Below are 88964 nucleotides of genomic sequence, written 5' to 3'. Positions count from 1 at the left end.
CGGAAGATAAGCTCGCCAGCGTTTCGGGGAGTACTGGAGTGGGAGACCCTCTGGGAAATCCGATTCGCCGCCACCACTCATACTCATACTCTTTAGCCCACACAGCGGTTGCTGTGTGGGCTTTCCGTATTTATTGCATCGAGCTACTGCTGCACCAATAGCGTCCGTCAGAGACCGGAACGCGCCGGCCCGACCTATTTGCTGTCGGACGAGGTACGCTCGAGCGTGACAAACATCGCGATCACCGGTGCGTCCGGAAGCGTCGGGAGGGAGGCGATCGACGCCCTCTCCGAAGCCGAACTGACGCTGTTTTCCCACAGCGAGTCCGAGGATCTCGAGACGACGCCGATCGAGGTCACCGACCGCGAGGCGGTGTTCGACGCCCTCGAGGGACAGGACGTTGTCGTCCACCTCGCGGCGAATCCCGATCCCAGGGCGGCGTGGGACGAGGTCTCCGGGCCGAACGTTGAGGGAGTCTACAACGTGTTCGCGGCCGCGGTCGAACACGATCTCGAGCGGGTCGTGTTCGCGAGTTCCAACCACGCGGCCAACATGGGAAACACCGTCTCGCCGACGCGCCCGGAGTCGACGAACGGCCAACCCGAGGTCGTTCGCCCGACGGATGAGCCCGATCCCGACACATATTACGGCGTGACGAAGGTCTTTGGCGAGGCGATGGGGCAGTACTACGCGAACCGCCACGGACTCGACGTGGTCACCCTCCGAATCGGCTGGCTGCTGACTCGGGACGAACTCAGAGAGGCGGTTGCGAACCGAGACGGGGCCGGGGAGCGATACGCCCGCGCGATGTGGCTCAGTCCGGGCGACTGTCAGCGGGTCATCCACGCAGCGGCGATGCGGACGCTTCCCGAAACGCCGCTGACGGCACACGGCATCTCCGATAACAGCGAGCGGTTCCTCTCGCTCTCGGAGACGATGCTCGATCTCGAGTATCGGCCACAGGACGACGCTGCGGCAGTTCTGGACGACGACGAGGCGTCGCGGGATGGGCTCGAGACCGCCTGACCGCTTGCTCTCGAGACCGAAAGACCGAATACTAGAACGCTTCTATACCGACGTATGTCAACCAAGGTGCCCGAGTCGACGGGCTACGGACCGAACAGTCAGATGTCGCTGTTCGGATACATCGTCGCGTTGCTCATCGCTCTCGTTCTGCTTCCGCTGTGGCCCGCGTTCGCGCTCGGCTGGCTCATTTGGCGGGCCTTTTTCGCCGAAGAGGAAGAACACAGGTTCGAGCAGTGGCGCCGCGACCGCGAACCGCGCCAGCCCCCGAGTGGCTCCTGAAAGCGATTACTGTCGTACCGAACCAGCGCCGGTCCGTGTCAGTCGTCCGAACTCGTCGCCTCGAGCGCCGTCGGCGGTGAGCCGGGAAGGTCGCCCCGGTCGTGGGAGGCGTCGAACGTGAGATCCGGTCCACGGGCGACGATTCGGTGGGGGTTCACGTCCGGATGGGTCGTGTAGTAGTGTTCGTTGATGTGATCCATGTCGACGGTGTCGGCGACGCCCGGGGTCTGATAGAGGTCGCGTAGATACGGCCACAGGTTCTCGTAGTCGCGGATCTGGCTGACGTTACACATGAAGTGGGTGTGGTAGACGTTGTCGAATCGGACCAGCGTCGTGAACATCGCGATATCCGCCTCGGTCAGTCGGTCGCCCGCGAGGTACCGCTGGTCTCCGAGAACGCCGTTCCAGTGGTCGAGCGCCTCGAAGAGCTCGTCGATCGCCTCGTCGTAGGGATCCTGCTTGGTCGCAAAGCCGGCCCGGTAAACGCCGTTGTTGACGGGTTCGTAGATCTCGTCGATAACGCGGTCGATCTCCTCCCGGTAGCCGTCGGGGTAGAGGTCGACGTCCCGGGAGGCAACCGCGTCGAACTCGGTGTCGAGCATCCGCATGACCTCCCTTGACTCGTTGTTGACGATGGTGTCCTCCCGCTTGTCCCACAGCACGGGGACCGTCACGCGAGCGGTGACGTCGGGGTCGGCGCGGACGTACAGCTCGCGGAGGTAGTCGGCGTCGTGGACGTGATCGCGCGTGCAGCCCTCCTTCTCGGGGGTGAACTGCCAGCCGTCCTCGCCGCGGTACGGGTCAACGACCGAGACCGAAATCGCCTCCTCGAGGCCCTTCAGCGCGCGCGTCACGAGCGTTCGGTGGGCCCACGGGCACGCATAGGAGACGTAGAGGTGGTAGCGTCCGGCCTCCGGCTGGAACTCGGCGTCGGGGTCGTCCCGGACCCGGTCCCGGAACGTCGTCTCCTGACGGTCGAAGGAGCCGTCGTCGTCCGTCGTTTCGTAGGCGTTGGTCCGCCACTCGCCGTCGACGAGCATGTTCATACCGGTCGTACGTCTCGAGGGTACAAAGGCTCGCGCTGACGTCGATGTCACCCGGACGGCCAGCCGACGGCGCTCGCGAGCCAGTAGCCGGCCGCGACGGTGAGCAAGACCGCGCCCTCGGGCCGGGTCAGCCGTCTGCCGGTTACCAACACGACTGTCGTGACCGCGGTGATCGCACCGAGCCAGACGAGGCTGGCGGGTACCGCGGGATCGACAGTCAACGGTCGAATCGTCGCTGCGACGCCGAGAACCCCGAGGAGGTTGAACACGTTCGAACCGATGACGTTCCCGGCCGCTATCGCGACGGCGTTTCGACGCGCGGCGACGATCGACGTTACGAGCTCCGGGACGGACGTGCCGGCGGCGACGACGGTGACGCCGATCGCCCACTCGGAGACGCCGACGGCGAGTCCGAGCGTCGTCGCCGAATCGACCAGCAGGTGACCGCCGCCGACTACCAGCGCGAGCCCGACGAGGAGCCGTCCCGCATCCGGTCCGAGTCGAATCGTCGATTCAGTGGCCTCGAGTCCGTTCTTCTCCGCTGATTCGGGGGACACCCCGCCGGTATCGTCGGCTTCCCGACGCGCGACGACGCCGAGCGCGATGAGATACCCCGCCAGGAGTGAGACGAGGACGAGACCTTCGGGTCGCGAAACGACTCGATTCGCGAGAACGCCCGTTGCGACCGCGGTGGCGACGGCCATCGCGACGGCGTCCCGACGGAGCATCGTCTCGGTCGCTCGAAACGGGGCGAGCAGGGCGACAGCGCCCAGTACGACGCCGAGGTTGAACACGTTCGAGCCGACGACGTTGCCGACGGAGACGTCGCCGCTGCCCTCGAGGGCAGCGACGATCGAGACGGCGAACTCCGGTGCGGACGTCCCGAACGCGACGACCGTGAGGCCGATCACGAGCGGTGAGATCCCGGCCGCGCTCGCGATATCCGAAGCTGCGTCGACGAGCCAGCGCGCACCGATCCAGAGTCCGAGTACCGCGACGGACAGGACGACGACGGTCTCGACGGACACCGACACGTCAGCCTTCTCTCGAGGAGAGAACAAAAGTGTACAGCAACGGGTAGCGTTCGGTCAGTATTTGATAACATTTATCCGCCAGAGTTGGGATACTACCGTCGTGTGTTACGATGAGTACTGAGAACGGCGGACCGGGTGAGTCCGACCCGAGCGAGTCGTTCACCCAGGGTACCGAAGACGACGAGCCGCGGATCTCGTTCTACGGCGGACGGGGGATGAGCGCGTTCCCGATCGCCTTTTTCATCCTCTGGGCGGTCGCTCAGACGGCCCTCTGGCGGATCTCCGATACGGGCGGGCTGGTTGTCGGGATCCTACTCGGGCTGATCTTTGGAATGTTCTTCGTCCGCGGGAGCTGGAAAACGTACGCGAACACGATCTTCGAGGGGATGACCCAACCGGTCGCGGTGACGGCGATCGTCGCCTGGATCTGGGCCGGTATGTTCGCCGAGCTGTTACAGGACGGTGGCTTCGTCGACGGCCTGGTCTGGCTGGCCGACGTCGGCGGGATCGGCGCGACGCTGTTTCCGGCAGCGACGTTCGTCCTCGCGGCGCTGTTTACGACGGGGATCGGGACCGGGTACGGCTCCGCGATCGCGTTCGTCACGCTGTTTTTCCCTGCGGGGCTTCTTCTCGGGGCGAACCCGATCTTGCTGTTCGGTGCGATCCTCTCGGGGTCGATCTTCGGCGACAACCTCGCACCCGTAAGTGACACGACAATCGTCAGCGCCGTTACCCAGGATGCCGATATCGGGGGCGTCGTCGCTTCCCGCTTCAAGTACGTGATCATCGCCGCGGTCATCGCGTTCGTCGGCTATCTCGTCGCCGGCCAGTTCATGGGCGGGCTCGAGATCGGCGGCGACGCCCAGGAACTGCTCGTCGCCCAGAGCGAACCGATCGGCTTGATCCACCTCGTCTCGATGGGCGTCGTCATCGGCGCCGCGGTCGCGGGTCGACACATCGTCGAGGCGATCTCGTGGGGGATCGTCGTCGCCGCCGTCTCGGGGCTCACGCTCGGACTGCTCTCGCTCGGAGATATCGTCATGTTCAACGCACCCGAGGACGCCCCGCTCGCCGAGCCCCTCGAGTTCCTCCCGATCCTGACGATCGTCGAGGATCCCGATGCGGTCAACGTCGACGGCAGCCTGATCAACGGCGCGGCGGGCTTCTTCGAACTCGCGATTCTCGTCCTGTTGATCATCGCTGCGGCCCAGATCATGATCCGCGGGGGCGCCTTCCAGGCGATCCTCGACTGGTCGATCGAGAACCTCGCGACGAACGTCCGCAACGCCGAACTCACGATGGTCGGTTCCGCGGCGCTGATCAACGCCGTCATCACGATCAACACGGCCGCGGAGGTCGCGATCGGCCCGTACATCTCGAAGATCGGCGAGCGGTTCAACCTGAACGGCTACCGTCGAGCGAACATCCTGGACGCCCAGACCGCGGCGCTGGGGTACATCTTCCCGTGGTCGGGCGGCGTTCTCGCCGGATTTACGGCGATGCAGGACCTCCCCGGCGAGTACGACTGGCTGACGGCTGACATGCTCGCGACGCCGATCGAGGTCGTCCCGTTCGTCTTCCAGGGCTGGCTGCTGGTCGCCGTCTTCGTGGTCGCGGCGATCACCGGCTTCGGTCGCGAGTACGTTATCGACCGCGAGAGCGAGGAGGTGGCACGACTATGAGTTTCCTGAAAAAGTATCTCAAGGGCTGGCGGTTCCGCGAGACGAGTCCGTCGCTCGAGGTAGGCGACGTGGTCGACGTCTTCGTGGCGGAGTCGAACGGTGCGACCGAAGGACACGTCTACATCGGCGACACGCATCTGATCGTCGAGGGTGCGGGGCCGGAGACGGTCGAGAAACAGGTTCGCGTTCGAGTAACCGAGTTCGACGGAACGACGGCGACGGGACGCGGGGAGTTCCTCGAGGTCGTCGGCGAGAGTTCCTACACCAGCTAACCCCGCGGAACGCGCTTTTAAGTAGTCCTGGCGAACAGTCGAGCACGTGCCATGGACGACGGGGACCGTCACCGACAGAGCCGACTCGTAACCGACGACGACGGTGCGTTCGACGCCGAGCGCGCCCAGGAGGAGTCGCTGCCGATCGAAGACGGTGAGGTGATCGACACCAGCGAACTGGCCGACCACCAGTGCTACGTCGAGGGTCGGGGCGTCTACGACGAGCGAAACCGGGTCAACGACCTCACCGGCAGGGAGTGGAAGTACGCCACGAAGTCGGTCATCGACGAGGGGTATCCGCCGGACGTCCAGCACGACCTGCGCAGCGAGCACGGCGGCCAGAAACCGCCGCGGCTCTGTGCGGAACTGATCGGGCGGTTCAGCAAGGCCGGCGACACCGTCCTCGATCCCTTCGCCGGCGTCGGCGGCACCCTGCTGGGAGCGAGCTTCTGCGAACACGAGGGGACCGGACTTCGCGAGGCAATCGGGTTCGAACGCAACGAGCGCTGGGTCGACCTCTACGAGGAGGTCCTCGAGCGCGAGAACGAGGAGCGACGGGCCCGCGGAGAGCCGCCGCTGGCCGAACAGGAGCTGCAGTGTGGTGACTGTGCCGACCTGATCGACGGAATCGAGGATGACAGCGTCGACCTGCTGCTCACCGACGTCCCTTACTGGCACATGGACGAACTCGAGCAGACGCGAAACGAGCACGAGACTCGCGAGAGCAAGTTGGGAGCGTTCGACGGCGACGACGAGGAGGAAGCCGACACGAGCGCGAACGGCGACGGCTCCGGAACGAAGGCGGAGTGGCTCGAGGACATGGCCGCCAAGTTCGATCGGTTCGCCGACGCGGTCACGCCGGAGGGCCACGTCGTCGTCTTCATCGGCGACATGTACCGCGAGCAGTCCTACGAGTTCCTCTCGGCGGAGCTGGCGCGAGCGATCGAATCGACGGCCCCGCTGACGCTCGCCGCCAACCTCGTCTGGTACGATCCCACGAAGGACCTGCACGTCTACGGCTACCCGTTCTCGTTCGTCCCCTCGATGGTTCACCAGAACGTGCTCGTCTTCCGCCTCGAGGACGAGTAGCGTCAGCCGGCCGTCTGACGTGGTTTTATTGGCCGGAGCGTGGACGGATACGACGGACGCGCCGAACGATACCCCCATCCCATCTCGACTGCGCGTCCACGGCTCTCTGCGCCGCCCGGTTTTTTACTCAGGCCGACGTCGGGAGCAGCGCCGCTTGAAGCTCGTCTACTCGTTCGGTTTCCGCGACGACGGCGACCTCGTCGCCGACGGCGAGTTCGGTTCCCGGAAGCGGGATCGTCAGCGCCTCGCGAGCGCGGCCGTGGGCGTAGATCCGGGCCGACTCCGGAAGCTCGAGTTCGCTCATGCGCTTGCCGACCGCGGGGGATCCCTCCTGAATCTCGAGGACGGTCAGCTGGAGGTTCGCCGCCAGGTCGGCAACGACGTTGAAGTCGCCCCCGAGCATGGCCGTCTTTGCACCCGCCGCACCGAGGCGCTCGGGGTAGACGATGTCGTCAACGTCCTCGGCGTAGCGCTCGTAGATCTCCTCCCGGTAGTCCTCGTCGATGCGCAACACGGTCCGACAGCCGTGGTGGTTTCCGACCATACAGGCCGCGAAGTTGACGTTGAGATCTGGCGTGAAGGCGCCGATAGCGTCCGCCTCGTCGACCCCTGCCTCGAGCAGTACGTCCTCGTCGGCACCGTCGCCTTCGACGGTGTCGAACCCGTTGTTGGCTGCTCGTTCGACTCGATCGGGATCGTCGTCGACGACGACGAGGTCGTGGCCCTCCTCGTGTAGAATGCGCGCGGTGTGCGAGCCGACTCGACCGTACCCCACGATGACAAACCTCATGGTGATCGGATACGATCCCGGGGGTCAAATACGTTCGTTCGGGTTCATCGGGACGACCCGTTTCGGGTCTCTCACCCGGTGACAGGAAAATCTATACACAAGCGTGTATCGAAACCCCGAATCCAAAGACGTGAACTTTAACTAATCCGTCTGGGTATGCCTGAACATCCAACATGGGGGCCTTCGATCGTATCGGCGCGTACTTCGGGTTCGACGAGCACGACACCGACTTGCGGACGGAACTGATCGCCGGGGTCACGACGTTCCTGGCGATGGCGTACATCATCGTTGTCAATCCGACGATCCTCAGTCAGGCGATCCTCTGGGATCACGAGGCCGGCGAGTTCCAGAGCGAAACGACGATCAACGGCACGGTCTACGGCCAGGGCGATGTCATCCAGATGCTCGCCGTCGTCACGATCCTCGCGTCGATCGCCGCGATACTGGTGATGGCGTTCTACGCCAACCGTCCGTTCGGACTCGCCCCGGGGATGGGGCTGAACGCGTTTTTCACCTTTACCGTCGTCGTCATCCTCGGCGTTCCGTGGCAACTCGCGCTGGCGGCCGTCTTCGTCGAGGGCATCATCTTCATCGCGCTGACGGCTGTCGGTGCACGGCGGTACATCATCGAGCTGTTTCCGGAACCCGTCAAGTTCTCCGTCGGCGCCGGGATCGGCGTCTTCCTGCTCTTTCTCGGCTTGCAGGAGATCGAACTCGTGGTGCCGTACGACGCGACGCTGGTCACGCTCGGGAACGTCCTCGAGAGCCCGGTCGCCGCGCTCTCGCTCGCGGGCCTGGTTCTGACGCTGTTGCTCTACGCCAGGGGGCTGCGCGGCTCGATCATCATCGGAATCGTGACGACGGCGGTCGCCGGTTGGGCGTTGACGCTCGCCGGCGTCGTCGGTCCCGACGTCCTCACCCCGGAAGGATCGTACGACGAGGTGACAAACGAGGGACTCGGCTCGATGATCGCGTCCGTCCAGTACGACTTCACGCCGCTGTTCTGGGGGTTCGTCGACGGCCTGGGAATGATCACCGACGACCCGCTCGTGTTCGCGCTGGTCGTCTTTACGTTCTTCTTCGTCGACTTCTTCGACACCGCGGGAACGCTCATCGGCGTCTCCCAGATCGGCGGATTCCTCGACGAGCAGGGTGATCTGCCCGAGATCGAGAAACCCCTGATGGCCGACGCGGTCGGCACCACGTTCGGCGCGATGATCGGTACCTCGACGGTGACGACGTTCATCGAGTCCTCCGCCGGCCTCGAGGAGGGCGGACGAACCGGCTTTACGGCGCTTGTCGTCGGCGGGCTGTTCGGACTCGCGTTGCTCATCGTGCCGCTGATGCAAGCGATCCCCCAGTACGCAACCTACCTCGCGCTGGTCGTCGTCGGGATCATCATGCTCCAGGGGGTCACCGATATCGACTGGCAGGATCCCGCGTGGGCGATCAGTGCCGGACTGACGATCACGATCATGCCGCTAACGACGTCGATCGCGAACGGGCTGGCCGCCGGGATCATCAGCTACCCGCTGCTCAAGGCGGCGATGGGCGAGCAACGGGACGTGTCGCTCGGCCAGTGGATTCTGGCGTTCGCGTTCATCGTCTACTTCGTCGTCTACTTCGCCGTCGAGGCCGGTATGGTCGTCTTCTAGACGCGTCGCGGGTTCCGGCAACTCGTCGGCCGACCGGTGGCCTCTTTGGTGTCTATCGGCTACAACAGGTATGTCCGACATCACGCTGTACGAACTGCCAGGCTGTCCGTTCTGTGCGAAGGTTCGAACCAAACTCGACGAGCTCGAGCTCGACTACGACGTGATCGAGGTTCCTCGCTCCCACGAGGACCGCACCGAGGTCGAGCGTATCAGCGGTCAGACCGGCGTGCCCGTCATCACCGACGAGAGCCAGGGTGTCGAAGGAATGAACGAGAGCGGCGACATCGTCGAGTATCTCGAGGAGACGTACGCCTGATCGGTCGCTCGGTTCGATTTCCGTCTCCGGAGTCGAAGCGCGCCGTCAGTTCGCCGCGCAGTTGTTCGGCCCGAGTTCGAGTTCCTCGACGTCGTCGCCGGGTTGGCTCTTCCCCCAGTTGATCTGTTTTATCTCGTTGTAGTTCGCCGGCTCGTCGGCGAGACTCTCGACGATCGTCTCGACGAACGCCTCCTCGTCGCCCTCCTCAACGTAGCCGAGCAGTTCGTTCGTCGTCTCCTCGCGGAGTTCGCCGAGGCCGGTCGCCAGCGGGCGGATCGACTCGTCGCTGAAGTGCCCGGGGAGCACGATCCGGTCGCCCCCGAGTTCGAGCAGCCGATCGAGGCTGTCGAACAGCCGGCTCGAGGCCTCTCGGATCGCGTCCTCGTCGCCGTCCTCGAGATCGGGTCGACCGACGCTGCGGAGAAACAGCGTGTCCCCGGATAGCAGTGCGTCGCCGACGGTAAACGAGACGCTTCCGGGCGTGTGTCCCGAGGTGTGAACGACCTCGAGCGATCGGTCGCCGACGGAGACGCTGTCGCCGTCCTCGAGTTCCGCGACTCCCTCGAGCTCGCCAGCGTCGTCCCCGTGGAGGTGGTAGGGGACGTCGAGTTCGCCGGCGAGCCGCCGCGCACCCGAGACGTGGTCGGCGTGGGCGTGGGTGTCCGCGACGGCGACGATCTCGAGGTCGCGTTCGTCGGCCTCGCTCAGGTAGTAGTCGACGTACTGACTCGGATCGACGACGACGGCCGCTGTCCCGTCGTGAACGACGTGGGAGATACAGCCCGTCCCGGGACGGACGATCTGGACGACGCCGTCGGCGCCGTCGACCTCGTAGGAGCGATGGACCCGACCCCAGCCGTTCATCCCGTCGTCGATCGACTTCGCGTCGAACCCGCGCTCGCGCAGGAAGTCGGCGGCTCGTGCCGACGTGATCCCGGCGACACAGACCACGGCGATCTCTCGATCCCTGGGGAGGTCCTCGAGGTGGTCCTCGAGCGTGGAGTAGTTGTGATCAAGTAACTCGTCGTAGATCGGGAGGTTCGTGCTGTCTTCGATCCGCCACTCCTCGTAGTCGTCCTCGTTTCTGACGTCGAGGACGAAGAGATCCTCGTCCCCTTCGTCGATGCGGCGAGCGACCTCCGCCGGTTCGAAGTCGATGTTGCTCATACACCACAATATTACGCACGTCGACCCTTAACTTCGCTGCACGAAACCGCCACGACCGACTGTAGTTTGCACCACGTCGAGAACGCGCGTTCGGTCAGTACTCGAGCCCGAGCAGCGAGTTGAGCGCGAGCGCCAGCCCGACCGCACCGAGCAACGCGGCGAGGAAGCCGAAGGAGACGGCCCAGCCGAACAGGTCCGCGAGGGCGCCGACGACGACCGACCCCATCGCGGCGACGATCATGTAGACAGTACGGACGAGCCCGAAGCCGGCGTTTTGTTCCTCCGCGGAGAGCTCCCGCAGGAATCGGGGCATGAGCGCCGCCCCGAAGCTCATTCCGATCCCGACGAGCACGATTCCGGCGACGATCGGGAGCGTGCTCGAGGACGCGATCAGCACCCCGAATCCGGCGACCCCGGCGAGCATACAGGTGCCGATCGCTCGGTCCCGACCGATCCGATCGGAGAGGGCGCCGACCCCGATCTGGGCGACGCCCTGCACGACGAAGTACGCCGAGAACAGCACCCCCGCGAACGTCGTCGAGGCGCCCTGGTGTTCGATGAGAAACGTCGGCAGGAACGAGGCGGTTCCCTGCCAGGCGAACTCGCTGACGATCGCGACGAACAGCGTGAACGCGATCGGCGGCCGCGAGAGAAGCTCGAGGACGGGCGCCACCTGAAACCGATCCCGGAGCGGCGTCTCGGGACGCCGGGGTTCGGTTGGGCGGACCTTCCAGGCGAAGAGGATCGTCGACGGGATCCCGATCAAGGCGACGGCGGCGACGGCGACTCGCCATCCGAATCGGACGGCCAACCAGGCGACGGCGACCGGCGTGACGAGGCCGGCGATCGTCGCGCCCGTGTTGTGGACACCGACGGCGGTACCGACGTTGTCGTAGGTTCGGGCGAGCAGCGTTGTCGCGACGCTGTAGTGCAGCCCGGCGACGGCGCCGAGGGCAATCGTCGCGAGGAAGAACAGCGCAAACGCGGGCGTGAGCGAGACGGCGAGCGCGGCCAGCGCCGAGCCGCCGACGGCGACGAGAATAATCAGCCGCTCGCCGTACCGGTCGGCCAGCACGCCGCTCGGGTACTGCGCGAGGCCGTAGGCGAGCCACATCCCGCTCAGTGAGAGCCCGACGACCGCGTTCGAGACCGAGAACGTGTCGACGATATCGGGGATGATCGGGCTGATCGCCAGCCGCCCCACCATCGTGACGAAAAAGGCGAGCGTACACAGCGCCAGCACCGTCTCCCGGTACCGCCAGCGTGTCGAAATCGTTCCCACTCGTTTCGATCGAAACGTGTACGGCTACTTATCGGACCCGATTCGACGCAGCAAGTCGCTTCTCGAGCGAGCTGACCGACTCGCTACCTCCGATGCAAGCCGGACTCGAGTTGGCGACGGCCGCCTTCGCGAACCCCGGGTTTCGATCGTCGGTTGGGATTACGTATAGCGATATCCGATTTGTCGGCGGACTCCGTGGGTTCGCTTCGCCCCTCTCGAGCCATCGTGCTCGGCCGCATTCGTGGTTCCACGAGCTGTGAGCGATTGCCGAACGCCGTTCTGTAAGCGTCTGACGAGCTTTTATATTAGGTGCAAACGCTTGCGTAAACGAATACGGAATGGAAGTCAGCACCAACCGAGCCGCGACCTTTCTCGACAAGGGCGGTACCGGAAAGACGACCTCGGCGGCCCACCTCGGCGTCGCGCTCGCCGAAGCGGGCGATGACGTCCTGCTCATCGACCTCGCCGGCAAACAGGGCGACCTGGCGAAACACTTCGGCGTCTGGTCGGAAGTCCAGGAAGATATCGAGAACGACGACGACTGGCCGAACATCTCGACGGTGTTCGCCGAGGAGTGGGATCAGATCGCCTCGAAGCTCGGCGACGCAGCCGTCGACAGCCTGATCGTCGAGACCGACGAGGGCGTCGATCTGATCCCCGCCCACCCCGGACTCGACTCGCTCGACGCCGACCTCGGCAACATCGACGACGCTCGAGAGCGTTACTCCCGGCTCGAGCGCTTCCTCGACGAGTACATCGACGGCCGGTACGACACCGTCCTGATCGACCTGCCGGGACTGACGAACAACGTCACCTACAACGGGCTGTGGGCGACCCGGAACGTCGTCGCGCCCGTCGAGATGGGTCCCTTCGAGAGCGAGCAGGCGACGGCCCTCGAGCGCGATCTGGCGAAGATCGACGACCAGTTCGGCGTCGACGTCGACCTCGCGATGATCCTGCCGAACAAGGTCGACACCCGAACGAAGCTCGCAAACGAGTACCTCGAGGGGTTCGGCGAGGAGTACGAGGGTGCGATCGCGCCCGAACACGTCCCCGCGAGCCAGGATATCCGGAACGCGGCCGACGAGGGACGAACGGTGTTCGCGCTCGAGGAGCCCTCGACGACCGCCGAACGCGCTCGTGAGGCGTTTCTCGACAGCGCCTCGGTCCTCCAGCGGCGACTGGGTGAGCGACAATGAGCGACGAACTCGAGGAACTACGCAAGAAGACCGAGCGCGGCGACCGGAACGACGAGATCAGGACCGAGGCCGACTCCGCGTTCGTCGACGAACTCGTCGACGCCATCGAGGCCGTCGACAGCGGGGAGCGACCGAAGACGGTCGCCGTCCGCGATCAGCCCGTCGCGGCGCTTTTGGCGACCCTCGACGAGGACGACGCGGAGATGACCGCGGTCGGCAACGCCTTAGAGGAGGCGCTCGGACGCGAGTGCTCGGAGGGATTCGACCGGAGCGAGATCGTCCGACTGGCCGTCCGTGTCGGGCTCGAGACCGCGACGCCCGAGAAAACCGAACAGCTCAGCGACGCGGTCGGGCGCCACGCCCAGCAGAACATCTGAGTCTGTTTGCGGTTGCGATTGCGTTTTCGTTTGCGTTTGCACGCTTCCTCGAGCTGCGGTAGGCTGGACTGACACTGCACTATCTCGACTCATGCTTGTCGGCGCGTCGACGAGGAGCCAATCACACGCCAGTAAACCATATTTCGCTTCACCATCCCGTGTTCCGGGCGAGATCGTAATTGCTTTGAGCGCTAACTGACTAGGCAGTCAGGATGAGGGCCGACGAGCAGTTCGAACCGATGCGGACGGGACACCAGGATCGAACGCACCCGGATAGCAGCAGCGAGACCGGATGAGCGGTCCGGTATCGCGATCGATCGACCGGCTGAGCGGAGCGGGCGACGACCGGTACGTCGTTATTGGGGCCGTGATACTCAGTACGTTCTTCATCGGCTTCGGCGGCGGCGTGATCTTCCCGATCCTGCCGAATCTCGGGGTCATTCTCGGCATCTCTCCGTTCATGGTTGGCGTGATCCTCAGCGCGAACCGCTTCTCGAGACTGGTCGCGAACGCGCCCGCCGGAATCCTCGTCGACCGAATCGGGACGCGAACACCCTTTGTGGTCGGAATGTTCGTCCAGGGGTTCGCCACGCTCGGGTACGTCGTCGCTATTCCGGCGCCCGTTCCCGAGGCGTGGTTTCTGACCGCGCGATTCCTGTGGGGCGTCGGCAGCGCGCTCGTGTTCGCGACCGCCTATACGATCGCCTCCGACGTCAGCGACGGCGGCTCGAGAGGAACCAGTATGGGACTCATCAGGGGCGGGGTTCTCTTCGGGGCGCCGACCGGGATGGTCGTCGGCGGCGTCGTCAGCGAGATCGGCGGGGAGATCGCGGCGTTTCTCCTCGCGACGGTGTTCGCGTTCGTCGCCAGCGGTCTGGCGTACGCGACGATCCCGGAGACGCACGTCGAGGGCGACGCTCGCGAGTCGGTGAAGCCGTGGGACGTCGACACGAGCGTCCCCGCAGTGACGGTCGGCCTGATCAACTTCGCCGTACTCTTCGTCTACTTCGGCGTCCTGTTCTCGACGCTGGTCCTCTTTCTCGGCGAGAACGACATCGGGCTGCTCGGCTTCGACGCGCAGGGGACCTCCGGGCTGTTCATGGCTATCACGGTCGTCACCGCGGGACTGTTCATGTTCCTCGGCGGCTACGTGAGCGACCTGCAGCAGTCGCGGGTCCCGGTGTTGCTGTGCTTTCTCGGGATCCTGTTCGTGGGGTTCGTCCTTCTCGCGTCCGCCGACTCGGCCGGGACGCTCGCCGTCGCCTGTCTGTTCATCGGCGCCGGACAGGGCGGAACGAGCGGTCCGATGATGGCACTGCTCGGCGATCTCACCGATGACGGTCGGATGGGCCGTGCCGTCGGAACGAACAACGTCCTCGGAGACGTCGGCGGCGGCGTCGGCCCGATCGTGTCGCTTCCGGTCACCGAACTCGTCGGATTCGGGCCCGTGTACCTCGCCTGTGCGGCGCTTCCGCTGGTCGCGGGGGTGGTCCTTCTCGGGGGCGTCTACCGGCAGACCGGACAGTTCCTTCCGGGGACCGAGCTTCCGAACCTGTAACGGCGGTGTCCTCCCTCCGACCTACCGTCGGGTCAGCGTCGGTTCGATCGCCGAGGGGCGAGATCCGGTTTCCTCTCGTGAGCCGAGGGCGGTCGGTTCGGTGAGTCCCGAGCCGATCGGTTGCCGCCGTATCTCGGAGCGAGCACGCGCCACGCGACGCTGGCACGGAGCAGCGAGGACGGAGGCCGTTGCATCGAGAGGACCCCCAGAAAGGCGTCGGTCAGCTTTCCGTCGGTGTGGGCCCTCCGAAACAGTCGAGATAGGTACCAGTCGAAGACCGCGGTTCCCCGAGGAACGTCGCCCCGCGTCTCGGAGAAGGCGCTGTCGGCCCCGATCGCCAGCATCCACGCGGGATCGACGATCGCCGCCGCGCGGTCGAAAAACCGCGTCGGGATCCCGCTTCGCCCCTCTCGGAGCGTGCGCCCGAGCGCCAGCGCCTCGAGCGCGGCCACCGACATTCCCTGGCCGTAGATCGGATTGAAGCTGGCGACCGCGTCCCCGACCACGACCAGCCCATCGGGAAACCGCTCGAGGGCCTCGTAGCGGTAGCGTCGGTTCGAGGGGAACGGGTAGTGATGACCCGTCTCCGCCAGCGGCGGACACTCCTCAAGCAATCGGTCGAACACGGCCGTCGGAAGGGGTGCAACGAACTCGCCGATTCCGCCGACGTCCGTCGGCGGGTGATCCCCGTGGACGCCGTGGACGTTCACGAGCCACCGGTCGCCCTCGACGGGTAATACGGCTCCGCCCCTCGTCCGGGGTGGCTCGGCCAGCATCCCGATCATCCGGCGGTCGTCGGGCGGGCGCTCGAGGGCGATCGTCGTGTAGGCCAGCCCGATCGTCACCTCGTCTGTCGGGGGCTGCCCGTAGCCGTTTCGCGCCAGCCAGGCCGGGGTTCGACTCGTCCTGCCGGTCGCGTCGACGACCAGCTCTGCCGGGAGCGCCGTCCGCTCGGCACCTCGAGAGCGAACGCGAACGCCGGTTACGGCCGTTTTCGTTTCGTCGGTTTCGTAGTCGACGAATCGGCACTGTGACCGAAGTCTAACTCCCTCCAGCTCGGCGACCCGCCGCCGGAGGAGCTGCTCGTACAGCGGTCGGCTCGCAGCATACAGCGGGAAGGGCGATGACCCCGACGCCAGAAACCCGCCCTGACTGTACAGGTGCAGATCACGCCGGCCGTCGATGGACACGCCGCCGGCGGCACACAGCTCCTCGGTGTACCCCGGGAACAGCTTCTCGAGCGCCAACCGACCGGCTTCCCAGAGGATATGAATCTGGTTAGCCTGGGGAACCCCGGGCCGGGAGACGGGCTCGTCGGGCAGCGGATCGCGGTCGATCACCGTCACCGAATCGAACGAGTCCGCGAGGACGCGGGCCGCCGTCAGACCGGCGACGCCTGCCCCGACGACGATCGCCCGTCCGCTTCGGTCACCGTCGCCTCGCCGAGCGGTCTCGGGGGTCACGGCTCCGGCCCTCCCGTTCCCCGACCGATCGAGGATGGGTCGCTCGAGGCCATTCAACAGTCGACCGGCTCGACCCACTCGGTCGGCGGTTCGTCCTCGGGAATGCCGAGGAACGTCACGTAGGCGAACGCGCCGTCCTCGCTGTCGGCCCTGTGGACGTGGCCGGGATCGATCCACGCGTCCCCGGCCGCGTACGTCCGGGGGATGCAGTCGTCTTCCATCGTATGTTCGATCTCGCCCTCGACCATGTGGACGACGGACATGCCGGGGTGGCGATGCCAGCCCGACCTCGCCCCCGCCTCCCAGGTCGCCTCCGCGACGACGACCGTCGAGGCGTCCTCGAGGTCGACGACGGTTGGCTCGTCCGTCTCGCCGTCCGCGTAGGTGAGTTCGAACGTTGCGGTGACGTCGTCGACGAACGGAGCGTGGTCCCCCAGGACCGTTACCTCGAATCCGTCGGGCTCGTCGACGTCGTTCGTCTCGTCGTCGGTGTCGTCGGCCGCGCTCGCAGCGCCGCCCATCGCGAGTACTCCCGCCGCCGCGCCGGCTTTCAGTACCGTTCTGCGCAGAATTCCGCCTGCCGCGTTCGTGGCCATGATGGTATCCTCACGGGAGAGACGGGTTCGAGCGGCAGATAGTTACCCGATGACGGGTCGCCAGACGGTGGAACTCTCGCAGCTACTGCCGATCGATCACCGACTGCAATCGTAACAGCGTCGCTACGAATCGTCACTTACAGGATCCGTCGATCGCCTTCCGACGAGTTCGAGTCGGACGCCAGAACTATCGTCTGCTTACTCGTCGGGATCGCTCTCTTGACCGATGATGACGGTGTTCTGGACGAGGCTGCGGTGAGCTCGGCGGAGCCGTTCCGAGAGCGCTTGATGGGAGATATCCATCTCCTCGGCCAGTGCCATCATATCGGCGTCGCGAGGAATCTCGTAGTAGCCGCGCTCGAAGGCAATCTCGAGAGTGTCCTGCTGGTCGTCGGTGAGGCCAAACCGACCCTGTCGGCCCTCCTCGAGGCTGTAAACGGCGTGGAGCTGGAACTGGATTCCGTTCGATCGGCAGTAGTCGTTCGTTCGCGACAGGCTATCCCGGTCGGGAAACAGCAGCCGGAACTGCCAGCCGCTGGCGTCGCCGACCGCCGAGAGTACCGTCCCCTCCTCCTCGACGAGTACCTGGACGAGCGCGTCGACCCGTTGGACCCAGTCCATCTGGTAGAGCTGTTCGCCGTCGACGTCCGCGAGCAGTCGGACGTTGTCGACGGTTTCGTCCTCCTCGAGTACGTCTTCGAGCCCCTCGAGATCGGGCGCGTCGACCCAGAGGAACGGCATGACGTCCCCGTCGACGTTCGCGACGACCCGTTCGACCTCGCACTCGAGCCCCTCGACGGCGTTGATCGTCTCCTCGAGGACGAACTCCGCCGGCGAAAGTTCGATCTCCGCGACTGTCCCTCCCATACGTTCGCATAGGATCGAAACGCCTTGGTTTCGTCGGACTCTCGGAGCGGAACCGCCGATCCGCGGAACCGGGACGGCCACCTTCGCAAACGTTTCCGAAAACGTTTGCGTGATCGTTTGCAGTTACTTTCGTGGAGCGGACTCCTCCTCTAGAACGGTGAGTCCGTCGCTCTCGAACCGGAAGTCGGTTCCGTCACAGCCGGGACACGTACGATGTCTCGCCGGTCGCGGTCGCTCGGTGCTCGACGCCAGGAGTATGAAATCGCACCGTGTGCAGCTAATATATCTGTCCATGTGGAGTTAAAATACTCTCGAGAGGATAGTTTCGATACCTCACCAATTTGACGATCTATTTACATTTAAAATAGATCTTGGTATAGGCGGTAAGATACCCGCGACCGGAGGGGAGGGGACATCCAGCATCTCACTCCTCGAGTCGTTCACGATTGCTCCTCCCGCTCGTCCGGCGGCGAAAACAGCGAGTCGAACACCTTCCGTTCGCCCTTCCGAAGGTGCTGGTGGAACGTCGGCGCCGCGATGTCGAGCGAGTCCGCGAGCTCCGCCGCGGACTTCTCGCGGGGCCACTCGAAGAACCCCGCGTAGTACGCCGCGGAGAGGACAGCATGTTGCCGATCGGTAAGTTCACCAGTGAGGCGGCGTTGCACGGGTCGCGGGTCGTCTCGCGGTCGCGTGATCTGGCGGTGACAGCGCAGTTCGGCGTCCGAGTACGCCGACTCGACGGCGTCGACGACGCGGTGAACGTCGACACTTGGCGCGAGGTGGATCGTCAACCGATAGTCACCGTTCTCGATCGACGCGCTATCGACGTATCCGCTGAGAGCAGCGATGACAGAGAGCACCGGTGGATCGGTTATACGAAGTTCAAATCCGGGAGGAGTCGCCTCCGAGTGGACTGTGACGTCAACCTCTCCATCGTGTGTCTCACCAAGGTTCCGGACGGTGTCGATCGCATCCGGCGTGGCAGTGCCGTAGACGAGAAACTCGTCCTCACCGATCGGGATCGTGTGCTCGAACGTAATTCGTCCCGGCATCTCGTTCGGACTGTCGAGCCCGGCGAAGACGTCCCGAATCCGAAACTCGAGTTCGACGAGATCGTCGCTCAACAGCGACTGCTTGCGCTCGGCGGCGGCGATCGCGTGACCGATGACCTCGCCGAGCTGCGTGATCCGCTTTCCCTCCTGTCTCTCGAACGCAGACGGGCGATCCGCGTAGACGTTCAACACGCCGTAGATACCGCCCTCGTGGGCGATCGGGATCGCCGCGGACGACCGAACCCCGTAGGGTTTGGTGTGACTCCGCCACGGCTCGTACCGTGGATCGGAATCGATGTCTCGCGTCGTCTGTACCTTGCCGAACCGAAACGCCCGGCCGGTCGGCCCCTTACTCCGGTCGTCGTTCGGATCGACCGAGATCGTGGTTTCGTCGAGGTAGCCCTCGACGCCGGCTTCGGTTCGGAGATCCACTGTCCGGGTCGCGGTGTCGACCTCTCCGATCCAGGCGAACAGGTACGAGTCGGAGTTCGCGAGGTTCTTACAGACCGTGTCCTCGATATCCTCGCGAGTCGGTTGTCCGATGATGGCGTGGACGATCTCGTTTGCGACCTCGCCGAGACTGGTCACCGCCGCCAGCTGCTCGCGCTGGTGTTCGAGTTCCCGTTCGTACTCGGCCCGGTCGGTAACGTCGCGGACGACGCCGACACGCCCGCACTCGCCGTTCCCGACTTCGAGCCGACTGAACCGACTCTCCACGACGAACGACTCGCCATCGGCGCCGTGTAGCCGCTCCTCGAGGACGGTGACGCTCCGGTTCGTCGACTCGAGTCCGGTCCAGGTCTCCGTCGCAGTCTCCTCGAACTCGTCGCCGAACACGAACTCGGCGGCGCTCCCGAGCAGCTCCTCGCGGCCGTATCCCGTCATCGAGACGAACGCGTCGTTGACGAACGTGAACCGGTCGTCGCCGTCGAGTACGTAAATTCCGTCGCCGACCGTTTCGACGATGCGCTCGTATCGTTCCAGGGCCCGTTCGCGCGCCTTGCGTTCGGTGACGTCCGTGAAGTAGATCGATAGCCCCGACGGCGACGGGTGGACGATGTCCCGGTACCAGCCCTCGAGAGGTGGAAAGTACGCTTCGACGGTGGTTGCCGTCTGGGTTTCCATCGCCTCCCGATAGGCCCTCTCGAAGGCGGTGTCGAGCAGTCCCGGCGCAGCGTCCCACAGGCGCTCGCCCAGCAGCTCCGAGGGAGTACCGTCGAACATCGACGTGTGGATCTCGTTGAGATAGGTCAGTCGCCACTCGTCATCGACTGCGAAGAATCCGTCGCTAATCCGAGTGACTACTTCCTCGAGTTCCTCGGAGTTCGCTTTCGTTACCCCACCTGTCGCCGGCTGCCACCAGACTCGAGCGTTCGCGCCGACCTTCTTCGTCTTGAGGCACTCCCGCTCGGCGAGTCGCTCCAGTCTGTCGTACGTGCTCCGTCGACCGAGCTCGAGCCGTTCGGCTACCTCAGGCGTCGTCCGGGGCTCGCCCGATCCGTCGAAGACCGCGAGCGTCTCCCGGAGCGCGTCGGTTAGCGATTCCGATCGCATCGTCCCGTGTACCGTGTTTCTGCGTATTAACCTTCCGTCGACGGAGCCATCTACTCGAGTTCGGCGCGAAACCGCGGTCGAAATCGGAACGCTTCCTCCGACTTTCACCCAAACCCGCCTAAGATGTTTTAGTTCGATCTTACGGTCGAACGACTCGTTGAGTGAACCAAGCCGGCGTAATCACGAAATGGTCCGAACATCGAACGATGCGGCCGATAGGTGTGTAGGGAGGGAAGAGCTGTCCGACCGCGATCGTCACGAACTCCTCGCGGCGGATCGGCGGCGAGTTGCACTCGCGATCCTCGCCGAGTACACCGAGCCGTTCGGGATCGACGAACTGGCCGTCGCGGTCGCGAACCGCGAAGCCGAACTCGAGACCGACGACGAGGAGAGGCCGTCCGTTGAACGGGTCGCGCTCACGCTTCACCACGCTCACCTCCCGTGGCTGGCGGACGCGGGCGTCATCGAGTACGAGCCCGAGAGCCGACGGATCGATTCCGGAAACTTCTCGCTCGAGTCCCTTCGCCGAAACTGATCGCTCGCGAGTCGCTCGAGTGTCCGGTTCGACAGTCGACGATTGCGGGAACGTTTCCGTTTGCGTAAACGCAAGCGAATTCGGAGACGTCGTCTCTGCCATCGAGCCGTCGTCGTCGGGACTCCGGAATCTAACTCGAGTCGTCTTCAGATAATCGCAAAAGTACACGACAGCGAGGATTCCGACCGATCGGCTCGAGCAACACCGCGGCGGTCCGGCTCCGACGGCCGTCGTTCCGGATCGCCTCTCAGACGGCCTCCTCGCGCTCGGCCCGCTCGCGGATCACCGCACGGAGATCGTCCGCGTCGCGGAGCTCCTCGAGCTCCTCGCGTTCGACGAGGGCGGTGCCGTCGACGGACTCCTGTTTCGCGCGGTCGACGACGTACACCGACTGCGTACGGGTAACGCGGCCGATCGAACTCATGATCCGGGCCCGCTTCTCGGCGGCCTCGGTGAACTCCGAGTGGCCGGTGAGGACGACGCCGCTGTCGCCCTCGTCCTCGCTGACGGCCTTGAACGGGGAGCGGACGGTGGGATGGACCCGGTAGCCGGCTCGCGTCAGGACGGCGACGACCTGTTCGTCGGTCGGATCGGCGTCGGGATCCTCCGGGGTCGACTCGCTCTCGTGAACCTCGTCGGCGCCCTCGAGGACGTCGACGGGACTGGTCAGGGAGGCGTCGAACAGCTCTTCCAGTGCCATCGCGATCTCGACGGAGGCGTTCATCCCGTCCTCGTACTTCGAGACCGTCCGTCGGGAGACGCCGAGCTGGCTGGCGAGCTGTCCGAGGCTTAGTTCGTGACCCTCGCGTTCGTCGGCCAGCAGGTCGCCGTCGATGTTAACGTACAGTCCGCCGGGCGCCGCGTAGATCAGCGGGGGAACGTCCTCGATGAACAGGTTGTACGCCGTGTCGGGGCTGAGGACGGGGACGCCGTGGCGGAAGTAGGTGACGTCGGGTTTGAGATCCTCGTCTCGGCTGCGCAGGCCGATCATCAGCGGCGTCGCCTGCAGGTAGGTACCTAGGCGTCGCATCTCGTGACCGGTCTCTTCGTTGAAGGCGTCGATGTTGCCCAAAATCTTGACGAGCAACAGGTTGTCGCCGCGACGGGCGGCGATGTCGAAGCTCTTTGGGCGAATCGCACACCGGTCGCTGACCACGAATCCCGCGTCCTCTAGCATCGCGGTAACGTTGCCGACCAGTGCCGAGCGGGACATAGAGGATTGTAAGTGAGCCCATCTATATCAGTGTTGTCCCGCGGATCCCCGCCCGCAGGGTGGCGATTCGCCGGGAATTGGAGAGGTACGCTTTTATACGATCGGAATTCGGCGTCGGGGTCCGAAAGCGGTTACTCAGTGGCCCGGCTACCCTTGGTCGATGACCGTCGTCGGGCTCGACGATACCGACTCCCGCGAGCACGGAATGTGTACGACGTACGTTGCGAAGACGATCGCCGAGCGACTGGAACGCTCGGGCGCGTCGGTATCGCGACTGATCCTCGTTCGGCTCAACCCCGCCGTCGAGTACAAGACCCGCGGCAACGCCGCGCTGGCGATTCACACTGACTGTGCGCCTGCAGATGCGTTCGAAATCGCCCGCGAGCAACTCGAGTGCCTCGCGGAAACCGCGGACGAGCGAACCCACCCCGGGCTGGTCGTCGCCGACCACGGCCCGCAGGAAGCCCCGGCGGACGTGAGCGCGTTCACCCGGCGAGCGATTCGGGGCCACCTCGAGCGAGCCGACGCGGCGACCCTGATCGACGGTCACGGCTACCGCTCGTGGCACGCCGGCAACGGCCGCGGCCGGATCGGCGCCCTCGCCGCGATCGGTGCCTGGAACGAACTCGAGGAGTGGACCTACGAACGGATCTCCTACCGGCAGTCCGAACGGTGGGGAACGCCCCGCGAGGTCGAGTCCGAGAGCGTCTTCGCCGCGGCCGACCGCGAGTATCCGAGGGTCTGGGACACCGTCGACCGCGGCGAGGGTGAAACGGTCTGCGTTCCTCACACGCCCGGTCCGATCCTGTACGGCATTCGGGGCGACGACCCCGACGCAATCAGTCGGGTCGCCGAAGGAATCGAGAGCGAACCCGTCGCCTCGAGCCGGCTGTTCGTCACCAATCAGGGAACGGACGTCCATCTTCGAGATGGCTCGCTCAAGTCGGTCCGGGACGGGCGAGCCTACCGGGTCGACGGCCGGGTCGCGAGCGAGCCCGAAACCAGGCGGGGCGGCCACGTCTTCGTCGCCCTCGAGGGACTCGGCGACGACCGCGACCGGAACGAACGGCCGTCGCTCGAGTGTGCCGCCTTCGAGCCGACCAAGCGGTTCCGCGACCGGGTGCGAGCGCTGCGGGTCGGCGACCGGCTCACGGTCTGTGGCGAGGTATCGAGGGGGACGCTCAAACTCGAGAAGTTCACTCTTCGGGAGCGCGTCGAGACCGAACGCGTCACGCCGACCTGTCCCGACTGCGGGCGGACGATGGAGAGTGCCGGGCGGAATCAGGGGTATCGGTGTCGCGACTGCAAGACGAGTGCACCGGAGAAGGAGACGGTGGCGCTCGAGCGCGACCTCGAAGAGGGGTGGTACGAGGTCCCGCCGTGTGCGCGCCGCCATGTCGCGAAACCGCTGGTACGGGGTGGGTTCGACGCGCCGACACACCCCGAGCGGTAGCTCGCGTCGGTTCCACTGTCCTGCGAGCGTCGGTGTGTCGGCTACTGAACGACGACACCGCGACGAGTGAGGAACTCGCTTACGTCCGTGATCTCGACGGGACTCCCGATGATCCGGCAGCGATCGTCGTCTTCGGAAACGACGGTGACGGTGAACTCCTCGTCGAGGCGCGACTCGAGGCCCTCGAGGGTTTCGCGGGGGAGCACGATCTGGGTGCTGTCTCGCAGCTGTGCCGGTTCCGGCATCTCTGTGCGACGCTACCGCCGCCGACCGTTTATGGGTGTCGAACTTCATCGTCGATCGTGCTGAAACCGGGTGGTACACCTCGGTGGTGGCGAACTTCGAGGACGGTCGGTCGAAGCCGGGGTGCGGGTCGCATGGAAAGCGTTTTTCGGTCCGCCCGGTTGAGTACAGACAAATGGGGCTCGAGGACGATATCGAGGAGATCGAAGAGGAGATCGCCAACACGCCCTACAACAAGTCGACCGAGGCCCACCTCGGTCGGCTGAAGTCCAAGCTCGCCGAGAAGAAGGAGAAACTCGAGAACCAGCAGTCGGGCTCGGGGGGTGGCGGCGGCTACTCCGTGGAAAAACACGGCGACGCGACGGTCGCGCTCGTCGGCTTTCCGAGCGTCGGCAAGTCGTCGATGTTGAACTCGCTGACCAACGCCGAGAGCGAGACGGGCTCCTACGAGTTTACGACGCTGGACGTCAACCCGGGGATGCTCAACCACCGGGGGGCGAACATCCAGCTGCTCGACGTCCCCGGACTGATCGAAGGGGCGGCGTCCGGGAAGGGTGACGGACAGCAGGTGCTGGCGGTCGTCCGCAACGCCGACCTGATCATCTTCGTACTCTCGGTGTTCGAGATCGACCAGTACGACCGACTCCAGGAGGAGCTGTACGACATCAACATCCGCGTCGACCAGGACCCCCCGCGGGTGACCGTCCGGCCGAAGATCAAAGACGGAATCAAGATCACCTCGAGCACCGACCAGGATTTAGACGAGGAGACGATCTCGGACGTGCTCCGCGACCAGGGCTACGTCAACGCCGACCTGAACCTTCAGGAGAACGTCACCATCGATCGGCTGATCGACGGGCTGATGGAGAACCGCGAGTACATCCCGTCGATCACCTGCGTCAACAAGGTCGATCTGATCGAGCCCGACTACAAGGAGCAGGTCGACGAGCAACTGCGCGAGCGCGGGCTCGACCCCGAGGAGGAAGTGACGTTCATCAGCGCGGAGGCCGAACGCGGTCTCGACGCGCTCAAGGACCGAATCTGGGAGAACCTCGGGCTGATCCGGGTCTACATGGACAAACCGGGACGGGGTGTCGACTGGGAGGAACCCCTCGTGATCGAGGGAGGATCGACCGTTGGCGAGGCCATCGAGAAACTCGGCGGCGAGATGGAGGAGCGATTCCGCTTCGCCCGCGTCAGCGGCCCCAGCGCGACCCACGACGAACAACAGGTCGGGACGGATCACGTTCTCGAGGACGAGGACGTACTGAAGCTCATTCTGCGGCGGTAGTGGCTCGGCAGCTGTCGATTTCGATGGAACAGAATTATCAGCTTCAGCGATGTACGTCCGATCATGTCTGAGTTCGGAGCGTTATCGTTGTTACCGCCGCTGCTCGCGATCGTGCTCGCGGTCGTCACGCGGCGGCCGATGCTCTCGCTGTTCCTCGGCGTCTGGTCGGGTGCGATCATCTACACCGAGAGTCTCGGCATCGGACAGACGTTCGACTGGATCGTCGGCGCGATCATCGCCGACGAGGGGTTCCACGTCCAGATCCTGTTGTTCACCATCCTACTCGGCTCGGGCGTCGCACTGATCTGGCGACTCGGCGGTGCGACCGCCGTCCGCAACTGGGCGACCGAACGACTCGAGAGCCAGCGCACGGTCGGGCTCACGACCTGGATTCTGGGGCTGCTCATGTTCTTCGACGACTACGCCAACACGGCGATCGTCGGCAGCACGATGCGCGAGATCTCCGACCAGTTCCGGATCTCCCGCGAGAAGCTCTCCTACATCGTCGACTCGACGGCCGCGCCCGTCGCGACGATCGGGCTCTCGAGCTGGGTCGCCTTCCAGCTCTCGCTGATCGCGGGCGCCTACGAGGACCTCGGCGTCGACGGCGAGGCGCCGACGGCGTTCGAGACGTTCGTCTGGTCGATTCCGTACAACACCTACGCGCTGCTGGCGATCGCGATGGTGGGCATCATCGTCTACACGCGACGGGACTTCGGCGAGATGCTCGACGCCGAACACCGCTCGTGGAAGCAGGGGCTCGTCAGCCGCGAGGACGCCACCCCGCTCCAGGAGGTCGAGAAGGATCTCGGAAAGCCGATCGATGACCGCCCGATGCTGCGGACGTTCTTCGCGCCCGTCGTCGTCCTCGTCGCGGTGACTCTTGCGGGCGCGTTCTGGACCGGGTACGAGGCCTGGACCGGGGAGCAGGCCGAGGAGGGTGCGCCGACGACGATCGGCGCGGCCGCCGACGAGACGGGGCTCCTCCAGGTGCTCGTCGATATCGTCGGCGCCGGCGACTTCGCCGGCGCGCTGGTCTGGGGCTCGTTCGCCATGGTGGCGGCCGCGATCGCGATCGGCGTCGTCTACGACCTCTTCGATCTCGGCGACGGCGTCGACACCGTCCTCGACGGGTTCCGACTCATGGTGACCGCCGTGACGATCCTCGTCCTCGCGTGGTCGATCAGCGACGTCGCGGACGCCCTCGGAACGGGCGACTTCGTCGCCGGCTACGTCGGCGAGGCGATCCCGCTCGAGCTGCTGCCGGTCGTCGTCCTGTTCGTCGCGGCGTTCGTCGCGTTCACCATGGGGTCGTCGTGGGCAACGATGGGGATCGTCACGCCGATCGCGATCCAGGTCGTCTACGAGCTGACCGGTTCGTTCGACCTCATGCCCGTCGTCGTCGGCGCCGTCTTCTCCGGGGCGATCTTCGGCGACCACACCTCGCCGATCTCGGATACCTCGGTGCTGTCCTCGACGTTCACCGGGGCGGACCTGATCGACCACGTCCGAACGCAGCTCTACTACGCTGTGACCGTCATGAGCGTCGTGGTCCTCTGTTACCTGCTGTACGGCTACCTCGGGCTCTCGCCCGCGATCTTCCTGCCGATCGGACTCGTCGTCCTCGTCGGACTCGTCTACGGACTCTCGGAGCTCGACGCAAAACGCAAGGGCGTCGAGCCGAAGGCGTCCTCGGTCGACGTCGATGCCGGGGCTCACGGGACCGAGTCGGTCGACGACGCCGAGTAGACCGCCGGCTTCGCCACGCTTTTGAGATTTCCCGGCGTTGGTCCGGGTATGGAGGGCACGCTCGATCACGTCATGCTTCGCGTCGGCGACCTCGAGGAATCGCTCGACTGGTATCAGACCCACCTCGAGTACGAGGAGAAAGACCGCCACGAGGGCGACGGCTTCACCATCGTCTACCTCGGCCCCGAGGAGATGCACGAGGAGGAGGCGATGCTCGAGCTCACCCACAACGAGGGCGAGGACGACCTCGAGGTCGGCGACGCCTGGGGTCACATCGCCGTGCGCGTTCCTGACGGCGAACTCGAGGAGCACTACGAGCAGCTGATGGACGAGGGCGTCGACGACTATCGGGACCCCGAGTCCTGTGGCGGCCGGTACGCCTTCGTGAAGGACCCCGACGGCCACGAGGTCGAGATCGTCCAGCGCGACCCCGAGCAGGGCGCGACCTGGTCGCTCGACCACACCATGATCCGCGTCGAGGACGCCGACGACGCGCTCGGCTTCTGGACCCGCAAGTTCGAGTACGAACACACCGGCCGCTGGGAGTCGGATTCGTTCGCGAACTACTTCATGAAACCCGAGGACGCGAGCGACGCGGCGATGGCCGTCGAACTCACCTACAACTACGACGGCCGCAGCTACGACTTCGGCGACGCCTGGGGCCACCTCTGTGTCCGCATGGACGACCTGGAGGAGGACTGGGACCAGCTCATGACCCGCGAAGCGGCGGACTACCGTGATCCCGAGAGCAACGACAACATGTATGCCTTTACGAAAGACCAGGACGGCCACGAGATCGAGCTGCTCGAGCGGGATCCCGACGCCGACTCGCTGTTCCCGTTCTAGGTCGTTTTTGGTCCAGATTTTTCGAGCGAGGCTCACGCCACGAGCGCTGGCGCGCGACTGAAACGCGAACCGTTTACCTGGTGGCGTCCCGTCTTGCGGTATGAGCCGCAGCGTCGGCGCGACCGAACTCCTCCGCGACTTTCTCCCCGAGTGGACGACGCTGCTGTTCGTCGCGCTCTCTTACCCCGGGAAGCTGACGCTGCTCGTTCCCGTGCTCGGAGTGTTCTACCTTCAGGACGTCGGCCGAACGCTTCGAGCGGGAGTTCCCGACGGGCGACCGCTCTGTTCCGATCGAACCGCGTACGTCCTCGCGGTCGCGCTCGGGGGGCTCGCGTTCGTCGTTCTGGTCAAGGGCACGTTCGCGCTTCCTCGCACCGATCCCAGCCTGCACGCGGTGTCCTCGAGCGAGCACGGCTTTCCCAGCGGCCACGTCATGGCGGCGGTGAGCACCTGGGGTGCGTTCGCGCTGTGGACGACCCACAGTACCCGCGCCCGGCGGCTGCTCGCTGCCGGCGCGGTCGTCGCCGTCGTCGGCTTCGCCCGACTCGCGCTCGGCATCCACTACCTCGTCGACATCCCCGTCTCGATCGTCCTCGCCGTCGCGTATCTCGGCGCGATCGCCTGGCTCGCTCGCGGCGACCCCTGGCGAGCGTTTCTCGCGGCGATCGCGATCGCCGTCCTCGCGGTTCTCGTCGACGCCGCCAGCACGCGAGCGCTGCTCTCTCTGGTCGGCACCGTCGGCGCCGTCGTCGGCTGGCGCACCCTCGAGGCGCCGCCGATCCGTCGGCGGCTCCGGGCGCGCTTCGGCGAGGAGAGCGCAACGCCTATGCCGAGTCGCCCCGGCGAGTGAACCGAATGTCGAGCCGAGAGCCGTTCGGACAGGGCGCCCGCCTTCTCGCGATCGGACTCGTCGTCGTGGCCCTCGCCGGGCTGATCGTCTGGGCCGGCGCCAGCCCCGCCGAGCCGATGGAGAGCGAACTCCCCGACGAGACCGAGGTGCCCAACGACCGGGCCGGCTACGTCGGCGAGGAGGTCGTCCTCGGCGGCGAGGTCGTCGAGACCGATCCGGTCGTCATCGCGACGCGTGCGAGTGGTTACGGCCAGTTCACGGTCCTCGAGGCCGACGCGGCCGTCCAGAACACCGACGACGCCCTCGAGGTCGGCGACCAGGTCACGGCCTCCGGGACGCTCGAGGACGAGGACACCCTGGCTGCGGAGCGGGCGACCGTTCAGGAGCCCGGCGACACGCAGTACATGATGCTGATCTCGCTGCTTGGCGGACTCTTGGTCGTTGGCCGCGTGCTTCGGGACTGGCGGTTTGACCTCGAGCGACTCGCGTTCGTTCCGCGCGAGCGTGCGCGGTCGCGTGATAAATCCAGAGAGTCGGCCGCCGAGGACGGCCGTGAGCGGACCGACGACGCGCTCGAGGCGCCCGCGGGAGGTGATCGCGGTGGCTGACGTCCTCACCCACGTGCTGGCGGGCTACGTGCTGGGGATGGTGCTGGCCTTCCGCTACGACTGGATGGGGCCGGCCCACGTCACGATCGTCATGGTCGGCGCGCTCGCGCCGGACTTCGTGAAAGCCGAGATCTTCCTCCCCGACGGCCTGATGCAGTACCTGCTAGGGATCCCCTTCTCCTGGGCGCCGCTGCACACCCTTGGGGGGACGATTTTGCTCGGCCTGCTGACGGCGCTGTTGCTCGCACCCGAGTATCGACGGCAGGCGTTCGCGCTGTTTCTGCTCGGCGCCGCCTCCCACCACGTGCTAGATATCGCGCTCATCACGCCGTCGGGCCAGGCCTACGCGGTCTTCTGGCCTCTGCTCGACTACCGCCCACCCGCGGGCGGGCTCTACCTGAGCAGCGACCGCTGGCCCGCGCTGGTTGCGGGACTCGCGTCCGTCACGGTGTGGGCGCTGCATCGGTATCGGGACGCTCAAGGGTAGGCGTCGGCGGTCGGCTCTTTTCGCGCGTAGTCTTTCTGTCGTTTTAGCGGTGGTAGTTCGGTGTTCTCGAGAGGGTGGCTCGAGGGAACCCTCTGTGATTGACACCAGTATCAAATTAACTCTAATTCCCTCTTGGATTGCATCTACTCTATACTCATAACTAAGAAATACGTACGATAGAGGAGTAGAATCAGTCAATCAGTAGTTTACAGGATAGTGCTATGGAATACTCGAGAGGCGCTAAAACATCTTGATAAACAGCTATCGAGCGGAATTAGATATATTAGAAATTGGAGTGGTTGTTCAGAAAGCTTATTACACAGTTGCCAAAAGAGGCGATTACCCCTACCCGGGGCGAGTCGGCTGCGACACCGCTGATGGTTGACTCGCTCTCCGCTCGATCGCACGCAAACCAACCAACAAGACAACAAATGACAAGCGAAACTTCATTCCGCGAAAAGGGACGTGCAGCGTTCCTTGCTGCGCTGATGGTCATGTCTGTGGTCGCCATGTCGATGTCCTTCGCAGGGGCGGCAGCGGCCAACAGCAATGACCAAGTAGAGTTTGACCTCACTGAGGACGATAGCCTCAGTGGTGAAGATATCTGGATCGGACAGGAACTCGAAGTCGACGGTGACTTCGACGAGCCCGTTCAGCTGAAGGACGGTATCCACACCGAGGACGGTGACGCAGAAACCCTCGACACGCTCCGACCTGACGACGATGGTATCGTGACCGTCGAGACGGACGAGCTCGAGGACGACGAACCGTACCACCTGTACTACACTGGTGACACCAGTGAGGCAGAATTCGATGTTGACGACCTCGGTACCTTCTGGGCTAACGAGCACTCGATCGATGTCGACTTCGACGCTGACGTCGTGACCGAGGACGGTACCCTCACCATCGAGGACCTCGATGACCGCGAGGATGTTGACGTTCACGTGAGCGGCGAGCACGAGAACGAGAGCATCGACGAGGACGACCTCACGGAGATCTTCGAGGACGCTGAAGATGAAGAGCTTGAGGATGCGGTCCTCATCGAGGAAGTCAACGAAGATGACGACCTCGAGGCTGACTTCTCCGACGAGAGCACCGGCGACTACGAGTTCACGGTCGACGTCGTTGACACGACGGCCGAGGACTCCGCCGAGATCACGGTCGGTGAGGAGCCGGAAGCTGACGCACAGTTCAACGAATCCACCTACGAGCAGAACGTCGGTGACGTCGCCGAGTTCGGCGTCGACCACGACGGCACTGAGGACGTCACAATTACCGTGACGGACGAAGAAGAGTACTACACCGCTGAGATCGAGACCGCTGAGGACGAGGACGTCAGCGATGCTGACAACCTGACGGTCGAGTTCGACTCCTACGAAGCGGGCCAGGAAGACGGTGACCCCGTCACCGTTACTGATGACGAAGGTGAGCCTGTTGATGTTGACGTGACGGAAGCACTCGACGAGGATGAGGACGCTACCCTCGACGCGGATGAGGACGAGCGCCTCCTCCCCGGTGACTACGAGCTGGAAGTCTTCCCCGGAACTGAGGACGAGACCGACGCTGCGGTCCTCGTTCTCGACGACCGATCGACCGGCGACATGAACACCTGGATCGCGCCTGGTGACGAGTTCGATGCGGATGAAATCGAACTCGAGGACATCGAGGACTCGACCGAGAGCGACTCGGTTGCTGAGGAAGACCTCCTCGTTGTCGGCGTCGAAGCGTCCGGTATCTACAGCTACGGTATCGATGACGGTCAGTGGACTGGCGAAGAGGACCTCGAACTCAAGTTCGAGGATACCGACGAGCCGCGCTACGGCAGCGCTGACACGATCGAACTCGAGGAAGGCGATGACGTCATCGTCGATGAAGACGAGAACCGCTTCTTCGTCGTCGTTGATGTCGAGGACGAAGCGGACCTCGAGGCTGACGAGACCTGGGACGTCACGTTCACCGTCGGCGACGACAACGACTATGTCGACGACGAGGAAACCGCTGAAGCGCAGTTCGATGTCGAGGAGTCCTTCGTCGAATTCGTCGGTGACGAGGACGACGAGGGTCAGCTCCAGATCGAGAACAGCAACGAGTCCGAGATCACGGCCGAGACGAACCTCGCGCCGGGCACGGACGGTGACTTCCGACTCCGCGCGAGTTCGGAGATCTACACGTCCGACGCTGAGGTCGACGACGACGGCGTCCTCGCGACGACCTTCGACCTGAGCAGCCACGATGAGGACGACGAGATCCGTACCCTCAGCGCATCGGTCGGCGACGCTGAGACTGACGACGACGACGTCGACGCCGTCTTCGTCTCCGCCGCCGACGACGATGAGGAGGAGACGAAGGACGGCTTCAAGATTGACGCCGACGCCCCATCCGAGGTCAACGTTGACGATGACGCCAGCCTCGACGTGGACGTCGTGAACAACAACGGCGAGGCCGGCAACGCGACGCTCGAGGCCACCGTCGGTGACGAGGAGTACACCGAGGAGCTCGAGCTCGACGCCGGTGACTCCGTGAGCGAGTCCTTCGACTTCGACACCAGCGAAGAAGCTGACATCGACTGGTCCGTCGAGACTGACGACGACAGCGCATCCGGTACGCTGACCGTCAGCGACGAGGGCGACGCGAACGGTGAGAACGGCGAGAACGGCGCCAACGGTGAGAACGGTGAGAACGGCGCCAACGGTGAGAACGGTGAGAACGGTGCCAACGGCGACGACGCCAACGGTGCTGACGACGCCGACGACGACGACGAGACCGTGCCCGGATTCGGTGTCGCCGTCGCCATCGTCGCACTGCTCGGCGCCGCGATGCTCGCGCTCCGCCGTCAGAACTAACGCCGACTAACTACCGGACTCCGTCCGGTCCTTGCGATTCGCGACACTCCGCCTTTTTTGAACCCTCACGCCCCGAAGTGGCGACGCTTCGCAGTAGTTTCCGATTCTGATCATCGAGGCGCAGGAGAGTCGTGATTCAAACTTAGTGGACAAAGAGGCAGACATAATGGCTCGATCTACTACTGTGGCTGACAATACCGTTCTGCTACTTCTGGACACACGGGATTGCCACGCCCTCCCCAGCCGATTCTCTTAGTCACTCCGTTCCCTCGTTCATCCCTCACACGATGTTAACGATCAGTTCTCGCTATCGCTCGACCTGATCGCCAGCGCGCGCCACCGCAGTGTGGCCCGGGTAGTCTCGGAGAAGAGGGCTGTTCCGTATCTATGCAATCGGAACGAAGACCGAGCGGCGAACGCGACGCAGTTCGGACTCGCTCTCGCTGAGACGAACGGACGGTTCCTCGAGCCGACCAGTACCCTCAAGCCGTCTTCGAACCCACGTCCGGTAATGAACGAAACCGGCGAGGCGATGACGGATCGGGAACGGACCGTGAAGGCCCTCGCTGTCGGACTCGCCTGCGGGGTCGTCATCGCCGTCGGGTTCGTCGCCGTCTTCGACGACCTCCTGTTAGGTGCGTCGTCGGGACTCACGTTCGGGGTCGTAATTGCAGCAGTACTGGCCGACCGCTGGGAAAGCGAGAACTGAGTTCAGTCGTCGGCCGCGGCGGCCTCGGTCTCGGCGCTCGACTCGGCGCGCTCGAGGTCCTCGAGGTACTCGTCGGCGTCCAGTGCCGCCTTCGAGCCCATTCCGGCGGCCGTGACGGCCTGCTGGTAGTGGTAGTCGACGACGTCGCCGGCGCCGAAGATGCCGGGGACGTCGGTCTCGGTCTGTCCGCCGCCGTCGCCGCCCTGCGTACGGAGGTAGCCCTCGTCGTCCATCGTGACGCCGGTGCCCTCGAGGTACGCCGTGTTCGGCGTGTGACCGATGGCGAAGAAGACCGCGCCGACGTCGAACTCGAACTCGTTGGTCTCGGGGTCGTCGAGTCGGTCGGTCGGGTGGCCCTGCTCGTTCTCGACGAGGGTGACGTGGTCGACGCCTGCCTCCTGAGAGCCGTGGATCTCGGTGACCTCGGTGTTTTTCATAATCTCGATCTCGCCCTCCTCGACCTTCTCGTGGACGCGGTCGATCCAGTACTGCTCGGCGCGGAACTCCTCGCGTCGGTGGGCGATGTAGACGGTGTCGGCGAACTTCGTGAGGAACGTCGCCTCCTCCATTGCGGCGTCGCCCCCGCCGACGACGAGCATGTCCTCGTCGCGGAAGAACGCGCCGTCGCAGGTCGCACACGTCGAGAGCCCGTAGCCCATCAGCTCGTCCTCGCCGGGGATGCCGAGGGTTCGGGCGCTGGCACCGGAGGCGGCGATGATCGCGTCGGCGGTGTAAACGTCGCCGTTCGTGAGTTCGACGCGGAACGGGCGCTGGTCCGCATCGACGGACTCGATGATGCCGTTTTTGAGCTCGGCGCCGAACTGTTTGGCCTGCTCTTTCATGTTGTTGACCAGGTCGGGACCGCTGATCCCCTCCGGAAAGCCGGGATAGTTGGCGACGTCGGTGGTCAGGGTGAGCTGGCCGCCGGGCTCGTCGCCCTCGATGACCAGCGGCTGGTTGTCGCCCCGACCGGCGTAGATCGCCGCGGTGAGACCGGCGATCCCGGTGCCGGCGATGATCAGCTTGCGGTGTTCGGTCTCCGAGCCACCATCGGTAACGAGCCCGAGCTTCTCGTCAAGTTCGCCAGTTTCCTCGAGCGCGGCGGTCTCGTCCCAGCCGCCGATGAGTTCGTCGTCGATGAAGACCTCGGGAGCGGTCTTGCGGCCCTCGGCGCGCTCGACCATCTCCTCGAACAGCTCGTCGTCGCCGGTGACGTTGTACGTCTCGTACTCGATACCCTTGCTATCGAAGAGGTCCTTCGCCTTGTCGCAGTAGGGACACTGCGTCTTGGTGTAGATCTCGACGCGTGGCTGCTCGCTCATACACCGTTGTTAGGAAACTGGACCTAAACCCCTTGCGTTCCCAGCGCCGTTCGCGGTGTACAACCGGTCTACCCGTCCGCAGCCGCTCCCTCGATGAACTCCAGGATAACGGACACCTCGTGATCCGTCTCTGCTTCGAGGCGGTCCTCGAGGGTTGTCGCGAGGTCGGGATACGGGACGTCGGCGGGGCGTCGAACGGCGACGGTTACGCCCGTCTCGTTGCTGATCGCACCGCCGTCGTAGAACTCCGTCTCGAGTTCGACCAGTTCGAGCTCCTCGTACTCGTCGTCGTCGAGTGCCGACCGAACTTCGTCGTTGACCTCGCTTTCGAAGACGACGTGTTGGCCGAGCACGACACCGGCGCCGGCCAGCACCACGATACTAATGAGGGCCATGACGGCGACCGTGCCGAGTCGGTCCCTGGTGATGTTCGCCCGGAGGTTACCCCGGGTCCACCCGTCGGGCCGGTAGCCGAGATACCAGAAGACGACGAGTCCGGCGAGCAGGATCGACGTGGCGTTGATCGCGACCAGGACGAACGCGCCGATCGCAACGCCGACATCGCCCCAGGCGAGCCCGATGCCGACCGCCGCGGCCGCCGGAATGAGCGCAGCGGCGATCATCACGCCGACCAGTGAGACCGGAATCGCCGTCGCGAGCCCGAACGCGCCCGCGGCGCCGGCACAGACGCCCACGACGAGCGCGAGCAGCCCCGGCGAGATTCGGTTCTGGACCTGCTCGATCGCCGTGATATCGATAGTGCCCGGAACGACGCCACCAGTTCGGACCAACCAGGCGAACGCGAACGCCCCGAGCATCGCCGCGAGCAGTCCGATCACCATCGCCGACACCCCGTCGACGAACATCCGGCGGTCGTCGAGGACGAGCCCGACGGTTCCGGTCAGTGCCGCACTGATCTGTGGCGCGATCACCATCGAGCCGACGACGACGGCGGGCGAATCGAGCAGCAAGCCTGCGGTCGCCACGATCGCGCTCAGTAGGGTCATCGCGTAGTAGGTGACGGGGCCCGGCGTCATATTCAACGCCTTCGACCGGATCTCCGCTTTGGCGATGCTGTCGTCCTCCTCGCGGCCGTTGACGAACCGCTCTTCGAGCTCCTCGATTTGGGGCGTGCGGGCGGTTTCGATCGCGGAGACGACGATGAACTCGTCCTCGATTCCGGCCTCCCGCAGGGAGGTCAGCACGTGGTCGACGGCCTGGGTCGGAACCGGCAGTGTGATCAGTTCGGCGTCGACCTCCTCGCTGCACTCGCTGGTTCGAACGTAGTCGAGCCCCTCGTCGTCGAGAACCCGAAGTGCTTCGCTCCGCCTCTCGTCGGGAACGAGCACTTGGAGAAGTCGCATTCCCAACTCGTCTCTTGGCCATTCGGAAAGGCATATCGTTCCGTTTCCGACGCTCGGCGACGCACTTACGGTCTCGAGCGACGAGACCCGACCATGACCGCGGACCTCGAGGAGAAGACGGATCGGTACGGCGAACTGCTCGCGGAGGCGCTCGAGGCGGCGTCGATCGCGCCGCCGGATGGAACGCCGATGGCCGACGCTGCAGAGGACTGTTACGGGATGGCGGCGTCCTACCTCGAGGACGGTCGCCACTTCCGCGAGCAGGACGACCCCGTCAACGCGCTCGCGTCGTTCTCGTACGGTCACGCCTGGCTCGATGCGGGCGCTCGGATCGGCCTCTTCGAGGTGCCGACGGAGGGCCATCTGTTTACCGTCGAGTAGCTCGGGAGACGTACACGATCAATCACTATGTAACCGAAACGTATATACCAAAAGTACCGGTTAGTTTATAACGTAGGCGAAATCTTTATATGGGTTACGGTCTTACAATATGTTAACTGAGGCAGCCGGGTTTCTTCTGGCATCCCCACCCGGTAGCCCCGAGTAACCATCCCAACCATGACAGACAACATTCGAACTTACACCCGAGAGGACGAGACGACAACCGAGGAGGAAACCCAAGCGGAACAGGGCGAAAAGGAGCAGTGTCCGGAGTGTGGTGGCCGGGTCATCTCGGACACCGAGCACGCCGAGACGGTATGTCAGGACTGCGGGCTCGTCGTCGAGGAAGACGAGATCGACCGCGGCCCCGAGTGGCGCGCCTTCGACGCTGCCGAGAAGGACGAGAAGTCCCGGGTCGGCGCCCCGACGACGAACATGATGCACGACCAGGGACTGTCGACGAACATCGGCTGGCAGGACAAGGACGCCTACGGCCGCTCGCTCTCGAGTCGCCAGCGCCAGAAGATGCAGCGTCTTCGCACCTGGAACGAGCGCTTCCGCACCCGCGACTCCAAGGAGCGCAACCTCAAGCAGGCCCTCGGTGAGATCGACCGCATGGCCAGTGCGCTCGGCCTCCCCGAGAACGTCCGCGAGACTGCAAGCGTCATCTACCGGCGGGCCCTCGAGGAAGACCTGCTGCCTGGCCGATCGATCGAGGGCGTCGCAACCGCTGCGCTGTACGCCGCGGCTCGTCAGGCCGGCACCCCCCGTAGCCTCGACGAGATCTCCGCGGTCAGCCGCGTCGACAAGATGGAGCTGACCCGCACGTACCGCTACGTGATCCGGGAACTCGGGCTTGAGGTCCAGCCCGCCGACCCCGAACACTACGTACCGCGGTTCGTCAGCGACCTCGATCTCTCCGACGAGACCGAGCGCATGGCCCGCGATCTGCTCGAGTCGGCCCGACAGGAGGGCGTCCACAGCGGCAAGTCGCCGGTCGGCCTCGCGGCCGCCGCCGTCTACGCCGCCGCCCTGCTTACCAACGAGAAGGTCACCCAGAACGACGTCAGCGAGGTCGCCAGCATCTCCGAGGTCACCATCCGCAACCGGTACAAGGAGCTGCTCGAGGCCTCCGACTCGGCGGCCCCAGCCTAACGGACGTCGTCGTTGGGAGCAGGTTCTCGGCTGCGGATTTCGCACCCGGAGTGCGACTGCGACAAAGCTTTTCATCTCCGGTGTGAAACGGTGTGTCATGGACGAAACGACCGTTCAGTTGTTGTGTCCCGAGTGTGCCAAAGACTGGCAGGTGTCCCCCGGCGAGCTCCCAGATCCTGCGGAGATGTTCCACTGTCCGAACTGTCACGCGTCCCGTCGGACCGCGGAGTTCACCCGGACCGACCGTGACCTTCAGACGTTGAAACAGCTCGGTTAACCGGCGACGATCGGTTCAATTCTCCCGTCCGTCCTCGCCAGAACGTTCACGAATAGATGAAAGTTTAATAATCAACAAAATACCTCTACGAGAGTGAACAGAAATATCCGGTTACGGAGCGAATTGTGATGTTGTAGTCGGTCCCTTCCGGGAGTTTCCAGGTGGTTCTACGGTGGTTGAATCCGTTCTCGAGCGTGATACGCGCCGAACTCGGCTCCAGGGTCGTGCTAACGAGACTCAAGATAATAATATAACCCTGCAGCGGATAGGAATGGATGGTTATGAAGAAACAGGAGCTCATTCACCTTCACGGACTTCTTGCGGAGGTATCCAACCAGTGTGCGGAGTGGGAGAACTGTCAGATCGACCTCGAGGAGTACGAGTCGCGCGGTATTCGACCGACATCGATCCACAAGTCGAAAACGGACCACAAGGCCGCTGTATTTGCGCTTGCGGGCGGAATCACCACGAACATGCGCGAGGACGAGCAGGAAGCAGTCGCCGCCACTGCAGACTAGTTGTCACGACGTCTCCTTCGATCGTTACCGGCTACTGGTGAGACCGTTTCTTATCGTTTCGTCTCCGTTCGGGCTCCTGAATCGGACTGAACCGATCGAAAACCGGCTTACTCGACGAGGTCCTCGAACTCCGGCAGGATCTCCTCGTCGTCCTCGTCGCCCTCGTCCGTTTTCCCGTCGCCGTCGCTTTCGTCCGTCTCCGTCTCCTCGTTCGAGTCCGTCGACTCCGATTCCGAGTCCTCGTCGTCGGCATCGTCGTCGTCCTCCTCGATCGTCTCGACCTCGAGTACCTCGAGCGGGATGTTCTCGAGGCGCTGACCGATCTCCTTGCGGGCGATCCGGGAGGCGTGTTCCTCGCGTTCGACGTTGAACACGGTCATCTCGAGTTCGAGTGCCACCAGCGCCTCGTCGGCTGCGATAAACGCCGGTGGGAGCTCCTCTCCCTCTGGGGAGGTTCGCTCGCCCATGTTGATCTCGACGTAGTTCAGGTCAGGGTTCAACATCTCGCCGGTCTTCGAGATGGCGATACGGATCGCCTCGTCTTCCGTCTCGACGTCGAACACCGGAACGGCAGCCTCGACGACAACCCTGCAGTGCATACGAAAACGTACTGTCGCCTACAGTATCAAGGTTCGCCCCGGCCGCCGATTCGCCGTGCAGGTCTCGGTCGAGACCGGTTTCGCTCCGAAAGGCCCAAGCCCTCGCTCCCGAAGACTCCGACGGATGGAGACCGGCGAAATCGAACTCGAGGAGCTCTCCGGCGGACTCGATCTGTACCGCACGCTCGAGAGCGGGCAGACCTACCTCTGGCGGCGTACCGACGGCGAGATGTACGGCGGCGAGCCGGCGCCCGACGAGTGGTACTACACCGTCGTCGACGGCGCCGTTGTCCGCGTCCGGAGTCGAGATGGCGTCCTCGAGTGGGAGTCGTCGATCGACGCCGACCCGCTCGTTCGGCGGCTGTTGCGTCTCGAGGACGACCTCGAGGCGATCGTCGCAGCCGCACCAGACGATCCGCTGTTAGACGAGGCCTACGAGGCCCACCGGGGGCTACGACTCGTCGACGACCCCTCCTTTGGCACCCTAATTTCGTTCATCTGCTCGGCCCAGATGCGGGTGAGCCGCATCCACGGAATGGTGTCGACGCTGGCCCGTGAGTACGGCGAGCCGATCGCCTTCGACGGCGAGACCTATCATGCCTTTCCGACCCCGGAACGGCTCGCGACGGCGACCGAGGATGAGTTACGCGAGCTGGGACTGGGGTATCGCGCGCCGTACGTCGTTCGCACCGCGGAGATGGTCGCCGACGGCGAGGCACACCCCGAGGAGGCCCGAGACCTCGCGTACGAGGCCGCCCGCGAGTCGCTGAAACGGTTCGTCGGCGTCGGTGACAAGGTCGCGGACTGCGTTCTCCTCTTTTCGCTCGAGTTCGACCAGGCCGTGCCGCTCGACACCTGGCTTCGGACCGCGATCGAGGAGTACTACCCCGACTGCGACCGGGGCTCCTACGACGAAACCTCGAGGGCGCTCCGCGAACGGTTCGGCGGCGAGTACGCCGGTTACACGCAGACGTACGTCTTTCACCACCTGCGAACTCGAGAATAGTGTCACTCGCGGTAATCGTTTCGTCCGGTAATCGCCCAGTACGTCTGTGAAACGATCGTAATCGCGAACACGATCGCGAGTCCCGCGGCGACGTACGTGGCGATCGTCGCACCCAGCAGGTACCACGTCAGCGCGCCGGCGACGAGGACGAACAGTACGGCGCCGACGAACAGCTCGAGTAGCTCCCGGATCGTCGCGCGGCTCGTCGAGACGTCGAGGTACTCCTCCTCGAAGCGTTCGATGGGACCCATTTGCAGTCCGTTGTCCCCCGAGGGTTCTTTCGGTATCGGTTCGGGTCGAGGGCCGACGGGTCGGACGGCTGGATTTTTCCCGGTCGCCGACGACGCCACGCGTATGACGGATCGAACCCGCGCACACGTCTTCGTTTCCGGAAACGTACAGGGCGTTTACTACCGCGCGACGACTCGCGACACGGCCCGTAAGGAAGGCGTCGACGGCTGGGTCAAAAACCTCGAGGACGGCCGCGTCGAGGCGGCGTTCGAGGGTCCTGAGAGCGCAGTCGAGTCGATGCTCGAGTTCTGTCAGGAGGGCAGTTCCGCGGCCGACGTCGACGAGGTCGAAGTCGAGTACGGAGAGCCCCAGGGCGAGGACGGGTTCGAGATTCGGTACTGACTACGGTGTCTCGGCCTGGGCGTCGACCTCGTCGAGGAGGTCGGCGAGCCACGGCGGTTCGTCGGTGTGTGCCCAGGTGGCCCACTCGGCCTTCTCGCCCGCGTAGTACGCTCGGTAGGCCGCGACGGGGTCGTCGGGCCGTTTGTACTCGTCGGGCATCGCCTGCGGGCGCGGCGTCGGCTCCTCGGTGGAAAACTCGATCTCGTCTGGGTCGATCCGCTCGATTACTTCCCAGCTGGCGTGGTCGCCGTCCTTCTCGTAGCGCTCGACGAACTCCGCGTTGAGCGCCTCGGCGTGTTCGCGCAGGCGAAGCCAGTTCGCCCGCGACTCCGTCGCCCACTCGGTGACAGGGTGGCCGGTGTGGGTCGCCGCGTAGAGAAACTCGTCGTCCCGGCCGTTCTCACGGGCCGCGGTACACAGTACCTGCGCGGCCTCGAGCAGTAGCTTGTTGACGTGCTCGTCGCAGTGGTACCGTGCCGCGAGCCGGGGGTCCTCGTCGAGCCAGAAGACGTTCACGGCCGGGGTTGGGACGCGACCCGATTGAGCGTTTCGTCCGCAATCTTCAACGGTGACCCTCTCGAACCCAGGACCATGATCACGGGCGAACGGATGGCCGCAGTCGACGAGAACGCCGCAGCGCTTGGCGTCTCGCAGAAGCAGCTGATGGAGTCGAGCGGGAACGCGGTCGCGCGAGCCGTCCGCGAGGTCGCGGAGCCGGACTCGAGCGTCGCCGTCGTCGCCGGACGCGGGAACAACGGCGGGGACGCGTTCGTCGCCGTTCGGTTCCTGGAGAAGTACGACGTCACCACGCTCCTGCTCGGACGCGCCGACCGAATCGGCACCGACATCGCTCGCGAGAACTGGACCGCCCTGCAGAACGCGGGCTACGACACGCAGGAAGTGACGGACTCGAGCGAATTCGATCTCCCCGACTGCGACGTCGTCGTCGACGCGATGCTCGGGACAGGGATCAGCGGCGACCTCCGCGAGCCCGCCGCGACCGCAGCCGAGGCGATCAACGCGGCCGACGCGACCGTCGTCGCCGTCGACGTCCCCTCGGGGTTCGACGCCGACGGGGGTGAGGTCGCCGACAACGCCGTCGAGGCGGATCGCGTCGTCACCTTCCACGATACGAAACCCGGCCTCGCCGAGCTCGAGGCCGAACTGGCGGTCGCCGACATCGGCATCCCCGCGGCTGCCGAACGGGACGTCGGCCCCGGCGACATCTCCCTCGCTCGGCCCGACGGCCGCGAAGGTCGACCGTACGTCATTGGTGGCGGTCCCTACACCGGTGCGCCCGCCCTCGCTTCCCAGGCTGCGCTGCGGGCGGGCGCCGAACTCGCCTTCGTCGCCGCGCCCGAGTCCGTCGCCGGCGAGATTCAGGGGTACGCCGAGGACCTCATCGTCCAGCCCTACGAGAACGAGATCCTCACGCCCGACGTGGCCGAGGACCTCCTCGAGACTGCCGAGGAGTACGACAACGTCGTCGTCATCGGTCCCGGCCTGGGCACCGACGACGAGACCCTCGAGGCCACGCGGGGGTTCCTCTCGTCGTACTCGGGGACGGCGGTCGTCGACGCGGACGCCCTCGAGGTCGTCCCGGAGATCGAGACCGACGCGACGCTGGTCTGTACGCCGAACCGGGGTGAACTCGCGCGGATGGGCGGACCCGACACCGACGACCTGGCCGCGGTGGCCGACGAGATCGAGAGCTTCGCCGCGGAGCTGGGCCACCTCGTCCTCGCGAAGGGCGAAAACGACGTGATCACCGACGGCGAGCGAACGCGGGTCAGTCGATCGGGGACGGTCGGCATGAAGGTCGGCGGCACCGGCGACACGCTCGCCGGAATCGTCGCCGCGTTACTCGAGGGCGCCGAGCCGATGGACGCCGCGGCCGCAGGTGCACAGGTCAACGGGCTCGCCGGCGAACGCCTCGCCGAGCGCCACGAGCACGGCTACCTGGCGTCGGAGCTGCTCGGGGAGCTTCCCGCGGTGCTGTGGGGTGGTGACGATGAGTGACGATCCGTCCCCCGCCGAGGGTACGAACCCGGATCCGCGGAGCGGCGACGATTCCGGCGCCGAGGAGCTCACGCACACCACCGACGAGGGCGAGGTGCAGATGGTCGACGTCGGCGACAAACCCGACAGCGAACGACGGGCGGTCGCCGCGGGCGAGATTCGCCTGCAGCCCTCGACGATCGAGGCGATCCGCGACGACGAGATCGGCAAGGGCGACGTGCTCGCGACGGCCCGGATCGGCGCCGTCCAGGCCGTCAAACACACCTGGGAAACGATTCCGATGTGCCACCAGATTCCGATCACGAACGTCGACACCGCGTTCGAACTCGGCGAGGACCGGGTCGAGTGCGAGGTGGCCGTCGAGACCACCGGAAAGACGGGCTGTGAGATGGAGGCCATCGAGGGCGTCACGACGGGGCTCAACGTCGTTTGGGACATGGTCAAGGCCGTCGAGAAGGACGACGAGGGGCAGTATCCCGACACGGGAATCGAGAACGTCCGGGTCCTCGCAAAGGAGAAGCGAACGGACTGAGCGGGCTCGCGTTCGCCGTCGCGTTCGTTTTTGAGCGGTCCCGATTCGATCAGTCGTCGTCCGCCTCGAGACAGGCTCGAAAACGCAAACGAAATCGCAAACGGAAACGTAAACAAAATGTAAACGGCGGCGCCACTCGAGGATCGATGCATCGACGGCGACAAAAAGCGAGCGAGCCGGTGTTTACAGGTCCATCCCGCCGTTGACGTCGATCACTTCGCCCGTAATGTAGGAGGACTCCTCGCTCGCGAGGAAGCGAACGACGGCGGCGATGTCCTCCACCTCCGCCAGCCGCTCGAGGGGGATCCCCGAGATGATCCGCTCGAGGACGTGGTCGGGAACGCTCTCGACCATGTCGGTCCGGGTAAAGCCGGGCGCGACGCAGTTGGCCGTCGAGCCGCCCTGGGCGAACTCGAGGGCGATCGTCCGAGTGAAGCCGAACATCCCGCTTTTCGCGGTCGCGTAGTTGGCCTGCCCGAAGTTCCCCTGCTTGCCGACGACGCTCGAGATGTTGATGAGTCGTCCCTCCTCTGCGTTCCAGATGTCGTCGTAGAACGTCTGGGTGCAGTTGAACATCCCGCCGAGATTGACGTCCATCACTCGGTCCCACTCCGCGCGGGACATCTCGGTGAACTGCTTGTCGGCGGTGATCCCGGCGTTGTTCACGAGCACGTCGGCCGGCCCGAACGCCTCGTGGCAGACGTCGCGCATGTGCTCTACCTCTTCGGGGATCGAGACGTCGGCCTGGGCCGTAATCGCTCGTCCGCCGGCATCCTCGATCGCCTCGACGGCCTCGTGGGCGGCCCCCTCCGACGACCGGTAGTTGATGACGACGTTCGCACCCTTCTCGCCGAGGTGTTCCGCGATTCCGCGCCCGATCCCGCGCGCCGAGCCTGTGATGATACAGGTACGTCCCTCCATGGACATCGTTACTCTACACTGCACCACCGATTGTTATATAACGACCTGTTGGGTTTCGCTCCTTACTACGGTGAATAAAAGACGGCCGTGTCCAACTTGAAGCCGGGAGGGCAGCGGCGCGGTTGCGCCGGAACGTCAGCGGACGTTATCGCTCGCCGGCCTGGTCGATCCAGTCCTCGAGGCGGGCGACGGCGATTTCGGTCTCGTCGGCGAGCTCCTCGGCGTCGGCGTCGGCCAGCTCCTCGAAGCTGGTGATGCCGACCGCGGCGAGGTCGTTCGCGTAGGATTGGCCGACGCCGTCGATCTCGGTGAGATCGTCGACCTCGGTCTCCTCGAGGGCCTCCTCTGAGAACTCGTCGAGACCGGTCTCGTCGCCCTCGACGTCGCCCGCGAGGGCGGCGTCGGGCTCGTCGGGCTCGGGGGTCTCCGGCTCGGCCTCGGTCTCGACCGTCGAACGGGCCTCGAACCAGTCGCAGACGTCGGGCCAGAGTTCGGCGTGGCTCCGGGAGGAGACGGACATCCCGATGTGGCCGGTCGCGAACTCCATGACCTCGGTGTCGTCGGAGGCGACGGCCTCGTTGAACGGTTTCGAGGCTCCTGGCGGGATGAGGTGGTCGTACTCCGCGACGATCTGCAGGACGGGCATGTCGATGTTCGAGACGTCGACTTCCTCGCCACCAAGCTCGAGTTCGTTTCCGATGAGCTTGTTCTCCTGGTAGATGTCGCGGATGAACTCCTCGTAGGCCTTGCCGGCGACGTCGATCCCCTCGTCGAGCCAGCGCTCCATCCGGCCGAAGTTCTCGACGAAGTCCGCGTCCTCCATGTTGTCGTAGAACCGGACGTACTTCGTCACGTTGTTCGCGACGGGATCCATCAGCGCGAATCCGACGTCCAGGAACTCCGCGGGGACGTTGTCGAACGTCTCGGTGACCGTCTCGGGGTCGTAGTAGTCCTCGCTACCCCACAGCTCGAGGACGCCGCCCTCGCCCGCAAAGCAGAGGCCGGCGGCCATCAGCGCGAGGTTCTCGACCTTCTCGGGGTGCCGGGCGGCGTACATCGCCGACATCGTCCCGCCCATGCAGTAACCCAGTACGTTGATCGCGTCCTGACCCGAGCGCTCACGGACCTCGTCGACGCAGTTGTCGATGTAACGGTTGACGTAGTCGTCGAGCCCAAGCGTTCGGTCGAGCTTCGAGGGCTCGCCCCAGTCGATCAGATAGACGTCGAAGCCGGCCTCGAGCAGCGTCTGGACGACCGAGCGGTCGGGCTGCAGGTCGAGGATGTACGGCTTGTTGATCAGTGCGTAGACGATGAGGATCGGGATGTCGTGTTGCTCCTCGGTCTTCGACTCGTAGTGGAGCAACTGGAGCTTGTTCTCCTCGTAGACGACCTCGCTCGGGGTCTGACCGACCTCGACGTTCTCGAGGGTCTCGGTTCGGTCGGGTGCGACCTGGCTCTTCTCGGCGAGGCCGGCGGCACCCTCCCAGGCCTGGCGTTGCATCTCCAGGGCGGTCGCGTACGGATTCTTCATTGCTCCTCGAGGTGCTCGAGAACGCGGTCGAGTTTCTCCTCGACGGCGTGCTGGCGGCGCTCGAGTTCGACGAGACGGTCGCCGACCTCGACGACGTCGCTCTCGGTCGGGAAGCCGAGCGAGTGCAGCGTCTCCTCGGCGGCCTCGTCGGCCTCCTGCTGGAGTTCGAGCACGTCGCCGACGGTCTCGCCGGTCATCTTCGCGAAGGCGGTCGTCGACATGACCTCCTTGAACGCCTCGTTTGCCGTGTTGAGCCAGACGTCACGGAACTCCTCGAGTTCGACGTCCTCGCCCTCGAGCTGGTCGTTCGCTCGCTCGACCATCTGCTGGGAGGCGTTCATCCAGGCCTCGTAGGCGCGGGCGTAGCCCTCGACGCCCTCGGAGAGTTCGGCGTCGTCGCTCATCTCGCCGACGGTTTCGGCCCAGCTCTCGACGAATTGGGCCTGCGCTTCGACGTTGTTCTCGAACGCCTCGAGGAACTGCTCGTTCCACTGTTCGGCGAACGCGTTCCAGTTCTGCGCCTGTGGCGGTGTGTCTGTCATTGTAGGGGAAAATTGGATCGTATGGACAAAAGGCTATGGTCGTTACGCCGAAACGTCGAACTCCTCGGCGACGGAGTCGACGTTCTCGGTGACGGCGGACACGTTCTCCTCGGCCTGCTCGTGGGCCTCGAGCACGGCGTCGAAGCTCGTGTCGACGACGTCGGCGTAGCTGGCGGAGAACTCGTCGTAGGCGGCCTCGGACTCGTGGAGAGCCTCGGCGACGGCCGAAATCGACTCCTGCTGGGCGTCGGTCATCGCGTCGACGTTCTCCTCGAACTGCGAGCGGAACTCCTCGAGGTCGACGCCGTCCTCGGGCATCGACGCCTCGACGGCGTCGAAGTAGGCGGCGACGGCGCTCTTGGTGAACTCGGCGTTGGTCTCGACGGCCGAGCTCGAGGACTCGACGGCGTCGACGAAGGCGCCGAAGGACGTCTTCTGGGCCTCGAGGGCGTCGTGGGTGAGCTGCTGGCTCTGTTCGATGGCGGTGCGCTGTGCGGTAAACATGGCGGTGAATGGGTTCTGTGTCATTGGTCTGTCTCGCGGTTTCGTTTGACGGGAACGACGATCGTCTGGACGATATCACCCTCTTCGATGTCGAGGGCTTCCCGTTCGGGTTCGGGAATACTGATCCGACCACCGCTCTGGACTCGCGCCTTGAACGTCGCCGTTCCCATGTTCATCGGACCGAAGCTCGAGGCGTTCTCGAGCGGGTTCGCGGAGCTTGCCTCCATCAGCTGTTTCAGCATCTCCTGTTGGGATTCGGCGACCTGCTCGCCCGCGTTCTGCATCTGCTCGGCGAACATCGTCGGCGGGAACCAGGGCGATCGGTCGGAGTCGTCCGTCATCAACACAGTCAATGCGCTCCGACCTAATAAGGGTTTCCGATCTCTACCATTGAGTGCCACTGAATGGTTTCGAGCGCACTTCGGTGGTCATCATCGCCCCGTAGTGCGGTTTTCCGCCTCGAGCCCGCATTCGGGCACTCGAAAGCGTCCGTTACCACGCCGTCGCCGGCACGGATAACCGCGCATTGTGCAGCCAAAGAGGTATAACGGGCTCGTCCCTATAGCGAGAGTAGATGTCCCACCAGAACGCCGGCGAGAACGGGTTTGGCGCCCTGGCCAACGCCTGGTCCACCGCGACCCGATCCGTCCTCCGGAGTGCGACCGCGGCCAACCGCGCCGCCGTCGCCGCGATGGATTCGACCCAGACGGAATCGAACGGTAACTACACTGACGCCTCGATCCCCTCCCTCGAGTACGCCGACGCCGACTGGAGCTTCGAGCGAACCGTCGAGGATCCGGCGGCACTCGGTCCTGGCGATCAGGTCACCTTCGAGAAGGAACTCTCCGACGACGACGTGCGCGCGTTCGCCGAGATCAGCGGCGACACGAACCGCCTCCACCTCGACGACGAGTTCGCCGCCGACACCCGGTTCGGCGAGCGCATCGTCCACGGCACCCTCGTTTCGGGACTGATCAGCGCCGCGCTGGCCCGGCTTCCCGGGCTGACGATCTACCTCTCCCAGGACCTCGAGTTCGCCGGCCCCGTCGGCATCGGCGATCGGGTCTCCGCCCGCGTCGAGATCGTCGAGGACCTCGGCAACAACCAGTACCGCCTTGAGACGGTCGTCCGCGACGAGGACGACGACGCGGCGGTCGTCGACGGCGAGGCTGTCGTTCTCATCGACGAGATGCCCGACGCCTGAGACGGATTGCTGTCCCGATCTACAGGCACAACCGAAGTACGGCCCTCGGCCGTGCCGAAAAACGACGGACAGCGGTTCGTACGAGACGGGCTGCCGTGTCTTTTCTCGTAGACCAGCAACACCTCAAGACTACGCCGAAACCGTCCTCCTGGAGGGTGCGCTCGAGTTCTCGCTCCGTTCGAGGACAGACAGTATAAGTAGTTCCTCGCGGAACGGGCCACCATGACACTGTTCGGGACCGCAGGGATCCGCGGCCCAGTCGAGACCGTCTCACCATCGCTCGCGCTCTCGGTCGGCCAGGCCGCGGGCGAGTCCGGGACGACGTTCGTCGTGGGTCGGGACGGGCGGGAGACGGGACCGGCGCTGGCCGCGGCGATGGAGGCCGGCCTCGAGAGCGCCGGCGCCGACGTCCGTCGCGTCGGTCGCCTGCCGACGCCGGCGCTCGCGTTCGCCTCTCGAGGTCGGCGCGGCGTGATGCTCACCGCGAGTCACAACCCGCCGACCGACAACGGAATCAAGCTGTTTGTCGATGGCGTCGAGTACGACAGCGATGCGGAGGCGCTGATCGACGAGCAGGTCGGTGCTGCCGACCCCGGGCTTGCTTCCTGGGAGGAGTGGGGACGGTCGGAACGAGCCGACGTCCTCGGCGAGTACCGCAACGCCGTTGCGGACTACGTTCGCACCCAGTTCGGCAGCGAGTCACCGCTCGCGGGACTCTCGATCGCTGTCGACTGCGGGAACGGCGTCGGCGCGCTGGCGAGCCCGCAGGTACTCGACGACCTCGGCGCCGACGTCGTCGGGGTCAACGCGAACGTCGACGGCCACTTCTCCGGCCGGGACAGCAAACCGACCCCCGAGACGCTGACCGAGTTCAGCGAGTTCCTCGCCGAGGGCTCGTTCGATCTCGGCCTGGCCCACGACGGCGACGCCGACCGGCTCGTCGTCCTCGAGCCCGACGGGGCAGTCGTCCACGAGGATACTGTCCTCGCACTCGCCGCAGCCCACTACACCGAGACGAGCGACGCCGCCGACCCGGTCGTCGTCACGACGCCGAACGCCTCGGCCCGGATCGACGAGCGCGTTCGGGCGGCCGGCGGCCGCGTCGAGCGAGTCCGTCTGGGGGCGCTCCACGAAGGGATTGCCCGGGAACGCGACCAGGCCAGTGACGACACCGAGGTCGTCTTCGCGGCCGAACCCTGGAAACATATCCACACGAGCTTCGGCGGCTGGATCGACGGCGTCGCGAGCGCCAGCGTTGTGGCCGCACTCGTCGCCGACGCCGGGAGCGTCGCTACGCTACGGGAGCCGGTCACCGAACGCCCCTACCGGAAGGTCAGCGTCGACTGCCCCGACCGACTCAAGGCCGACGCGATGGCTCGCCTCGAGTCCGCCCTCCCGGAGGCGTTTCCCGAGGCGAGCGTCGACACGAACTACGGCGTCCGCCTCGAGTTCGCGGACGCCTCGTGGCTGCTGGTCCGTCCGAGCGGGACGGAGCCCTACATCCGGCTCTACGCCGAGAGCGACGAGGTCGACGAACTGGTCGCGGAGGGACGGACGGTTATCGAGCACGCGATCGAAGCGGTCCGGTGAGGCGGTGATCGAACGCTGGTGACGCGGTCTCGAGCGCGGCCGTGATGAAGAACTCGACGTCAGATGCGGGTGACGAATCGAGCTAGTTGCTGTCTGTCTCGATGCATGTTCGTCCAATTAGCCGGCAGAATCCGCACCATTTAACCTGACCTCGTGCACTATCGAGTATCATGGTATCCAACAGGCGACAGTTCTTGTGCGGTGCAGGCGCAGCCGGCCTCGTGGCGGCGGCCGGCTGCGTCGGCGGGTTCGGCGACGAGGGGGACGGCGAGAACGTAGAGGTCGGAATGGTCTACGCTACGGGCGGGCTCGGCGACGACTCGTTCAACGACATGGCACAGCAGGGGGCCGTCCAGGCCGAGGAGGAGTACGGTATCTCCTTCGACGAGGCCGAACCCGAGTCGGTCGGGGAGTTCGACGACGCACAGCGGAGTTTCGCCGAGTCGGGCAACTACGACCTTGTCAACTGCATCGGTTTCGCCCAGGAGGAGGCCCTCGAGGGCAACGCCGAGGAGTACCCCGACCAGGACTTCATCATCGTCGATACGGTCGTCGAGGCCGACAACGTCCGCAGCTACCTGTTCGACGAACCAGCGGGCTCGTTCCTGGTCGGCACCCTGGCCGGGCTGCTGACCGACGAGGAGTTCGCGGCCGGCGACGGCGAGACGAACCCCGACGAGTCCGCCGTCGGCTTCGTCGGCGGCGAGGAGTCGCCGCTGATCGAGTCGTTCCACGCCGGCTTCGAGGCCGGCGTCGAACACACTAACCCGGACGCGGAGGTGTTCTCGAGCTACGTCGGCGACTTCAACGACACGGCAACCGGACAGGAAGCGGCCCGAACGATGTACGAGTCGGGCGCGGATATCGTGTTCCACGCTGCCGGTCGCACCGGGATCGGCGTCTTCCAGGCGGCTGAGGACGAGGGTCGGTTCGCGATCGGCGTCGACGACGACCAGTCCGTGAGTCAGGAAGATTACGCCGACGTCATCCTTGCGAGCATGGTCAAACGCGTCGACGAGGCGGTGTTCGACGCGATCGGCACCGTCGTCGACGACGCGTTCGAGGGCGGCGAGGTAGAGGAGATCGGCCTCGAGGACAACGGCGTCGAGGCGGTCTACGGCGAGTCCATCGGCGACGAGGTCCCCGAGGAAATCCGCGACGAGGTCGACGAGACCCGCGAGGAGCTCATCGACGGCGAGATCGACGTCCCCGACGAGTTGTAACGTGATGAGCGAGCCTGGTACGGCCACCGGTGGGGGCGCGGGACCGAACGAGGACCTCGCCGTCCACCTCGACGGAATTACGAAACGGTTCCCCGGCGTCGTCGCGAACGACGATGTCGATCTTCGGGTCGAACGAGGAAGCGTCCACGCGCTACTGGGCGAGAACGGAGCGGGGAAGACGACGCTGATGAACGTCCTCTACGGGCTCTACGAGCCGACCGAGGGGCGGGTCCTCGTCGACGGCGAACCCCGCCAGTTCGACAGACCCCGCGATGCGATCGACGCGGGCGTCGGGATGATTCACCAGCACTTCATGCTGGTCGACACAATGACCGTCGCCGAGAACATCGCGCTGGGCAACGAGCCCAAGAAGTGGGGCGGCCTGGCGGTCGATCGCGACCGTATCGAGCGCGAGATCGCCGACCTCTGTGACCGGTACGGCTTCTCCGTCGATCCGTCCGCCACGGTCGGCGAACTGAGCGTCGGCGCCCAGCAGCGCGTCGAGATCCTGAAGGCGTTGTACCGCGGCGCGGACGTCCTCATCCTGGACGAGCCGACGGCCGTCCTCACGCCCCAGGAGGTCGAGGACCTCTACGGCGTCCTCGAGGAACTCACGGAGCAGGGGAAGACGATCATCTTCATCACTCACAAGCTCGGCGAGGCGATGCACTCGGCCGACGCGATCACCGTCCTCCGGGACGGGAAGTCGGTCGGGACCGTCGCGCCGGCGACGACCACTCGCGAGGATCTCGCCGAACTCATGGTTGGCCGGGAGGTTCTGCTCGAGGCCGACAGCGATCCGGTCGAGACCGGTGGGGCGATCCTCTCGGCGTCGAACGTGACCGTCGAGAACGACCGCGGCGTCGAGGTCGTCTCGGGGATCGACCTCGAGGTGCGGGCCGGCGAGATCCTCGGCATTGCGGGCGTCGACGGCAACGGGCAAAGCGAGCTGATCGAGGCGATCACGGGGCTGCGAACGCCCGACGAGGGAACGGTTCGGTTCGACGGCGACGACGTCACGGACTGGTCCCGGCGCCGACGGATCGACGGCGGGATGGCACACGTCCCGGAGGACCGTCACGAACAGGGACTGGTCATGCCGTTCGATCTCGTCGAGAACGCCGTCCTCGGGAGCCAGCGCTCCCCGCGGTTCGCCCACGGGGGCCGCATCGACTGGGCCGGCGTCCGGGACCACGCCGAGGACGTCATCGGAACCTACGACGTCAGACCGCCCACCGCCGACGCGGACGCGGAGTCCTTTTCCGGCGGCAACCAGCAGAAGTTCGTCGTCGGCCGCGAACTCGAGCGCGATCCCGACCTCGTGGTCGCGACCCACCCCACGCGGGGCGTCGACATCGGCTCGACCGAGTTCATCCACGAGCGGCTGCTCGACCTCCGACGCGAGGGGAAGGCCGTGTTGCTCGTCTCCTCGGCGCTCGACGAGGTCCAGTCGCTGTCGGACCGCCTTGCCGTCATCTACGAGGGCGAGTTCGTCGACGTCACCGATCCCGACACTATCACTGAGGAGGAACTCGGCCTGCTGATGGCCGGCGAACGGCCGAGCGAGACCACGAAATCGGAAGCGAGCGACCTCGTCGAAGGAGGTGATCGCTGATGCGCGACGACCTCGAGCGCCTGCTCGAGCGGCTGATCCACGCCTCGGTGGCCGAACGGGTCGCCATCAGCGTCGCGGCGCTGTTCGCCGCGATCCTCGTCGGCGGCGTGCTCGTCTTCGTCTCCGGGGGCTTTGCCTCCTGTCGGGCCGGCCTCGACCTCGCAGGGGTTACGTTCTGTTACAACCCGATACAGGTCTACTACGAGTTGTTCCTGGGCTCGCTGGGCCACCCCCTCGAGGGTGACTGGAGTCCGATGAACTACAGCCTCGCGACGACGCTGCGACAGACGACGCTGCTGATCTTCGCCGGTCTCTCGGTAGCCGTCGCGTTCCGCGCGGGACTCTTTAATATCGGAACGCAGGGTCAGCTGGTCATCGGCGGGCTGCTGACCGCGGTGACGGTCCTGTTCGCCGCGTCGTACGTCCCCGGCGGCTTCGTCGGCACCGTTCTGTTGATTCCGATCGGCGTGCTCGCGGGTGCCGTTGGCGGGGGCCTCTATGGAGCGATCCCCGGCGCGCTCAAGGCCTACGCGGGTGCGAACGAGGTCATCACGACGATCATGCTCAACTTCATCGCCGCCGGCGTCGCCTCGACGCTACTGTCCTGGCGGTTCCAGGATCCCGACAGCGCGAACCCCCAGACCCGGGCGATCCCGGAGTACGCGGAGATCCCGAACGTTCCGGTCGTCGGCTTCAGCGGTCGGATGGACTTCTCCCTGCTCGCGCTCGGCTTCGCGGTCGCGCTCATGATCGGCATCGCCTGGCTGCTCGCCCGAACCTCATTTGGCTACGAACTCCGAACGAGCGGCATTCAGCCGAAAGCCGCGGCCTACGGCGGTGTCGACGAGAAGCGCATGACAGTTGCGAGCATGACCCTCTCGGGGGCACTCGGCGGGATCGCCGGCGCCTTCTGGGTGCTGATGGAACACGGTCGCTGGCTCGAGAACGTCCCCGCGCTCGGCTTCGACGGGATCGCCGTCTCGATCCTCGCGGGGAACAATCCGTTAGGAGTCGGCGCCGCGGCCTTCCTGTTCGGCGTACTCTCGAGCGGGTCGAACGCGATCAACACTGCGACCGACGTCCCGCCAGAACTCGTGGGCGTCCTCTCGGGACTGATCATCCTCTTCGTCGCGATGCCGGAGTTCTTCCGGATGATGGGACGTCGGTACGCCGACGTCGGCGGCCCCGAGCGGACGCGGTCGACCGGAGGTGAGGCCGATGATTGAGCTCCCCTCCCGACCAGACCGCCGGACCCTGCTTGTCGGCCTCGGCGCGATTACGGCGGTGTGGGTCGTTCTCGGACTCGTCTTCCCCGACTCGTGGGCCGGCGTGTTGCTCTCGATCGCGGCCAACCCGAGCACGCACACGACGATGCTCCGGCTGGCGGTGCCGATCGCGCTGGCCGCGATCGGCGGCATCTTCGCCGAAAAGAGCGGCGTGATCAACATCGGGATCGAGGGACTGCTGATCGTCTCGGCGTTCTCGGCGATCATCGTCACGTTCTGGCTCGGCTCGGGCGAGTCCACGCTCGCCCTCTCCCATCACTGGTGGGGCTTCGCGGTCGGCGTCCTCGTCAGCACGCTGTTTGCCCTGCTGTTCGCGGTCGTCTGTATCGACTTCAAGGCCGACCAGATCATCGCGGGACTGGCGGTCTGGCTGATCGCGCTCGGGCTCGCGCCGTTCGTCTCCCGTATCGTCTTCGACAGCCCCAACACCGCGGGCGTCGGCTACTTCCAGAACGTCACGATCCCGGTGCTGTCGGAGATCCCGCTGCTCGGCTACCTGTTGTTCGACACGCCCCCGCAGGTGTACATCATGCTCGCGGCCGCGGTCGCGGGCTGGTACCTGCTCAACCGAACCGCGTTCGGCCGCTGGGTCGTCGCCAGCGGCGAGAACCCGAAGGCGCTCGATACGGCGGGCGTCGACGTCCGTCGGGTTCGCTACACCGCGGTTCTGCTCTCGGGGATCTTCGCCGGGCTCGGGGGCGCCGGCTTCGCGCTCGGCCAGCTCGGCACGTTCGCCGGCGGCGGCGAGACCGCGATCGGCGGTCGGGGCTTCATCGCTATCGCGACCTACCTCTTCGCGAACTACCACCCGATCGGCGCGCTGCTGGGCTCGTTTCTCTTCGCGGGGCTCGAGGCGATGCAGTTCCAGCTCCAGAATCTCGGCTACGCCGTTCCGACGGAGCTCATCCGGACGATCCCCTACGCGACGGTGATCGTCGTCCTCGTCTTCGTCGGCAAGACCCGGCTGCCGGAGGCTGCGGGCGAGGCCTACGACGGGGACGAGGACTGATCGCGGTCTCGTCCCGACGCGCGGGTCGGTGCCTTCTTGCTTCGGTCGTGGTAATCACGACTATGGACGACCTGATTGAAGCCGCACGCGACGTTCAGACGGACGCCCACGTTCCCTACTCCGAGTACCGCGTCGGCGCGGCCCTCGAGACCGCCGACGGCGAGGTGTTCGTCGGCTGCAACCTCGAGAACGCCAACTTCAGCAACAGCCTCCACGCCGAGGAGGTCGCGATCGCCGAGGCCGTCAAGAACGGCCACCGCGACTTTTCTCGGCTCGCGGTCAGCTCCGACCGCCGAGACGGCGTCACGCCCTGCGGGATGTGCCGCCAGACGCTCTCGGAGTTCTGCGACGGCGACCTCGACGTTTTCTGTGACGAAGGCGACGACGAGGAACCGAGCGAGTACACCCTCGAGGAGCTGCTGCCGAACACGATCAGCCAGGAGACGCTCGAGTAACGCCGGGCCGATCCGAATCTGCGCGTTCTCGAACAGTCAGAAAGTTTATTAGAATCACTCCGGGAGAGGGCGCATGGAGACAACGAAACGCGGATACGCGGGGACCGAAGGGGACGTTATTCTGCCCCGGGTCGCCGGCTTTCTCATCGATCACGTTCTCACGGTGATCCTTGGCGTCGGACTGTTGTTCGCGATGGGGCCGGAGACGACCGCCGGCGTCTACTTCTTCGGCGCGGTCGCCTACCTCGGCTACTTCGTCGCCCTCGAGGCCGCGGTCGGACAGACTGTCGGGAAGTATATCGCGGGCGTCGCCGTCGTCAACCCCGACGGAACGCCGATCTCGGTCGGCCAGGCGCTCGTGCGAAACGTGCTCCGGATCGTCGACGGCATCCTGAACTACGCGGTCGGGCTGGTGGTGATGCTCGTCACCGACGACCGCCAGCGGATCGGCGACCTCGCCGCCGGAACCCGGGTCGTCCGATCGCGTCGCTAATCGGCCGCCGCGCTCTCGAGTTGCTCCCGCAGAATCGTCCGGTGACACCGCTTCTTCTCCGTGTTCTCGTAACAGACCAGCGCCAGCGACTCCCCGTCGGCGAGTCGGCCCAAGAGGTCCTCGAGGGCAGCCTGCGCCTCCGGAGACTCCTCGAGGTAGGTCCGATAGCGCTCGTCGAAGTCTGTCCGGTCCCAGGCGGCGTTGTGTGCACCCTCGCCGCAGAGTCCCTGCATCTTGAGCTCGTCCTCGACGGTTCGGACCGCCTCGAGGAGGTCGGCGGGCGGTCCCAGCTCGGGGACGTTCTCGTCGACGGCGGCGTGAAACCACGGCGCCGGCTTCCGGACGACGCCGACGCGGGTCGTTCCGTCCGGCAGCTCTGCCAGGTCGTGCTGGATCGCGGCGACGTAGGTGTCCGCGAGCGTGCCGTCTGCCATATCGGCGCTACGGGAGCCCGGCATTTATATACACTGCGGGTGCGAATCGACGCGTCTGAATGCCGGGAGACAGCGAAGATCCGAACGCCGACGTACAGTACCACCTCGAGGTCGCGGCCGAAGACGTCGCCGACACCGTTCTTCTGCCGGGGAATCCGGAGCGGCTCGAGGTCATCATCGACTACTGGGACGACCACGAGATGCGGGCCCACCACCGCGAGTACCGCACCGCGACGGGCAGCTACGAGGGGACGCCGATCTCGGTCACCTCGACGGGGATCGGGAGCCCCTCCGCGGCCATCGCGGTCGAGGAGCTGGCTCGCGTCGGCTGTGGCACCTTCATTCGGGTGGGCTCCTGCGGGGCGGTCCAGCCCGAGATGGACGTCGGCGACCTCGTCATTACGACCGGGGGGCTCCGCCAGGAGGGAACGAGCGACGAGTACGTCCGCGAGGATTACCCCGCCGTCGCCGACTACGAGGTCGTCAGCGCGCTCGTCGCGGCCGCCGAACGACTCGGCTACGACTACCACACCGGCGTCACGATGAGCGCCGACTCCTTCTACGCCGGGCAGGGGCGGCCCGGCTTCGAGGGGTTCGAGGCGGCAGGCTCCGCCGATCTGGTCGACCAACTCGCCGACGCGAACGTCAAGAACATCGAGATGGAGGCGAGCGCCATCATGACGCTCGCGAGCGTCTACGGCCTCCGCGCGGGCGCGGTCTGTACGGTATACGCCGACCGCCAGGGCGGCGAGTTCAGCACCGAGGGTGAGTCTCGAGCCGCCGAGACTGCGACCCTTGCGACCCACCTGCTCGCGAGGATAGACGAGAAAAAACGGGCGGCTGGCGTCGACCGCTGGCACGCCGGCCTCTCGCTCGAGGAGTAACCTACCCCTCCGGCTCGAGCTGCTCGTTCTCGTGGAGCCGTTGCATCCGCGTCTCGAGGTCGATCCCGCGCTCGCCGAAGTACCACAGTCGAGCGCGGTAGAAGGCGTAGCCGAGCGCCATCCAGCCGACCAGAACCGCGACCATCGCCGGGAGCTGCGTCGAGACCAGCACCCAGAGGAACGCCGCCGAGGTGACCGCGCCGACAGCCGTGACCTTGAGCAGCCACGGCGGCAGCTTGTACAGCGAGTATTCGTAGCGATCGGGGAACGTCTTCGGCAGGTTCCAGAGCGCGATTCCCGACACCGCGAGCCCGAACAGGATCGTCAGCGAGAGCGCGACCGACAGCGTGACGGTTCCGGGCGAAACGGGCGCGACGAGCAGCGGCGGGACGCCCAGCAGGAGGACGGCGACGTACGGCGAGTCGTACCGGTCGTGGATCCGGGCGATCGCGCCGGGAATGATGTCGTCCCGACCTGCTCGCATCAGCAGCCTCGAGTAGGCGGTGTAGGTCATGTTGATCGAGGTCAGCGCCCCCATCGCGGCGGCGACGAGGACCAGCGCCGTCAGCGCCGCGGGGAAGTTCTCTAGGGAAATTTGTGCGACGGCGGCGTCCATCCCGCCCAGCAGTTCGTGGTTCGTCGTCCCGACGAGGACCGCGACGAGACCGACGAGCAGGGACAGCGAGACGACGGCCGACAGCGCCAACACGCGGGGGATGTTCTTCGCCGGATTCTTCATCTCCTCGCCGAGTTCGACGACGAGCCGAAAGCCCCGGAGCGGGAAGTACAGCGAGACGACGGCGACGATCACCTCGCCGCCGCCGTAGGGAAACAGCGGCGTGTAGTTGTCGACGTTGATCATGAACGCGCCGGGGACGATGAAGGCGAGCATCCCGACGACGATCAGCGAGACCATCAGGAACTGGACAACGGCGACCACCGTGATCCCGAGCACGTTCAGGGCGATGAAGGGGATCAACAGGCCGTAAATCAGCGCCAGCTCGGGAATCGCTGGGATACCGGAGACGTTGTCGGCGACGAAGCTGGCGTACTCGGCGAATCCGAGTCCGATAAAGAGCATCCCCGCCCAGACGCCAGGAATGGTAATCCAGGGCAACAGAAACCCCCAGAACGGACCGACCAGTCTCGAGGCGTAGACGTAGCTCCCGCCGGCGACCGGAATCGCACTCCCCAGCTGCAGGGACATGAGGATCCCGAACCCGAGCGGGATCATCGCGAGCCCGAGCGCGAGGAGGATCCCGGGGCCGGCGTCGCCGGCCAGCGGCCCCGGCAACACGAACGCGCTCACCCCGATGACGTTCCCGACGATGAGCACCGTCGCCCCGACGAGCCCGACCTCGGAGTCGATTATACCGTGGTTCGACATTACACGCCGATATCGAGCTACTGTTTGATAAAGATACGCATGCGAATAACACTGTTTCTTAGATGTGGGATATTAGTTTACACCGGAAACGGCACTCCGGGGCCGGGATCGACACTCGAGTCATGCGCCTCGAGGCGCTGAAGGCACTCCGAAACGCACTCGTCGTCGCTCGAGCGATCGTCACGACTCGCGGGAACCGCTTCGGAAGGACCCGACTACTCTCGAACTCGGACGATCCCGTCTTCGAAGACCTTTCGGTTGGGGACAATGTACTCCTCGGAGTCGTCCTCGATCTTCGTGACGAACAGATCGACTTCCTGAACGATCCCGGTCTGCTCGCCGACGCGAACCCGGTCGCCGATCCCGTAGGGCTGGTTCAAAAGCAGGTAGATCCCGGCCGCGCTCGAGACGAGGAAGTCCTGAAAGGCGAAGGTGCCGACGACGATGACTCCCGTCGCGTACACGGCGAGCAGAATCAACAGCGCGAGGATGTGGACCCCGATCTGTCCCAGCGCGATGATCAGGGCGACGTACAGGACAGTGTACTTGACGACCTTCGGGATAACCGATACCTCGGGCAGTTTGACGCTGCGGAGGTACTCGCTGACGACCAGCTCTGATTTGTCCGCGACGATGAACCCGACGATCATCACGAGCACCGCGACGAACACCTGCGGGATGAACTCCGTTACCCGGAGCCAGAACGCGTCGGTGTCCAGCAGCTGTGCGATGTGGATCGCGGTCAGAACGGCGATCCCGTAGATGAACCACGCGCTCAGCCGGGCGACGATCTCGACCGTCGAGGTGCCGAGCGACTGGGCGGTCCGCTCGAAGGGGGTCCCCTCGACGGCTTCGGGAACCCCCGAGGCCGTCAGCAGCTCCTCGTTGAGCCGCCCGACCAGGTAGCCGATGACGACTCCGAGGATCAACACCGCCGTCGCTATCACCGCCGGCTCGTCGATGAGCGTCTGCCAGTCCATGTTAGTACGCCTCCGGATCGACCTCCAGGATGATCTCGCCGGCCTTGAACGCCCGGACGAGACCGTCGCTCTCCGAGAGCACGATCGCGATCGCGTTCGTGTCCCGGGTGATCGCCCCGCCGGCCATGTGGCGGGCGCCTAGCCCCTTCGGGATGTCGACACCCTCCGCGGAGGGCTCGAGGTATCGGTACGCGGAGACGATCTTGCCCGCGTCGGAGATGACGAAGGCGCCGTCGAGCCGCGAGAACTCCTTCAGCATGACGTCCACGATCGGATCGCCGACGTGGACGTGGGACTTCTCGAAGGGGTTGTACGACAGCGGCCGGGACTTGTTCATCACCTTTCCCGCGTCGCCGACGACGAACAGCGCGCCCACCGGCTTCCCCTTCTGTCCCTTCTGTCCGAGTTCGATCGCCAGCTCCAGTACCGACTTGACGACCTCCGGATCCGCCCGCGAGCGGGCGAACAGGTCGTAGATCCCCGTTCGTGAGTCGGCGTCGGCGCGAACGCGGGAGACGGTGTCGATGTCGTCGCTGAAGACGCTCGTCGCACACGCCAGCATGTCGCCGTCGTCGATGATATCCTGATCGAGCGCGCCCTCGAGCCCGAACCGGATCCGATCGGAGATGTTGTCGAACTCGAGGGGAAGCTCGACGAACGTGTCCGCGCCGACGTCGTTTCCGGTGCCGACGACCAGTAACTCGAAGTCGTCGTCCTCGTCCTCGAGGTCGGTGAACCGTTCGTAGTACGATCCGCTCGGAGAGAAGAGTGCAACTGCGTCGACGCTCGAAAAAAGATCACCGAACACATCGTCTAAGCCGGCCATTGATCATACAAGCCGTTTCCGCGCGAATAAGCGTTGTGGAGTGTCTGACGTCCGTCTTGCCAACGTGTGCCATAGGAGGCTCGAGCGGTGTGCGACTAGGTGGGTGGGACCGGATTCGAACCTCGCCGAGACGATCGCTCTCGTTTCGCTCGAGCGCTGCGACTCGTCTGATTCGAACCGGCCGTACGATTGCTGTCGCTCGCGAGTTTGCTCGCGACAGCAATGCGCGGGACCGGATTCGAACCGGCGGACCCCTACGGGACAGCGTCCTAAGCGCTGCGCCGTTGGCCTGGCTTGGCTACCCGCGCTCGTTCCCTGGTTTTCGCGAATCGAGTAAGAAGCTGTCGATCCGGCTCACTCGTGTTTGACCGGCTCCTCGGGCGACCAGTCCGGCGGAACGATGAAGGTGACGTGTTCTGCGTCGCGAAGCTGGTGGAGTTCGGCCGCCTGCTCGGCCAGGGACCGATCCCGGTACGGCATCTCGAGGCCGCAGCCGGTACACACCAGCTTGCATGTTGGTTCTTTCATGGGAGTGCGGACGGCCGGCCCGGTCGGAGCGGCGGACGTCGATCCAGGGTTCAGCGGAGTAGGGCTTTAGTAGTCGCGTCCTAGTGAAATCCGCGGAGAACGGCCGTTTCGTTGAGTCGTTCGTAGCTGAATGTTGTCGCATCTAGCCGGCTATTGGAACCGCGCCCCATCCGGTGGAGCCGAGGTTACCGCTTCGAGTCGCGAGCCCGTCGCGGGCCGCAGGTTTATTTCCGGCGAACGGGTACGTGGGGTATGCACAGCGCCCGGGATCGCATCGAGTACGAACGCTGGCTCGAGGACCTCGAGCAGGCTGCCGACCGACTGGAGCTCTCGAGTGAAGCCCGATCGTGTGCGGCGGAGCTGTTCCTGCTCGACGTTCCCGAGGCCGATCGCTCGAAGCGAGCGACGCTGGCGGCGAGTCTCTACGCGGGATCGCTGGTCGCCAGCGACGGCCGAACCCAGAGCGACGTCGCCGAGGCCGCGGACGTCTCCCGGCTCTCGATCCAGTCGCGCTGGAAGGACCTCCTCGAGGAGGCCGGACTCGAGCCGCCCCGGTGGTAAGACCGACCATCGCTCTCGGTGCGGACCGTTTCATCGTTTCTCTCGCTCGTAAGTGTACGATACGCGGCCGAAACCGAGCCGAACGATCAGACTACTGAACTGAGCGTGATAGCTGCGGCGAACGAATCGATATCGGTCGTCAGTGCTGCTCCGTTTCCGCGCCGCCCTCGAGAACGGTACCGTGCTCGTCGATCTCGCCCTCGACGATGCGGGTGCTCGAGATGATGTCGCCGTCGTCGGCCAGGGCGTGGGGAACGACGACGATCTCGAGGGGGTCGTGGCCGCGCTCGTGGCGGAGTTCGTTGATCCGTTTTCCGCCCTCGATGGTCTCGGGCGAGACGACGAGATAGTCGAACTGCGGTTCGGTCGCGATCCCCGTCGACTCCTCGAGGGGTCGGACCTCGAACGCGCGGTCGTGTTCCTCGGCGAGGGGTTCGAACTCGTCCTCGAGGGTTCGCTTTCGCTCCTCGAAGGAGTTGACGTGTCGTTCGACGTGGCGAGTTTTCGGCGCGAGCTCGTCAGTCGTGAGTCCGACGGTTACGTCCCCGAGTTCGAACGCCCGCTCGAACAGTCGGCGGTGACCGTCGTGAACGGGGTCGAACGTCCCACCAAGCGCGACGTCCATACCCAACCCACTGGAGCGGTGCGTATAAAACGGTCGACTCCGAGAATCGCCGTCCCGCCGCGCTCGAGCGGTGTTCGACGATCGTCGATTGTGCCTTTCACATTGTTTTTAGTAGTGCCCCACAGTCCCACCGGTATGGGACTGGACGAGGACTCACTGGAGTATCACCGGACGGATCCGCCGGGAAAGATCGAAATATCGACGACGAAACCGACGAATACACAGCGGGATCTCTCGCTGGCGTACTCGCCCGGCGTCGCCGCCCCGTGTATGGAAATCGCCGACGACGAGACGGATGCCTACTCCTACACGGCGAAGGGAAACCTCGTCGGCGTCGTCTCGAACGGGTCGGCGGTGTTAGGCCTCGGTGACATCGGCGCCCAGGCCTCGAAGCCGGTCATGGAGGGGAAGGGAGTGCTGTTCAAACGGTTCGCCGACATCGACGTTTTCGACATCGAACTCGACGAGGCGGACCCTGAGGAGCTCATCACGGCCACGAAGATGATGGGGCCAACCTTCGGCGGGATCAATCTCGAGGACATCAAGGCGCCCGAGTGTTTCACCATCGAGGAGCGGCTCGGCGAGGAGATGGATATCCCTGTCTTCCACGACGACCAGCACGGCACCGCGATCATCTCCGGGGCCGCGCTCGTCAACGCCGCCGACATCGCGGGGAAAGAACTCGAGGAGCTCGAGGTCGTCATCTCGGGGGCGGGTGCGAGCGCGATCGCCTCCGCGCGGTTCTACGTCTCGCTGGGCGTCCGACGGGAGCACATTACCATGTGTGACTCCTCGGGGATCATCACCGAGGAGCGCGCTCGGGCGGGCGACGTCAACGAGTACAAACGGGAGTTCGCCCGGGACCTGCCCGAAGGCAGTCTCGCGGACGCGATGGAGGGTGCGGACGTGCTGGTCGGCCTCTCGGCCGGCGGCATCGTCTCCCAGGAGATGGTGCGCTCGATGAACGAGGACCCGATTATCTTCGCGATGGCCAACCCTGACCCCGAGATCGGCTACGAGGAGGCGAAAGCCGCCCGCGAGGACGACGTCATCATGGCCACCGGCCGTTCGGACTACCCGAATCAGGTCAACAACGTGCTCGGCTTCCCCTTCATCTTCCGCGGCGCGCTCGACGTTCGGGCGACCGAGATCAACGAGGAGATGAAAGTCGCCTGCGCCAGAGCGCTGGCCGACCTCGCCCGCGAGGACGTTCCGGACGCGGTCGTCAAGGCCTACGGCGACGAGCCGCTGCAGTACGGCCCCGAGTACATCATTCCGAAGCCCGTCGATCCGCGGGTGCTGTTCCGCGTCGCCCCCGCCGTCGCCGAGGCCGCGATGGAAAGTGGTGCCGCCCGCACCGAGATCGACCTCGAGGAGTACGAGGAACAGCTCGAGGCCCGACTGGGCAAGTCCCGCGAGATGATGCGGGTCGTGCTCAACAAAGCGAAGAGCGACCCCAAGCGCGTCGCCCTGGCCGAGGGCGAAAACGAGAAGATGATCCGGGCGGCCTACCAGATCCAGGAGCAGGGGATCGCGATGCCGATCCTCATCGGCGACGAGAGCGAGATCCGCCAGACGGCCGCGAACCTCGGGTTGGACTTCGAGCCCCAGGTCGCTGATCCGTCGGTCGGCGACTACGAGGAGTACGCCAACCGGCTCCACGAACTGCGCCAGCGCAAGGGGATCACCCGGACCGAAGCGGGCGAGCTCGTCGAGACCGACTCGAACTACTTCGGCAGCGTGATGGTCGAACAGGGCGACGCCGACGCCCTGCTGACCGGGCTCTCGTATCACTACCCGTCGGCGCTGCGTCCGCCGCTGCAGGTGATCGGCACCGCCGACGACGTCGACTACGCAGCGGGGGTCTACATGCTCACCTTCAAGAACCGCGTGATCTTCATCGCCGACGCGACGGTCAACCAGAATCCCGACGCCGACGTCCTCGAGGAAGTCACCAAACAGACGGGTAAACTCGCGCGACGGTTCAACGTCGAGCCCCGGGCGGCCCTGCTGTCGTACTCGAACTTCGGCAGCGTCAACAACGAGGGCACCCGCAAACCCCGCCGGGCCGCGGCTCGGCTCCAGGACGATCCCGAGGCCGACTTCCCCGTCGACGGGGAGATGCAGGCCGACACCGCCGTCGTCGAGGAGATCCTCGAGGGCACCTACGGCTTCTCCGAGCTCGAGGAGCCCGCGAACGTACTCGTCTTCCCGAACCTCGAGGCGGGCAACATCGGCTACAAGCTGCTCCAGCGTCTCGGCGGCGCGGAGGCGATCGGACCGATGCTCGTCGGGATGGACGAGCCGGTTCACGTCCTCCAGCGGGGCGACGAGGTCAAGGACATCGTGAACCTGGCGGGCGTGGCGGTCGTCGACGCCCAGCAGGACGAGTAGTCGAGCGAACGGGAATCGTCTCGAGGGTCGACCCCTCGAGTTCACGAAGTCGGAACCGGACACCGAGATTCTTTTGTGGGATCGATCCCTCGAATTTTCACAGAACCTCCCGCCATGCCACACCGATCCCAGTCTCCGGTCGCCGGCTCCGAATCGAACGGCTCGCGTCACCGCAGGCGATTCCTCCAGACCGCGGGCGTCGCCGCGACCGCAGGGCTCGCGGGCTGTGGCCTGTGGGAGCCGACCGACGACGACGAGCCCGGCGCGAACGGCGACGAACTGGACGTCGCCGACGACGTCTCGTCGTACGCGACTCACCCCGACGACGATGTGAGGATGTTCCGTCGCGGCCTGCGACGGCTCGGCTACTTCCCCGACGAGACCGTCCCCGACTCGGTCAGTGTCAACTGGTCGTTTCCGATCAACAACGTCGGCCACACCGCGGCGAAGTCGAGCCCGCTGCCGACGCCCGACGGCGAGACGATCGTGATCGCCGGCGACACCGGCTTCGTCCACGGCGTCCAGCCCTCCGGCGAACCACGCTGGCTGACCGAGACGGGCGCGACCGACCTCGGATTCCACGGCTCGCCGGCGATCGTCGACGACACCGCCTACATCGGCGGCTACGACGGCGACCTGTACGCGATCGACGTCGAGACCGGCGAGATCGTCTGGCGAACCCGCGCCCACGAACTCGAGGGGACGCTGGCGATCGGCTCGAGTCCTGCCTACTACGACGGGACGCTGTACGTGATCGCCGAGTACGGGAGCCCCTCCTCGGGGGCGCTGTGGACGTTCGACGCGGCGACGGGCGAACCCACCTGGCACGACGACCGCATCTGGGGCCAGCCCCACCCCTCGCCGACGATCGATCTCGAGACGGGCCGGATCTGTGCGGGCTCGAACGACGGCGTCGTCTACTGCTGGGAGTTCCCCGACCTCGAGTTCGCCTGGGAGTACCAGACCGGCGGCGAGGACGGTCCCGATGGCGAGGAGAGGGCCGACGGCGAGTTCAACCTGGGCGCGGAGATCAAGGGGACGATCGCGGCCCACGACGGCTACGGCTACGTCGGCTCCTGGGACGAGCGCTTCCACTGCATCGATCTCGAGGACGGAACCGAGGAGTGGACCTTCGAGTTCGAGAACCGATCGATGGCCAACCCCGCGCTCGATCCCGAGGAGGACGTCGTCTACACCGGGAGCAACGACGACCACGTCTACGCGATCGACTGCGAGACCGGCGAGGAGCTGTGGGCGACCGATATCGACGGCTCGATCATCGGCGCGGTGACCGCTACCGCCGGGACGATCCTCGTCGGCTCATACGACTCCCACCTGTACGCGCTGGACAAGGAGACGGGGGAGCGGCGCTGGCGGGTACAGAACCGCGGCCACGTCACGAGCGCGCCGGTTCCCCACGACGGTCGGATCTACTACGCCGAGCGGGGCGTCTTCACGAACTACTGGGACGACGACGAGGAGACCATCCTCGAGGAGCCGGGCCACGCCTACTGTCTGGTCCCGGAGGAGTGAGCGTCAGCCGGCCGAAATCGGCGGTCGATCCGAAAGCGTGGATTCAAGTATCCGCCGGGCCGTTGTCCGGGTATGCAAAACCAGGGACGCTCCACGCGCAAGCGAACCGGTGGCCGACTGAAGAACGTCCGAAAGCGCCGCAAGAACGAACTCGGTCGCCTCCCGACCGAGACGCAGGTCGGCGAGCCCCGCTTTCGCGTCGTCGACGTTCGCGGTAGCAACACGAAGACCCGCGCCCTCGCGACGAACGTCGCGAGCGTCAACAAGGACGGCGAGACCGTCACCGCGGAGATCGAGGACGTCGTCGAGAACGACGCCAACCCGAACTACGTCCGACGGAACATCATCACGAAGGGCGCCGTCGTCGAGACCTCCGAGGGCCAGGCCCGCGTGACGTCCCGACCCGGCCAGACCGGTCAGGTTAACGCCGTTCTCCTCGAGTAAACTGCGAAAACCGTTCTCTCGGATACTCACTCCGCGTAGCGACGGCGCCGCGAGGCAAGACCGCTCACCGCCACGCCTCGAGGTCGACGAACGCGTCCGCGGTCGCGGTCAGCCACGCCGTTCGCGTCACGTCGTTCGAGCTGTCCGCCGGGTAGACGGTCAGCCGATCCCGCCGGTTCTCCTCGCTGACGACGACGGCCGCGAGTCGCTCCGTCGTCGGTCTCGAGGGGGCAGCGTCGGTCGGTCGCTCGCGGGTCGGTTCGTCATCGGAGGTTGTAGGTTCGTGCATGGTCGGTCTGGCACCTGGTGCCACGTCCGTTCGGAGGCGAGATCGGAAGAAAGCGATTGCTAGTTGTGGTATCGATTCCTCCATACCCGTCACGTTCGGACAGTACGGATCCGTATCGACGACCGCAGTGTGAGGATACGAATCGAGTCGAGTTTCGGTCTTAGGGGCGCGGTGCCGCCTTCTGCAGTGCGGTCTCGGCGATGTTGCCGCCGTAGTCGGCGCTTCTGGACAGCGAGTCGACGATCAGCCCCAGCGACTGGGCCTGCACCGGCTCGAGGTCCCGGAGGATGTCGTCGATGTAGCGGGTGTGTTCGTCGATTTCGAGGACGGCCTCGCGGGCCGCGTGGCCGAGCCGGTTCGCCTCCTCGGTCTCGTCGGCGAACAGCGCGTCCATCGCTTTCTCGAGGACGTCGGCGGCGTCCGTCCGGAGCGCGATCAGCGCCTCGGCGACCTCCTCGGGGATCGCCTCGAGCTTGAGTGCGAGATTGGAGATCTTGGCGGCGTGGTCGGCGACACGCTCGAGCTGGCGGGCGCTCGAGTGGAAGTCGAAGCAGTCCTCGCGGGGAACGCCAAGCTCCTCGGCGGCCCGGGGCGAGCGAAGCGTCGCCCGGAAGATCCGCGAGACGACCAGCCAGAGGCGGTCGACGTCGTCGTCGCGCTCGATGACGTCCTGTGCGATGTCGTCGTCGTTCTCGACGAGAGCGGTGACGGCGTCGGAGAGCATCGAGGTCGCGATCAGACGCATCCGGGAGACGGCGTTGACGATCGACAGCTCCGAGGAGTCGAGCAAGTCCTGGATGACGACGCTGTCGGTCGTCTCCTCTAAGACCTCGACGCCGACGAGGCTCTGGGTCGCGTCACGGATCGCGCGGCGCTGGTCGGTCGTGATCCGGGTCGCCTCCAGCCGGATGATGTCGAACCCGCTGACGTACATCGTCATCACCGCCCGAGTGAGGCGCTCGCCCTCGAGGTCGGAGACGTCGAGGGTCCCCTCCTGGCGGTCGACGTCGCTGGCGGGCGTCAGCAGCAGCGAGTCGTCCTCCGGATAACACTCGACGGTCGTGCCGGCGCTGACGCCGTTTTCGGTCGCCCAGCTCTTCGGTAGCGAAACCGTATACGTAGACCCCCCCGTTACCTGGACCTTTCGCGTCTCCATACGGCATGGTTTTTTCTGGAGCGTGATAAGCCCCACTCACCGCTATAGAGCCGGTCGGTGCGATCGGATCCTCCGAAACCGGTCGCTCGGATCATCTCTCATGGGTCTGCTGTGCTGAGATACTGTGAAAGCGTGACCAACATAGAGGTATATAGAGAACATAGCAGGGTACTTAGACGCGATCCGCGCTAGGAGTGAGTGATGGGAAACGAGTCGACATCCAGTTTCGGTGAAACGGTTTCTCGTCGCCGGTTCTTGCTCGGTGCCTCGAGCGCGGGGTTGTCCGGGCTGGCTGGATGTATCGTCCACGGAGAGGAGAGTGATCTATCCGGCGAGATCAGGGTCGACGGAAGTAACACGGTGCTTCCCCATTCCGCGTCCGTCGCGGAGGAGTTCATGTGGAAGCACAACGACGTGATCGTCCCCGTCCGCGGGTCGGGAACCGGGGCCGGCTTCCAGCAGTTCTGCAACGGATCGACCGAGGTGCAGAACGCGAGTCGGACGATCTCCGAGGACGACGAAGAGCCGATGTGCGAGGAAAACGGCGTCGAGTGGATCCGCCTCGAGGTCGCCCTCGACGGACTGGCGATCTACGCACACCCGGACAACGACTGGTGTGACTGCCTGACCGTCGAGGAGCTCGAGGCGATCTGGGAGCCCGACACCGAGGTCGAGACCTGGAGCGACATCCGCGAGGAGTGGCCCGACGAGGAACTCTCGCGGTACGGACGCGACACTGCCTCGGGGACGTTCGATTACTTTACGGAGGCGATCACCGGCAACGTCGGCGCGATCACGAACGACTACAGCCCGAGTGCGGACACGAACGTCATCATCCGTGGCGTCTCGGGTGACGTCGGTGCGATCGGCTTCGGCGGTGCGGGCTACTACTACGAAAACGAGGACGACCTGAAGCTGATCGCCGTCGACGACGGCGACGGCTGCGTGCTTCCCGAGCGCGAAACCGTCGAGCAAGAGGAGTACACGCCGCTGACCCGATCGCTGTACGCCTACTTCCGCAAGGACGCGCTCGCCCAGGAGGAGGTCAGGGAGTACGGTCGGTTCTACTTCGACGAGATCGACGACGAGGCCGAAGAGGCCGACATCGTCGAGGACGGCGAGACGCTCACCTGGACGGAGTGGGGCGCCCGCCGCGTCGGCTTCTACGGAATTCCCGACGAAACGGTCGAGGAGAGCCGGGAGACGCTCGAGGAGGCCATCGAGGAGGTCGCCGGATGAGCACGGAAACCGACGCACCCGACCTCTCCGGCACCGGTGGCGGACTCGAGGAGCGAATGAACGACTTCACCCGGTGGATCTTCCTCTCGTGTGCACTCGTCACCGTCCTCACGACCATCGGGATCTTCGCCGTCCTGCTGTTCGGCTCCTACGGCTTCTTCAGCGACGTCTCGCTAGTCGAGTACTTTACCGGGACGGAGTGGTACCCGGTCGCCCACGAACCGAGCTTCGGTGTCCTCCCACTCATTTGGGGGACGATGGTCGTCACGGTCGGCTCGGCGCTGGTCGCGATCCCGCTTGGCACGGCGACCGCGATCTACCTGAGCGAGTACGCCGATCGTCGGGTTCGCAAGACGCTGAAGCCGACGCTCGAGATCCTGGCCGGGATCCCGACGATCGTCTACGGTTTCTTCGCGCTCTCGTTCGTCACGCCGGTGATCCAGCGGTTCTTCCCCGAGACGGGCACGTTCAATGCGCTGTCGGCCTCGATCGTCGTCGGCATCATGATCATCCCGATGGTCTCGAGTCTGAGCGAGGATGCGATGAGTTCGGTGCCGGACGAGCTGCGAAACGCCGCGTACGGACTCGGCGCGACGAAGTTCGAGGTGTCGACGAGCGTCGTCGTCCCGGCGGCGCTGTCGGGAATCATCGCCTCGTACATCCTCGCGCTCTCGCGAGCGATCGGCGAGACGATGATCGTCGCGCTTGCGATGGGTAACAGTCCGCAGATCACAACGAACGTCCTGGAAGAGATGCAGACGATGACGGCGTTCATGGTCGATATCGCTATCAGCGACGCCTCGGCGGGGTCGGTCGGCTACCAGAGCCTCTTCGCCGTCGGGCTGACGCTGTTCGCCATGACGCTGTCGCTGAACCTGTTCAGTATGTGGGTCAAATCGCGCTACCGGGAGGAGTACCAATGAGCACCGAAACCGAGAACCCCTTCACCGAAGGCACCGACGACATCGAGCGAAAACGGACGATCGGCCGGGTGTTCGTCGGCGTCTGTTTCGGCTCGGCAATGGTCGGCGTCGCCGCGCTCGTCATCCTGCTCGCAGACGTCATCATCGAGGCCTGGGGCTGGCTGACGTGGGACTTCCTGCTGTACCCGCCGACCCAGTCGCCCGATAACTTCCTGGGCGGCATCCGCGGTGCGGGGATTTATCCCGCCATCGTCGGCTCGATCTTCCTGATCGCGCTCACCGCCGTCTTCACGCTGTTTCTGGGCGTCGGCGCGGCGATCTACCTCGAGGAGTACGCCCCCGAAAATCGACTCACGTCGTTCATCGAAGCGAACATCGCGAACCTGGCGGGTGTCCCCTCGATCGTCTACGGGCTGCTCGGACTCGCCGTCTTCGTTCGCGGCGCACAGCTGGGCGCCGTGTTGCTCGCTGGCGCGCTCACCCTAACGCTACTGATCCTGCCGATCGTCATCGTCTCGACGCAGGAAGCGCTTCGAGCGGTGCCCGACTCACAGCGAAACGCAGCCTACGGCGTCGGCGCCACCCAGTGGCAAGTCACTCGAGACGTCGTCTTGCCACGCGCGCTACCCGGAATCATGACCGGGACGATCCTTTCGCTCTCGCGAGCGATCGGCGAGACGGCGCCGCTGATCATGGTCGGCGCGGCGACGACGATGCTCACCGCACCCGACGGCCTCATGAGCCCGTTCAGCGCGATGCCGATGCAGATCTTCGACTGGGCGGCGCGTCCACAGACCGAGTTCCACCACGCTGCGGCGGCCGGGATCGTCGTCCTGTTGACGATCCTCCTGTTGATGAACCTGTGCGCGATCTTGATCCGCAACAAATACGATCCGCGCTCCTGACCCGGATCGGTTCGTCACCCGTTATCGACATAGATCTATATAGTTGTCATAGCATGGTATTTAGGCTCCCTCCACCTCAAGCGAACCAATGAGCGACGAAACGACCGGCCGACTCGGCGGGCTCAAACGCACCGTCGCGACGATTGCACCGGGTGAGAGCCGTTTCGAAACGAGTAACACCCGCGACGCCAACGTCGAAACAACGGATATGACTGCAGAGGCCGGACAATCGGACGTCGCCACGACAGAACGAAACGAGACGGAATCGAGTTCAAGCGGCGGCGTCGAGATGCCGACCTCCGACAGGCCGCTCGGAACACCTCGCGTCGACGACGCCGTGATCGAAGCTCGCGATCTCGACGTCTTCTACGGGGATACCCAGGCCCTCAACGAGATCAATATGGATATCCCCGAGCAGGGCGTCACCGCACTAATCGGTCCTTCGGGTTGTGGAAAGTCTACGTTCCTGCGGTCGATCAACCGGATGAACGACCTGATCGACGTCGCCCGCGTCGAGGGGGAGCTGTACTTCCACGGGAAGAACATCTACGACGACGACGTCGACCCCGTCGCCCTCCGCCGAAAGATCGGCATGGTCTTCCAGAAGCCTAACCCCTTCCCCAAGTCGATCTTCGATAACGTCGCTTACGGCCTGCGCGTCCAGGGAAAAGACGACGACGTCGAGGAGAAGGTTCACACGGCGCTCGAGCGCGCCGCGCTTATCGACGAGGTCGAAGACCAGCTGGACGAAAGCGGGCTCGACCTCTCGGGTGGGCAACAACAGCGGCTCTGTATCGCCCGCGCGATCGCCACCGATCCTGAGGTGATCCTGATGGACGAACCCGCATCCGCGCTCGATCCTGTGGCGACCTCGAAGATCGAGGACTTAGTCGAGGAACTCGCTCAGGAGTACACCGTCGTGATCGTTACGCACAACATGCAGCAGGCGGCCCGAATCTCCGATAAGACCGCCGTCTTCCTCACCGGAGGCCACCTCGTCGAGTTCGACGACACGAACAAGATCTTCGAAAACCCGGAAAGTGACCGGGTCGAGGACTACATCACCGGCAAGTTCGGGTGATCGCTTCGGTCGAGTTCGGTCGTCCAGTCCATTCTCCCGATCCCCGAGAACGGCCGCTCGTTCGATAGGCAGCGGGATCGAGATCACTCTATTCGATACCGTACGCTTCGGTTTGCGGCCGAGTCGGTGGTGCTACAGGCGCAAGCTACATCAAGACGGAACGAACTGTGTCTGGTATGGCCAGAAAGTCGTATCAGGAGAAACTCACGGAGCTCCGCGGTGACGTCCTCTATATGAGCGAGGTCGTCATGGAGCGGCTCCGAATGGGACTGTCCGCCCTCGAGCAGAAGGACACGGAGCTCGCCACGCAGGTAATGGAGGGCGACAGCGAGGTCAACGAGCTGTACCTCGACCTCGAGCAGGAGTGTATCGAGCTGCTGGCGCTCCAACAGCCCGTCGCCAGCGACCTGCGCTTTATCGCCTCGACGTTCAAGATCATCACCGATCTGGAGCGGATCGGGGATCTCGCGGTCAACCTCGGCGAGTACACCCACGAGGCCAAACACGATCGATTTCCGGACGTCGACGTCCAGGCGATGGGCGAGCTGACCCTCGAGATGATCGAGGACGCGATGCTCGCGTACGACGAGGAAGACACCGACGCCTGCCGGGAGCTCGCGGAACGCGACGACAACGTCGATCAGTTCGCCGAGCGGGCAAGCGGGGTCGTCGTCCGGGACCTGATCGAGCGGGAGCTCGACTCACCAGACGAGGTCGAGCAGATCCTGCAGGACGTCTCGCGGCTGCTGCTGACGATCCGGGACTTGGAACGGGTCGGCGACCACGCGGTCAACATCGCCGCCCGTACGCTGTACATGGTCGAGAACGACGACGAGCTCATCTACTGACTCGATCTCACGCTCGGCTCGCCGAAACGATATTCGACTGAAAGTTCTTGCCGGGAGACGAGTTACTTCGGCTCCAGGATGACCGACCTCCGATCCGTTAGTCGACGTCACGTACTCGGCGGTGGCGCAACCGTTGCCGTCGCCGTAACCGGTGGCTGTCTCGGACGAGCGTCCAGCGATTCGAGTACGGAGTGTTCGTTTCCGAACGAAACGCCGTTCGAGACCGAGGCGATCAGTCAACTGACGGTTCGGTCCGAACGCCTCACAGCGGATTCGGAGACCGACTTCGGGATCAGCGTTGTCCTCGAGGCGGATCCCGACTCGGTCGACCTCGTCGAGGTCAGGGCGACGGATGGAACCATCCGAGCCGCAACGGAAGTCACCGAGGCCGAGACGACGATCACCTGGCGACACGTCTCGGAACCGCCGTCCGGCGTTCGCTACGACCTGTACGCGCGCTGGACAGGCGAAACCGTCGACCGATCGACGATCTCGGCGACCTGTTTCGGCTGACGAGCGTCTGTGGCGCCCGTTCGCGTCCTCCTTCGAGCCGACCCTCGGCCCGCCGTCGGCGGGTCGATCTTCGACGCACCGACGACTACCGACTCGCCCTCGCCGATTGGGTTCGCCGCTCGGGAACGCCCGTCAGCAGCTGGGCCGTGTCGACGACGTTGCGCGTCTCGAGCAACAGCTCGGCGGCCTGCCGGACCGTGAACTCGGCCTCGAGTTCGACGCCGTGACACCGGGCGTAACACTCGAGCCAGTCGTTCATCGCCCGCTCTATGGCCGCGAACTCGGCCTCCGAGAACGCAACGAACCGTCCCCCCGTCCGGGCCTCGACGTAACACCAGATCGCCTGCCCAGCCCCCTCGCTGAGGTACTCGCGGGCGGCCTCGGGGTCAGCGGCTGACTCCTCCGTCTCGAGGCGTTCCCGGTCGCGTTCGGCCTGCCGGGCGAGCGCGGCGATCCTGGGACCGTACCGGCTCATCACCCTTCTCGATACTCGACGCCCTTTCCACCTCTGGGATGCTCCCAGGCGGTGTCGGCGACGATAGCGCAGGTGCCACACTCGACGCAGGGCTGGGTGTCGAGGCTGACGACCGTTTCCTCGTCGCCGTTCGTCTTCACCTGCTCCGTGCGGTAACAGCCCCCGCCGAACGCCTCGGCGCTGACGGGGCAGGCGTAGACGGCGGCTCCGCTGGCTTCCGCGGAGTCGTCGAGCAGCTCGATGTGGGGGTTGCCGACGTCGGTGTCGTAGGTGAGCTCGCCGATCCGTTCCTCGAGGCTCGGCGGCTCAGCGTCGTTCTTCCAGCGGATGCTCTTACCGCGGGCCTCGCCGATCACCGTCGGCACCGTCGTGTACCCGGTTCGGGTGTCGGGCAGCATCGACACCAGGAACGGCGAGTTGTACGCCCGCTCGAGGACGCGATCGGCCAGCGAGTTCCCGAGCGCGACGCTGCCGAGCGGGGACTCGAGGACGCGATCCACGACGTTCGTGACCGCATCGCGCTCGCCGACGGTCCGGGCGAGGTCGTACTGCTTCGGGCGGAGCTTGGCCATCGTCCCCGAGTCCTCGAGCAGCTTCGCGTAGCGCCGTCCTGCGGCCTCGGAGTCGGCGTTGCCTCGCGTGATCGCGAAGGCGTCGGCCGCAAGCGCCCCGGCGGTGACGGCGTGGTTCATCCCCTTGATGATCGGGCCCTGGGCCTGCATCTGGCCGGCGGCGTCACCGACCAGCACCAGGCGATCCCGGTAGGGTTCGCGGTGGGCGACCTTCTTCGAGTCGGGGACGAGCTTCGCGGCGTACTCCCGCTCGTCGTACCCGTCGCCGATCCAGTGGGCCATCATGGGATGGGTCAGCAGGGCATCGAGCAGCTCGTGGGGTTCGGCCTGCTCGGCGACGAGGCTGTCGAGGTGGAAGACGGTCCCGATCGACAGCGACTCCTCGTTGGTGTAGAGAAAGCCCCCGCCCCGGACGTCCTCGAAGAGATCGCCCGAGAACAGGTGGGCGACGCCCTCGTCGTCGTCGATCCCGAACCGGTGGTTGACCGCCTCGGGATCCATATCGACGACAGCCTTGACGCCCTGGAACCACTCGTCGGGCTCCTCCCAGTCCATGAGCCCGGCCTCACGGGCCAGCTCGGAGTTGACACCGTCGGCGGCGACGATCAGGTCGGCCTCGATCGGGTCCAGCTCGTCGCAGGTGACACCAATTATCTCACCGTCTTCTCGCAGGAGGCCGTTCACCCGCACGTTCGTCAGGACGCCCCCGCCCGTCTCGCTGGTCTTCTCGTGGACCCGGGCCTCGAGCCAGGAGTCCATCTGCCGGCGGAGGACGGCGTCACACCAGTCGGTATCGTGTTCGTGGAGGTCGGTCAGGTCGTACGTCTTGACCTTGTCGCCGGCGATGTTGTGGATCCGGTAGTCGGTGACGGGGCGTTCGGCGGCTTCCTCGCGGAAGCCGTCGAAGAGGTCGTCGATCGTGTAGGGGGCCGAGTCCTCGGCGTAGATTAGCCCGCCGGAGACGTTCTTCGAGCCCGCCTCGACGCCGCGTTCCAGGACGAGCGTCTCGACGCCGTGTTCGGCGAGTCGAGCGGCAGCGGCCGCGCCACCCGGGCCGCAGCCGACGACGACCGCTTCGTAGTGTTCGTACTCGCTCCCGTTGCTCCCGTTCGTGCTCATCGGTCCTCACCCCCGCTCCCGTCGGCGACGGCCTCGAGTCTCGTCTCCCCGGATTCGACCGCTGCAGTGAGCCTGGGGAGGACCTCGAACAGGTCGCCCTCGATGTAGTAGTCGCTGAAGTCCCGTATCCTGGCGTCGGGGTCGGTGTTGATCGCGACGATCGTGTCGGACTCGTCCATTCCGACCTTGTGCTGGACCGCTCCGGAGACGCCCGCCGCGATGTAGAGGTCGGGGGCGACGACCTGACCGGTCTCGCCGATCTGGCGTTCCTCCTTCGAGTACTCCTCGACGTGACCCTCGAACTGGTAGGCCGAGGTGACGATCCCCCGCGTAATGCCGAGTTCGGCGTCCTCGAAGGCGTCGACGAGCTCGAGCCCGAGCTCCATTCCCCCGGTGGGGTCGTCGGCGATCCCCCGACCCAGACAGACGACCACCTCGTGGCCGGTCAGGTCGATTCCGGCCTCGAGCTGATCGTGCTCGGTGATCTCGACGCGGAACCAGTCCTCGTCGAGTTCCATGTCGTGTTCGATCACGAGCCCCTCCCGATCGTAATCGGGTTCGATCGGGTCGAAACTGCCCGGAATGATCGAGGCGCCCTGCGGGTGGAAGTCCCGACCCGGATTGTCGAGACAGAGGATCGTCGAGTACTCGAACCCCGAGAAGTCGGGCCGTTTCATATGCAGGACCTTCTCGAAGGTCTTCTTGACGCCCGGCTCGCCGGTCTTGACCGGATTGGAGACCTCGTTCTCCTCGATGTAGAGGTCCGAACAGTCCGAGGCGAGCCCGGAGTCGAGTTCGGCCTGCACCTTCGCCGAGAGATCCCGCCCGTTGTTCGTCGCCGGGAACAGGACGTAGCGGGGCTCGTCGTACTCGCGCCAGTCGGTGCTCTCGATCGTTCCCTGCCCGCGGGCCATGTGGGCCGCAATTTCGGTGTAGGGTTTGTGCAGGAACCGCTCGAGACGAGTATCGTCGTGGTAGACCGCGACGTCGGCGCCGTAGGCGATACACTCCTCGGCCAGGTCCTCGCAGTCGTCACCCATGAGGAAGGCGACGACGCGCTCCTCGTTTCCATAGTCCTCCTCGAACTGGTCCATCAGCTCTCGAGCCTTGCCGAGCATCTCCCGCGAGACCTCGAGCAGCTCTCCCTGCTGGGTCTCACAGAACACCCACATATCGGCGTAGTCGCCGCCGTCGAGCGCCCGAACGTGTCTCTTGTCCCGCGTCGGGTGGGAGAGGCCGTCGTCGTCTTCCTCGTCCTCGGCTGCCGATTCGTCGTCCGCGCCTGCGTCTTCGTCTCTTTCGTCGACCTCCTCTACCTCCTCGCCTTCCGCTTCGTCGCCGACGTCTTCTTTCGTCTCCTCGTACTCGCCTTCCGTCTCGGTGTCACCCTCGAGCCCCTCGGCGTCGCCCGCTTCGCCGAGCGCCTCGAGCCGACGGTGGATCGCCTCGCGGGCGGTCTTGCGGTCCCTGCCCGCCTGTTCGGCTTCCAGCACCGTCTGCAGTTCGTCGACGTCGTCGAGCGCCTCGAGCTCCTCGCCCAGTTCGTCGGCCGTGTACTCGTCGGGATCGAGTGCCATCGTCAGTCACCTCCAGCAAACGGTTGCAGTTCCTCGAGGACGGGCTCCATCGCCGTGCCGTCGTCGGGATCGATCATCGTCGCCTCCCGCTCGGAGGGCGCCTTCGGGATCGGGTCCACCGAGGAGACGATCGTCGGCGAGCCGTCGAGCCCGATGTAGTCCGGATCGAGATTGAGATCGGCGTGGTCCCACGTCGTCAGATGCTCGTCGTGGTCGGCGGCCCGTTCCTGCGTTTCGGCCCGAAGTTCCTTGTGGGTCAGCCGGTGGGACGCTTTCCGGTACGTGGGCTCGAACTCCGGATCGGTGACGACCATACACGGCAGGGGCGTCTCGACGGTCTCGATCTCGTCGACGTCGCCCTCGACGAGTCGCTTCGCGCGGAGTCGGCGTTCGTCGGGGTCGATATCCAGCGCGATGACGTGGGTGACGATCGGCCACTCGAGCGCCCAGCACGTCTGGGGCCCGGTCTGACCGGTCTCCCCGTCGGCGGTTTTGAACCCCGCGAAGACGAGGTCGACGTCGGCGACCTCCTCGCGGTACTTCTCGATCCCCGAGCTGACGGTGATCGCCGTCGCCCACGTGTCGGAGGCCGCGAGTTCCCGGTCGGAGAGCAGGTAGCTGTCGTCGGTGTACACCGACTCCATCGCCCCCTCGAGCACCTCGGCGTAGCCGGGTGGCCCCATGCTCATCCCGCTGACGTGGCCGCCGTGGCGGACTCGAGTCTGGAGCGCCGCCTCGAGCGCGAACGCGTCGTTCGGGTTCATCACCGTCGGCGTCTTCCCCCGTTCCAGGTGACCGTCCTCGTCGAAGGAGACGGCCCCCTCCGAGAAGTCCGGCACGCCCTTCGTCAACACGATCGATCGCACGATGTCACCTCTCTTTGATTGTTGATCACTCGCACCATGCTCGACTCGTGCTAACGCAACTGACACTATTAAGAATGCGGGTCGAAATCGCCAGGAGAGAGATCGGTTGGAAATCGATCCGAGACGATCGAAACCGCTCGGTCGAGGACTTCCGACTCGTCCCGGTGGACGAACGCCGGGTTCTCGGCCTCGAACGTATCGAGCACGTGCCTCGAAGGTGACCTCCCGTGCTTGCAACCACGTCCGATTACTCGAGGTCGCGCTCGGTCGTCCCCATCGTGATCTCGCCGTCGGCCCGGATCGAGCCGTCGACCTCGGCACCGGGGCCGAGCTCGAGGTCCGAACAGGAGACGTCACCCAGGATTCGCGCGCCGGGCTCGACGACGACGTCGCCGCTGCGGGTCGTCAGATCGCCGTGGATGCGAGTCCCCTCGCCGACGGTCACGTCCTCGCGGGCCCGCAGGCTGCCGAAGATATTGCAGTCCTCGCCGACGTCGATCGACTCGGCCCGGATGTTGCCGTGGAGCCGGCAGTCGTCGCCGATCGTCGCGGGCGTCGAGACGCGCCAGGCGTCGTCGCTCACCGTCGCGTTACGGGGGACGATCAGCGGGTCGGGAACCGGCTCCGCGTCCTCGTTCTCGTCCTCATCGTCGTCGACGAGCTGGGAGACGAGCCGCTGGGCGGCGTCCTCCTCGCCGATCAACAGGAGCTGTTTGAGGTAGACGAACAGAAAGACGATCGTCGGCATCGGGTTCCGAATAACGATCCAGCCGTTGGCCTCGAAACCCTCGTCGATCTCGACGTCGTCGCCGATGTCGAGGTCGCCGGCGACCTTCATCTCGCCGCCGATGTGGACGCGCTCGCCGATGTAGGCGTCCTGACCGACCAGGACGTTGTCGGCGACGTCACACCACATGTCGAGCCGGCAGTCGGCCTCGGCCTCAATGTCTCCGCCGAACTCGACGCTCTCGCCCGCGAGAACGTTCCGGCCGCGGACGCCGAACTCGACGGTCGAGCGGGCGCCGACGAGGACGTCACCGTCGGTCTCGAGGGCGACCTCCTTGGCTTCGGTCCCGTCGGGGACGACGAGTTCGTCGAGCAGATCCCTGCGAAACGCCACGTTCGCAACCAATACGAGCGCCGGGTAATAAATCTCGCGCGATTCGACCGCGGGCGCTGCGGCAGTCGAGTGCGTGCGACCACAGGCGTCCGGTTTTTATCGGGGGATCGCCTACGGTCGAGTATGACGACGCTTGCGTTCGACGACGATGGAGTCGATGTCGTGTACGAAGGCACCGAGTTTCGCCTCGAGCGGGAGCTCATCGAGGAAGCCACCGAGAAGTCCTACTACGACGTGACCGACCACGAGGTGCTCAAGATCGTCGCCGAGCAGCCGAACCTGCAGGGCGAGCCCCGACGGGTCGGCGACATCCTGCCGCGCGGGAACAACTGAGTTCCGCTATCGCGTCGACTGCACGTTCTCGTGCGACCGTGTAGCTGCGCTCGACGACGCACAGCGGAATGCTTACTCGTCGGCGTCGTATCGTTCGGCCGCCGACTCGAACCCGAGCTCTTCCTGCTCGCGTCCGCGTCGGCCCTCGAGTTCGGCGACCGCCTCCGGCTCCGGTGTGACGTCGTCGGTGATACGGGCCCACGAACTGTGGACCTTCGCGTGACACCACCGACAGAGGTAGACCGTAATCTCGTGTGAGAGCTCGCCGTCCTCGCTCGCCGACCCGCTCCCGTCGGCGTACGAGAGGTGGTGTTCCTCGAGCAGCGGTCGCTCCTCGTCGTGGGCGAGGCGTTTCTCCTCGAGGCCACAGCGAACGCACTCCCGATCGCGGTTTCGCGACCGAAAGTGGGGACAGTCGGCCGGCGTCTCCTCGCGCTTGGGGTCGTGGACGGGGCAGGCGTACTCCTCGGCTGCGCGCTCGCGGGCGAACGCCGGATCGGCGTCGGGTCGTTCAAAGGCGTACCGACACCGGCCGTCGTCGGTACAGCGGTCGCAGACGCCGGCGAACGCGTAGGGGTCGTCGACGCCGACGGACGTTCCTCGCGGCGTTTTCTCCATCGCCGTCCCGTTGGCGAGCGCGACGTTTCAACCCCTCGCCACTCACCGCTCAGCGCTCGAGTTCGACGGGAAGCTTTTACCGCCGCGGTGGGCACTCGAGGCCGTGCGACTGCGCCACCACCCGAAATCCGGCGCTGCCCGCCAGCTAGCCGGGACCGTCGAGACGGCCGACTCCGCGGTGAGCCAGCTTCGGGGACTCATGTTCCGCCGTTCGCTTCCCGAGGGGTACGCGCTCGCGTTCCGGTTCGGGTCGGCGCGGCCTCGCGACGTCCACATGCTGTTCGTCTTCGTCCCGCTGGACGTGATCTGGGTCGTTGACGGCGTCGTCGAGCGCGTCGAACGGCTCCAGCCCTGGCGGGGGATCGCCCGCGAGCGGGCCGACCTGCTGCTCGAGCTGCCCGCGGGGGCGGCCGACGGCGTCGAGCCCGGCGACGAGCTGGTCCTCGAGCCGACCTGACTACTCGACAATCTCGAGTCTGCCGTCAACGACCCGGACATCGAACAGAGCGGTCACCGATCTCTCGAACCCCTCGCGGTCGCGGTCGACGCGTCGGAGGACGACCACGATGTCGACGAGTTCCGCGTCCACGTCCTCGAGGGCCGCACAGACGGCCTCTATCGTGTGGCCCGTCGAGAGGACGTCGTCGACGAGGACGACCCGATCGCCGGCCTCGACCCCGTTCAGGAAGAGCTCGCTCTCGCCGTAGCCGGTCTCTTGATGGATCGCAACCTCGTCCGGGAAGCCGTAAGAGCGCTTGCGGACGACGACAAAGGGGACGCCCGTCGCCGTTGAGAGCGCCGTCGCGTGGTGGATCCCCATCGCCTCGGGCGCGACGAGGACGTCGACGCTCTCGAAGTCGATCCGCTCGCGGAAGCCGGCAGCAACGGCCTTGAGGACCTCGGGCTCGACAATTGGAATGCCGTCGGTGACACCGTGGACGAAGTAGTCGTAGCCGTCGCGGTCGACGACGGGTGCCGAACGGAGCGACCGCGCGAGCGGCTCCAGCGTAGGGTCCATGCCGTGGGCTACGCCGGGGTCCCCGATGGTCGTTGGGGTTCCCCGCGTCGAACACCGACGCCGATGCGACAGTGCGTTGACGGATGCAGATGGTGCCGTGACCGGCGAGGTTAAGTCGTCCCGTCCGAATAGGTCGGGATACGATGGCACGAGATTCGTTCTCAACGCCGGAGTCCGAGGATAGAGGAAGTCGGGGCAACCCGGCTGGGCGCGAAATTCCAGGGCGGAAATAACCCTTCCTTCGTGACTACGACTCCGGAGCAGACGATCGCAGCCGACCGTACAGTGCGCCTTCTCGATACGACGCTTCGCGACGGCGAACAAGCCCCGGGTGTCTCGCTTTCCCCCGACGAAAAGGTCGAGATCGCCCGCGGGCTCGAGCGAGCCGGCGTCTCGGTCGTCGAGGCCGGCAGCGCCTGTACCGGCGCGGGCGAGCGACAGGCGATCTCGCGGGTGACCGACCTCGACCTCGAGGCGACGGTCACGAGCTTCTGTCGCGGGATGGCCGGCGACGTCGACCTCGCGCTCGACTGTGACGTCGACGGCGTCCACATCGTCGTTCCCGCCAGCGATCGGCACGTCGAGGGGAAGGTCGGCACCTCCCGCGAGGACAACCTCGCGAAGACGGCCGATCTCGTCGAGTACGCCACCGACCACGACCTCTGGGTCGAGGTCATCGGCGAGGACGGCTCCCGGGCCGATCTGGACTACCTCGAGGAGCTGATGGGGACGGCCCTCGATGCGGGCGCCGATCGGACCTGCTTCGCCGACACCGTCGGCCACACGGGTCCCGAGCGCACCGCCGAGGCCGTCTCCCGGCTGGCCGAGCTGGGTCCCGTCAGCGCCCACACCCACGACGATCTGGGTCTGGGCGTCGCGAACGCGATCTCGGCGGTCTCGGCTGGTGCGGACCTCGTTCACTGTACCGTCAACGGACTGGGCGAGCGAGCCGGCAACGTCGCCTTAGAGGAGGTCGCGATCGCACTCGAGCACGTCTACGGCGTCGAGACGGTCGAGCTCGAGGAGCTGTACGACCTCGCACAGCGCGTCTCGCGGGCGACGGGCGTCCCGCTACCGCCGAACAAGGCCGTCGTCGGTGAGAACGCCTTCACCCACGAGAGCGGGATCCACACCGACGGCACGCTCAAGGACGACAAGATGTACGAGCCCTACGCGCCCGAAACCGTCGGGCGCGAACGGCGGCTTGCACTGGGTAAACACACGGGCCGGGCCGGCGTCGCGGCGACGCTCGAAGAACACGGCGTCGAGGCCAGCGGCGACGAGGTCGCCGAGATCGCCACCCGCGTCACCGAACTCGGTGATCGTGGCCGCCGGGTTACGGACGCCGACCTGCTGGCGATCGCCGAGGACGTCACCGGTGACGACCGCGAGCGCGTCGTCGAACTGCTCGACCTCACCGCGACCAGCGGTGGCGCGGTTCCCACCGCGAGCATCCGCCTCGAGGTCGACGGCGAGGAACGGGTCGCCAGCGGCACCGGCTCCGGACCCGTCGACGCCGCCGTCTCCGCGGTTCGGGAAGCGCTCGGCTCGATGGCCGACGCCGAACTCGAGTCCTACCACGTCGACGCCGTCACCGGCGGGACCGACGCCGTCGTCACCGTCGAGGTGACGATGGTTCGGGACGACCGCTCCGTGACCGTCGCCCGCAGCGAGGCCGACATCACGCGAGCGAGCGTCGAGGCGATGGTCGACGCGCTCGATCGGCTGCTCGGACAGGACACGCAGCCGCTCGCACCGGCCGACGACTGAGACGGGCTGCTGTTTCGATCTTCCGGCGCGACCGCAGAACGGTTCGCGGGTCCGGGCTGACGGGCAGTACTTCGTTCCAACAGGGCACGACTCAATTTTCAGTGGAAGGGCTGGCGATCGAGCACGCCCCAGGGGTTGAACAGGTAGACGCCCGCGAGAAAGAGTGTGAAGACGAGCACGACCAGCTGGAGTACCGCGTCGATCCCGAACGACGTCACCGGGTACAGCATGTACGCGATCAACGCCGCGACGGCAATCCACAGCGTCCCGACCGCGACGCGCTGGCGGAGTTCCATACCGAGGGGTTCCCCTCGAGCGACATGAAGCTCTCGAAGGCCGCCCTCACAGCGAGAGATCCGTGTCGCCGACGGTTCCCTCGTCGAGGACGTCCTTGCGGTTGTCGACCTGCCCGACGTCGTCGTAGGCGACGGGGCCCGGAACCTGCTCGGCGTCCGGCCCCGGCTCGTTGCCGAGGTAGAGGACGTTCGGATCGGTGTTGTACTCCTGAAGGAGCCGGAACGTCGAGTCGGGCTCGCCGTACTCGCCCCGCAGGAGCCGCTCGGCCTCCTCCTCGGTCAGTCCGTCCTCGTCGTCCTCCTCGGCGGGCTCCTCCTCGCCCTCGAGGACGGCGATGGCGTCCTGTAGCTCCTCGTCGTCCGGGTCGTGTTCGATGGCGCGAGCGAGCGGGACGTTGTCGACGTAGCGCTGGGGGTCGCTGTCGGGGTCGTTCATGTCGCCGAACTGGATCGCCCCCGGCGGGCAGGCGTCCTCACAGGCCGTCGTGCCGACCATCTCGTCGCCCATGTTGCCGTCCTGACGGGCCGGGTCGAAGACGCACTTCTCCATGACGCCGCGAGGACCCCGACCGCTGACCCAGCGGTCGCGCTGGTCGAACATCATCTCCTCCTCGAGTTCGTCGGAGGGGGCGTCGACCGACGGCTCGCCCCACTGGAAGTAGTTGACGCCGTACGGACAGGCGACCTGGCAGTACCGACAGCCGATGCAGACGTCGTAATCCGTCAGCACGAGCCCACCTTCGTCGCGGGTGTGACGGGCCGTCGTCGGACACACCTTCTCGCAGGGTGCGTCAGTACAGTGCTGGCAGGGCCGGATCAGGTAGTTGAAATCCCGCGTCCCCTCGAAGTCGTCGGCGTCGGGCGACTCGACGGTGCCGTCCCCGTAGGCGATGATGTACATCCAGTTCGCGCCCTCGTCCCAGTTGTGCTCCTGCTGGCACGCGACGACACAGGAGAGACAGCCATCGCAGGTCTCGAGGTCGAGCGCCATTCCCCACTGAACGCCGTCACCGTCGCCCTCGTCCTCGCCGTCCTCCTGGGCCGCGAGGATATCGGACTCCGTCCCGTCACCGTTCTCGGCCGTGCCCCAGGCGCCCAGACCGACGGCGGCCGCGCCGGCGCCCATCTTCTTCATCGTGTCGCGCCGGGACTCCTCGCCGTCGCCCCCGAAGCGTTCGAGCATCCCCGAAAGCGTTCCCTTCGCCTCCTCCCTGGCGTTCTCGTAGGCCTCCTTCGTCGGTCGCTCGTCCTCACCGAACTCCTCGAGGATGTCCTCGTGATACCGCTCGTGGAATTCGGCCTCCGAGAGCTCGCCCTTCGTGACCCGCATCGCGTCCTCGGCCATCGCCATCCCGAGGTCGGCGTCGTACTCGGTCTCCTCGAGCATGGCCCGAAAGTCCTCCTCGGCGGCGTCCCCGAGGGGGTGGAACGGGTCGTCCTCGAGGCCCCCTTCCTCGTCGGAACTCATCGCGGTCGCTCACCTCGTCTCGCCGCCGGGAAATTATTGCTTGCTGACATCACGTTCGTTCGGGACTCCCTCCCATAGCTGCGCGGATAAAGCGGTTCCCTGCGAGAGATGGCAACTCATACCAAGGTCGAAGAGTGGTACGGAAGCCGAACGGTCGGTGGACGGCTCGAGCGAGCTGCTCGGTGGATTTCGGATCGAGATCCGTAGTCGACACGGCGCGCGCCACTCGGACAGTTACTTTGCTCCCAGACTCCTGTGGAGGCTCCTCTCTGTGCAGCGAACGAATCGTTGAAGACTGCTTCGTGAAGACCGATAACCCGCTACGTATCCGTGATCGCCGCTTCATGGTCTTCCCTGCGGCGCTGATGACTCGAAACGGGAGAAAAGAAATTTCCTAACGGAGATAGGTCTGAACTACGTCCACGATACGCTCGGTGCAGCTCCCGGTGAGACGGCCTTGCCACGCAACGAGGTCCTCACGACGCGGAGAGTGTACCGCCCACGGAGAGGCAAAGGACTCTCGCGGGACACCACCCGTCTCCCAAACCGCTGGCCGAAGCGCGATGGAGTGATCGTACTCCTTGGTCGAGATTGCGACTGCGAGATACTGTTCCTCGCTGAACGGATGCTTCCGATTGCTAACGATCAGCCACGGCCGCTGTTTCTCACTACCGAGTTTAAACGGATCTCGGCTTCGAACGACATCACCTCGTTCGGGCCGCATCGATTAGGAGTCCTCGCTCGGGTGTGGTGCATCGGGAGCGGCTGCATCCCACTCTTCGGGATCGATACCGCCATCGTCCTCATCGAGACGAGCGCTCGCAGTACGGAGGTCATATGCTGCGGCAACTCGGTCCTCATCCTCTGTGAGGGCCCAGTACTCGCCTTTGTGTCGCACGAGGTTGCGTTCTTTGAGCCTCGAGAGAGCGGTTCCGACGGTGTTTGGGTCGGCATCGATCGCTACCGCGATTTCGGCTCGAGTGAAGGCTTTGTCCCGCTGTCCGTACAGGTAGGTAACCACCGCTTCCGGTACGCTCGGGCCCTGTGGGAGGTCACCGGATTCGAACTCGTCGATGCTCACGGGCATATAACGTACTTCGTGTGCTAATGTAATCAGTGTGCTGGAGTTCCAGTGTACTCCCATTTTTGTTGATACAAGCTCTCACGCTCAGTTTGACCGTCACCGTTTCAGACGTTAGCGCGAGTTGAACCACAGAAATTCCGCTCGCGCCACTCCCTGGTTCAAACTCACCAATATCGTTTCTGTGCTGCTGAAAAGCGCCGAGAGGGAGATTTGAACCACGCAAAGACGGTCATCCTCGCTTCGCTCGGATGCTGCGTCTTCTCTCGTTCAAACTCCCCTATATCGTTTTCCGCTCACGGAGGTCGAGCACACGCTACGCGGTGCTCGACGGTGTAGTTCGCGGAAAAGCGCCGAGAGGGAGATTTGAACTCCCGAGTCCGTGAGGACAGCAGATTTCGAATCTGCCGCCTTGGCCGGGCTAGGCTATCTCGGCTCACCCCTATCTACCGCGGTGACGTTTTTATCCGTTTCGAATCGTCGCGCCGTCTGGGAACCGATGGCTCGCGAACGTGACAGTCGGTCGAAAGACGTTTTACGCGAGCCTCCGAGGTCGACGCCATGGACGTCACGCAGGCCAGCCGCGAGTGTTCGGCAGTCCTCGAGGAGATCGGCGACGCCGTCGTCTGCGACCGCGCCTTCCTCGAGGAGGTCCTCGTCGGCGTCGTCGGGCGGGGCCACGTCCTCTTGGAGGACGTCCCCGGGACGGGTAAGACGCTGACGGCTCGCAGCGTCGCCACCGCGCTCGGGCTTTCGTTCTCCCGGATTCAGTTCACGCCCGATCTGCTGCCGACCGACGTTACGGGTACGCACGTCTTCGACGAGCGCGACCGGAGCTTCGAATTCAACGAGGGGCCGCTGTTCGCCAACATCGTCCTCGCCGACGAGATCAACCGCGCGCCGCCGAAGACTCAGGCCGCGCTACTCGAGGCCATGGAGGAAGGCCAGGTCACCGTCGACGGTGAGACGCGCCCGCTGCCCGACCCCTTCTTCGTCATCGCGACCCAGAACCCCGTCGAACAGGAGGGAACGTTCCCGCTGCCCGAGGCGCAGGTCGATCGCTTTCTCGTCAAGACGTCGATGGGGTACCCCGACGCCGAGGGCGAGGTCGAACTGCTGCGACGGCGCGCGAGCCGCGAAGAGGGAAGTCCGACCGTCTCGACGGTGCTCGAGCCCGAAGAGATCGACGCGCTTCGGCAGGTTCCCGAGACGGTCCGGGTCGAGGCGGACCTGCTCGAGTACGTCGCGGCCGTTGCCCGCGAGACCCGCACCGACGGCCGCGTGGAGGTCGGCGTCTCCCCGCGGGGCACCCAGCGGCTGTTCGAGGCCGCCCGCGCGTACGCGGCGCTGGTCGGTCGGGAGTACGTCACGCCCGACGACATCAAGCGAGTTGCGGAACCCGTCCTCGCCCACCGGCTCGTGTTGACCCCCGACGCGACGGTCAACCGGGTCGAAAAAAGCGCAGTCGTCGAGAGCGTCCTCGAGAGCGTGCCGGTGCCGACGCTCGAGTAGGCCGTCAGTGGGAGGGGGAATCGCTTCGATCCAGGACGTTACCGGTTCCCCATCGCCGCGCCGAGTGCGGCGCCGATCGCGACGCCCATCGGGATCCACAGGCCGAGGTCGTCGGTCGCGACGCCGATCGCGGACCCCAGTGCGATTCCGAGGGCAATTCCAACGCCCAGTTCGGCTCCATCGGTGCCGTCGGTGCCATCGCCGTCGTCGCTCGCCTCTACGGTATCGTTCGCCACGTGACGACGTTCGTCGGAGCGGCGATAGCTGTTGACTCCGTGAGCGGGCCTACCCCGTATTCTTCATCCCGGCGGCGATCCCCTTCACCGTCAGCCGCAGAGTTCGCTCCTCGATGTCAGTACGATGGGTGCGATCGAGCAGGTAGACCTGCAGCAGGTTCAGTGGGTCGACGTAGGGGTTCCGTCGTTCGAGGTTCTCGCCGAGCCAGTCGCGGGTGTGAAGCTCCTCGCGCTGGCCGATCGTCGTCACCAGTTCGGCTGCACGCTCGTACTCCTCGCTCAGCCGCGGGAAGAACCGATCGCGGAGGTCGGCGTCGGCCATTCCCGCGTAGGTCTCGGCGATCTCGAGTTCGGTTCGGGACAGCGAGAGCGCGGCGTTGTCCAGCGTCGTCCGGAAGAACGGCCACTGCTCGTACATCTCCTGGAGAGTTTCCTCCGAGCCGCCGTTCTCGAGGTAGGCGTCGAGCCCCGTCGCCAGGGCGTACCAGCCCGGCAGGATACACCGCGACTGCGTCCAGGAGAACACCCACGGGATCGCCCGCAGGTCCTCGACGGTGCGCTCGCCGGATCGCGAGGCGGGTCGCGAGCCCAGATCGAGATCCTCGATGACGGTGATCGGCGTCGCCTGCTCGAAGTACCGGACGAACCCCTCGCTCTCGAGCAGGTCGCGGTACTCCTGGCGGGCGGCGTCGGCCATCGTCTCCATCGCCTCGATCCACTCCTCTTCGATCGCCTCCTCGGGCTGTTCCTCGGCGTAGAGGCGGGCCCGCAGCTGGGCGTTCAGCATCTGCTCGATGTTGCGCTCGGCGATCCGGGGGTTGCCGTACTTCTCGGCGATCGCCTCGCCCTGCTCGGTGAACTTGACTTGGCCCGTCACCGTCGAGTTCGGCAGCGCGAGCAGCGCCTCGTTCATCGGCCCGCCGCCTCGCGAGATCGAGCCCCCGCGGCCGTGGAACAGCCGCATCGTCACGTCGTGGTCGTCGCAGATCTCGCCCAGGCGGCGCTGGTTCTTGTACAGCGACCAGTTCGCCGCGAGGAAGCCGTTCTCCTTGTTCGAGTCCGAGTAGCCGAGCATGATCTCCTGGGTTCGTCCGCGGGCCTCGAGGGCCTGGACGTACGCCTCGTTCTCGAACAGCGTCCCCATAATCCGGCGGGCGCCCGAGAGGGCGTACTCCGTCTCGAGCAGCGGAACGATGTCGAGCCCGCAGTGTTCGGGCAGGGAGACGACGCCCGCCTGGTCGGCGAGGAACAGGACCTCGAGGACGTGGCTGGGCTCCTCCGTCATCGAGATGGCGTAGGTGTCGATCGCGTGGACGCCGTACTCGGTCTGCCAGTCGCCGAGCTCGTCGAACAGCGTCAGTACCCGCTCGGAGTCTTCCGAGAGCCCGTCGGTGTCGGTGAGGTTGATCACGGGATCGTCCTGCAGGACGGCGTCGGTCAGGAGTTCGACGCGCTCGTCCTCGTCGAGTCCGTGGTAGTCGATCCCCTCGCGCTCCAGCGCCGCGGCGATGGCGTCGGTGTGTTTCTGCTGGTGGTCCCGCAGGTCCATACTGGCGAGCGAGAAGCCGAACGTGGCGACCCGCCGCCGGATCGGATCGACGTGGGCGTCGACGACGCTCTCAGCGCCGTTGTTTCGCAGACTCTTCGCGACGACCTCGAGATCGTCGAGCAGCCCGTCGACCTCCTCGTAGCCGCCCGGGCGGACGTCGCCGATCCGCGCCAGGCGCTCGCGCATCAGCTTGAGTTTCTGACGGTACGGTTCGCCCGGGTATCGGTCCTGTGCGGTGCGGGCGCTACCGGGCAGCAGCTCCCGGTCGTCCTCGAGACTGGCCTCAAACTCCGGCCCGACGTCGATCCGGCTGCCGTCCTGGCTCAGCACGCCCGACAGGCGCTTGAGCTGGGTGCGATACTGCTCGAGAACGACCTCCCGTTGGCGCTCGAGGGTGTTGGCGGTCACCTCGGGGGTCACGTAGGGGTTGCCGTCACGGTCGCTGCCGGCCCACGAGCGAAACTCGAACAGTTTCGGAATGTCGAGGCTGTGGC

General features: G+C 65.4%; 93 protein-coding genes, 2 tRNA genes and 1 rRNA gene (1 of these 96 running past the window's edge). 52 read left to right on the top strand and 44 right to left on the bottom strand.

Features of this window, described 5'->3' with window-relative positions:
- The 3 genes from rrf to C491_RS10440 all read left to right on the top strand — a co-directional run.
- A 5S ribosomal RNA gene (rrf, locus tag C491_RS10450) occupies positions 1-76 on the top strand; the annotation flags it as partial.
- Between the two features lie 149 nt (positions 77-225).
- Positions 226-1026 (top strand): NAD-dependent epimerase/dehydratase family protein, encoded by an 801-nt coding sequence (locus C491_RS10445; RefSeq protein ID WP_049891752.1) that lies wholly within the window; start codon positions 226-228, stop codon positions 1024-1026.
- A 54-nt stretch (positions 1027-1080) separates the two neighbouring features.
- Entirely contained in the window at positions 1081-1305 is a 225-nt protein-coding gene (locus tag C491_RS10440) for a DUF7535 family protein (RefSeq protein ID WP_005555941.1), read from the top strand.
- Between the two features lie 38 nt (positions 1306-1343).
- On the opposite strand, the gene C491_RS10435 is transcribed toward C491_RS10440, so the two are convergent.
- Both C491_RS10435 and C491_RS10430 read right to left on the bottom strand, forming a co-directional pair.
- Complete coding sequence (locus tag C491_RS10435; RefSeq protein WP_005555940.1) at positions 1344-2351, bottom strand: glutathione S-transferase family protein; 1008 nt, start codon at positions 2349-2351, stop codon at positions 1344-1346.
- A 47-nt stretch (positions 2352-2398) separates the two neighbouring features.
- On the bottom strand, positions 2399-3385 hold the full coding sequence (locus C491_RS10430; protein ID WP_005555938.1) for a calcium/sodium antiporter: 987 nt from the start codon (positions 3383-3385) through the stop codon (positions 2399-2401).
- 110 nt (positions 3386-3495) lie between these two features.
- Here C491_RS10430 and C491_RS10425 point away from each other — a divergent pair, with 110 nt between their 5' ends.
- From C491_RS10425 to C491_RS10415, 3 genes are read left to right on the top strand one after another with little or no spacing between them, the layout of a single operon-like run.
- Complete coding sequence (locus tag C491_RS10425) at positions 3496-5067, top strand: Na+/H+ antiporter NhaC family protein (protein ID WP_005555936.1); 1572 nt, start codon at positions 3496-3498, stop codon at positions 5065-5067.
- On the top strand, positions 5064-5339 hold the full coding sequence (locus C491_RS10420) for a DUF7513 family protein (RefSeq protein ID WP_005555934.1): 276 nt from the start codon (positions 5064-5066) through the stop codon (positions 5337-5339). Before C491_RS10425 ends, C491_RS10420 begins: the two co-directional genes overlap by 4 nt.
- Before the next feature lie 51 nt (positions 5340-5390).
- Positions 5391-6428: a DNA methyltransferase gene (locus C491_RS10415; RefSeq protein WP_005555932.1), complete on the top strand. Its 1038-nt coding sequence runs from the start codon at positions 5391-5393 to the stop codon at positions 6426-6428.
- Positions 6429-6555: 127 nt separating this feature from the next.
- On the opposite strand, the gene C491_RS10410 is transcribed toward C491_RS10415, so the two are convergent.
- Complete coding sequence (locus tag C491_RS10410) at positions 6556-7218, bottom strand: potassium channel family protein (protein ID WP_005555930.1); 663 nt, start codon at positions 7216-7218, stop codon at positions 6556-6558.
- Between the two features lie 173 nt (positions 7219-7391).
- Here C491_RS10410 and C491_RS10405 point away from each other — a divergent pair, with 173 nt between their 5' ends.
- Together C491_RS10405 and C491_RS10400 are read left to right on the top strand one after the other, a co-directional pair.
- The gene (locus C491_RS10405; RefSeq protein WP_005555928.1) at positions 7392-8873 is read left to right on the top strand and encodes an NCS2 family permease; all 1482 of its coding nucleotides are present in this window, start codon (positions 7392-7394) and stop codon (positions 8871-8873) included.
- A gap of 70 nt (positions 8874-8943) precedes the next feature.
- On the top strand, positions 8944-9189 hold the full coding sequence (locus tag C491_RS10400; protein WP_005555926.1) for a glutathione S-transferase N-terminal domain-containing protein: 246 nt from the start codon (positions 8944-8946) through the stop codon (positions 9187-9189).
- 45 nt (positions 9190-9234) lie between these two features.
- On the opposite strand, the gene C491_RS10395 is transcribed toward C491_RS10400, so the two are convergent.
- Together C491_RS10395 and C491_RS10390 are read right to left on the bottom strand one after the other, a co-directional pair.
- Complete coding sequence (locus C491_RS10395) at positions 9235-10356, bottom strand: MBL fold metallo-hydrolase (RefSeq protein WP_005555923.1); 1122 nt, start codon at positions 10354-10356, stop codon at positions 9235-9237.
- A 94-nt stretch (positions 10357-10450) separates the two neighbouring features.
- Positions 10451-11638 carry an MFS transporter gene (locus tag C491_RS10390; RefSeq protein ID WP_005555921.1) on the bottom strand — a complete coding sequence of 396 codons (1188 nt, stop codon included), beginning with the start codon at positions 11636-11638 and terminating at the stop codon, positions 10451-10453.
- Between the two features lie 338 nt (positions 11639-11976).
- Between C491_RS10390 and C491_RS10385 the strand changes: the two genes are divergently transcribed.
- The 3 genes from C491_RS10385 (at position 11977) to C491_RS10375 (ending at position 14772) form a co-directional block, all read left to right on the top strand.
- Positions 11977-12837, top strand: a complete 861-nt coding sequence (locus C491_RS10385; protein WP_005555919.1) for a ParA family protein — start codon at positions 11977-11979, stop codon at positions 12835-12837.
- On the top strand, positions 12834-13214 hold the full coding sequence (locus C491_RS10380; protein WP_005555918.1) for a hypothetical protein: 381 nt from the start codon (positions 12834-12836) through the stop codon (positions 13212-13214). The genes C491_RS10385 and C491_RS10380 overlap by 4 nt, the downstream gene beginning before the upstream one ends.
- 292 nt (positions 13215-13506) lie before the next feature.
- On the top strand, positions 13507-14772 hold the full coding sequence (locus C491_RS10375) for an MFS transporter (RefSeq protein WP_005555917.1): 1266 nt from the start codon (positions 13507-13509) through the stop codon (positions 14770-14772).
- 32 nt (positions 14773-14804) lie between these two features.
- Here the strand turns inward: C491_RS10375 and C491_RS10370 are convergent, their stop codons facing one another.
- The 4 genes from C491_RS10370 to C491_RS10355 form a co-directional block, all read right to left on the bottom strand.
- Positions 14805-16235: an FAD-dependent oxidoreductase gene (locus tag C491_RS10370; protein WP_083909304.1), complete on the bottom strand. Its 1431-nt coding sequence runs from the start codon at positions 16233-16235 to the stop codon at positions 14805-14807.
- A 53-nt stretch (positions 16236-16288) separates the two neighbouring features.
- Positions 16289-16831 carry a cupin domain-containing protein gene (locus tag C491_RS10365; protein ID WP_005555915.1) on the bottom strand — a complete coding sequence of 181 codons (543 nt, stop codon included), beginning with the start codon at positions 16829-16831 and terminating at the stop codon, positions 16289-16291.
- Between the two features lie 198 nt (positions 16832-17029).
- Entirely contained in the window at positions 17030-17698 is a 669-nt protein-coding gene (locus C491_RS10360) for a helix-turn-helix domain-containing protein (protein WP_005555914.1), read from the bottom strand.
- 440 nt (positions 17699-18138) lie between these two features.
- Positions 18139-20304 carry a bacterio-opsin activator domain-containing protein gene (locus C491_RS10355; RefSeq protein WP_005555913.1) on the bottom strand — a complete coding sequence of 722 codons (2166 nt, stop codon included), beginning with the start codon at positions 20302-20304 and terminating at the stop codon, positions 18139-18141.
- Positions 20305-20491: 187 nt separating this feature from the next.
- Between C491_RS10355 and C491_RS10350 the strand changes: the two genes are divergently transcribed.
- The gene (locus C491_RS10350) at positions 20492-20839 is read left to right on the top strand and encodes a DUF7344 domain-containing protein (protein WP_005555912.1); all 348 of its coding nucleotides are present in this window, start codon (positions 20492-20494) and stop codon (positions 20837-20839) included.
- Between the two features lie 247 nt (positions 20840-21086).
- Here the strand turns inward: C491_RS10350 and C491_RS10345 are convergent, their stop codons facing one another.
- On the bottom strand, positions 21087-22052 hold the full coding sequence (locus C491_RS10345; RefSeq protein WP_005555911.1) for a transcriptional regulator: 966 nt from the start codon (positions 22050-22052) through the stop codon (positions 21087-21089).
- 160 nt (positions 22053-22212) lie between these two features.
- On the opposite strand from C491_RS10345, the gene C491_RS10340 reads away from it, so the two are divergent.
- Entirely contained in the window at positions 22213-23505 is a 1293-nt protein-coding gene (locus C491_RS10340; protein WP_005555910.1) for a tRNA(Ile)(2)-agmatinylcytidine synthase, read from the top strand.
- A 41-nt stretch (positions 23506-23546) separates the two neighbouring features.
- Here C491_RS10340 and C491_RS10335 read toward each other — a convergent pair whose 3' ends face one another.
- Positions 23547-23750, bottom strand: coding sequence for a VNG_1110C family protein (locus C491_RS10335; RefSeq protein ID WP_005555909.1), 204 nt, complete (start codon positions 23748-23750; stop codon positions 23547-23549).
- A 173-nt stretch (positions 23751-23923) separates the two neighbouring features.
- Between C491_RS10335 and C491_RS10330 the strand changes: the two genes are divergently transcribed.
- The 8 genes from C491_RS10330 (at position 23924) to C491_RS10295 (ending at position 33131) form a co-directional block, all read left to right on the top strand.
- Positions 23924-25039, top strand: coding sequence for an OBG GTPase family GTP-binding protein (locus C491_RS10330; RefSeq protein ID WP_005555906.1), 1116 nt, complete (start codon positions 23924-23926; stop codon positions 25037-25039).
- Positions 25040-25102: 63 nt separating this feature from the next.
- A complete protein-coding gene (locus C491_RS10325; protein WP_005555905.1) occupies positions 25103-26788 on the top strand; it encodes a Na+/H+ antiporter NhaC family protein in 1686 nt (561 codons plus the stop codon).
- Positions 26789-26836: 48 nt separating this feature from the next.
- Positions 26837-27634: a VOC family protein gene (locus tag C491_RS10320; protein ID WP_005555904.1), complete on the top strand. Its 798-nt coding sequence runs from the start codon at positions 26837-26839 to the stop codon at positions 27632-27634.
- Between the two features lie 100 nt (positions 27635-27734).
- A complete protein-coding gene (locus C491_RS10315) occupies positions 27735-28484 on the top strand; it encodes a phosphatase PAP2 family protein (protein WP_005555903.1) in 750 nt (249 codons plus the stop codon).
- A gap of 5 nt (positions 28485-28489) precedes the next feature.
- The gene (locus tag C491_RS10310) at positions 28490-29092 is read left to right on the top strand and encodes a hypothetical protein (protein WP_005555902.1); all 603 of its coding nucleotides are present in this window, start codon (positions 28490-28492) and stop codon (positions 29090-29092) included.
- Positions 29076-29579 carry a metal-dependent hydrolase gene (locus C491_RS10305; protein ID WP_005555901.1) on the top strand — a complete coding sequence of 168 codons (504 nt, stop codon included), beginning with the start codon at positions 29076-29078 and terminating at the stop codon, positions 29577-29579. The genes C491_RS10310 and C491_RS10305 overlap by 17 nt, the downstream gene beginning before the upstream one ends.
- A 377-nt stretch (positions 29580-29956) precedes the next feature.
- Entirely contained in the window at positions 29957-32422 is a 2466-nt protein-coding gene (locus tag C491_RS10300) for a BGTF surface domain-containing protein (RefSeq protein WP_338042742.1), read from the top strand.
- Between the two features lie 511 nt (positions 32423-32933).
- The gene (locus C491_RS10295; RefSeq protein WP_005555896.1) at positions 32934-33131 is read left to right on the top strand and encodes a hypothetical protein; all 198 of its coding nucleotides are present in this window, start codon (positions 32934-32936) and stop codon (positions 33129-33131) included.
- A 2-nt stretch (positions 33132-33133) separates the two neighbouring features.
- Here the strand turns inward: C491_RS10295 and C491_RS10290 are convergent, their stop codons facing one another.
- Positions 33134-34453: an FAD-dependent oxidoreductase gene (locus C491_RS10290; protein ID WP_005555894.1), complete on the bottom strand. Its 1320-nt coding sequence runs from the start codon at positions 34451-34453 to the stop codon at positions 33134-33136.
- 68 nt (positions 34454-34521) lie between these two features.
- Positions 34522-35817 carry a TIGR00341 family protein gene (locus C491_RS10285; protein ID WP_005555892.1) on the bottom strand — a complete coding sequence of 432 codons (1296 nt, stop codon included), beginning with the start codon at positions 35815-35817 and terminating at the stop codon, positions 34522-34524.
- A 93-nt stretch (positions 35818-35910) separates the two neighbouring features.
- On the opposite strand from C491_RS10285, the gene C491_RS10280 reads away from it, so the two are divergent.
- The 4 genes from C491_RS10280 to C491_RS10265 all read left to right on the top strand — a co-directional run bounded on the left by C491_RS10280 (position 35911) and on the right by C491_RS10265 (position 38148).
- The gene (locus C491_RS10280; protein ID WP_005555891.1) at positions 35911-36198 is read left to right on the top strand and encodes a DUF357 domain-containing protein; all 288 of its coding nucleotides are present in this window, start codon (positions 35911-35913) and stop codon (positions 36196-36198) included.
- Between the two features lie 177 nt (positions 36199-36375).
- Complete coding sequence (locus C491_RS10275; RefSeq protein WP_005555890.1) at positions 36376-37353, top strand: transcription initiation factor IIB; 978 nt, start codon at positions 36376-36378, stop codon at positions 37351-37353.
- A 97-nt stretch (positions 37354-37450) separates the two neighbouring features.
- Entirely contained in the window at positions 37451-37630 is a 180-nt protein-coding gene (locus C491_RS10270) for a DUF7836 family putative zinc-binding protein (RefSeq protein ID WP_005555889.1), read from the top strand.
- Positions 37631-37911: 281 nt separating this feature from the next.
- The gene (locus tag C491_RS10265) at positions 37912-38148 is read left to right on the top strand and encodes a UPF0058 family protein (protein WP_005555888.1); all 237 of its coding nucleotides are present in this window, start codon (positions 37912-37914) and stop codon (positions 38146-38148) included.
- A 107-nt stretch (positions 38149-38255) separates the two neighbouring features.
- Here C491_RS10265 and C491_RS10260 read toward each other — a convergent pair whose 3' ends face one another.
- Positions 38256-38747 carry a DUF555 domain-containing protein gene (locus tag C491_RS10260; RefSeq protein ID WP_005555887.1) on the bottom strand — a complete coding sequence of 164 codons (492 nt, stop codon included), beginning with the start codon at positions 38745-38747 and terminating at the stop codon, positions 38256-38258.
- A gap of 124 nt (positions 38748-38871) precedes the next feature.
- Here C491_RS10260 and C491_RS10255 point away from each other — a divergent pair, with 124 nt between their 5' ends.
- Positions 38872-39753, top strand: a complete 882-nt coding sequence (locus tag C491_RS10255; RefSeq protein ID WP_005555886.1) for a DNA-3-methyladenine glycosylase family protein — start codon at positions 38872-38874, stop codon at positions 39751-39753.
- A 2-nt stretch (positions 39754-39755) separates the two neighbouring features.
- Here C491_RS10255 and C491_RS10250 read toward each other — a convergent pair whose 3' ends face one another.
- Positions 39756-40004, bottom strand: a complete 249-nt coding sequence (locus C491_RS10250; protein ID WP_005555885.1) for a hypothetical protein — start codon at positions 40002-40004, stop codon at positions 39756-39758.
- Between the two features lie 103 nt (positions 40005-40107).
- Here C491_RS10250 and C491_RS10245 point away from each other — a divergent pair, with 103 nt between their 5' ends.
- Complete coding sequence (locus C491_RS10245; protein ID WP_005555884.1) at positions 40108-40386, top strand: acylphosphatase; 279 nt, start codon at positions 40108-40110, stop codon at positions 40384-40386.
- Here C491_RS10245 and C491_RS10240 read toward each other — a convergent pair whose 3' ends face one another.
- A complete protein-coding gene (locus C491_RS10240; RefSeq protein WP_005555883.1) occupies positions 40387-40902 on the bottom strand; it encodes a hypothetical protein in 516 nt (171 codons plus the stop codon).
- 75 nt (positions 40903-40977) lie between these two features.
- On the opposite strand from C491_RS10240, the gene C491_RS10235 reads away from it, so the two are divergent.
- Together C491_RS10235 and moaC are read left to right on the top strand one after the other, a co-directional pair.
- Positions 40978-42405 carry a bifunctional ADP-dependent NAD(P)H-hydrate dehydratase/NAD(P)H-hydrate epimerase gene (locus tag C491_RS10235; RefSeq protein ID WP_005555881.1) on the top strand — a complete coding sequence of 476 codons (1428 nt, stop codon included), beginning with the start codon at positions 40978-40980 and terminating at the stop codon, positions 42403-42405.
- The gene (gene moaC / locus C491_RS10230) at positions 42398-42937 is read left to right on the top strand and encodes a cyclic pyranopterin monophosphate synthase MoaC (protein WP_049891749.1); all 540 of its coding nucleotides are present in this window, start codon (positions 42398-42400) and stop codon (positions 42935-42937) included. The genes C491_RS10235 and moaC overlap by 8 nt, the downstream gene beginning before the upstream one ends.
- A gap of 183 nt (positions 42938-43120) precedes the next feature.
- On the opposite strand, the gene C491_RS10225 is transcribed toward moaC, so the two are convergent.
- The 5 genes from C491_RS10225 to C491_RS10205 all read right to left on the bottom strand — a co-directional run bounded on the left by C491_RS10225 (position 43121) and on the right by C491_RS10205 (position 46776).
- On the bottom strand, positions 43121-43864 hold the full coding sequence (locus C491_RS10225; RefSeq protein WP_005555878.1) for a beta-ketoacyl-ACP reductase: 744 nt from the start codon (positions 43862-43864) through the stop codon (positions 43121-43123).
- Positions 43865-44003: 139 nt separating this feature from the next.
- The gene (gene phaC / locus C491_RS10220) at positions 44004-45389 is read right to left on the bottom strand and encodes a class III poly(R)-hydroxyalkanoic acid synthase subunit PhaC (protein WP_005555876.1); all 1386 of its coding nucleotides are present in this window, start codon (positions 45387-45389) and stop codon (positions 44004-44006) included.
- Positions 45386-45931, bottom strand: coding sequence for a poly(R)-hydroxyalkanoic acid synthase subunit PhaE (locus tag C491_RS10215; RefSeq protein WP_005555874.1), 546 nt, complete (start codon positions 45929-45931; stop codon positions 45386-45388). Before C491_RS10215 ends, phaC begins: the two co-directional genes overlap by 4 nt.
- A 42-nt stretch (positions 45932-45973) precedes the next feature.
- A complete protein-coding gene (locus C491_RS10210; RefSeq protein WP_005555872.1) occupies positions 45974-46459 on the bottom strand; it encodes a hypothetical protein in 486 nt (161 codons plus the stop codon).
- A complete protein-coding gene (locus C491_RS10205; protein ID WP_005555868.1) occupies positions 46456-46776 on the bottom strand; it encodes an AbrB/MazE/SpoVT family DNA-binding domain-containing protein in 321 nt (106 codons plus the stop codon). Before C491_RS10205 ends, C491_RS10210 begins: the two co-directional genes overlap by 4 nt.
- Before the next feature lie 233 nt (positions 46777-47009).
- On the opposite strand from C491_RS10205, the gene C491_RS10200 reads away from it, so the two are divergent.
- From C491_RS10200 to C491_RS10165, 8 genes are all read left to right on the top strand, one after another.
- On the top strand, positions 47010-47639 hold the full coding sequence (locus C491_RS10200) for a MaoC family dehydratase (RefSeq protein ID WP_005555866.1): 630 nt from the start codon (positions 47010-47012) through the stop codon (positions 47637-47639).
- Positions 47640-47861: 222 nt separating this feature from the next.
- Positions 47862-49229: a phosphohexomutase domain-containing protein gene (locus C491_RS10195; protein ID WP_005555864.1), complete on the top strand. Its 1368-nt coding sequence runs from the start codon at positions 47862-47864 to the stop codon at positions 49227-49229.
- Between the two features lie 170 nt (positions 49230-49399).
- Positions 49400-50452, top strand: a complete 1053-nt coding sequence (locus C491_RS10190) for a BMP family lipoprotein (RefSeq protein ID WP_049891723.1) — start codon at positions 49400-49402, stop codon at positions 50450-50452.
- A gap of 4 nt (positions 50453-50456) precedes the next feature.
- Positions 50457-52067 (top strand): ABC transporter ATP-binding protein, encoded by a 1611-nt coding sequence (locus C491_RS10185; RefSeq protein WP_005555861.1) that lies wholly within the window; start codon positions 50457-50459, stop codon positions 52065-52067.
- Complete coding sequence (locus C491_RS10180; RefSeq protein ID WP_005555859.1) at positions 52067-53293, top strand: ABC transporter permease; 1227 nt, start codon at positions 52067-52069, stop codon at positions 53291-53293. The genes C491_RS10185 and C491_RS10180 overlap by 1 nt, the downstream gene beginning before the upstream one ends.
- Positions 53286-54362 carry an ABC transporter permease gene (locus C491_RS10175; RefSeq protein WP_005555857.1) on the top strand — a complete coding sequence of 359 codons (1077 nt, stop codon included), beginning with the start codon at positions 53286-53288 and terminating at the stop codon, positions 54360-54362. Before C491_RS10180 ends, C491_RS10175 begins: the two co-directional genes overlap by 8 nt.
- Positions 54363-54424: 62 nt before the next feature.
- Positions 54425-54817: a cytidine deaminase gene (gene cdd, locus C491_RS10170; protein WP_005555854.1), complete on the top strand. Its 393-nt coding sequence runs from the start codon at positions 54425-54427 to the stop codon at positions 54815-54817.
- Between the two features lie 73 nt (positions 54818-54890).
- A complete protein-coding gene (locus C491_RS10165) occupies positions 54891-55310 on the top strand; it encodes an RDD family protein (protein ID WP_005555852.1) in 420 nt (139 codons plus the stop codon).
- On the opposite strand, the gene C491_RS10160 is transcribed toward C491_RS10165, so the two are convergent.
- The gene (locus C491_RS10160; protein WP_005555851.1) at positions 55307-55744 is read right to left on the bottom strand and encodes a DUF488 domain-containing protein; all 438 of its coding nucleotides are present in this window, start codon (positions 55742-55744) and stop codon (positions 55307-55309) included. The two genes, C491_RS10165 and C491_RS10160, sit on opposite strands and share 4 nt — an antisense overlap.
- Before the next feature lie 59 nt (positions 55745-55803).
- Here C491_RS10160 and C491_RS10155 point away from each other — a divergent pair, with 59 nt between their 5' ends.
- Positions 55804-56628: a nucleoside phosphorylase gene (locus tag C491_RS10155; RefSeq protein ID WP_005555849.1), complete on the top strand. Its 825-nt coding sequence runs from the start codon at positions 55804-55806 to the stop codon at positions 56626-56628.
- 1 nt (position 56629) lies between these two features.
- Here C491_RS10155 and C491_RS10150 read toward each other — a convergent pair whose 3' ends face one another.
- From C491_RS10150 to C491_RS23235, 5 genes are all read right to left on the bottom strand, one after another.
- Positions 56630-58015 (bottom strand): APC family permease, encoded by a 1386-nt coding sequence (locus C491_RS10150; protein WP_005555847.1) that lies wholly within the window; start codon positions 58013-58015, stop codon positions 56630-56632.
- A gap of 215 nt (positions 58016-58230) precedes the next feature.
- Positions 58231-58995: a mechanosensitive ion channel domain-containing protein gene (locus C491_RS10145; protein WP_005555845.1), complete on the bottom strand. Its 765-nt coding sequence runs from the start codon at positions 58993-58995 to the stop codon at positions 58231-58233.
- Position 58996: 1 nt separating this feature from the next.
- Complete coding sequence (dacZ, locus tag C491_RS10140; protein ID WP_005555843.1) at positions 58997-59821, bottom strand: diadenylate cyclase DacZ; 825 nt, start codon at positions 59819-59821, stop codon at positions 58997-58999.
- A 223-nt stretch (positions 59822-60044) separates the two neighbouring features.
- A tRNA-Leu gene (locus C491_RS10135) sits at positions 60045-60129 on the bottom strand.
- Positions 60130-60175: 46 nt separating this feature from the next.
- Positions 60176-60349: a hypothetical protein gene (locus C491_RS23235; protein WP_169330925.1), complete on the bottom strand. Its 174-nt coding sequence runs from the start codon at positions 60347-60349 to the stop codon at positions 60176-60178.
- A gap of 252 nt (positions 60350-60601) precedes the next feature.
- Here C491_RS23235 and C491_RS10130 point away from each other — a divergent pair, with 252 nt between their 5' ends.
- Positions 60602-60910, top strand: coding sequence for a transcription initiation factor IIB family protein (locus C491_RS10130; protein ID WP_005555839.1), 309 nt, complete (start codon positions 60602-60604; stop codon positions 60908-60910).
- 139 nt (positions 60911-61049) lie between these two features.
- Here C491_RS10130 and C491_RS10125 read toward each other — a convergent pair whose 3' ends face one another.
- Entirely contained in the window at positions 61050-61535 is a 486-nt protein-coding gene (locus tag C491_RS10125; protein ID WP_005555837.1) for a phosphopantetheine adenylyltransferase, read from the bottom strand.
- A 135-nt stretch (positions 61536-61670) separates the two neighbouring features.
- On the opposite strand from C491_RS10125, the gene C491_RS10120 reads away from it, so the two are divergent.
- The 3 genes from C491_RS10120 to C491_RS10110 all read left to right on the top strand — a co-directional run bounded on the left by C491_RS10120 (position 61671) and on the right by C491_RS10110 (position 65906).
- Positions 61671-63929, top strand: coding sequence for an NADP-dependent malic enzyme (locus C491_RS10120; RefSeq protein WP_005555836.1), 2259 nt, complete (start codon positions 61671-61673; stop codon positions 63927-63929).
- A gap of 114 nt (positions 63930-64043) precedes the next feature.
- Positions 64044-65462: an outer membrane protein assembly factor BamB family protein gene (locus C491_RS10115; RefSeq protein WP_005555834.1), complete on the top strand. Its 1419-nt coding sequence runs from the start codon at positions 64044-64046 to the stop codon at positions 65460-65462.
- 72 nt (positions 65463-65534) lie between these two features.
- Complete coding sequence (locus C491_RS10110; protein WP_005555833.1) at positions 65535-65906, top strand: 30S ribosomal protein S8e; 372 nt, start codon at positions 65535-65537, stop codon at positions 65904-65906.
- A 64-nt stretch (positions 65907-65970) separates the two neighbouring features.
- Here C491_RS10110 and C491_RS10105 read toward each other — a convergent pair whose 3' ends face one another.
- Together C491_RS10105 and C491_RS10100 are read right to left on the bottom strand one after the other, a co-directional pair.
- Positions 65971-66195 carry a DUF7511 domain-containing protein gene (locus tag C491_RS10105; protein WP_005555831.1) on the bottom strand — a complete coding sequence of 75 codons (225 nt, stop codon included), beginning with the start codon at positions 66193-66195 and terminating at the stop codon, positions 65971-65973.
- Positions 66196-66355: 160 nt separating this feature from the next.
- Positions 66356-67351: a phosphate signaling complex PhoU family protein gene (locus C491_RS10100; RefSeq protein ID WP_005555829.1), complete on the bottom strand. Its 996-nt coding sequence runs from the start codon at positions 67349-67351 to the stop codon at positions 66356-66358.
- Between the two features lie 201 nt (positions 67352-67552).
- On the opposite strand from C491_RS10100, the gene C491_RS10095 reads away from it, so the two are divergent.
- The 6 genes from C491_RS10095 to C491_RS10070 all read left to right on the top strand — a co-directional run bounded on the left by C491_RS10095 (position 67553) and on the right by C491_RS10070 (position 72860).
- Positions 67553-68590 carry a PstS family phosphate ABC transporter substrate-binding protein gene (locus C491_RS10095; protein ID WP_049891716.1) on the top strand — a complete coding sequence of 346 codons (1038 nt, stop codon included), beginning with the start codon at positions 67553-67555 and terminating at the stop codon, positions 68588-68590.
- Positions 68587-69513 carry a phosphate ABC transporter permease subunit PstC gene (pstC, locus tag C491_RS10090; protein WP_005555825.1) on the top strand — a complete coding sequence of 309 codons (927 nt, stop codon included), beginning with the start codon at positions 68587-68589 and terminating at the stop codon, positions 69511-69513. The genes C491_RS10095 and pstC overlap by 4 nt, the downstream gene beginning before the upstream one ends.
- Positions 69510-70418: a phosphate ABC transporter permease PstA gene (gene pstA, locus C491_RS10085; RefSeq protein WP_005555821.1), complete on the top strand. Its 909-nt coding sequence runs from the start codon at positions 69510-69512 to the stop codon at positions 70416-70418. Before pstC ends, pstA begins: the two co-directional genes overlap by 4 nt.
- A gap of 208 nt (positions 70419-70626) precedes the next feature.
- A complete protein-coding gene (pstB, locus tag C491_RS10080; protein ID WP_049891748.1) occupies positions 70627-71499 on the top strand; it encodes a phosphate ABC transporter ATP-binding protein PstB in 873 nt (290 codons plus the stop codon).
- 176 nt (positions 71500-71675) lie between these two features.
- Positions 71676-72347 carry a phosphate signaling complex protein PhoU gene (phoU, locus tag C491_RS10075; RefSeq protein ID WP_005555818.1) on the top strand — a complete coding sequence of 224 codons (672 nt, stop codon included), beginning with the start codon at positions 71676-71678 and terminating at the stop codon, positions 72345-72347.
- 78 nt (positions 72348-72425) lie between these two features.
- Complete coding sequence (locus C491_RS10070; protein WP_005555817.1) at positions 72426-72860, top strand: hypothetical protein; 435 nt, start codon at positions 72426-72428, stop codon at positions 72858-72860.
- Between the two features lie 85 nt (positions 72861-72945).
- Here the strand turns inward: C491_RS10070 and C491_RS10065 are convergent, their stop codons facing one another.
- From C491_RS10065 to C491_RS10045, 5 genes are all read right to left on the bottom strand, one after another.
- On the bottom strand, positions 72946-73335 hold the full coding sequence (locus C491_RS10065; protein ID WP_005555815.1) for a hypothetical protein: 390 nt from the start codon (positions 73333-73335) through the stop codon (positions 72946-72948).
- Positions 73335-75026: an FAD-dependent monooxygenase gene (locus C491_RS10060; RefSeq protein WP_005555813.1), complete on the bottom strand. Its 1692-nt coding sequence runs from the start codon at positions 75024-75026 to the stop codon at positions 73335-73337. Before C491_RS10060 ends, C491_RS10065 begins: the two co-directional genes overlap by 1 nt.
- Complete coding sequence (locus tag C491_RS10055) at positions 75023-76603, bottom strand: electron transfer flavoprotein subunit alpha/FixB family protein (RefSeq protein ID WP_005555811.1); 1581 nt, start codon at positions 76601-76603, stop codon at positions 75023-75025. Before C491_RS10055 ends, C491_RS10060 begins: the two co-directional genes overlap by 4 nt.
- A gap of 2 nt (positions 76604-76605) precedes the next feature.
- Complete coding sequence (locus tag C491_RS10050; RefSeq protein ID WP_005555809.1) at positions 76606-77469, bottom strand: electron transfer flavoprotein subunit beta/FixA family protein; 864 nt, start codon at positions 77467-77469, stop codon at positions 76606-76608.
- Between the two features lie 247 nt (positions 77470-77716).
- Positions 77717-78589, bottom strand: coding sequence for a polymer-forming cytoskeletal protein (locus C491_RS10045; RefSeq protein WP_005555808.1), 873 nt, complete (start codon positions 78587-78589; stop codon positions 77717-77719).
- Positions 78590-78712: 123 nt separating this feature from the next.
- Between C491_RS10045 and C491_RS10040 the strand changes: the two genes are divergently transcribed.
- A complete protein-coding gene (locus C491_RS10040) occupies positions 78713-78922 on the top strand; it encodes a DUF5800 family protein (protein ID WP_005555805.1) in 210 nt (69 codons plus the stop codon).
- A 72-nt stretch (positions 78923-78994) separates the two neighbouring features.
- Here the strand turns inward: C491_RS10040 and C491_RS10035 are convergent, their stop codons facing one another.
- Positions 78995-79540, bottom strand: a complete 546-nt coding sequence (locus C491_RS10035; RefSeq protein ID WP_005555804.1) for a DUF7097 family protein — start codon at positions 79538-79540, stop codon at positions 78995-78997.
- A 103-nt stretch (positions 79541-79643) separates the two neighbouring features.
- On the opposite strand from C491_RS10035, the gene C491_RS10030 reads away from it, so the two are divergent.
- Positions 79644-79997 carry a DUF192 domain-containing protein gene (locus C491_RS10030; protein WP_049891746.1) on the top strand — a complete coding sequence of 118 codons (354 nt, stop codon included), beginning with the start codon at positions 79644-79646 and terminating at the stop codon, positions 79995-79997.
- On the opposite strand, the gene hpt is transcribed toward C491_RS10030, so the two are convergent.
- Positions 79998-80558 carry a hypoxanthine/guanine phosphoribosyltransferase gene (hpt, locus tag C491_RS10025; protein WP_005555799.1) on the bottom strand — a complete coding sequence of 187 codons (561 nt, stop codon included), beginning with the start codon at positions 80556-80558 and terminating at the stop codon, positions 79998-80000.
- A gap of 243 nt (positions 80559-80801) precedes the next feature.
- Here hpt and C491_RS10020 point away from each other — a divergent pair, with 243 nt between their 5' ends.
- Positions 80802-82328, top strand: coding sequence for a (R)-citramalate synthase (locus C491_RS10020; RefSeq protein WP_083909302.1), 1527 nt, complete (start codon positions 80802-80804; stop codon positions 82326-82328).
- A gap of 98 nt (positions 82329-82426) precedes the next feature.
- Here the strand turns inward: C491_RS10020 and C491_RS10015 are convergent, their stop codons facing one another.
- The 5 genes from C491_RS10015 to C491_RS10000 all read right to left on the bottom strand — a co-directional run bounded on the left by C491_RS10015 (position 82427) and on the right by C491_RS10000 (position 85609).
- A complete protein-coding gene (locus tag C491_RS10015; protein WP_005555795.1) occupies positions 82427-82624 on the bottom strand; it encodes a hypothetical protein in 198 nt (65 codons plus the stop codon).
- Between the two features lie 46 nt (positions 82625-82670).
- Complete coding sequence (locus C491_RS10010; RefSeq protein ID WP_005555793.1) at positions 82671-84092, bottom strand: 4Fe-4S ferredoxin N-terminal domain-containing protein; 1422 nt, start codon at positions 84090-84092, stop codon at positions 82671-82673.
- A gap of 394 nt (positions 84093-84486) precedes the next feature.
- A complete protein-coding gene (locus C491_RS24180) occupies positions 84487-84816 on the bottom strand; it encodes a type II toxin-antitoxin system PemK/MazF family toxin (protein WP_005555791.1) in 330 nt (109 codons plus the stop codon).
- A gap of 3 nt (positions 84817-84819) precedes the next feature.
- Complete coding sequence (locus tag C491_RS21465) at positions 84820-85179, bottom strand: hypothetical protein (RefSeq protein WP_005555789.1); 360 nt, start codon at positions 85177-85179, stop codon at positions 84820-84822.
- 345 nt (positions 85180-85524) lie between these two features.
- Positions 85525-85609: transfer RNA gene (locus tag C491_RS10000), tRNA-Ser, on the bottom strand.
- A gap of 125 nt (positions 85610-85734) precedes the next feature.
- On the opposite strand from C491_RS10000, the gene C491_RS09995 reads away from it, so the two are divergent.
- Positions 85735-86685 carry an AAA family ATPase gene (locus tag C491_RS09995; RefSeq protein ID WP_005555787.1) on the top strand — a complete coding sequence of 317 codons (951 nt, stop codon included), beginning with the start codon at positions 85735-85737 and terminating at the stop codon, positions 86683-86685.
- 38 nt (positions 86686-86723) lie between these two features.
- On the opposite strand, the gene C491_RS09990 is transcribed toward C491_RS09995, so the two are convergent.
- Both C491_RS09990 and ppc read right to left on the bottom strand, forming a co-directional pair.
- Entirely contained in the window at positions 86724-86921 is a 198-nt protein-coding gene (locus C491_RS09990; protein WP_005555785.1) for a hypothetical protein, read from the bottom strand.
- 49 nt (positions 86922-86970) lie between these two features.
- On the bottom strand, positions 86971-88964 hold the 3' portion of the coding sequence (gene ppc / locus C491_RS09985) for a phosphoenolpyruvate carboxylase (protein WP_005555782.1). 697 nt of this gene lie beyond the right edge of the window; only the last 1994 of its 2691 coding nucleotides appear in the window; its start codon lies off the right edge, out of view; it ends in the stop codon at positions 86971-86973.

It is taken from the genome of Natronococcus amylolyticus DSM 10524, from assembly GCF_000337675.1.
Taxonomy (GTDB): Archaea; Halobacteriota; Halobacteria; order Halobacteriales; family Natrialbaceae; genus Natronococcus; species Natronococcus amylolyticus.
This window is presented reverse-complemented; position numbering and strand designations above follow the sequence as displayed.

Excerpts from the sequence above, each read along its gene's own strand:
- C491_RS10205 (WP_005555868.1), bottom strand. The coding sequence starts at position 46,776 with ATGACGGACGACTCCGACCGATCGCCCTGGTTCCCGCCGACGATGTTC.
- C491_RS10055 (WP_005555811.1), bottom strand. The coding sequence starts at position 76,603 with ATGGCACTCGATCCCGACGAGTACACGGCCGACGAACTGGGCGAGGAG.
- C491_RS10330 (WP_005555906.1), top strand. The coding sequence starts at position 23,924 with ATGGGGCTCGAGGACGATATCGAGGAGATCGAAGAGGAGATCGCCAAC.
- C491_RS10235 (WP_005555881.1), top strand. The coding sequence starts at position 40,978 with ATGATCACGGGCGAACGGATGGCCGCAGTCGACGAGAACGCCGCAGCG.
- C491_RS10010 (WP_005555793.1), bottom strand. The coding sequence starts at position 84,092 with ATGAGTTCCGACGAGGAAGGGGGCCTCGAGGACGACCCGTTCCACCCC.
- C491_RS10065 (WP_005555815.1), bottom strand. The coding sequence starts at position 73,335 with ATGAGCCGGTACGGTCCCAGGATCGCCGCGCTCGCCCGGCAGGCCGAA.
- C491_RS10265 (WP_005555888.1), top strand. The coding sequence starts at position 37,912 with ATGAAGAAACAGGAGCTCATTCACCTTCACGGACTTCTTGCGGAGGTA.
- C491_RS10110 (WP_005555833.1), top strand. The coding sequence starts at position 65,535 with ATGCAAAACCAGGGACGCTCCACGCGCAAGCGAACCGGTGGCCGACTG.
- C491_RS10280 (WP_005555891.1), top strand. The coding sequence starts at position 35,911 with ATGACCGCGGACCTCGAGGAGAAGACGGATCGGTACGGCGAACTGCTC.
- pstC (WP_005555825.1), top strand. The coding sequence starts at position 68,587 with ATGAGCACGGAAACCGACGCACCCGACCTCTCCGGCACCGGTGGCGGA.
- C491_RS10435 (WP_005555940.1), bottom strand. The coding sequence starts at position 2,351 with ATGAACATGCTCGTCGACGGCGAGTGGCGGACCAACGCCTACGAAACG.
- C491_RS24180 (WP_005555791.1), bottom strand. The coding sequence starts at position 84,816 with ATGCGGCCCGAACGAGGTGATGTCGTTCGAAGCCGAGATCCGTTTAAA.
- C491_RS10155 (WP_005555849.1), top strand. The coding sequence starts at position 55,804 with ATGCCGGGAGACAGCGAAGATCCGAACGCCGACGTACAGTACCACCTC.
- pstA (WP_005555821.1), top strand. The coding sequence starts at position 69,510 with ATGAGCACCGAAACCGAGAACCCCTTCACCGAAGGCACCGACGACATC.
- hpt (WP_005555799.1), bottom strand. The coding sequence starts at position 80,558 with ATGGACCCTACGCTGGAGCCGCTCGCGCGGTCGCTCCGTTCGGCACCC.
- C491_RS10415 (WP_005555932.1), top strand. The coding sequence starts at position 5,391 with ATGGACGACGGGGACCGTCACCGACAGAGCCGACTCGTAACCGACGAC.
- C491_RS10015 (WP_005555795.1), bottom strand. The coding sequence starts at position 82,624 with ATGGAACTCCGCCAGCGCGTCGCGGTCGGGACGCTGTGGATTGCCGTC.
- C491_RS10035 (WP_005555804.1), bottom strand. The coding sequence starts at position 79,540 with ATGGAGAAAACGCCGCGAGGAACGTCCGTCGGCGTCGACGACCCCTAC.
- C491_RS10410 (WP_005555930.1), bottom strand. The coding sequence starts at position 7,218 with ATGAGGTTTGTCATCGTGGGGTACGGTCGAGTCGGCTCGCACACCGCG.
- C491_RS10340 (WP_005555910.1), top strand. The coding sequence starts at position 22,213 with ATGACCGTCGTCGGGCTCGACGATACCGACTCCCGCGAGCACGGAATG.
- C491_RS23235 (WP_169330925.1), bottom strand. The coding sequence starts at position 60,349 with ATGAAAGAACCAACATGCAAGCTGGTGTGTACCGGCTGCGGCCTCGAG.
- C491_RS10365 (WP_005555915.1), bottom strand. The coding sequence starts at position 16,831 with ATGGCCACGAACGCGGCAGGCGGAATTCTGCGCAGAACGGTACTGAAA.
- C491_RS10310 (WP_005555902.1), top strand. The coding sequence starts at position 28,490 with ATGTCGAGCCGAGAGCCGTTCGGACAGGGCGCCCGCCTTCTCGCGATC.
- C491_RS10160 (WP_005555851.1), bottom strand. The coding sequence starts at position 55,744 with ATGGCAGACGGCACGCTCGCGGACACCTACGTCGCCGCGATCCAGCAC.
- C491_RS10360 (WP_005555914.1), bottom strand. The coding sequence starts at position 17,698 with ATGGGAGGGACAGTCGCGGAGATCGAACTTTCGCCGGCGGAGTTCGTC.
- C491_RS21465 (WP_005555789.1), bottom strand. The coding sequence starts at position 85,179 with ATGCCCGTGAGCATCGACGAGTTCGAATCCGGTGACCTCCCACAGGGC.
- C491_RS10125 (WP_005555837.1), bottom strand. The coding sequence starts at position 61,535 with ATGGACGTCGCGCTTGGTGGGACGTTCGACCCCGTTCACGACGGTCAC.
- C491_RS10040 (WP_005555805.1), top strand. The coding sequence starts at position 78,713 with ATGACGACGCTTGCGTTCGACGACGATGGAGTCGATGTCGTGTACGAA.
- C491_RS10440 (WP_005555941.1), top strand. The coding sequence starts at position 1,081 with ATGTCAACCAAGGTGCCCGAGTCGACGGGCTACGGACCGAACAGTCAG.
- C491_RS10420 (WP_005555934.1), top strand. The coding sequence starts at position 5,064 with ATGAGTTTCCTGAAAAAGTATCTCAAGGGCTGGCGGTTCCGCGAGACG.
- C491_RS10195 (WP_005555864.1), top strand. The coding sequence starts at position 47,862 with ATGACACTGTTCGGGACCGCAGGGATCCGCGGCCCAGTCGAGACCGTC.
- C491_RS10405 (WP_005555928.1), top strand. The coding sequence starts at position 7,392 with ATGGGGGCCTTCGATCGTATCGGCGCGTACTTCGGGTTCGACGAGCAC.
- C491_RS10300 (WP_338042742.1), top strand. The coding sequence starts at position 29,957 with ATGGTTGACTCGCTCTCCGCTCGATCGCACGCAAACCAACCAACAAGA.
- C491_RS10120 (WP_005555836.1), top strand. The coding sequence starts at position 61,671 with ATGGGACTGGACGAGGACTCACTGGAGTATCACCGGACGGATCCGCCG.
- C491_RS10180 (WP_005555859.1), top strand. The coding sequence starts at position 52,067 with ATGCGCGACGACCTCGAGCGCCTGCTCGAGCGGCTGATCCACGCCTCG.
- C491_RS10185 (WP_005555861.1), top strand. The coding sequence starts at position 50,457 with ATGAGCGAGCCTGGTACGGCCACCGGTGGGGGCGCGGGACCGAACGAG.
- C491_RS10325 (WP_005555905.1), top strand. The coding sequence starts at position 25,103 with ATGTCTGAGTTCGGAGCGTTATCGTTGTTACCGCCGCTGCTCGCGATC.
- C491_RS10175 (WP_005555857.1), top strand. The coding sequence starts at position 53,286 with ATGATTGAGCTCCCCTCCCGACCAGACCGCCGGACCCTGCTTGTCGGC.
- C491_RS10165 (WP_005555852.1), top strand. The coding sequence starts at position 54,891 with ATGGAGACAACGAAACGCGGATACGCGGGGACCGAAGGGGACGTTATT.
- C491_RS10150 (WP_005555847.1), bottom strand. The coding sequence starts at position 58,015 with ATGTCGAACCACGGTATAATCGACTCCGAGGTCGGGCTCGTCGGGGCG.
- C491_RS10425 (WP_005555936.1), top strand. The coding sequence starts at position 3,496 with ATGAGTACTGAGAACGGCGGACCGGGTGAGTCCGACCCGAGCGAGTCG.
- C491_RS10275 (WP_005555890.1), top strand. The coding sequence starts at position 36,376 with ATGACAGACAACATTCGAACTTACACCCGAGAGGACGAGACGACAACC.
- C491_RS10335 (WP_005555909.1), bottom strand. The coding sequence starts at position 23,750 with ATGCCGGAACCGGCACAGCTGCGAGACAGCACCCAGATCGTGCTCCCC.
- C491_RS10285 (WP_005555892.1), bottom strand. The coding sequence starts at position 35,817 with ATGCGACTTCTCCAAGTGCTCGTTCCCGACGAGAGGCGGAGCGAAGCA.
- C491_RS10345 (WP_005555911.1), bottom strand. The coding sequence starts at position 22,052 with ATGTCCCGCTCGGCACTGGTCGGCAACGTTACCGCGATGCTAGAGGAC.
- C491_RS10245 (WP_005555884.1), top strand. The coding sequence starts at position 40,108 with ATGACGGATCGAACCCGCGCACACGTCTTCGTTTCCGGAAACGTACAG.
- C491_RS10380 (WP_005555918.1), top strand. The coding sequence starts at position 12,834 with ATGAGCGACGAACTCGAGGAACTACGCAAGAAGACCGAGCGCGGCGAC.
- C491_RS10130 (WP_005555839.1), top strand. The coding sequence starts at position 60,602 with ATGCACAGCGCCCGGGATCGCATCGAGTACGAACGCTGGCTCGAGGAC.
- C491_RS10225 (WP_005555878.1), bottom strand. The coding sequence starts at position 43,864 with ATGTCCATGGAGGGACGTACCTGTATCATCACAGGCTCGGCGCGCGGG.
- C491_RS10270 (WP_005555889.1), top strand. The coding sequence starts at position 37,451 with ATGGACGAAACGACCGTTCAGTTGTTGTGTCCCGAGTGTGCCAAAGAC.
- C491_RS09995 (WP_005555787.1), top strand. The coding sequence starts at position 85,735 with ATGGACGTCACGCAGGCCAGCCGCGAGTGTTCGGCAGTCCTCGAGGAG.
- phaC (WP_005555876.1), bottom strand. The coding sequence starts at position 45,389 with ATGAAGAATCCGTACGCGACCGCCCTGGAGATGCAACGCCAGGCCTGG.
- C491_RS10375 (WP_005555917.1), top strand. The coding sequence starts at position 13,507 with ATGAGCGGTCCGGTATCGCGATCGATCGACCGGCTGAGCGGAGCGGGC.
- C491_RS10295 (WP_005555896.1), top strand. The coding sequence starts at position 32,934 with ATGAACGAAACCGGCGAGGCGATGACGGATCGGGAACGGACCGTGAAG.
- C491_RS10200 (WP_005555866.1), top strand. The coding sequence starts at position 47,010 with ATGTCCCACCAGAACGCCGGCGAGAACGGGTTTGGCGCCCTGGCCAAC.
- C491_RS10350 (WP_005555912.1), top strand. The coding sequence starts at position 20,492 with ATGGTCCGAACATCGAACGATGCGGCCGATAGGTGTGTAGGGAGGGAA.
- C491_RS10290 (WP_005555894.1), bottom strand. The coding sequence starts at position 34,453 with ATGAGCGAGCAGCCACGCGTCGAGATCTACACCAAGACGCAGTGTCCC.
- C491_RS10210 (WP_005555872.1), bottom strand. The coding sequence starts at position 46,459 with ATGACACAGAACCCATTCACCGCCATGTTTACCGCACAGCGCACCGCC.
- C491_RS10190 (WP_049891723.1), top strand. The coding sequence starts at position 49,400 with ATGGTATCCAACAGGCGACAGTTCTTGTGCGGTGCAGGCGCAGCCGGC.
- C491_RS10395 (WP_005555923.1), bottom strand. The coding sequence starts at position 10,356 with ATGAGCAACATCGACTTCGAACCGGCGGAGGTCGCTCGCCGCATCGAC.
- C491_RS10260 (WP_005555887.1), bottom strand. The coding sequence starts at position 38,747 with ATGCACTGCAGGGTTGTCGTCGAGGCTGCCGTTCCGGTGTTCGACGTC.
- C491_RS10400 (WP_005555926.1), top strand. The coding sequence starts at position 8,944 with ATGTCCGACATCACGCTGTACGAACTGCCAGGCTGTCCGTTCTGTGCG.
- C491_RS10320 (WP_005555904.1), top strand. The coding sequence starts at position 26,837 with ATGGAGGGCACGCTCGATCACGTCATGCTTCGCGTCGGCGACCTCGAG.
- C491_RS10060 (WP_005555813.1), bottom strand. The coding sequence starts at position 75,026 with ATGAGCACGAACGGGAGCAACGGGAGCGAGTACGAACACTACGAAGCG.
- cdd (WP_005555854.1), top strand. The coding sequence starts at position 54,425 with ATGGACGACCTGATTGAAGCCGCACGCGACGTTCAGACGGACGCCCAC.
- C491_RS10315 (WP_005555903.1), top strand. The coding sequence starts at position 27,735 with ATGAGCCGCAGCGTCGGCGCGACCGAACTCCTCCGCGACTTTCTCCCC.
- dacZ (WP_005555843.1), bottom strand. The coding sequence starts at position 59,821 with ATGGCCGGCTTAGACGATGTGTTCGGTGATCTTTTTTCGAGCGTCGAC.
- C491_RS10105 (WP_005555831.1), bottom strand. The coding sequence starts at position 66,195 with ATGCACGAACCTACAACCTCCGATGACGAACCGACCCGCGAGCGACCG.
- pstB (WP_049891748.1), top strand. The coding sequence starts at position 70,627 with ATGACTGCAGAGGCCGGACAATCGGACGTCGCCACGACAGAACGAAAC.
- C491_RS10385 (WP_005555919.1), top strand. The coding sequence starts at position 11,977 with ATGGAAGTCAGCACCAACCGAGCCGCGACCTTTCTCGACAAGGGCGGT.
- C491_RS10355 (WP_005555913.1), bottom strand. The coding sequence starts at position 20,304 with ATGCGATCGGAATCGCTAACCGACGCGCTCCGGGAGACGCTCGCGGTC.
- C491_RS10115 (WP_005555834.1), top strand. The coding sequence starts at position 64,044 with ATGCCACACCGATCCCAGTCTCCGGTCGCCGGCTCCGAATCGAACGGC.
- C491_RS10095 (WP_049891716.1), top strand. The coding sequence starts at position 67,553 with ATGGGAAACGAGTCGACATCCAGTTTCGGTGAAACGGTTTCTCGTCGC.
- C491_RS10070 (WP_005555817.1), top strand. The coding sequence starts at position 72,426 with ATGACCGACCTCCGATCCGTTAGTCGACGTCACGTACTCGGCGGTGGC.
- C491_RS10215 (WP_005555874.1), bottom strand. The coding sequence starts at position 45,931 with ATGACAGACACACCGCCACAGGCGCAGAACTGGAACGCGTTCGCCGAA.
- C491_RS10250 (WP_005555885.1), bottom strand. The coding sequence starts at position 40,004 with ATGGGTCCCATCGAACGCTTCGAGGAGGAGTACCTCGACGTCTCGACG.
- C491_RS10145 (WP_005555845.1), bottom strand. The coding sequence starts at position 58,995 with ATGGACTGGCAGACGCTCATCGACGAGCCGGCGGTGATAGCGACGGCG.
- phoU (WP_005555818.1), top strand. The coding sequence starts at position 71,676 with ATGGCCAGAAAGTCGTATCAGGAGAAACTCACGGAGCTCCGCGGTGAC.
- C491_RS10100 (WP_005555829.1), bottom strand. The coding sequence starts at position 67,351 with ATGGAGACGCGAAAGGTCCAGGTAACGGGGGGGTCTACGTATACGGTT.
- moaC (WP_049891749.1), top strand. The coding sequence starts at position 42,398 with ATGAGTGACGATCCGTCCCCCGCCGAGGGTACGAACCCGGATCCGCGG.
- C491_RS10255 (WP_005555886.1), top strand. The coding sequence starts at position 38,872 with ATGGAGACCGGCGAAATCGAACTCGAGGAGCTCTCCGGCGGACTCGAT.